We start from the raw sequence: 115037 nt of genomic DNA, 5'->3' as shown, positions 1-115037 counted from the left end.
TCGGCGTGGCCAGCGCGCCGTAGCTCACGCCGGTGGCGGTGATCCAGGACAGGTACCGCCGCAGCAGATCGCTGGCCCCCATGAAGAACACCCCGGCCACCAGCGCGCCCCCGAACAGCCGATGCCATGGCAGCGATTTGTGCAGAGCCAGCTTGTAGAGCGTGGTGAGCCCGACGATCAGCAGCAGGCCGACGATCGGGTAGTAGAACGTGTCGATCAACCGCAGCCCGGGTTCCCGCCAGGTGTCGGGCAGGACCCGGCCGATCCGGGTGGGTCCCAGCGCGATCACCGGCAGGACCAGCACCGCGGCCACCAGGAACTGCACATACAGCAGCAGCGCGAAGATCCGTTGCCAGACGGGATGGCGGGCGTCCTGCTGATCGTGGGCTTCCACGATCGCGTCGACGAAGGTCGCCATCGCCGAGGATCCCGCCCACAGCGACAGCACGAAACCCACCGACACCACCGCGCCGCGACCGCGGCCGAGCACGTCGTCGACGGTCGGCTCGATCAGGTCGGCGACGACCGAGGGGCTGAAGAACTCCCGGCTGAACGCGATGATCTTGGCTTCCACGATCTGCACCGTGTCCGGCCCGAACAGCCCACCCACGTAGCCGAGGCTGCCGAGCAGCCCGAGCAGCAGCGGCGCGAGCGAGAGCGTCTGCCAGAACGCGGCCGCCGCGGACTTGGCGAAAATGGAGTTGTTCCAGCTCTTGAGCGCCACCCGGACTACCAGCCGCCACGCCGCGGCGGGCCGGCGCACCCACCATGGGTGTTCGCGGGGACTTTGCCCAACGGGCTCGTCGGGCGCCGCGGGCAGCGCGGGGGCACCGCTGGGCTGGTGCGCCTGCGGTGGGTGCGCCGCGTCGGCTGCCCGGACCTGGTCGTTGTTCATCTCGCGTCAAGCATCCCGCACGAACCGGACGCGTGGGGGACGGGCCGGGCATCGTGTCGGCGGGTAACAGGTAAATGGCCGGTGACCTCGGGCGGGTTTGTGATGCCGGTCGCCCACCCCGCGTCGGTTTGGCGACACGCCGCACCGGGCGGCTAGGGTCCTCTGTGTGACTGGGTCGGGTGACGCCGCTGCGGCGAGGGATGCGGGTACACCGGGCGATTCGGCTGCCGGGGGTGCGTCGGGGGGTTCCCTGCGCGCGTGGCAGCGGCGCGCCCTGACGAAATACCTGGCCACCAAGCCGCGCGATTTCCTCGCGGTCGCCACCCCGGGCGCGGGTAAGACCACCTTCGCGCTGCGGGTTGCCGCGGAGTTGCTGGCCGACCGCACGGTGGATCAGATCACCGTCGTCGCGCCCACCGAGCATCTCAAGCACCAGTGGGCCGCCTCGGCCGCCCGCTCGGGCATCCAGCTCGACTCCCGGTTCTCCAACTCCACCGGCGGCACCTCGGGCGACTATCACGGCGTGGTGGTGACCTACGCGCAGGTCGCGGCCCATCCCACCCGGCATCGGGTGCGCACCGAGAACCGTCGCACGCTGGTGATTCTCGACGAGATCCACCACGCGGGCGACGCCAAGACCTGGGGTGACGCCACCGAGGAAGCTTTCGGCGACGCGACCCGGCGCCTCGCGCTGACCGGAACCCCGTTCCGCAGCGACGATTCCAAGATCCCGTTCGTCACCTACGAGCCCGACGAAGCCGGTTTCCCGCGCTCGCGCGCCGACCACTCCTACGGCTACGCCGACGCGCTCGCCGACGGCGTCGTGCGCCCGGTCGTGTTCCTGGCCTACTCCGGCGACGCGCATTGGCGTGACAGCGCGGGCGAGGAACACACCGCCCGCCTCGGCGAACCGCTCAGCGCCGAACAGACCGCGCGCGCCTGGCGCACCGCGCTCGACCCGGCCGGTGACTGGATCTCGGCCGTGTTGCGCGCCGCCGACACCCGCCTGCGTCAGCTGCGCGCCTCCGGCATCCCCGACGCCGGTGGCCTGGTGATCGCCACCGATCAGGAACGGGCCCGCGACTACGCCGAACTGCTCGAACACATCGCGGGCGAGCGCCCGACGGTGGTGCTCTCCGACGACCCGCAGTCCTCGCAGCGCATCGGCGAGTTCGCCGAGGGCACCCAGCCGTGGATGGTGGCGGTGCGCATGGTGTCCGAAGGCGTCGACGTGCCGCGCCTGGCCGTCGGTGTCTACGCGACCAGCGCGTCGACCCCGCTGTACTTCGCGCAGGCCATCGGCCGTTTCGTGCGTGCCCGCAGGCCGGGGGAGACGGCGAGTGTGTTCCTGCCGTCGGTGCCGGTGCTGCTCGACCTGGCCGCCCAGCTGGAGTTGCAGCGCGATCACGTCATCGGCAAACCGCACCGCGAGAAGAACGCCCTCGACGACGAACTGCTGATCGACGCGAACAAGACCAAGGACGAGCCCGGCGAGGAGGAGAAGTCCTTCGTCGCGCTGGCCGCCGACGCCGAACTCGACCAGGTGATCTACGACGGCTCCTCCTTCGGCACCGCCACCATCGCCGGCAGCGACGAGGAAGCCGACTACCTGGGCATCCCAGGCCTGCTCGACGCCGACCAGATGCGCGCCCTGCTGCGCGACCGGCAGACCCGTCAGCTCGCCGACCGCAGCGCCGCCCAGGAGTCCGCGCCCGCGCCGGCCGCGGTCGCCGAACGGATCGCCACCTCCGACAAGCTGGGTGAACTGCGCCGCGAACTCAACAGCCTGGTCGCCATGCACCACCACCGCACCGGCAAGCCGCACGGCGTGATCCACGGTGAGCTCCGCCGCGAATGTGGCGGTCCCCCCACGGCATTGGCGACGGCCGACCAGCTGGGGGAGCGCATCGCGGCCCTGCGCCGCCGGTAGCGGTCACGGGTCGCCGCGCCTAGGTCGTCGCTGCGGAGAGAACCTGCAGTGCGCTGTCCACCGTGGCACTGAGTTCGGCGTGGTCGACGTCGTCCCTGGCCTGGATCGACAGGCCGAAGAGGACGGTGCTGTAGAACGCGGCCAGCGCGGCCGAGTCGGTGCCGGGTTTCAGGTCGCCGTCGGCGACGCCGCGGTCGAGCCGGGCGCGGATGTCCGCGGTGGTGTGGCGGCGGGCCTCGACGAGGAATTCGCGGACCGCCGCCGTCCGGGTGGTGTAGGTCGCGCCGGCGAGCACCACCATGCAGCCGTGCGGGAGACCGGGATCGGTGTAGACGGTGATGTTGTCGCGCAGCATGGCTTCGATCGCGGCGTAGGCGGTCGGTTCCTCGCGCAACGCCCGCGCGGTGCGTGACCCTTCGGTGCGGCCGTAGAGCTCGACGGCGGCGCGGAACAGCGCTTCCTTGTCGCCGAACGCGGCGTAGAGGCTGGGCGAGTTGATGCCCATGGCGGTGGTGAGGTCGGTCATCGACGCGCCGTCGTAGCCGCGTTCCCAGAACACCTCCATGGCTCGCCGCAGGGCGACGTCGCGATCGAAGCCGCGGGGGCGGCCGCGTTCTGCCATGGGAAACCTTTCTGTGCCGATCGGTAAATATACCCCCGAAGAAACCCTTGACGTCGCCGCCGGTCTGCGCTTGGCTATTTATGTATCGATCACTACAGAATTGGAGCAAGCCGGATGACGAGCAGCACCACCGTGGCCCTGGTGACCGGCGGCAGCCGGGGGATCGGCGCCGCCATCGCCCGCAAGCTGGCCGCCGCGGGCGCCGATGTGGCGTTCACCTACCAGCGCGACGAGGTCGCGGCGAAGTCGGTCGCCGCGGACATCGAGGCGCTGGGCAGGCGAGCACTGCCGATCCGCGCCGACAGCGCCGACGCCGCGCAGGTCGTCGCCGCCGTCGGCCGGACCGCACGCGAGCTGGGCGGATTGAACGTGCTGGTGAACAACGCCGGGATCTTCCCGGCCAAGCCGTACGAGGAATTCGGCGTCGACGAGATCGACCGCGCGCTCAACATCCACGCCCGCGCGCCGTTCGTCGCGGGTCAAGCCGCGCTGGCCCACCTGGGCGAGGGCGGCCGGATCATCTCCATCGGCTCGAACCTGACCGACCGCGCGCTCTTCGGCGGACTTGCCCTGTACAACCTGAGCAAGTCGGCGCTCAACGGCTACACCAAGGCCCTGGCCAGGGAACTCGGCCCGCGCGGCATCACCGTCAACCTCGTCCAGCCGGGCCCGACCGACACCGACATGAACCCGGCGGGCAGTGAGCACGCACCCGCGCAGCGGGATTTCAACGCGCTCGGCCGGTTCGGCGCCGCCGAGGACGTCGCCGATCTGGTCGCCTTCCTGGCAGGCCCGTCGGCCCGGACGATCACCGGGGAGATCATCACGATCGACGGCGGCACCAACGCCTGAGTGCCGCACCCTCGGTGAACTTGCCAGTGGCTGCGCCGCGGTCGGCGTCGCCGCGGCCGGCTTCGGCAGATCGCGGCGACGACGGCGGTGCCACCGGGCCACCGCGCCCCGGCGAAGCGCTCAGTGCACCCGCTCGAAGAACTGGGTCGGGTCGAGCGCGTTGATGCTGGTCCAGCGCGGTTCCTGGACCGGTGCCTCGGCATCGTCGGTGGCGTCGAAATAGCCCTGCAGTTCCAGCGCCAGCCGTGGATTCTCGTCCACGCACCGGGCGATCGTGTACAGCACCGCGAGCACGTGCACGCACCGCGCGGTCCGCGCCGAGCACGAGCAATCGATGCTCACCACGGTCGGCGCGGGGGAGGCTCCGGCATCGAGCAGCGCCCGGTGCATCTCGTCGGTGAGCACGGTCGGATCGGGGATCGCCTGCGCGATCGCGGTCACCGCCGCCCGCGACAGCGGCGCCACCTCGACATGCGCGATCGAGGCCTGCCCGCCGCGATGCAGGTGCGCGCGCACTGCCCGCGCCTCGATCTCGACGCGGACCCCGTCGTTGCGGGCGATGCTGCGGGCGCGGGGCAGCAGCGGTTCGGGGCGGGTCTGGCGCAGCGGTTCGGCCAGCCGCACCCAGTCCCTGCCCCACGCCGTGTAGCCGAATTCGTTGTCGGCCATCAGTTCTCTCGCTTCCGTCGCAGGATGTCGACGAGGGCGTCGTCGTCGAGCCGGGCCAACTCGGCGATGCCCGCCGCGTCCGAGAGATCGGTGAGCGCCGACTTGCGGGTGTGCATCGCCGCGATGTGCTCTTCGACGGTGGTCGCACTGGTCAGCGTGGTGACGGTGACCGTGCGGGTCTGCCCGATCCGGTGCGCCCGGTCCGAGGCCTGTGCCTCGACGGCGGGATTCCACCAGCGATCGAAATGGATCACATCGGCGGCGCGGGTGAGGGTGAGTCCGGTGCCCGCGGCGCGCAGACTCAGCACGAGCACCGGTGGGCCGTCCGGAGATTGGAACGCGGTGACGATCCCCGAGCGCTGGTCGGCGTCGAGCCCGCCGTGGAAGAACGGCGCGTCGACCCCGAACTGTTCGGCGAGATGACGCACCAGCAGCTCACCGGTCTGGCGGTACTGGGTGAAGATGAGCGTCGGGTCGCCGGTGTCGAGATTGGTGGCGACGATGTCGGTGCACAGGTCGAGCTTGCCGGAGCGGCCGGCGATCTCGCCCAGATCGCCGGAGATCAGCCCGGGATGATTGCAGACCTGCTTGAGGTGGGTGAGTGCGGCGAGCACCCGGCCCTGCCGTTGCAGACCGGAACCGAAACCCTCGTCTAGCGCCTCGGCCAGGACCGCGTCGTACACCCGTTCCTGCTCGGCGGTCAGATCGCACAGCAGATCGCTGTGGATCTTCGCGGGCAGCGAGGCCGCGACGTGAATCTTCTTGCGACCGAGCACCACCGGCTCGACGGCATCGCGCAACCGGGCCGCCGCCGCGGCGGAACCCTCCTCGATCGGCCGGACGAACCGGCGCCGGAACTGCGTGCGATGCGCGAACAGTCGCGGCACCGTGAGATTGAGCAGCGCGAACAGTTCGTCGAGATGGTTCTCCACCGGCGTGCCGGTGAGCGCCACCTTGGCGTCCGCGGGCAGGGCGCGCGCCGCCTTCGAGACCTGGGTGCGCGGATTCTTCAGCGCCTGCGCCTCGTCGAACACCACGGTGACCCACTGCTGTCCGGTCAGCGCCGCCCCGTGCAGGCGCAGCGTCGGATATCCGGTGACGACGACGGTCCCCGCCCCGGCGGGCACGTCATCGCCACGCCAGGACACCGCCTTCAGGCCCGGTGCGAACCGGGTGATCTCATGAACCCAGTTGCCCACCAGCGAGGTCGGGCACACCACGAGTTGCGGCCCGTCGGCGCGTCCCTGCAGGAACCCGATGGTCTGCACGGTCTTGCCGAGTCCCATCTCGTCGGCCAGCACCGCACCGCCGAACGCGTCGACGGTCTCGCGCAGCCAGCTCACCCCGCGCACCTGATACGGCCGCAACGTGGCATCCAGGACCGCCGCCAGCTCCGCATCGGCCGCCGCGGTCTCGCGCAGCACGCGCACCGCCCGCTGGGCCGAGACGATCGAGGTGCCGACCGCATCGGGGACGGCGTGCGCGGCGGCGGGCAGGTCGACGGAGCTCGTCGACGCGTCGCCGCTCACGCGGCTCGGCGGATCCGCCACAGCGGCGGCCAGCAGCTCACGCCACGCCAGAGCCGACGGCGCGAGGGTGGCGAGGGGGACGCCGGCCAGCTCGGCGGGTGTCACCACCGCGGCCGGGATCTCGACCGGTTCGACCGCGCCGCGCTCGCCCACGGGCAGCGCGAGCGTCAGCGCTTCGGGGTCGCCGATACCGGTGGGCGCGGTACCGGCGCCCTGACCGGTCCAGGTCCACAGCGCGAACAGATGGCGGTCGGGGAGATAGGTGGCCTGGGTGGCGGGCAGAGCGGTCTCCTCTGATCGGGCAACACGAACAACCGAACAACGTACACTGTACTGAGTTTGTTCCCGAGTGCCGGAAAGGACGGCTCGTGCCCACCGACGGCGTCGAGAAAGCCACCGAACAGGCCACGCAGATCCTCGAGCTGCTGTGGCGGCACGCCCTGCCCGCCAAGCCGGGAGCGCGCGGCCCGAAACCCGGTCTCACAGTCGACGCCGTGGTCGACGCCGGCATCGCCCTGGCCGATCGCGAGGGCATCGAGAAGCTGACGATCCGCGCGGTGGCCGCCGAACTCGGCCTGCGCGCGATGAGCCTCTACACCTACGTGCCGAGCAAGGACGCGCTGCTGGTGCTGATGGTCGACGCCGTCGCCGCCGACGACCCGGCGATCCCCGCCGACCTGCCGATCCGGGACCGGATGATCGCGATCGCCACGCGGATCAGAACCGAACTGATCGCGCACCCGTGGCTGCTCGAGGTCTCCCCGTGGCGCCAGGTACTCGGCCCCGCCAGGATGCGCCGCTACGAGAATCAGCTCCGCGCGATCTCCGACGCCGGGCTGACCGACCTCGCCATGGACCGCGCGATCGCGGTGCTCACCGACTTCGCCACCGGCAATGCCCGCCTCGCCGTCGCGGCCGCGGGTGCGACGGCCCAGCTCAGCGACGCGGACTGGTGGCAGGTGCACGGCCCGCTGCTGGCCGAGGTGATGCCCGCCGCCGACTTCCCCCTCGCGGGCCGGGTCGGCACCGCCGTCGGCGAGCACTATCAGGCACCGGCCGACCCCGACGGCGCCTTCGCCTACGGCGTCGCGACCCTGGTCGACGGCATCCTCGCCGACGCGGGCGACTGACCCGGACACAACAACAGCGGGCGCCCTGTCCGGGTCGCCCGCTGTCGGGATGTTCTGTTGTCAGATGTGATTGTTTCGGACGCGAGGAGTGGTCAGAGAGCGGGAGCGGATTCCGTGTCGATCACGGCTTCGAGCTCGCGCAAGCGGTCCATGTGTTCATTCGCGTGGTGCTGGCAGAAGAGCAACTCGCCACCCGCGGGAAGAACGGCACGCACTCGGGCAGCCGCCCCGCAACGATCGCAACGATCGACCGCGGTCAGTGGGGTGCTGGTCAGGGTTCCTGGCATGACTCCTCCGTCCCGGCTCCCGGCGCTGCGTGGCCGTTCGCCTAGGTGTGGGCCCCGTGGTCACTCCACGAGGCTCGCATCCGCTACTTCCCAGCAGGGGTACGACTACTCTGTCAGACGTTCGGGGTTCAGGCTTTGTTCCCGGAAGTGAATCTTTGTGTTTTCGATAACACGACCTGCGGTTTCGCTGAAAGCGAACACCACTGGTCACCGTCTCGAGCACCTGCCGATCACCCCACGGCGCAATCGCTGCCACCTCCCACTCGAACCAGTCACTCATCGATCTGTCGCTCGCTGCGGTGTTGCCCGTTACCCGCGGGCCGCGCCACCGAAGCGAGCACATCGTCGATCCTGTGCCAGGGTCTAACACGTCCGAACCTGTTGTCTATCCGGAGATTACCCGTGACATCCGACACCCACACGCTTGTTCACCTGTGTTCTTCCCAAGAATGGGAACAATCCCAGCGAACCGGGGAACGCAGGCCGCCGTCGCTGACCGAGAGCGGCTTCGTCCACCTGTCCACCCCCGCCCAGGTCCACCTGCCCGCCAACCGGCTCTTCGCTGGGCGCACCGACATGATGGTGCTGTGGCTGGACCCCGCCCGGTTCACCGGCGAGGTGAAATGGGAGCCGGGCGTGCCGACCGATCCGGCCTCGATGCTGTTCCCGCATCTGTACGCCCCGCTGCCGGTGGCCGCGGTGCTCGCGGCCGAGCCGTACCTGCCCGGCACGGACGGATTGTTCGGCACGCCCCAGCGCGGCGAAGTGGCGTAGACCACATCCGGGCTCACCGCACGACTACTGTGGACGGTGTGAACGTCGACGTCACAGCGCTACCGGGGATCGGAGTGCGCAAGGATTTCGAGGTCAAGTCGGGCCGCCGCGTCGGGGTGATCGCCCACCGCGACGGTGACATCGACCTGATCGTGTCCAAACCCGACGACCCGGATGCGATCGCCGCCCAGGTCCCGCTGTCCACCGACGAGGCGTCGGTGCTGGCGAACCTGCTCGGCGCGCCGCAACTGGTCGCCAAACTCAACGACGACCATCGCGACCTACCCGGGATCACCACCCGGCAGCTCGCGATCGGCGACGAATCACCGTACGCGGGTCGCACGTTGGGCGAGACCGGAATGCGCACCCGCACCAAGACCTCGATCGTCGCGGTGATGCGCGCCGGTCAGCTGCACCCGTCGCCCGGCCCGGATTTCACCTTCACCGAGGGTGATCTGCTTGTCGTCGTCGGCACCCCGGACGGCCTGGACGCGGCCGCGAAGATTCTCGCGCACGGCTGACGGCCGTGACCTCGCAGGCCCTGGCTCTGCTCGAGCTCGGCGTGATCTTGTTCGCGCTAGGCATCTGCGGGCGAGTCGCGGGCCGGTTCGGCATGTCACCGATCCCGCTGTACCTGCTGGGTGGGCTGGCGTTCGGGCGCGGGGGATTCTTCGAGCTGGAGGTGGCCACCGAGTTCGGGCACCTGGCCGGCGAGATCGGCGTCGTGCTGCTGCTGTTGCTGCTCGGGCTCGAGTACACCGCACCGGAACTCATGACGGGGCTGCGGCGCTCCTGGGCGGCGGGCGTGCTCGACCTGGTGGCCAACGCGCTGCCCGGGGTCGCGGTGGCGCTGATCCTGGGCTGGGGGGTGACCGGCGCCGTCGTCCTCGGCGGTGTCACCTACATCTCGTCGTCGGGCATCGTGGCCAAGGTGCTCGACGATCTGGGCCGTCTCGGTAACCGCGAGACCCCGGTCGTGCTGTCGATCCTGGTCTTCGAGGACCTGGCGATGGCGGTGTACCTGCCGATCCTGACGATGATGCTGGCCGGGCTGAGCCTGCTCAGCGGGCTGGTGTCGCTGGCGATCGCGCTGGCCACCATCTCGGTGGTGCTGGTGGTGGCGCTGCGCTTCGGCAGGCTGGTCTCGGCGGTGCTCGACAGCGCCGACCGCGAGGTGTTCCTGCTGCAGCTGCTCGGCGCCGCGCTGCTGGTGGCCGGTGCGGCCTCGGCACTGAACGTCTCGGCGGCGGTCGGGGCGTTCCTGCTCGGCATCGCGATCTCCGGTTCCACCGCGCACGAGGCGGCGAAACTGCTGGAGCCGCTACGTGATCTGTTCGCCGCGATCTTCTTCGTCGCCTTCGGGCTGTCGATCGATCCGGCCGCGGTGCCGCCGGTGTTCGGCTGGGCCGTCGCGCTGGCGGTGGTCACCACCGGCACCAAGGTGGCCGTCGGCTGGTGGGCGGCGAGCAGGCAGGGGATCCGCCGGATGGGCCGCGCCAGGGCGGGCGCCGCGCTGGTGGCGCGCGGCGAGTTCTCCATCGTCATCGCGGGCCTGGCCGTCGCCTACGGCAAGGCCGACGCGCGGCTGGCCGCCCTCGCCTCGGCCTACGTGCTGCTGATGGCGATTCTCGGACCGATCGCGGCCAGGGTCGTCGAGCCGGTGGTCGAATTCGCCCGGCGCCGCACCGACGTGGCGGCGAGCTGATCAGTCGACGACCCGGCGCGGCCAGCTGCCCGCGCCGTCGTAGACCAATTCCTCGGTGCGGTATTCGATGTGCTCGCGCGTCGGCGCGCCGGGGGCCGGGGGCAGGGGAGCGGGCGGAATCGGTTGCTGCCGAACGTTTTTCGGTTCGTGCCGGGAGGTCAGCCACATCCGCGGCAACGCCTCCTCGTTCTCGATCTCGGTGAGGCTGACACTGATCAGCACCAGCATGGTCACGATGCTGCTCACCCCGATCAGCGGCGCCAGCAGATCCATCGCGCCCGAGCCGGTCGGCGGGGCGGCGTGATGGTTGGAGTGGGCGTGCATGGCGGCCATGCCGGTGTAGTGCATCCCGGTGACGGCCACACCCATGATGATCGCCGCGCCCACCGTCGCGAGAAAACCCTTGACGCGCAACGTGAACCAGAGCGCCACGATCGAGGCGACCACCGCGATCACCATCGACAGCGTGACGATCTTCGCGTCGTAGGTCACCGTCGCCGTCGACCTCATCGCGTACATGCCGGTGTAGTGCATGGTGCCGACGCCGAGGCCGGTGATCGTGCCGCCGGCCAGCAGCGAGCGCAGCGTCGGCTGGGGCTTGTTGACCATGAACAGCCCGATCCCGACCACCACCATCGCGGTGACCGCGCTGAACAGCGTCAGCGGGATGTCGTAGCGGATCTCCGCACCGCGGATGGTGAAACCGAGCATGGCGATGAAATGCATGACCCAGATGCCGGTTCCGCCGATGGCGATCGCGGCGCCGATCAGCCAGCCGACCCGTCCCTCCACCGCGTTGCGGCCGCGGGCCGCGCACTGCAGGCCGAGCAGGCAGCCGGTGACGGACATGAAATACGCGAGAACAGGGGTGAACCAGCCGTAGCTGAAGTGATAGATGTCGAGCACGCCGCGAAAAACCCTCAATGCCGTACCGCAGACCGGCGGCGGTAGAACGAAAAACTGTCTGTGACAATACGGTGAAGATCGCGAATTCGCGGGGTTCACAGCGCAATCCGGCACTGTGGGTTTGATCACGAAAAGGTTACCGTCTCCGGTTTATTGGCAATACGGACCGATCGGCATTTTTATCCGGAAATGAAACGAGGCCCGTATCCATCCGGACGAATGGATACGGGCCTCGCGGTGAAGCTCGGTCAGTCGAGGTAGTCGCGCAGCACCTGCGACCGGCTCGGGTGCCGCAGCTTGCTCATCGTCTTCGACTCGATCTGGCGGATGCGCTCGCGCGTCACGCCGTAGACCTGGCCGATCTCGTCGAGGGTGCGCGGCTGACCGTCGGTCAGGCCGAAGCGCAGCCGGACTACGCCCGCCTCGCGCTCGGACAGCGTCTCCAGCACCGACTGCAGCTGATCCTGCAGCAGGGTGAAGCTCACCGCGTCGACCGCGACGACGGCCTCGGAATCCTCGATGAAGTCGCCGAGCTGGCTGTCGCCCTCGTCGCCGATGGTCTGGTCCAGCGAGATCGGCTCACGCGCGTACTGCTGGATTTCCAGCACCTTTTCCGGCGTGATGTCCATTTCCTTGGCCAGCTCCTCCGGGGTGGGCTCACGGCCCAGGTCCTGGAGCAGCTCGCGCTGGATGCGGCCGAGCTTGTTGATGACCTCGACCATGTGCACCGGGATACGGATGGTGCGGGCCTGGTCGGCCATGGCGCGGGTGATGGCCTGACGGATCCACCACGTCGCGTAGGTCGAGAACTTGTAACCCTTGGTGTAGTCGAACTTTTCGACCGCGCGGATCAGGCCGAGGTTGCCCTCCTGGATCAGGTCCAGGAATGCCATGCCGCGACCGGTGTAGCGCTTGGCCAGCGAGACGACCAGTCGCAGGTTGGCCTCGAGCAGGTGGTTCTTGGCACGGTTGCCGTCGCGCACGATCCAGTTGAAATCGCGGCGGGTGGTCACCGAGAGCTTCTCGCCGGCCTCGGCGAACTCGCGCATCTTCTCCGCGGCGAACAGGCCGGCCTCGATCCGCTTGGCGAGTTCGACCTCCTCCTCCGCGTTGAGCAGCGCGACCTTGCCGATCTGCTTGAGGTAGGCGCGCACCGAGTCGGCGGAGGCGGTGAGCTCGGCGTCCTTGCGTGCCTGACGCAGCGCTTCGGACTCCTCCTCGTCCCAGACGAAATCGCCGGAGGCCTTGTCCTTCTCGGAGGGCTCCTCGGTCTCGGCCTCCTCGGTGGTGTCCTCGGCCACTTCTTCGACCAGGGCGTCGCCGTCGGTGAGCTCGTCCTCGGAGACCTCGAGATCACCGAGATCGTCGAGTTCGATCGACTCGTCGTCGAGCTGTTCCTCGCCACCCTCGGCCGAGGTCGCCTTCTTCGCGGCGGTCTTCTTGGCCGGTGCCTTCTTGGCGGCAGCCTTCTTCGCCGGAGCCTTCTTGGCAGCGGCCTTCTTCGCCGGTGCCTTCTTGGCAGCGGCCTTCTTGGCCGGAGCCTTCTTGGCCGTGGTGGTGGCGTCGGCGTCGGCGTCGGCCGAGTCGGCGGTCTGACGGGTATTCGTGGCTACCACGTACGCCCTTTCGTGACGGTCTCGTGCGGCGTCACGCCAGAGTGGTTTTCCGGCGGAGCGGTCGGTCGGGTTGCACCGGCGGTGCGTCGGTCGGGTGACGCCGGTATGTTCACCGGCCTTCTCGCGACCGGCCGCGGCCGGAAGGTTTCACCGGCTCACCGCCGGACGTGTTCCATTGTAACGATCCAACCAGGGTACTCATGGCACGATGCCATCGAGGCGTTGCGCCGCCCTGCGCGCCGCACTACGGCGCGATGCCCATCTCGATGGCCATGGCGGCGCCGACGATACCCGCGGTGTTCTTCAGAACGGCCGGAATCACCGGAGTTCGGTTGGTGAGCAAGGGTATCCACTGTTCGTAATCGCGGCTGATGCCGCCGCCCGCCACGATCACGTTCGGCCAGAAGAGGTCCTCGATGTGGCGCAGCACCGTGCTGACCCGCTCGGCCCACTGCGGGTAGGTCAGGCCCTCGCGGTCCTTCACCGAGGCGGCGGCCAGGTGCTCGGCCTCGGCGCCGGTGACCATCAGGTGGCCGAGTTCGGAGTTGGGCACGAGGGTGCCGTTGTACATCAGCGCCGAGCCGATGCCGGTGCCGAAGGTGAGCAGCAGCGTCAGCCCGGTGAGGGCACCCGCGGCGCCGTAGCTGTCTTCGGCAAGGCCGGCGGCGTCGGCGTCGTTGAGGACCGTCACCTCGCGCCCGCCCAGCGCCTTGCTGAACAGCGAGCGGGCGTCGGTGCCGATCCACCCGTGGTCGATGTTGGCTGCGGTCCTGGCGTGCCCGTCGAGCACCACGCACGGCAGCGTCACGCCGACCGGTCCGTCCCACTGCGCCTGCGCGACGAGTTCGGCCACCGCGCCGGCGACCGCGTCCGGGGTGGACGGCTGTGGCGTGGCGATCTTGATCCGGTCGTGGGTCAGCAAGCCGGTGGCCAGATCGACCACCGCGCCCTTGACCCCGCTGCCGCCGATATCGATGCCGAAGGCGTGCCCTCGAGCAGACATGGTTCAACCCCTCGCTCGTGCGGTCGATGTGCCTGACAAAGAGTAGCGGTAGTCACGTCCCGGGCGAGTCGACCCGGCATGTGATGCCATGGAGTGGTGCCCGAACCCACAGCCTTCGAGACCACCGCCCCCACCGTCGCCGCCGATTACGACGAGTTGCGTTCGCTCGCCGTGGAACTCGCCGAAGCGGCCGCCGCGCACGTGCGTGCCCGCAGACCCGAGGTATTCACCGACGGCGGTCCCGCCGCGGGCGCCGTGGCCACCAAGGGGCACGTCACCGATCCCGTCACCGTGGTCGACACGGAGTCCGAACAGCTGATCCGCGGACTGCTCGCCGAGCGCAGGCCCACCGACGCGATCCTCGGCGAGGAGGGTGGCGGCGATGTCGGGGCGAGTGCGCCGGGCACCGTCACCTGGGTCGTCGACCCGATCGACGGGACAGTGAACTTCCTGTACGGGCTGCCCGGCTACGCCGTCTCGGTGGCCGCGGTGCGCGACGGCAGCCCGGTCGCGGGTGCGGTGGTCGACGTGGCGACGGCGACCACCTACAGCGCCGCGCGTGGCGGTGGCGCCACGGCCGTGCGCGCCGACGGCACCACCACGGCCTTGACCTGTTCCCGCGAGGACTCCCTGGCAGTGGCACTGGTGGCCACCGGCTTCGCCTACGGCAGGCAGCGCCGGGCACGGCAGGCACAGCTGCTGACCGAGATCCTCCCGGAGATCCGCGACATCCGCAGGCTCGGCGCGGCGGCCATGGACCTGTGTCACGTGGCGGCGGGTGAACTCGACGCCTACTACGAGCACGGCCTCAACGCGTGGGACTGGGCCGCGGGCGCGCTGATCGCCGCCGAGGCGGGCGCTGTCGTGCGTGTCCCCGAGGTCACCGTCGGCGGCGCCGCGGGGGAGATCACGATCGTGGCCGCTCCCGGAGTGGCCGGGGAACTGACCGCATTGCTCGACCGCGTCGGCGCCACCGAGTCGCTGCCCGACTGAACCGCGACGGCGGTCCCGGCGTCAGCGCCGGGACCGCCGCGCGCTCAGCACTTGACGTCGCGGGCGGCCTCGATCAGCGCGGGGTCGATCGACGACGAGCTGGCGCCGGGCGCCAGGTTCTTCAGTGCCCGCAGGACTGCCTCGGCGTCGGCTCCGGGCCGCAGCGATTCGCCGAAGGCCAGCCCGAGGACCAGGTCGACCGAGTCGTCGGTGCGCGGGTCCTCGATCAGTTCGGCACACGGCGCGACCAGCTGGACCGACGCGGCCGCTGGTCGGCCGTTGACGCCGAAGCGGATCTGGCCGGTGCAGTTGAGGTCGCCGCTGACATAGACCGGATCGTTACCGACCTGTGTCCCCGGCGCGCTCGCGAAGCCGAGGTCGCCCAGCGCGGAGGCGATGTTGCCCGCCTGGCCGCTCTTGCCGTTGGCGTTGAAGACCCTCACCTTCGACTCCGCCAGCGCGGCGGGATCGACCTCGTCGAGGCGGGAGGGGCCCACCCGCGTGCCGAGCGGTGCGGGCTTGGCCGCGTTGGTGGCCGTCGGCGTGCTCGGTGCGTTGCAGGCCATCGGCTCGTTGCTGTCGTCATGGGTCCGAAACGCCGTGATCCAGACGAGCAGGCTCACCAGAGCCAGCACGAGGACCAGCGCGAGCCAGAGCTCGGGCCGCCGTCGCGGGAAGGGTTTGCCGTCGCGATCGGTCGCGCTGCCTTCGGTGATCAGTGAAACCACGCGCTCACTCTACGAGTCCGGTGGCCATCCGCGAGTGCGGGATGTCTCGGCGAGTTTCCCGGCAGGTGAAGATTCGTCGTCGGTTTCGACTCGGCCGGGTTTTGATTGCGACATTTGTCCGTAGGTCCGCTATTGTCTGCCCGCCCAGATCGAATAATCACCGGTGAAACGGTGGTCGGTCGCGGGAACAACAAGGGCATGTCCTGCGTTAACCGAACGCTGTCGGAGTGATCGATCGCCGATCGACCCTGATAGGCGACCGGTGTACGTGTGAGGTGCACCACCGGCGGGGCGGTACGAACGCCGGACCCCTGCGGGGTACGGCAATCGAACTGATCCGGGATATACGGAGTAAGGACTGAGGGGAAGACGACATGGCAACCGACTATGACGCACCGCGGCGCACCGAATCCGACGAAGTGTCGGAGGATTCGCTCGAGGAGCTGAAGGCCCGCCGCAACGAGGCGCAGTCCGCCGTCGTGGACATCGACGAATCCGATACAGCGGAATCGTTCGAGCTTCCCGGCGCGGACCTGTCCGACGAAGTACTCAGCGTTCGGGTGGTCCCGAAGCAGGCCGACGAGTTCACCTGTTCGAGCTGCTTCCTCGTGCACCACCGCAGCCGACTGGCCAGCGAGAAGGGCGGCCAGATGATCTGCATGGACTGCGCCGCTTAAGCGACGCGACGGGTCAGCCCGCGCTCGGGAGTCCGAGCGCGGCCAAGACCCGGTCCGGCCTGCGCGTACTGATCAACCAGTACGGCGTCGGGTCGTCCGGGTCGTCGAGAACCAGCAGTGCCATCGGGCCGATCCAGGCTCGGTGCTGCACATACGCGGCGGGGTCGAGCTGTCGGCCCAGCGCCGCACTCTTGGCCGTCGGCGCGACGGCCGCGGCACGCGCGACGAAGCTCACCGGCAGGTGGGCGCGGTCGACGCGCAGTTCCGCGGCGCCGTCGGGCGCGACGGTCACTTCCAGGCGATGCCTGCTCATCCACAACAGAATCCAGACCGGCACCGGCGCGAGGAGCACGTAGGGCAGCCACGCGCGCAGGCCGGGTGCTCCCATGTGGATTTCGGCGGCCAGCAGCCCCGCGATGGCGAAGCCGATCGGCCACCACCACAGCGGCACCCACAGGCGTTCCCGGTAGGGCGAGGCGCCGTGCGCCGAGGGCGCGGGGCGGTCGGTGTCTGCGGTGTCGGCGGTCGGCGAATGGGGCTGGTCGGGCACCCCTCAACACTAGGTCACCACGCTGGGGCGGCGACGAGAAGGTCCGGCGCCGACCGCGTAGGCTCGACCGATGTGAACGCACTTGCACCGATTCCGCTGCGGCGGCTCGATCCCGGCATCCCTGTGCCGACGCGTGCCCATCCGGGTGATGCGGGCGTCGACCTCTGTACCACCGAGGACGTGATCATCGAACCGGGCGAGCGGGTGCTGGTCGGGACCGGGATCGCGATCGCGCTGCCCGTCGGCACGGTCGGGTTGATCCATCCCCGGTCCGGCTTGGCCGCGAAGGCAGGCCTGTCGGTGGTCAACACCCCCGGCACGGTCGACGCGGGCTATCGCGGCGAGATCAAGGTGTGCCTGATCAACCACGACCCGCGCACGGCGATCGAGCTGCGCCGCGGTGACCGCATCGCGCAGTTGCTGGTGCAGCGGGTCGAGCTGGTCGATTTCGCCGAGGTCGACGATCTCGACGACACCGCCCGTGGCACCGGCGGATACGGGTCGAGCGGCGGGCATGCCAGCCTGGCCGGCGAGGAGGCGTAATGGGTCTGTTCGGCAAGAAGAAGCGCGCACCGCGCGAGGACGAGTACGCGGGCTACGACGACGAGGTCGACTACGACGAGTCCGGCGACTACGCCGATTCCGACGAGTACGACACCGACGAGTTCCAGCGCCCCGACTTCGCGCACCTGGACTTCGACGACGCGCCCACCGACGAGCGCATCTACGGCAATTTCGACCACGAGCCGGATGCCGCCGCGGGCCCGTACGACATCAGCGAGGTCTCCGACGAGATGATCGAGCGCCGCCTCGATCTGGGCTCGGTGGTCATCCCCGTGCCCGCGGGCGGGCAGCTGCAGGTGGAGATGAGCCCGGACGGCACCCCGCAGGCGGTGCATCTGGCCACCGAGCACGGCAGGCTCACCGTGGCCGCCTACGCCGCGCCGAAGTCGGCCGGGCAGTGGCGCACGGTCGCCGCGGATCTGGCCGAATCGTTGCGGGGTGACGGCGCGAGCGTCGCCGTGGAGAAGGGTCCGTGGGGTCGCGAGGTCAAGGCGATCACCGAGGGTGCCGACCTGCGCTTCATCGGTGTCGACGGACCGCGCTGGATGATTCGCCTTGTCGCCGCCGGCCCCTCGGGCGCGGTCGACGAGCGCAGTCCGCTGATCACGGCCGCGCGTGCGGTCCTTGCCGATGCCGTGGTGCGTCGCGGTAACGAGCCGCTGCCCGTGCGTGATCCGCTGCCGGTGGTGCTGCCACAGGAACTGGCCGAACAGCTGGCCGCCGCCCACCAGCAGCAGGTGCTGGCCCAGCAGCAGGCGCTGGCCGCGCAGGCCGCCGCCGCGCAGGCCCCGCCGACCTCGGCGCTGCCCCCGAAGCTGCCCGACGAGCCGCGTCGTGGTGCGGACGGATCGGCAATGCAGCAACTCGGCCTGAATTAGGCCCGGAATACGTTCGGCTGCAGCCGGTTTCCGTGTATGCGCTGAAACCGGCTGCGGCGTAAGCGATATCGAGTCCGCATCGCCGGGTCAGGCCCGGGCGGTGGACGAATCAACCTGGAGTGCGGCCAGTCCGCTGAATCCGGCGTGCCCGAGGACTGCCGGGTCGGCGCCGAGCTCGGCCAGGGTCACCCGATGCAGTCGCGCCTGCGGCAGCGTGGCCGCCCACTGCTCGGCGACGGCGATCGGGTGCACCGGGTCGTCGCTCGCGCCGACCACGGCCACCGGCACCGCGCTGTCGGCCAGCTGCTCGACCGTCGGCCAGGCGTAGGCGGCGGCCTCGTCGAGTGCCCGCGGCAGATGCGGCCACTGTCCGCGCCAGGACTGGGTGAGCGCGTCGGCCAGCCAGCCGGGACTCGATGTCCGCATCCGCTCGATCACCGCGTCCAGCCCGTCTGCGCGCAGTTGCTCGGCGGTAACCGAGGCGCTCAACGCGGCGGGGGAGGAGGCAGTTTCGGCGCCCGTCCAGGCGGGTAATGCTGTGATGACACCGACCACCGCGGTGCGGCGCCCGGCTGCCCAGTCGAGCGCGATCGCGGCGCCGAGGGAGATGCCTGCGGCCAGGACGGGGCCGCGCGCTGCGGCGGCGTCCAAAGCCGCGGTACAGCTCGCGATCACGGCCTTCGGGTCCGGTTCGACGGCCTGGAACGCCAGTCCGTGCGCGGCTGCGGCCGGTCCGAACGCACGGGCGGCGAAATCGGCGTCGGAACCGGTTCCGGGCAGGGCGACCACGGTGACCTGGGGTGGGGTGCGCAACACGGACCGAGCGTAGCGGCCGCCCGTTTGCCCATCTACAGTGGCGGTGTACGGCCAACTAGCGGGAGAAGCGTGCCATGTCGTCATCCACGGGCGGACACAAGTCGGGATCGGGTCCGGACTCGGGATATTTTCGCCGACTCGGGCGCCGCTTGACCGCCGATATCGATCAGCTCGACGCCGAGGAGCTGGCGGAGACGGCCGACGCCTCCGGTGCCCGGCGCGCGGCGGACTGTTGTCGCGGTGAGGAAGCCACGATTCTGGGCAGGCTGCGCAGCGTCGAGGCGTGTCCCAAGGCCGCCGGCGCGACCGTGCAGGCCGAGTTCTTCGACGGCACCGACGCGATCACCCTCGTCTGGATCGGCCGCAGGCGCATTCCCGGTATCGAACCGGGCAGGCGCATCCTGGTCCGTGGTCGCGTCGGCGACCGCGACGGCCGCAAGGTGATCTTCAACCCCTACTACGAATTGCGCGGGAACAGCTGACGTATGCCCTCCAGCGACGAGTACCGCACTGCCGCGGACCCCGAACCCACCGTGGCGCTGCCGGTGGCGACCGATAACCCGGTCGACCCCGAGATCGACGCCGAGGTCGAGCAGGCCGAACAGACCCTGCTCGAGCAGCTGGGCGGGCTCAGCGGCCTGATCTACTCCACCCTGCCCGTGCTCGTGTTCGTCCCCGTGAACACCGTCGCGGGCCTGACCGCGGCCATCTGGGCCGCGCTGGGCGTTGCCGCGGGCGTGCTCGGGTGGCGATTGTTCCGCCACAGCCCGGTGCAGCCGGCGATCTCCGGTTTCCTCGGTGTCGGCGTGTGCGCGTTCATCGCCTCCAGGACAGGGGAGGCCAAGGGCTTCTTCCTGTTCGGCATCTACACCAGCCTGGTGTACGGCGGGGTGTTCGCGGCGTCGATCCTGTTCCGGTGGCCGCTGGTCGGCGTCATCTGGGGCGCGCTCAACGGGCACGGCACCGCCTGGCGCGGCGACCGCCGCATTCGCAGGCTCTACGACCTGGCCACGGTCGTGTGGGTGGTCGTGTTCGGCGCCCGCTACCTGGTCCAGTCGCAGCTCTACGACACCGACCACACCACCTGGCTGGCGGTGGCCAGAATCGGCATGGGCTGGCCGCTGACGGCGGTGGCCCTGGTGGTCACCGTGTGGGCGGTGCGCCGCGCGGGTCACCTGCCGGTCGGTAAACCCGATTCCGCCCGCGCCGGAACGGATTCCGCGCGCGCCTGAGCCGTGGCCGAAGCGCCGCGGGAGGTGGGGATCTACCCACCCTGGGGTGTCTGGTCCCGCCGTCGAGTTCGTCGCACGATCAATGCGTAACTGAAAACGCAGTGATCGTGAAAGGACCGGCGACCATGATGGCTCCCGAGCACCGTCTCTCCGGCGCATCGAAGAACTCCGCCTCCGTGCTGTCGGAGAGCAAGCGCATCGGAGCCGAGCTGGACGCACTGATCGCGCCCGCCGCCGCCGGTGACCGCGACGCCGTCGCCGAGATCGTGCGCCTGGTGCATCCGTTGGTCCGGCGCTACTGCTCGGCCAGGATGGGCGCCACCGGCCACCTCACCGTGACCGCCGACGATGTCACCCAGGAAGTGCTGATGGCCACCGTCACCGCCATCCCGCGCTACCGCGACCAGGGCAAATCCTTCCTGGCGTTCGTCTACGGCATCGCTGCCAACAAGGTGTCGGACGCGTTCCGCCGCGCCAAGCACACCGCCTACCCCATGGCCGAGCTGCCTGACGCCGCCAGCGTCGCGGCGGGCCCGGAGGAGTGGGCGCTGGCCCACGAACGCGGCGCGGCGACGCGCGAACTGATGCGGGTGCTGGCGCCGAACCACCGCGAGGTGCTGGTCATGCGGATAGTGCTCGGCTGGAGCGCGGCACAGACCGCCGAGGCCATCGGCACCAGTCCCGGCGTGGTGCGGGTGATGCAGCATCGCGCGCTGAACAAGCTGCGCGCGGAGCTGCGGGTCGCCTGAGCGCCGTTACGGCTTGATGCCGTGGGTGGCCAGCGTCAGGCGCAGGTCCTCTTCGGCTTCCACCGACGTGACGAACAGCAGTTCGTCCTCGCCTTCGAACGGGTCGTCGGCCTGGGGCACGATCACCCGGCCGCCGCGCAGGATCGTCACCAGGGCGGTGTCGCGTGGCATGACCAGCGTCCGGACCGGTTTGCCCGCCAGCTGGGTGTCGGCGGGCAGGGTGATCTCGACCAGGTTGGCCTGTCCCTGCCGCAGTGTCATCAGCCGGACGAGGTCACCCACCGAGACGGCTTCCTCGACCAGCGAGGCGAGCAGCCGCGGCGTCGACACCGCCACGTCGACGCCCCACGACTCGTCGAAGAGCCACTCGTTGCGCGGATCGTTGACGCGCGCGACGACGCGGCGCACCCCGAACTCGGTCTTGGCGAGCAGGCTGTGCACCAGGTTCGTCTTGTCGTCACCGGTGGCCGCGATCACCACCTCGTAGGTCTCGAGCTGAGCGTTCTCCAGCAGCGACAGCTCGCAGGCGTCGGCATGCACCCACACCGCGTCGGGGATGGCGGCGGGGTCGATGTGGTCGAGCTGCCGTTCGAGCAGCATCACCCGATGCCCGCCGCGCAGCAGTTCCCTGGCGATCGAGCGCCCGACGGCGCCCGCTCCGGCGATGGCCACCTTCATGTTGTTCAGTCCTCGCTCTGGGGAGCCTTGGCGGCCAAAGCGACCGTCTCACCGACACTGCCGGACGTCGCCGCGACGTAGACCACGTCGTCGGCCTGGACGATGGTCTTGGATTCGGGCAGCAGACCCTGGCCGAAGCGCAGGATGAACGCCACCCGCACCCCGAGTTCGCGTTCCAGATCGCGTACGGTGCGCCCGGACCAGTCCTCGTGCAGGGTGAGCTGCGTGACAGCCACCGCGCCCGTCGGATCACGCCAGGTGGTGGTCGAGTTGTCGCCGATCAGCGTGCGCAGGAACCGGTCGGTGGTCCACGGCACGGTCGCGATGGTGGGGATGCCGAGCCGCTCGTAGACCTCGGCGCGCTTGGCGTCGTAGATCCGGGCGACGACGCGTTCGACGCCGAACATCTCCCTGGCCACCCTGGCCGAGATGATGTTGGAGTTGTCACCGGAGGACACGGCCGCGAAGGCGTCGGCCCGCTCGATTCCCGCGCGGGTCAGCACATCCCGGTCGAAACCGACACCCACCACTTCCTGGCCGGTGAACCCTTCACCCAGGCGGCGGAACGCGCTGGGATCGCGGTCGATCACCGTGACCTCGTGTCCCACCCGGACCAGGGCGCGCGCCAGCGACGAGCCGACCCGTCCGCACCCCATGATCACTACGTACACCGTGCACCCTCGTTCCTTGCCGAACCCGTGGCGTCCGGCAAGGACCGTACCCGCCGGATGCTCCCATCGCCCATTTTCCCCTGGGCGAGGCGACGCAAACAATCACGACACCGCCGCCGGCGGGGGCGAACGTGCGCGCGAAGGTACCGGTGAACTCCTCTATGCTCAGCCCGGTGTCCAAGTTGACGACGGCAGCCAAGCGTGTGCTGCTGGGCAGGCCGTTCCGTAGCGATTCGCTCGGCCACACGTTGTTGCCCAAGCGTATCGCTCTTCCGGTGTTCGCCTCCGACGCGATGTCCTCGGTGGCTTACGCGCCGGAGGAGATCTTCCTGGTGCTGTCGGCGGCGGGCATCTCGGCCTACCTGTACGCGCCGTGGGTCGGGCTGGCCGTCGCGTTCGTGATGGCCGTGGTGGTCGCCAGCTATCGGCAGAACGTGCACGCCTACCCGTCCGGTGGCGGTGACTACGAGGTCGCGACCACCAACCTGGGCCCGAACGCCGGCCTGACGGTCGGCAGCGCGCTGCTGGTCGACTATGTGCTCACGGTCGCGGTGTCGATCTCCTCGGCGGCCTCCAACATCGGCTCGGCGATCCCGTTCGTCGCCACGCACAAGGTGTTGTTCGCTGTCGTGGCGATCGCGGTGCTGACCGCGATTAACCTGCGGGGTGTGCGCGAATCGGGGAAAGCGTTCGCGATTCCGACCTATGCGTTCATCGTCGGCATGGCCGCGATGCTGGGCTGGGGTCTGTTCCGGATCTACATCCTCGGCGACGACATCCAGGCGGTATCGGCCGGTTTCGGGCTCAACGCCGAGGACGAGCACCTCTACGGCCTGGCCTTCGCCTTCCTGATCGCGCGGGCGTTCTCCTCGGGTTGTGCCGCGCTGACCGGTGTGGAGGCGATCAGCAACGGCGTGCCCGCGTTCCGCAAACCCAAGTCGCGCAATGCCGCGACCACGCTGCTGCTGCTGGGTGCCATCGCGATCGTGCTGCTGATGGGCATCATCATCCTGGCCCAGAAGATCGGCGTCGTGTACGCGCACGACACGTCGAACCTGGTGGGCGCGCCCGCCGACTACCACCAGAAGACGCTGATCGCGCAGATCGCCGAGACCGTCTTCCACGGCTTCCCGATCGGCTTCTTCTTCATCACCATCGTGACCGCGCTGATCCTGGTGCTGGCCGCCAACACCGCGTTCAACGGTTTCCCCGTGCTCGGCTCGATCCTGGCGCAGGACCGGTACCTGCCGCGTCAGCTGCACACCCGCGGCGACCGGCTGGCCTTCTCCAATGGGATCCTGTTCCTGTCCGGTGCCGCCATCGCGTTCGTCGTGATGTTCGGTGCCGAGGTGACCAAGCTGATCCAGCTCTACATCGTGGGCGTGTTCGTCTCGTTCGTGTTGAGCCAGACCGGCATGCTGCGGCACTGGACACGGTTGTTGCGCACCGAGACCGATCCGGCGCAGCGCAGAAAGATGATGCGGTCCAGGGTGATCAATGCGATCGGCCTCACTGCGACCGGGGCGGTGCTGGTGATCGTGCTGATCACCAAGTTCTTCGCCGGTGCCTGGATCGCCATCATCACGATGGTCGCGATCTTCATCGTCATGAAGCTCATCCGCAAGCACTACGACTCGGTCTCGCGTGAACTGGACGAATCCGAGTGGGACGGTGTGCTGCCCAGCCGCACCCATTCCATCGTGCTGGTCTCCAAACTGCACCTGCCGACCCGCCGCGCCCTGGCCTATGCCCGCGCGACCCGTCCCGACACCCTCGAAGCGGTGACGGTGAACGTCGACGACGCCGACACCCGCAGGCTCGTGCGCGAATGGGAGAACAGCGAGATCAACGTGCCGCTCAAGGTGATCGAATCGCCGTACCGCGAGATCACCAAGCCGGTGCTGGATTACGTGAAGCGGGTGCGCAAGGACGCCCCCCGCGACGTCGTCACCGTGTTCATCCCCGAGTACGTGGTCGGTCACTGGTGGGAGCAGGTGCTGCACAACCAGTCCGCGCTGCGGTTGAAGGGCAGGCTGCTGTTCGAGCCGGGCGTGATGGTGACGAGCGTGCCGTGGCAGCTCAGTTCCTCCGCGCACGCCAAGCAGCCCGCCGACGTGAACGCGCCGGGTTCGGTGCGCCGCGGTTTCGAGCAGCCGGGCCGCCGCGGATGAGCGACTGGCGCGGCGAGGAATTCGAGATCCGGCTCGGTCCGCCGGGGCACGGTGGGTTCTGTGTCGGCAGGCACGAGGGCCGCGTGGTGTTCGTGCGCCACGGCCTGCCCGGTGAGCTGGTGCGTGCCAGGGTCACCGAGGACCGGGGCGGGTCGTTCTGCCGGGCCGATGCCGTCGAGATCATCGAGGCGTCCCCGGATCGGGTGCCCGCGACCTGCCCGGTGTCCGGTCCCGGCGGCGCGGGGTGCTGCGACTTCTCCTTCGCCACACCCGCCGCGCAACGCGCGCTGAAGGCGACTGTGGTGGCCGAGCAGTTGCGCAGGCTGGCCGGGGTGGAACGGGACGTGACGGTCGAGCCGATCGCCGGTGATTCCGGCGAGGTCACCGGCGGCTGGCGGACCCGCATCCGCCTGGTCGTCGACGGCGCCGGTCGCGCCGGGGTGCATCGCCATCGCAGTACCGGGGTCATGACGGACCTGCGGTGCCCGCAGCCGGTGGCGGGCGCGCTCGACGGTGTCTCCGAGCGGTTGTGGACGCCGGGCGCCGATCTGGTCGTCGCTGTCGACGGCGACGGCGTGCGGCACATCGTGGAGCTGGCCGCGGTGCCCGACACCGTGCAGCCCGGTGGCCGTCCGGAGACGCCACGTGGCGCTGGCCGCGGTCGTGGTCACCATCGCCCCTCCCGCCGCCGCGAACCCGGTGGCCGCGGCGGTGACGAGCGTGGTGCCGTCCGGGACCGGGCCGCCGCGCGGAAGTCGGCGACCAACGCGCCCCGCGAGGAATGGGTGATGGCCGGGACCGGTCGCGCTGTGGAGTACGTCGCAGGCCGACGCTGGGAACTGTCGGCCACCGGTTTCTGGCAGGCGCATCACCGTGCCGCGCAATGCTATTCGGACCTGGTCGCCGACTGGTCGGGTCTGTCGCCCGGCGGGTCCGGCTGGGATCTGTACAGCGGTGTCGGTGTCTTCGCCGCCCGCCTGGCCGAGCAGACCGGCCAGACCGGCGCGGTCGCGGCCGTCGAATCGGCGCGCTCCGCCGTCGCCGACGGTGCCGCCGCCCTGCGCGACCTGCCCTGGCTGGACCTGCGCGCCGACCGCGTCGAACGCTGGGTGCGCTCCCGAACCGCCTCGGGCACACCGGATGTCGTCGTCCTCGACCCGCCACGCGCCGGTGCGGGCAAAGAAGTCGTCGCCGCCGTCACCGACGCCGATCCCCGCCGGATCGTCCACATCGGCTGCGACCCAGCGTCTTTCGCCCGCGACCTCGGCCTCTACCTCGACGCCGGCTACCACCTGGCCGACCTGCGCGCCTTCGACGCCTTCCCCGCCACCCACCACGTCGAATGCGTGGCCCTGCTCGATCGCTGAGTCAACCCTCGACGGCCGAGCCCCGTGCCATCGTCAGGGCGGCTGAGGCCAGCCACCGTGATCCGCACAGCCCGCCGACGTGCCTGGCAGCCGGGTCCGGTGGCCGGCAGACTCGGCCGGCGAAGGTGTTGCCGGAAGTCAGTCCAGGGCCCAGGTGACCCGGACGGTGGCGCCGATCTCGGTCTCGCCGGGGACGACCGGCACCGGGGAGCTCGCCCGGGCCATCAGCATCGGCGCGCTGTCCATCTCGGCGATCTCGTAGGCCCGTGGCATCGGTGTGGCGATGTCCTCGGTGATCTGCATGACCTCGCCCAGGGAAACGCCAGCGCGGGCCGCGTACTGCTCGGCCTTGGTCTTGGCGTCGTCGAAGGCGGCATCGCGCGCCTGCGCGAGCAGCGGCTCCGGTTCGGCGATGCCGCGGGTCAGGCCGCCGAGGCGGACATCGTCGCCGCCCGCGGTCACCGCGGCGGCCACGGTGTCGGCGGGCTCGGTGCCGGTGCCCTCGCGCAGCGACACGCTCAGGCTCGTCGACGCCAGGTAGCCGGCGATCTCGCTGCGCCCGCTGTCGGTGTAGACGGTCTCGGTGCGCACGCTCAGCCCGCTGGTTGCCATGTCGGCGTCGCTGACTCCGGCCGCGCGCAGGGCGGCGACGACGGCGTTCACCCGGTCACCTGCCCGCCCGTAGGCGGCGGCGACGGTGTCGGCGCGCGACTCCACCGACAGCGTTACCCGGATCAGATCGGGGACGGCGCGCACCGTGCCGCGCCCGAATGTCGTCGTGCTCGCCTGCCAGGACTTCTTGCCCACCGCGCTACTCCTGTCGGTCGAAGGATGCTGTGCTGCCCAACGTCTCGCGGTGGGCCCGAGTTCCGACGGCCCGCGGTCAGTAGTTGCCCGCGTTGCCGGAGAGGGTCCGCACCGTGGCGGCCATCTGCTCGTAGGCGCCCGCGGCGAGGCGCTGCAGCAGTGCCAGTTTCAGCCGCGGGTGCCCCTCGGTGAGCTGATCGAAGACGTCGGGCGGCATCACCGCCACTCGCACCGTCGTCTCGGCGCTGATCTCGTACATGAACGGTTCCCCGATCAGCATCGGGATCTCCCCGAACGACATCCCCGCCGACAGCGTCAGCAGCCGGTGCACCCGCCCGTCGGTGCCGGAGAAGGTCGCCCGCACCCGCCCGTCCAGAATCAGATACAGCCCCGAGCGCGGGTCGCCCCGGTCGGCGATCAGTTCACCCCGCGCGAAGGTGCGCGGCTCGAAATCGGCGGCCAACCGGGTGCGATAGCCGGCGTCGAGCCCGGCCAGCAGCGGGTGCTCGTCGAGACCGATCGAGGTCTGGGCGCGCTGCCCCGGCGGCCGATGCAGGTCCAAGATGATGTCTTCGCACCACTCGGCCGCGGTGTCCCGGTCGATGAACACCCGCCCGCGCGGATCGCCGGGATCCAGGCTCGATGCCTCGTGACCCAGCTTGGCGTCGGGATCGACCAGCGCGACCCGGCTGCCGCCCCGGACGAGTTCGGTCTGCAGGGCATCGAGCATCCCGCGCGCCACCGCGCTCACCTCGCCGACCCGGCGCAGGTCGATCACCAGGGCGTCGAGCGCGCCGACTTTGCTCTCGATGGCCCGCACCGCGCGTTCGGCGCCGGCGAAGAGCAGGTCGCCGTGCAGTTCGTAGACCCGGGCGCGGTCACCGTGCGCCGCCAGCACCTCGGCGTCCTCGGGGGAGCGCCGCGACCGCGACGGCACCTGCGCCACCGAGTAGTCGGCGCGGATGGCGGTGCGCGCCGAGCGGGTCACGTGACAGAAGTGCAGTTCGAGCCGCCGCGACAGCTCCCGGCACGCGGCGACCCCGCGCACGCTGTTGCCCTGACCGTCCAGGCGCGGCGAGTACACCGAGATCCCGATCTGGCCCGGCAGCACGGCGATGATCCCGCCGCCCACCCCGCTCTTGGCGGGTAGGCCGACCGTGGTCACCCAGTCGCCCGCCGCGTTGTACATGCCGCAGGTCGTCATCACGCTGAGCACGCGCTCGGTCAGCGCGGTCGACAGCGCCCGTTCGCCTGTCCTCGGGTTCACCCCGTTGTCGGCCAGCGTCGCCGCCATCACGGCCAGATCGGCGCAGGTGATCTCGATCGAGCACTGCCGGAAGTAGCGATCGACCGCGTCGTCGGGGTCGACGTCGATGATGCCGACCGAGCGCAGCATGTAGCCGATCGCGCGGTTGCGGTAGCCGGTGCGCGCCTCCGATTCGTAGACCGCCTGGTTCATCTGCAGCTCCCGCCCGGCGAAGCGCGAATAGCAGCGCCGGACCCGCTCGAACTTGTCGGCGGCGTCGCGGCCGTGGATCAGCGAGGCCGCCGTGATCGCCCCGGAGTTGATCATCGGATTGCTCGGCCGCTGGGTATCCGGTTCCAGGCTGATCTCGTTGAACGGCTCACCCGATGGCTCGACGTCGATGTGCTCGGCCACCCCGGCCAGGCCGCGATCGACCAGCGCGAGCGCATAGGTGAACGGCTTGGAGATGGACTGGATGGTGAACTCGATGCCGGTATCGCCCACCGCGTAGACCAGACCGTCCGCGGTCGCCAGGCACAGCCCGAACGAGTCGGGTGCCACCGCGGCGAGCTCGGGGATGTAGTCGGCGGGCGAGCCGGAGGTGTCGTCGCGGCAGACCGCGTACACCTCGTCGAGCATGCCCGCCACCACGCCGGGGTCGATCGAGCGCGCAACACCGTCCGGTTCGGCCACAGCGGTCACTGTAGGTCGCGTCGTCGCCGCCCAGGTGGGGACGCGCGGGGGAGATAGTCCTCACAGCCGATCACCGGCCGCCGGGAGGGCGGTTCACCGCCGGTCGCCCAGTTCAGCGGGCGTGGGTGGGCAGCTCGGCCGGGTGCGGCTATGGTCGGCGCGACGGACCGGGAAGGGCCCGCGAGCCGGGGCCGCCCGCACGGCCAAATACACTGGGCGGATCACACAGTAGTCCGGAGAAAGCGAGTTCAGGTGGGAGTGCTGTCGCGGGTGGATTCACCCGAAGATCTGCGCCGGCTGAGCGTGCCGCAACTGCGGGAGCTGGCGGAGGAGATCCGCGAGTTCCTGGTGCAGAAGGTCGCCGCCACCGGAGGCCACCTCGGCCCCAATCTAGGGGTGGTCGAGCTGACCATCGCCCTGCACCGGATCTTCGATTCCCCGGCGGACCCGCTGATCTTCGACACCGGTCACCAGGCCTACGTGCACAAGATCCTCACCGGCCGCAAGGACCGGTTCGACTCGCTGCGCATGCGCGACGGCCTGTCGGGCTACCCGAGCCGCGCCGAGAGCGAGCACGACTGGGTCGAGTCCTCGCACGCTTCGGCGGCGCTGTCCTACGCCGACGGCCTGGCCAAGGCGTTCGCGCTGTCGGAGCAGAACCGCACCGTCGTCGCCGTCGTCGGTGACGGCGCGCTCACCGGCGGCATGTGCTGGGAGGCGCTCAACAACATCGCGGGCGCGCCCGACCGTCCGGTGGTGGTCGTGGTCAACGACAACGGCCGCTCCTACGCGCCGACCATCGGCGGCCTGGCCGACCGGTTGACCGCGCTGCGCACCCAGCCCGCCTACGAGCACGCCCTCGACGCCGGGAAACGCATTCTCAAAAGCATTCCCGCCGTGGGGGATTCGGCGTATTCGATGGTCCACGCGCTCAAGGCGGGGATCAAGGACGCGGTGAGCCCGCAGGAACTGTTCTCCGATCTGGGCATGAAGTACGTCGGCCCGGTCGACGGCCACGATCTCGTCGCGCTCGAGGCGGCGATGCGGCGCGCCAAGGACTTCGGCGGTCCGGTCGTCGTGCACGTGGTCACCCGCAAGGGCAACGGCTACGAGCACGCCGAGAACCACGTCGCCGACCAGATGCACGCCTGCGACCCGATCGACCCGCTCACCGGCCGCCCGCTCGCGGGCAAGAAGGCCAAGGGCTGGACGGCGGTGTTCTCCGAGGAGCTCATCGATCACGCGTCGCGGCGCGAGGACATCGTCGCCATCACCGCGGCCATGCCCGGCCCCACCGGCCTTGCCCCGTTCGGTGAACGCTTCCCGAACCGCATGTTCGACGTCGGCATCGCCGAACAGCACGCGATGGCCTCGGCCGCCGGCCTGGCGCTGGGTGGCATGCACCCGGTCGTCGCGATCTACTCCACCTTCCTCAACCGCGCGTTCGACCAGCTGCTGATGGACGTGGCGCTGCTCAAGCAGCCGGTCACCGTCGTGCTGGATCGCGCGGGCATCACCGGCCCCGACGGCGCCAGCCACAACGGCATGTGGGACTTCTCGCTGCTCGGCATCGTCCCCGGCATCCGCGTCGCCGCCCCGCGCGACGGCGCCACCCTGCGTGAGGAACTCGCCGAGGCGCTGGCCGTCACCGACGGACCGACGGTGCTGCGTTTCCCGAAAGGCAGTGTCGCCGAGGACATCACCGCCGTGGAGCGGGTCGACAGCATCGATGTGCTGCGGCTGGCCGTCCCCGGCGCCGGCTCGGCGCAGTCCCAGCACGGTGACGTTCTGATCGTGGCCGTCGGCCCGTTCGCGGAGACGGCCATGCGGGTTGCCGAACTGCTTGCCCCGCAGGGCATCTCGGTCACCGTGGTCGATCCGCGCTGGGTCATCCCGGTGTCGGACACCCTGGTCAAGATGGCCGAGAACTACCGCCTCGTCGTCACCGTCGAGGACGGTGGCCTGCACGGCGGCATCGGCTCGACCGTGTCGGCGCGCCTGCGCGACGCCGGTCTCGACGTGCCGACCCGCGATCTCGGTGTGCCCCAGCAGTTCCTGGACCATGCGTCACGTGGCGAGATCCTCGAGGAACTGGGTCTTACGCCCGACGCGATCGCCCAGCGCATCGGCGGCTGGCTGCAGTAGCGCTGACAGACCTTGATCCTGCGCGCCCGGTGACCGACACCGGGCGCGCAGTCCGTTCAGTGCGGACGCCGGGCGACGACGGCGAAATTCAACGGGATCCGCGGCTTCCCGGGAGGCAGCGTCCAGCCCTCCGCACAGGGAACGAGATCGGGGAACGGCCGCCAGTCCATGTAGGGCAGTTCGGCCAGCGCCTCGATGACGAGCCCCGCCGCCAGCAGCGCGCCGACGACCTCACCGAGGTCGTGGCGCCATTCGTGATTGGTGGTGTGCGCGATCGACCCGTCCGAATCCTCGGTGTAGGTGCCCGAATCCGCGTACGTGCGGGCGCCGCCGCCGGCGAGATAGTCGCCGTCGATCTCCCACGGCTCGAATTCCATCGCACCCAGGATCGGGTGGTCGTCGCGAACGACGAACACCCCGCCCGGGGCGAGGAGATCGTGGATCGAGCGTGCCCACGCGGTCAGCTCCGGCAGCCAGACGATGGTGCCCGCGCTGGTCACGACGGTGTCGAACTGCCGGTCGACGACGGCGGAGGCGAACCGGGCGTCACCTTCCACCCAGGTGATGTCGCGCCCGTCGGCCGCCGCGATCCGCGCCGCGTGCCGCAGCGAGTTCGGCGACAGGTCCAGCCCGTGTACCTCGACCGCGCCCAGCCGGGCCCAGGACACGGTGTCGGTCCCGATATGGCATTGCAGATGCAGCAGCGACCGGCCCGCGATCCCCGACTCCGGCAGATGCGGCGCCAGCACCGCGAGGTCGTTGCGCACCACCGAGGAGACGGCGGTCGGGTCGGCCAGGAAGGCGTCGACGTCGTACATCCGTGACCGCGCGTGGACGTCGGCGCGATCGTCCCAGTTCGCGCGGTTGGCGGCGATCGCCTCGGCTTCGGACACGGCGGATCCTCTCGACGGTGGCAGGGCGAGGAGCCACGCTAGCTCCGAGAGGTCGCCGGGTCGAGGGAATTTCGGTCAGTACGCGGGACGGCGGTGGGCCAGCCAGCGACCCGTGCTCGGGAGGAATGTCAGGACCAGCAGCACGATATTGAACAGGAACCCGATCGCGTTGAACACGCTCAGATCGGAATCGAAGGAGACGGTGATCGAGGTCGAATCGTCGGCCCGGGCATCCAGATGGTTGTACAGCGCGATCGAGGTGATGACCGACAGCGCCAGCGTGCCTGCGCCGCCCACCCCGATCAGGACGCGGGAGACCTTCTTACGCGCCAGCATCAGGATGCCGCCGACGAGCAGGACCAGCGAGCACAGCGCCGAAACACCCAGCAGCACTTGGATCTTGCTCCAGAATCCGCTCGGGTCGAAGTCGGAGTCGGTGTTCAGGAACGGGATGGCGACGGCGCCGAACACGCCGCGCAAGCCGCCCAGAACGGCGAGGATGGCGGCGAAGATCGCGGTGACGGCGTTCGGTTCGGGTGGGCCCGGCGGGAATCGGGGCGGCTGATAGGGCTGCGGGAAGCGGGGGTCGGTCAAGGCCGTACTCCAAACCGTGTGGGGCGTAACCCCGTTCAATACCCGGCCGTGGCCGTTCCTACACCTCGGCGGTGGCTGTGCGGCGCGTCGTGAGCGGCTCGCCGTCCGCGGGTCACGGTGCGGTCGCTCAGGGGGTGCGGCGGGCGGGGGAGTACTCCTGTTCGGGGCGGCCGGTCGCGCCGTAGCGCAGCCGCATGCGCAGGTCACCGGTAGTGACGAGCGCCGCGAGGTAACGCTGGGCGGTGGCGCGGGAGATGCCGATCGCGGTCGCTATCTCGCCCGCCGACATCGGCGAGTCCGCGGCCTGCGCTGCTCGCAACACCAGCTCGCGGGTGGGGGAGGACGCGGTCGTGGCACGGTCGGGGGCGGGTGGGGCCGGGCGCAGGGCGTCCCAGGCCGCGTCGACGTCGCGGGCGCTCACCTCCGGCGCCGACAGGATGCGCCGGTAGCGCGCGTATCCGGCCAGGCGGGCGGCGAGCGCGGTGTGGTCGAACGGCTTCACCAGATAGGCGAGCGCGCCCGCCGCCGACGCCGCCCGCACCGTGGCGGATTCAGTGGCGGCGGTGAGCACCATGGCGTCACAGCGCAGTTCCCGGACCAGGTCGATCCCGGACCCGTCCGGCAGGTACACATCCACCAGCGCCAGATCGAAGGCGCCCTCGGCGAGCGCCTGATGCGCGGCGGCCACGGTGTTGACGACCGCCCCGACGGTGAATCCCGGGAGCGCGCCGACGATTCCGGCGTGCATGTTCGCCACCCGGAAATCGTCGTCCACCACGAGCACGGTGAAGTCGGTGCGGCTCACGTCGGCTCTCCTTCGGTCAGCACACCCGGCAGGCGCGCGATGAACTCCGCCCCGGTCAGTTCCCCGTCCGGCATCCCGGCCGAGGCCAGCCACACATCGCCGCCGAGCGCCCTGGCGACTTGCCGCGACAGCGCGAGCCCCACCCCGCGCCCGCCCGGCACCCCCACCCCCGGCTTGGTCGACACTCCGTCCGCGAACACCGCGTCCACCAGCTCTGGCGCCACCCCGCCGCCGCTGTCGGCCACCGTGATGTGCAGGGTCGAACCCTCCTGCACCAGTTCGACTTCCACCACCGCCACCGAGGTGGCCGCCAGGTCGATGGATTCCCCGTCGGGCTGTGCTGACGATCCCCTCCTGGCTTCGGCCGCTCGGCGGACCGCGTCGATCGCGTTGTCGAGGAGATTGCCCAGCACGGTCGTGACGTCCACGGGCGCAGCGAGATTCGCGTCGACCCAGGTGCTGGGCCCCAGTCGCAGCTGGACGCCGTTCTCCCTGGCGTGCGCGGCCTTGGCGGCGAGGAAGGCTTGCAGATACGGGTCGCGGACCGCATCGATACCCGGCATCGCGGCGCCGAGGGGGCCGGAACCGAGCAGCTCGTCGATGTAGCGCGCGGCCTCGCCGGGCCGGTCGCCGTGCAGCAGCCCGCTGAGCAGGTGCAGGCGATTGGCGAACTCGTGTCGCTGGGCGCGCAGGACGGTGCTCATGGACTGCACGGCGTCCAGCTGCCGGGTCAGCGATTCGACGTCGGTGCGGTCGCGCACGTCCAGCACAGCGCCCAGCGACCGCCCGTCGCGGGTGACCGTCCGCGCGGTGACCACCACGATCCGATCACCGACCGCGGCCTGCACCGGCTGCCCGTCGGCTGCCCGGAACGCCGCGAGCACCCGCGGAGTCAGCCCGATCGTCTCCACCGGACGACCACTGTCGCCCTCGATCCCGAGCAGTGTGCGCGCCTCGTCGTTGATCACCGTGGTCCGCCACCGGTCGTCGACCGCGACCACACCCACCCCGATGCCGTGCAGCACCACGTCCTGTTCACGCACCAGCTCGGCCAGCTCCGCCGGCTGCAACCCCAGTGTCAGCCCGTGCCAGCGCCGGGCCAGCAGCACCGATCCCGCGATCCCGGCGAACAGCGCGCCGAGCACGAGCACACCGGCCTTGCTCAGGTCGCGCGTCAGCTGCTCGCCCACCGCCTCGGTGGAGATGCCGACGCTCACCTCACCCACCACTTGCTCCGAACCGGGTTCGCGCACCGGCACTTTCGCACGCACGGAGTCGCCGAGGGTGCCGTGCTCACTGATCACCACCTCGGCCCCGCCCAGCGCCTGCGACGGATCGGTGCTCACCTTCTCCCCGAGCCGGGCCGGATCGGGATGGGCCAGCCGCAATCCGGCATCGTCGGTGATCACCACGAACAACGCGTCGGTCCGCTGCCGTGCGGCCTCGGCGGTCTGCTCGAGCTCCCCGTCCGCCAGCTCGGCGCGCAGCGCGGGCCCCGGCGTCAGCGGCAGTGCCGCGTAGCGGGCGACTTCGGCCCGTACCACCGGATCACTGGCGACGGTCCGCGCGATCGCCAGCGCCCGCTGCCCGTACTCGGCCGTGAGCCGCTGATCGCTGAGGTAGGCGAACACCCCGAACGCGAGCCCCAGGGTCAGCGCGACCAGCGCGACCTGGAGCAACACGATCTGCGTCCGCAGCCGGACGCCCCGGGGGAACAGCCTCACCGGCTCAGTCTAGGCACGCCGCTGCCCCGTGAGCACAATGCGCACAACCTGTCGAATCGCCGCTTGCGCTGGTTGTGCGCACAAGCGCGCGCCGTGTGACCCAGCCCACTTACCTTTCGACTGCGGCCGCGCATCACACGCAGCGGCGACGGACACAGGAGCAGCAATGAGCAATCCACTCATCGAACTCCGGGGCGCCACCAAGCGCTTCCCCGGAACCGACGGTGGCATCCACACCGCGGTGAAGAACATCGACTTCACCGTCGCCGCAGGCGAATTCGTCGCCGTCGTCGGCCCGACCGGCTGTGGCAAGTCCACCACCCTCTCGCTGGTGTCGGGCCTCGAGCCCACCTCGGCGGGCCGGACGCTGGTGCGCGGCAAGGATGTCGACGGCATCCCCGACGGCATCGGCTACATGTTCCAGCAGGACGCGGTGCTGCCCTGGCGCAGCGTCATCGACAATGTCGCCCTCGGCCCGCGCTTTCGTGGCGTGTCGAAGGCACAGGCCAAGGTAAAGGCCGCCGAGTGGGTGCGCATCGTCGGCCTGGCCGGCTTCGAGGACTACTACCCGCATCAGCTCTCCGGTGGCATGCGCAAGCGCGTTGCGCTGGCCCAGACGCTGGTGAACGAGCCGGAGATCATCCTCATGGACGAGCCGTTCAGCGCGCTCGACGTGCAGACCCGCCAGCTCATGCAGGACGAACTGCTCCGTGTCTGGGCGGGCACCGACGCCGCGGTGATCTTCGTGACCCACGACCTGGAAGAAGCCATCGCCCTGGCCGACCGCGTCGTGGTGATGACCGCGAGCCCGGCGACGGTGTGCGGTGACTTCCGCGTCACCCTCGAGCGTCCGCGCAATGTCGAAGAGGTGCGCCTCACCGAGGAATTCCGCGACCTCTACCGCGAAATCTGGGAAACGCTGCGCGATCAGGTCGAGGCGGCACGCACGAAGGGAGCGACCCGTGTCGCTTGAGACGATGGACAAGATCGCGGTCACCGCACCGGAAGTCGAGGCGGAGTCCGAGGACCAGATCCTGGCCCGGGTCAAGGCCAAGCACCGCAAGTCCAAGCTGCGGGTGTGGGGTCTGCGGGCCGCGCTGATCGTGCTGTGGCTGGGGTCCTGGGAACTGGTCGCCAGCCTGTGGATCGACCCGTTCTTCTACTCCAAGCCCTCGCTCATCCTCGACCGGCTGGTCGAATGGTTCACCGAGGGAACGCAGTTCGGGTCGATCTGGTTGCAGATCTTCACCACGGTCCAGGAGGCCGTGCTCGGCTTCGTGATCGGCACCGTGGCCGGTGTCGTCCTGGGCACGCTGCTCGGCCGCAGCCGCTACTGGGCCGACGTGCTCGCGCCGTTCATCAAGGCGCTCAACGCCGTTCCGCGCATCGTGCTGGCCTCGCTGTTCATCATCTGGTTCGGCCTCGGCCTGTCGTCCAAGGTGGCGACCGTGGTGGTGCTGGTGTTCTTCGCGGTGTTCTTCAACGCCTTCACCGGTGCGCGGGAAGTCGACGGCAATGTCATCAACAACGCTCGCATCCTCGGGGCGAGCAAGCGCCAGATCCTCGGTTCGATCGTGCTGCCCAGCGCCACCACCTGGATCCTGTCCAGCCTGCACACCGCCTTCGGCTTCGCGCTGATCGGCGCGGTCGTCGGTGAATACGCCGGTGCCAGCAAGGGTTTGGGCCTGCTGATCTCCAACGCGCAAGGCACCTTCGACGCGGCGGGCATCTACGCGGGCATGATCATCATCACCGTGGTCGCGCTGATGGCCGAGTGGCTGATCGGTGTCGCGGAGAACCGCCTGCTGAAATGGCGTCCCTCGCAGGCGCAGTCGGGGCACGGGGTGTAGACGATGAGATACCGCAAGCCTTTCGCCGTCGCCCTGCTCGCGATCAGCTCGCTGCTGCTGGCCACCGGATGCCGAGACTCACGCAGCATCCCGATGGCCGACGGCAGGCCGCAGATCACCATCATGGTCGGTGGCCTGGAGAAGGTGATCTACCTGCCCGCCATGCTGGCCCAGCAGCTCGGCGCCTTCGAGGCCAACGACCTCGACGTGAAACTGCTCGGCGAGCAATCCGGCGCCAGCGCCGAGACCGCGCTCCTCACCGGGGACGTGCAGGCCGTGGTCGGCTTCTACGACCACACCATCGACCTGCAAGCCAAGGACCAGTGCCTGCAGACCGTCGTCCAGTTCGCCGACGTGCCGGGGGAGGTGGAACTGGTCTCCACCGCCGACGCCGACGCCATCCGCACCCCCGCCGACTTCCGCGGCCGCAAACTCGGTGTCACCTCGCTGGGCTCGTCCACCGACTTCCTCACCCAGGCGCTGGCCGGTCAGGCGGGCCTGAGCACCTCCGACTACACGCGGGTGAAAGTCGGTGCGGGACAGACCTTCATCGCCGGCATGAACCACGACGGCATCGACGCGGGCATGACCACCGACCCCACCGTGGCGAAGATGGTCCAGTCCGGCGACGCCCGGATCCTCACCGACATGCGCAACGAGGAAGGCACCCGCGCCGCCCTGGGCGGTCTGTACCCCGCCTCCTCGCTGTACATGAAGTGCGACACCGTCGCCGCGCACCCGGAGATCGTGCAGAAACTGGCGAACGCGTTCGTTCGGACCCTGCGCTGGATCGACACGCACACGCCGGAGGAGATCGCCGCGACCATGCCCTCGCAGTACGCGGGCAGCGACCCGGCCCTGTATGTGCGGTCCATCCGCGACTCCATCGGCATGTTCAACGGCGACGGCCTGATGAAGCCCGAAGGCGCGCAGAACGTGCTGCGCATCCTCGGCCGGTACTCCCGCAATGTGGCGCCCGTCCGGGACCGCATCGATCTGGCCGCGACCTACACCAACCAGTTCGTCGAGCAAGCCCACAAGGCCCCTGCTCAGTAGCATGATCCGACCCTGCCGCGGGAATCCCGCGGCGGGGTCGAGGTCTGTCTAGGTGCCGGGAGTCAACGCCTTGGTCAGGGCCGGGACCGCGAGGTTGCGCTGCCAGGGCCTGGCGCCGCCCGCGCGCAGGAATTCCTCGATCGTCGCCGAGAGCTGATCGGGTTCGCCGACGTTCTTGTAGTCGGGGAGCCCGTCCCAGCACAGCCGCCGCACGAGATCGGGGGACAGGAGGTTCTCCACCGGGATGACGTATTCGGTGGAGAGCTCGCCCATGGCGCTGCGGGCGGTGGCGAGACGGGCGGCGGCGGCGGGGTCGCGGCGTTCCCACCGGTTGACCGGGGGCGGTCCGTCGAACGGGAGGGTCAGCGGCGGGAGGTCCTTGTCGGGCAGGGTGCGGCCGCGTTCGATCGCGCCGAGCCAGTCGCGGGAATAGCGGCGCTGGCGCGGCCCGCCGAAGACGGCCAGGGTGCGCAGCTGGGCGATACTGCGTGGCTCGGCGGTGGCGGCGGCCACGATCGCGGAGTCGGGCAGGATCCGGGCGGGCGCGACGTCGCGGGCGCGGGCGAGCTCGTCGCGGGTGGTCCACAGTTCGCGCACGATCGCCAGCTGACGGGTGCGGCGCAAGGTGTGGATGCCGGAGGTGCGCCGCCACCGGTCGGCCTTCGGCGCGGGCGGCGCCATGGTGCGGATGTGCTCGAATTCCTCGGCGGCCCAGTCGATCTTGCCCTGTTCGGCCAGGTCTGCGGCGACCGTGTCGCGCAGTTCCAGGAGCAGTTCGACATCGAGGGCGGCGTAGTTGAGCCATTCGTCGGGCAGCGGCCGGGTCGACCAGTCGGCGGCGCCGTGCCCCTTGCGCAGCGAGCGTCCGAGCAGGTTCTCGACCATCGCGGCCAGGCCGACGCGTTCGTAGCCGGCGATGCGGCCGCCCAGTTCGGTGTCGAACAGGCGGGCCGGGCGCAGGCCGAGCTCGGCGAGACCGGGCAGGTCCTGGTCGGCGGAGTGCAGGACCCATTCGAGGTTGTTGATGGCTTCGGCCAGCGGGGTCAGCGCATCGGTGATCGGGATCGGGTCGACGAGGAAGGTGCCGGCGCCCGCGCGCCGCAGCTGGATCAGATACGCCCGCGCCGAGTAGCGGAAACCGGACGCGCGTTCGGCGTCGACGGCCAGGGGACCGGTGCCCGCGGCGAGCTTCTCGGCGGCCTGGGCGACGTCGTCGGCGGTCGCCAGCACAGGGGGAACCCCCTCGGCGGGGGCGAGCAGGGGCTCTGCTGCGGTTGGTTCCTCGGCGACCGGCATAAACGTGAACTCTACGTGGCGTTCAAGGGCGATCGGTGCGGGTATACGACTCCGGTCGCAAATGGGTGATCCCGGCGGGCGGCAGCCCGGCGGCGAAGGCCAGTACCTCGCAGAACGCCTCCACGTGACGGCGCATCTCGGTGTTCATCGCCGTCCAGGAGGCGCGCAGCTCCAGCTGGTGGGCCCTGGGCGGGCCCGCGATGTCACCGTAGCGGACCGAACTGGTGGCCGTGACCGTGCCGCCGAGAGCGGTGAACGGCTCGCCCCGTGACTCCAGGGAGTCGACCAGCCAGCTCCACGCCACCTCGGGGAGCAGCGGGTCGGCGGCCAGCGCGGCATCGATGTCGGCCTGGATGTAGGCGACCAGCCGGAACACACCGTGCCAGGCCTCGTCGCCCTCGGGGTCGTGCAGCAGGATCAGCCTGCCGAACGCGTCCCCCTCGGAATCGATCGGCACGATGGCGCTCTCGGGGTGGGTGACCTCCGCTCCGAGCGCGTAGGAGAACGGCGCCAACCGTTGCGGGGGACGGATAGGCGCCAGCTCGATTCGGGGGTGCACTGTTGCGGTGCCCATCGCATCGACCGCCGCCCGGAAAGAAGCAGGCTCGCGGGGCGTTCCCCCGGTCGGTGCGGCGCCGTCGCGGATGTCGAGCGGTGTCACGAGGAGAGACGGTAGACGGTGTGCGCCCGGTGCAGGCGGAGGCGCGCCGCCACACGCGGCAGGGTACGGGCTGCGTTGCGCAGAGCGCATTCTCGGCACTCGTGTGGTGCACATCGTGCGACGATTGCCTCCGTAGTCCGGCCCATGGCCGGTTCGTCCGATTTCCGCCGGTCGGTGCGGCGCGGAGGTCGCGTCTCCCGGGCGGCGCGTTCGGCGGCGACCTCGGACCGGAATCGATGGGGGGTCCGCTTAGGATGAACAGCGATGAGCACTTACACCCGCCGCCGGTTGACCGATGCCCCGTTCCTGGCCGCCGCCACCGGCGCGACGCCCAGCAGGCGGCCCGTCTGGTTCATGCGCCAGGCAGGCCGGTCGCTGCCGGAGTACCGGGAACTGCGCAAGGGCATCGGGATGCTCGAGTCCTGCTTCGACCCGGAGCTGGTGTGTGAGATCACCATGCAGCCGATCCGCAGGCATGGCGTGGACGCGGCAATCCTGTTCTCCGACATCGTCGTTCCGCTCAAGGCCGCGGGCATCGACCTCGACATCGTGCCCGGCGTCGGCCCCGTGGTCGCCTCGCCGGTGCGCACCGCCGCCGACGTGCGCGCGCTGCCGCGGCTGCGGCCCGAAGAGGTCGGCGCGGTCGCCGAAGGCGTGCGCCTGCTGACCGACGCGCTCGGCGACACCCCGCTCATCGGTTTCGCGGGCGCACCGTTCACCCTGGCCTCCTATCTGGTGGAAGGCGGGCCGAGCAAGCATCACGAGCGCACCAAGGCGATGATGCACGCCGACCCGCAGACCTGGCACGCGCTGCTCGGCGCGCTCACCGATATCACCATCGCGTTCCTGCAGGCCCAGCTGGCCGCGGGCGTCGACGCGGTGCAGCTGTTCGATTCGTGGGCGGGTGCGCTGTCGCTGGCCGACTACCGCGAGTACGTGCTGCCGCATTCGGAGCGGGTCTTCGCCGAGGTCGCCGCGGCGGGCGTGCCGCGCATCCACTTCGGCGTCGGCACCGGCGAGCTGCTCGGCGCGATGGGCGAGGCGGGCGCCGACGTGGTCGGTGTGGACTGGCGGGTGCCGCTCACCGACGCCGTGCGCCGGGTCGGTCCCGGAAAGGGCTTGCAGGGCAACCTGGATCCCGCGATCCTGTTCGCCGGGTTCGACGCGGTCGAGAAGGAAACCCGCCGCATCGTGCGCGAGGCCGACGAGGCGATCACGATGGGCGCGAGTGGGCACATCTTCAACCTGGGCCACGGGGTGCTGCCGGATACCGATCCGGGCGTGCTGACCGCGCTGGTCGAGTTGGTGCACTCGCTGTAGTCGCTGTGTGCGAGCCGGGGTGCGCGTGCCTGCGCGTGATCAGGCCGACATCGACCGGGTAGGTGTAGCTGGCGGTGAGCCGGCGCGGCTACGGTCGAGGTATGCGGATCGCGGTCATCGGTGGCGGAATCAGTGGGCTCGTCGCGGCGTATCGGTTGCGGCAGCGGCTCGGGGACAGCGCCGACATCGTCGTTGTCGAGCAGGCCGCGCGGCCAGGCGGGGTGCTGCACACCGGTGAATTGGCCGGGGAGCCACTGGATCTCGGCGCCGAGGCCTTCGTCGGACGACGGCCTGAGGTGCTCGAGCTGATGGGCGAGCTCGGGCTCGACGATCAGCTGGTGCGGCCCGCGGGGAAACGGCCGCTGGTCTGGGCGCAGGGCACGGCGCACGCGCTGCCGGGGCGCACACTGATGGGGATTCCGTCCGACGCGGAGTCGCTGCGCGGCCTCGTCGACGAGGCGACACTCGCGCAGGTCGCCGCCGAGCCGCAGCGGCCGCTGCACTGGGAACCCGGCAGCGACACCGACGTCCACAGCCTCGTCGCCGACCGGTTCGGCCGCCAGGTCGTCGAGCGCAGTGTCGACCCGCTGCTGGGCGGCGTCTACGCGGGCACCAGCGCCTCGATCGGCGTGCGGGCCGCGCTGCCGACCCTCGCCGCCGCTCTCGATCGCGGCGCGCGCAGCCTCACCGACGCCGTTCGGGACGCCCTGCCCCCGCCGAGTACCGCGCCGGTCTTCGGCGGCCTGCGCGACGGCTACGGTGCCCTGCTCAGGGCACTCGTCGAGGCGTCCGGCGCCCGGTTGATCACCACCCTGGCGGCGACCAGGGTGGCCGCCGCTCCCGGCGGCTGGGTGGTCGACCCGCTCGGCCTGGTCGACGGCGTCGTCCTGGCCACCCCGGCGCCCGTCACCGCCCGCCTGCTGCACTACGTCGCGCCCGTCGCGGCCGCGGCCGCCGCCGGCATCGAACTGTCCTCGTCGGCCCTGGTCGCCATGGCGCTGCCGCGCGAGACCGGGCTGCCGGACAACTCCGGCATCCTCGTCGCCACCGGAGAACCCTTGCGCGCCAAGGCATTCACGCTGTCCAGCCGTAAATGGCCGCATCTGGGCGCCCGGGAGGTCGCGCTGGTCCGCGCCTCCTTCGGCCGGTTCGGCGACGAATCCCCGCTGTCCTGGTCCGACGACGACCTCGTCGCGGCCGCCGTCGCCGATCTGACCACTGTCACCGGCATCGAGATCACCCCGATCCAGTCCGTCGTCCAGCGCTGGCCCGGCGGCCTGCCTCAATACGCCCCCGGCCACACCGACCGCATCGCCACCATCGAATCCGCCATCGCCCCCCTCGGCGGCTTCGCGGTGGCAGGCGCCTATCTCCACGGCGTCGGCGTGCCCGCCTGCGTCGCTTCCGGTACCGCGGCCGCCGAGCGCGTCGCGACCACGCTGGCCTCCCGCGTCGAATAGCGGCCGTCACCTTGTAGGCCGAGTTCACCGGGCTGGACGGCTTCCCGGCGCACCACTGAGTGACCCGCGGCGTGTCGCTTACCGCGAACGATAGCGATGCTGCATGATCGCGCGCTGTGACCATCACCGGTGAGCAGACGACCAGCGCCCGCACCCTCTTCCTCGACCCGGAGCTCGGCCCCGTGGAACTGCACGCGGGCGAGGTGACGACGGTGACCTCGGTCTTCGGCAGCGAGGAATCCTCGCCGTGGCGGGCGACCCGGCCGGTCGCGGACTGACCGCAGCCCCAGCGCCCGCCCACCCGGCGGGCGAAAACGCCGCAGTGGCACCATAGATCCATGGCGCGACTCGACTACCAGGCCCTCAACTCCACCATTCGCTACCTGATGTTCTCGGTGTTCCAGGTGCAGCCGGGCGTGCTCGGCGAGGACCGCGCCGAGGCGATCAAGGAAGCACAGGCCTTCTTCGACGGCCTCGCCGACAAGGGCGTCGTGCTGCGCGGCATCTACGACGTGGCAGGTCTGCGCGCCGACGCCGACTTCATGCTGTGGACCCACGCCGAGCGCGTCGAGGACCTGCAGGCCGCCTACGCCGACTTCCGCCGCACCACCGAGCTGGGCAGGGCCAGCGCACCGGTGTGGAGCAATGTGGCGGTGCACCGGCCCGCCGAGTTCAACAAGAGCCACATCCCGGCGTTCCTGGCCGGTGAGGACCCGGGCAACTACATCTGCGTGTACCCGTTCGTGCGGTCCTACGAGTGGTACCTGCTGCCCGACGAGGAGCGGCGCAAGATGCTCGCCGACCACGGCAAGGCCGCCCGCGGCTACCCGGACGTGCGGGCCAACACCGTCAGCTCGATGGCGCTCGGCGACTACGAGTGGATCCTGGCCTTCGAGGCGCCGGAACTGCACCGCATCGTCGACCTCATGCGTGACCTGCGCGCCACCGAGGCCCGCCTGCACGTGCGCGAGGAGATCCCGTTCTTCACCGGCCCGCGCGTCGAGGTCGAGCAGCTGGTCACCGCGCTGCCGTAAACAGACGACAAGGGCCCGGTCGCCGGACCGGGCCCTTTCTCATGTCATTCCCCGGTCGGCTGCAGGCGCAACGCGATCGAGTTGATGCAGTAGCGCTGGTCGGTGGGGGTGGGATACCCCTCGCCCTCGAAGACGTGGCCGAGGTGGCTGTGGCAGTTGGCGCACAGCACCTCCACCCGGCGCATGCCGAGGCTGTCGTCGGCGCGCAGGATCACCGCGTCGGAATCGGCGGGGTCGAAGAACGACGGCCAGCCGCAGTGCGAGTCGAATTTCTCGGTGCTGCGGAACAATTCGGCATCACAGGCGCGACAGGTGTAGACGCCTTCGGTCTTGGTGTCGGTGTATTCGCCGACGAAGGGGCGCTCGGTGGCGGCCTCACGGAGAACGGCGTATTCCTGCGGATCCAGTTTCGCCCGCCACTGCTGCGGCGTCAGCTGGATGCGCGGCGTGGGCAACGATGAACTCATCACTCCACGCTAATGGTTTCGGCCGGTGCGCGCCGCGAGCGCCACCGGCCGATCCCTACTTCAGCGCGGGCTCGCGGTCGTCGGCGGGCTCCTCCGGCGCGACCGGATCGTCGCGATCCGGCGCGGGGGAGACCGCCACCGGCTTCTCGTCTTCGGCGCCGTCGCGGGAGTCCGGGGCACTCGCCATCCACGCCGGGTCGAGCCCGAACTGGAGCCTGCCCTCGCGGCGGGCGGCCAGGTAGCGGTCGCCGAGCACGCAGAACACGACGATGAGCAGCAGACCCCAGCCGAAGGTCACCCGCAGGTACTCGAGCGTGCGCCCGGTGCTCTGCCAGCGGTCCGACAGCCACTTGTCGTAGGTCATGAACCCGAAGATCGCCAGCCAGGCCGGCCAGTTGCGCAGCACCGAATTGCGCAGCACCACCGACATCAGGAACGGGAACAGCATCATCGAGTAGTACATCTGGCCCAGCGAGAGCAGCAGGAACGACGCGGTGAGCAGCACACCGGAGAAGGTGGTGACGAAGAAGAGCTCGTCGTCACGGTAGTAGCGCCACAGCAGCCACAGCGTCACCGCGACGACACCGGCCATCAGCGCCTGGATCAGCAGGATCATCCAGTGCGGCAGCCCGTAGTACAGCCCGTTACCACCGACCGAACTGTTGAAGTAGTCGCGCGTCTGCGCCAGATACGGCACGACACGGGTGAAGAATTTCTCGGGATCCGCCGACAGCGGCCAGGCGATCGCGGTGAGCGTCAACGGCACACCGAGCGCGGTGATGAAGACCTTCCACTGGCCGCGAACGGCCGCGACGAGCAGCAACGGCGCCAGCGTCGGTTTCACCGAAATGCTCAAACCGAGTGCGACACCGGCCCAGAGATCCCGACGCGCCAACAGCAGGTGGAGGAACACCAACTCGGCCAGCAGCAGACAGCCGTTGACATTGGTGAAGACCAATGTGTTGGTCACCGTCTCGGAGGCGAACATCGCCAGCAGCAGCGCGGGCGCTGCGATGGAGCCGAGACCGAACTTGAACAGGCGAAGCAGCAGGTACCACGCGAGCAGAATCGCGACGGCGTTGAGCCCGATGAACAGCCAGCGCGACAGCTCGTATTCGATGACCGCCACCGGCGCGATCAGCAGTGTTCCGCTCGGATAGTAGAGATAGTGCGGGTCGACCGACGAGAAGTCGGCGGTGTACAAAGGCCTGCCGTTGAGGAACTCGAACGAGGCGTTGTAGACCGGACGGTAATCGTCGGTGACGAAGCCGTTGATCGCCTTGATGAAGACACGATTCAGCACGGTCATGACCGCGAAGGGCCACAGAGCGAACTTGATCACATCCGCGGTCGTGCGCGCGGTACGGGGCTCGAGCTGTCGGAACAACACTGGGGCACGGTACACCGGATCCGGTAGCGATGGTGTCGCCGGACCCGTCGGACGCGCCGCAACCACCTGGTCGTCCGACCGGGATCAGGCGGGGCAGGCGCCGCCGTCGGCGGGCAATTTCGCCTCGGCGAGGTAGTCGGCGACGGCCTTCTGCGCGCACCCGGAATGGGCGGTGACCGGATGTCCCCACCCCTGCCAGGTCATGGTGGCGTGCCGGGCGCCCGCCGCGCCGAGCGCACCGGTCACCGAGGCCGCGGCTCCGCCCACGATCGGGTCGGCGGCGCCGGCGAACACCAGCACCGGCAGCTCGAGCTCGGTCGGTAGCGGCGGGGCGGTGGAGACCGGCCAGGCCGAGCAGATCATCAGCTCGATCGCGGCGGTCCGGCCGAAAACCGGATATTTGCTCGCCCAAGTTCCGGCGAGCTCGCGCGCCTTGTCCGGCGTCGGCGGCTGCTGGCTGTCGGTGCAGCGGTTGACGAACTCGCCGTCGGAGTTGATCGCGGCGGTTTCGCGGATGACCAGCATGGCCAGTGGTGCGCGATCACCGCGGTCGGCGGCGGCGAGGATGTCGGCCAGCGCGGTCACCCGGCTCGCCTGGTCGCCGCGCGGGCTGGACAGGAAGCCGGTGAGCGCGGTCGAGAGGTCGGCGGCCGAGATATCGCCGAGCGCGCCGGTGGTCGCCTTGTTCATCAGTGCGATGACCGCCGCGCGCGGGTCGGGGCCGAGTGCGCAGTTGGCGGCCTTGCAGCGCTGGGCGAAGGCGGTCAGGGCGGCCTCGGCGCCGGTGACGGCGGCTTCGGCCATCGTGGTCGCGTCCGCGCCGACCGGTTCGGGGGCATCCAGCACGAGCCGGGCCAGGTGGCCGCCGTAGCGGCGGGCATAGCTGAGCGCGACCTTGGCGCCGTTGCCGGTGCCGATCAGGTTGATCTTCTCGACCTGCCACTGCTTGCGCAGCTGCTCGATGTCGTCGGCGGCGTGCGGGGCGTCGAAGGTGCCCTCGTAGGGCTGCAGGAAGTCACGGCAGGCGATGGTCGCGTCCTGGCTGTAGCCGGCGACCGCGCCGACCTGATCGTTGCTGCCCACCCCGAACTGGCCGAGCTCGGCCATCACCGCGCGCAGCTGGGCGGGAATGCAGTCGATGGGCTGGGAGGCGCCGATCCCGCGCCGGTCGACGGCCACGATCGGCTGGGCGGCCAGCAACGCGCTGTTCGGGCCCAGCGCCAGACCCGCCAGTGTCGAGGCCGACGAGCGGTCGGCGCCGGAGGTGAGCACCAGCGGCGCCGCGTCGGCGGGGGTCTGCGGCAGCCGCGCGCGCAGGGCGCCCGCCCGGAACGTGCCGAGCACCGTGCCCGCGGTGTCGATCGGGGTCGCGAAATCGGCGCACTCGAGAACCAGGCCTGCCGGAGCCGCGCCGAAATCGAGCGAACCCAGGGTCGACGCGGTGCAGTCCTTCCAGGCCAGGTCGGTTTTCGGGACTTCGGCCTTGGCGAGATCCGGCACGGCGGGTTCCTCGGTCTGCCCGCCGCCCGCACCGGGGCGCTCGACAGCGACGACGGGCCGATCCGACGGTCCGGCTCCGCAGCCCGCGAGCATGATCGACAGTGTCGCGGCCGTCGCCGCGGCCCGAGTCCAGCGCATGGGCTACACACTGCCAGGTTCGGCGCCAGGTTTCATCGACGGGCCCACCGGGCCAGCACGGTGCCGTCCTCGGCGAGCACCAGCTGCTTGCGGCTCATCGGGGTGTCGAAAGTGCTCGCCGACAGCGAGATTCGCCCACCCGCCCCGCCGACCAGCATCGGCGCGGTGCTCAGGCACAACTCGTCGACCAGATCCGCCTCGGCCAGCTGCCCGAACAGATGCGGCCCGCCCTCGCACAGCACCCGGTGCAGGCCGCGCTCGGCGAACACCCGCACCAGCGCGGACGGCATGATCGCGGCCTCACCGGCCACCACGATCTGCGCGCCCGCCTGCTCGAGCGCGGCGACCTGGTCCTTGTCGGCGTGGGCGGTGGTGATGATCAACGGCGCGACCTCGGCGTCGGTGAAGAACTTCGACGCCGGATCGAGCCGCGCGCTCGCGGTGACCACCGCGATCGGCGGCGGGGTGCCGTCGGCCGATCCGCCGATGCCGTGCTGGAAGTGCGCGCGGCGCCGATCCGGATCCGGATGCGCGCCGCCGTAGTTCTCCGCGCGCACGGTGCCCGCCCCGATGACGATCACCTCCGCCAGTTCACGCAACAGCGTGAACACCCGGTGGTCGGCATCGGTGCCGAGCCCCGCGGACACGCCGTCCACGGTGAACGCGCCGTCGATACTGTTCACGAAGTTGGCCCGCACCCAGGGGCGCTCCAGGTGCCGGGGATAGGCATAGCACCTGGCCAGTGCGTCGTCGTCGAGGTCTGCGAGCTGGGTCACATTGTGGATACGCTGCATAGGAACCGATGCAACCACGTCCGTACGATTCGTTCATGCAAGAACGCCTCGTCGATCGCCATCCGGAGGTCCCGGCCGACCAGCTCGTCGCGCAGATGGTGCCCCCGCCCATGTTCGACGAGGTCAGCTTCGCCTCCTACATTCCCGACCCGAAGGAACCCAGCCAGGCGGCCGCGGTGCATAAGGCCGAGGAATTCGCCGGTCAGGTCGCCAAGATCCACAAGGCCGGATCCAAGAAGAGCCTGTTCGGCAAGAAGAAGGCCGTCACCGGTGCGGGCCTGTATCTCGACGGTGGCTTCGGCGTCGGCAAGACCCACCTGCTCGCCTCGATCTTCCACAGCGCGCCCGCGGCCAAGTCGTTCGGCACCTTCGGTGAGCTGACCAACCTGGTCGGCGCGCTGGGCTTCGTCAACGCCGTCGAGCGCCTCTCCGGCAACAGCCTGCTGTGCATCGACGAGTTCGAGCTCGACGATCCGGGCGACACCACCATGGTCTCGCGCCTGCTCACCGAGCTCTCCGCCGCGGGCGTCTCCATCGCGGCCACCTCGAACACGCTGCCCAGCCAGCTCGGCGAGGGTCGTTTCGCCGCACAGGATTTCCTGCGCGAGATCAAGAAGCTCGGCTCCATCTTCGAGCCGGTGCGCGTCGACGGTCCCGACTACCGCCACCGCGACCTGCCGCCCGCCCCCGAGCCGACCTCGCCCGACATCCTGGCCGAACGGGCCGCCACCACGTCGGGTTCCACCCTCGACGACTACGACGCGCTGCTGAAGCACCTGAGCACGCTGCACCCGTCGAAGTACGGCGCGCTGATCAACGGGGTGTCCTCGGTGTTCATCTCCGGCGTGCACCCGGTGACCGACCAGGCCGTCGCCCTGCGCATCGTCGTACTCGCCGACCGCCTCTACGACGCCAGCATCCCGGTGACCGTCTCGGGCGCCAAACTCGACGAGATCTTCTCCCAGGAGATGCTCGACGGCGGCTACCGCAAGAAGTACCTGCGCGCGATCTCGCGTCTGCTGGCGCTTTCGCGCTTCGAGGCCGCCGCCGCGTAGGCCGCGGGCGCCGGGTACGTTCTGCCGTGACCGTGACCCGGCGTCGTCGAAGGAGTTCCCCGTGACCCGTAGTCGTGCCGCGCGCGCGAGTCTGGCCGCCGCGACCGGAGTGGCGGTGCTGCTCGGACCGGTCGTCGGCCAGGCCGTCGCGGCGCCCGCGCCCAGCAGTGACACCGGGACCGTCGATCGGCTGATCGGCCTGTCCGGGGTGCAGAACGCCAGGGACGCGGGCGGTTACCGCACCACCGACGGGCGCTGGGTCCGCACCGGGCTGGTGTTCCGCTCCGGCGCGCTGGACAAGGCGACTCCCGATGACCTGGCCCGGCTGAGCGCGCTCGGCGTGCGCGTCGTCGACGATCTGCGGACCGGCTACGAACGCGACCTCGCCGCCGACCGGCTCCCCGCCGGCGCGACCGGCAACGCCTACGACGTGATCGGCCAGGCACCGCCGCTGGTCCTGGCAGGCGCCCTGTTCGGCGGCGAAGGCATGTACCGGGCGTTCATCACCGCTCCCGGCGCGAACCAGGCGTTCGCCGCGGTGCTGCGCGACATCATCGCCGCCGACGGCGCGGGCGTGCTGTATCACTGCAGCGCGGGCAAGGACCGCACCGGCTGGACCTCGGCGGTCCTGCTGACGCTGCTCGGCGTCGACCGCGACACCGTCACCGCCGACTACCTGGCCTCCAACACCTACCGCAACGCGTCGCCCGCCGACCCGCTCAACGGCGTGCAGCAGAGCTGGCTCGACGCGGCCTTCGACCAGGCGACCCAGTCCTATGGCAGCTTCGGCAGCTATGTGCGCGACGGTCTCGGCCTGACCGGCGCGGAGGTCGCCGCGCTGCGATCCGCGCTGCTCAGCTGAGCCTCACAGAGCCCGCTCGAACACATAGTCGGCGTGCACCTGATTGCCGACGGTATTGGTCTTGGTGCCCACCCGCACGAATCCGTGCTTGGCGTAGAAGTTCTGCGCGCGCTCGTTGACCTGGTTGACGCCCAGCCACACCGCGGTCGCACCCGACTCGCGCGCCGTGGCGACCGCCGCCTCCATCAACGCAGCGGACACGCCGCTGCCGTGATGACCCGGCAGCACATACATCTTGCTCAGCTCGACCACCGCGCCCGCGCTCACCTGGGCCGCGACCTCGGGATCGCGCGGCCTGCCCGCGACGAGCATGGCGTAGCCGACGATCTCGTCGCCTTCGACCGCCTTGAGCACGATCCGGTCCGGGTCCGACAGGTATTCGCCGAACCGTTCCCCCGAGAGCATCTGGTCCAGGAAGATCTCGATGTCGCTCTGGGTGGCCTCCGGGGGACAGGCCAGCGGAAAGGTGGCCGCGGCGACATCGCTGAGCTCCTCGGCATCCCAGAGCCCGGCCCGATCGACGACGACGGAACTGTTGGTCATCTTTCCAGTACAGCACGGGTCGGCCCGGCGGCGGTGGCAGGTTGACCGCCGTGCCGAGTACTCTCCTCGCCATGACGAGCGGTAGCCGCATCGGGATCGTCGGTGCGGGAGTTGCGGGTTTGGCCTGCGCGAAAGTGTTGAGTCGGGCGGGATTCCCGGTCGAGGTGTTCGACCGGGCCCCTGATGTCGGAGGTGTGTGGAGCGCCACCCGTCGCTATCCGGGTCTGCGCGCGCAGAACAGCAAATTCACGTACCACTTCAGCGATCACCCGATGCCGGAGGACTTTCCCCGCTGGCCCGACGGCCAGCAGATGCAGGCCTACCTCGCCGGGTATGTGCACGAGTTCGGCCTGGCCGAGCACCTGCGCCTCGGCACCGAGGTGATCGCCGCCGACCCGGTCGACAGCGGCTGGCTGCTCGAGGTCCGCGACGAGAACGGCGTGCGACGCACCTCCTGCGATCACCTGATCGTCGCCAACGGCGTGTTCAGCGATCCGGTGATGCCCGCGCTGTCCGGCGCGTCGGCGTTCCGCGCCGCGGGCGGGCGGCTGTGCCACGTCTCGGAGTTCCACGACCTCGAACAGGTGCGTGACCGCTCCGTGGTCGTCATCGGCTACGGCCAGTCGGCCACCGATGTCGCCGAGGCGATCAGCCACTTCGCCGACGACACCAGCGTGGTCGCGCGCAAGCTCACCTGGAAGATGCCGCGCACGTTCGGCGCGGGCGTCGACTACGAGCGCATGCTGCTGACCAGGATGGGCGAGGCGCACTTCCGGTCGAGGGAACCGCGCCGGGCCGAACGCCTGCTCGACCGGCTCAGCCTGCGCGAGGCCAACATGGACCTGCTGCAGGAACGGGTGACCCGCAAGCTGCGGCTGCGCGAGCTCGGCCTGCTGCCGGAGGGCAAATTCGAGGACATCGCCACCAGCAGTGCGAGCCTGGCGACCGAGGGCTTCGCCGAACAGGTCGACGCGGGCCGGATCACCGTGCACCGCGATACCGACGTCACCGATCTGATCGGCGGGCAGCACGGTCCCGCGGTGCGCCTGTCCGACGGCACACTCAAGCTGGCCGAGATCGTCGTGTGCGCCACCGGATACCGACAGGAGGTGCCGTTCCTGACCCCGTTCGTGCGGCGCAGCCTCACCGACGAGGTCGGCGACTTCCGGCTCTACCGCAACATCCTGCCGGTCGAGATCCCCAACCTGACCTTCGCGGGCTACAACAACTCGAACGTGAGCACCCTCAACGCGGAGGTCGGCGCGCACTGGATCGCCGGACTGCTCACCGGGAAGTTCGTGCCGCCCATGCCCGAGCAGATGAACTCCGAGATCGACGAGCGGCTGTCCTGGTCGCGGGAACGCACCGACGGCAACCACGCCCACGGCGCGACGGTGATCCCGTTCTCGCTGAGCAATATCGACGAGATGCTCGACGACCTGCGCACACCGCTGCCGTTGACAAGCAGGCTGGCGCAGTGGGTGCGTCCCGTGCGGCCCGCCTCCTACCGCCGGGTCCTGCGCGATCGCCCGCTGCCCGTTCCCGCGGCGCCGGCGCCGATTGCCGAGGGATAGCCGACACGCCGGAGCGCCCTCGCCGCAACACTTGGCGGCGATCATCGCGTTGGTGATAATCCTGGCGTGGATGCGCTGGATCTGAACCTGCTGCTCGCCCTGGACGCGCTGCTCGACACCAACAGCGTGACCGAGGCGGCCCGGCGTCTACACACGTCGACCTCGGCGATGAGCCGCACCCTCACCCGATTGCGTGCCGTGCTGGGCGACCCGCTGCTCGTACGCTCCGGCAGGCAGCTGGTACCGACACCCCGCGCCCTGGAGTTGCGCCACGATGTCGCGGGCCTGGTCGACCAGGCGCGGTTGCTGCTGACCACCCGCGACGGGAACGAGGCAGGCCGTCATCGGGATTTCGTTGTCCGCGTGGCCGATTCGGTGGTCGCGCGACTGACCGGTCCACTGCTGGCCGCGGTCCGTGCCCAGCTACCCGGCGTGACGGTGCGCCTGCTGGCGGCCGACGCGGGCGACGCCGCGGTCGCCCTGCGGGACGGACGCGTCGACGTCGAGGTCGGCATGATCGGCCAGACCGATCCCGAAACCGTCGTCAAGCGTCTGTTCGCCGACCGCTGGGTCGGCGTCGCCGCCGCGGGCCACCCGTTCGGCGCCGACCGGCCCACCGTCGCCGCCTACGCCTCCGCCCAGCACCTGGAAGTCTCGGCCACCGGCCGGACCCACAGCCCCATCGACGACCGGCTGGCGCTGCACGGCCGCACCCGCCGTGTGCTCGCCACGGTGCCCGACCTGGCCACCGCCCTGTTCACCGTCGGCTCGACCGAACTGGTCTGTCCCGTACCGGAACTCCTGTCCCGGCCCGCCCGCACCGCCCTCGGCCTGACCATGTTCGAAATCCCCCTCCCACTGCCTGCCCCCGTCGTCGCGATGGCCTGGCACCCGCGCAACACCGCCGACGCAGGCCACCGTGCCCTGCGTGATCTCATCGGCGCCGTCCTCCACGACACACCTGACCAGGCGCGGGTAGCGGCACCCGCCTAGCCCGCCTCCGTCGTCGGCGGCCCGAACGCGTCCCGCCGCCCCGGCGGCAACCCGGCCGACCGCTTCAATTCGTCGAGCATCGCCTGCAACTTGTCGACATGCGCGCGCTCGATATCGAACGCCCGGAATGTCCCGGTCACGGTGAGCCCCGCGGCATCGGTAGCGGTCGGCGGAGCCGGATCGGTGACCACTCGGTCGAGCGGACTCGTCACCGGCGCAACATCACCCGCGCTCGTCGGCGCCCCGAAATCGGACTGCGTGCCGTGGTCCAGGGCGGGATCGAAGGACGCGGGCCCACGACCGTCGGCGAAACCATTCGAATTCGCCGATCCGCCGAAATCGGCGGGCGCGCCGTGAGTGAGCTCGCCGCGGCCGTTGGTGGAAGCGCCGAGATTCTGCGATGTGCCGAACTCCGTGGCTGTGTGGAGGGTGTGCTCGTCGCGGCCGTTGGTAGAAGCGTTGCCACCGGCGGGTGTGCCGAGGTCGGGGGAGTTGCCGTGGGGGAGAGCGGGATCAAGGCTCGGGGTCGCGGCGTCGAAACCGTTGGTGCCGGTATCGGCGTGGCTCTTGGGCGCGGATAGGCGGGCCGGTGGGCCTGCGGGGGTGGGCGCTTCGTCACCGGACGGGGTGGTGGTGAGGCGCTCGCGGGGAGTGAAGTCGTCGAAGATCGACTCGGTGCGGTGCGGGGAGTCGCCGCCGGTGAAACCGTTGCGGGCGTGCCCGTTCCGGCTCGGGGTCGGGAGGGTCGCGTCCTCGTCGGTGAATGTCCAGTGGATGCCGTTGGCGGTGGAACCCGAGGTGGGGGTCGGCGTCGCGGTGACCGGCACACCGAATCCGTTGGCCGAGTAGCCGTTCGCCGCGGGCCCGGTGCGGCCGCCTGCGGTGAGACCGGACGACCGCGGGTCAGTCACGGCCCGGCTCGTATCGCCCCCGGTGGCGTCGATACCGGTGCTGGACAGAGCCTCCGGCGCACCGGGCCGCGCTCCGGCATCCCCGACCGATGCAGCCGTACCTTCGGCGGGCCTACCCACCGGCTGCGCCCGCTCGACCCCGGGGCGTTGTCCGATATCGGCCCGCCCCTCCGGCATCGCATTCATGGCAGCGGTATTCGCCTGATCTCCGGTGATGCCGGACAGCGTCACGTCGCCACCGCGCACGACGTCACCGACCTCCGCGCTGCCCGGAAGCGAGGAGGATCCGAGCGTCGCCGAATCGTCGGACCGCGTTCCCGAGGATGCGCCGTCACGCCCGAGCACCGAGTTCGATCCGGCACCTTCACCGGAGTCGGCATTCCGCCCCGCCCGGTCCGTCCAGCCACCCTGACCGGACCCATTGCTCGACAACCGCTGCGTGACTTGCCATTCGAGAGACTGGATCACACTGTCATCCGCGCGCACCGCACCCTGATGTCCGCTTCCCGTCACCGACTGCGCGGCAACGCGGCTGGGCACGGTGATCTCGGCATCGTCGGATCCCCGTCCACCAGCCGCCGGATCACTCTCAGCCACTCCGATGTCGTCCCCCGATATCGAATTCGATGTACCGCCTGCTGCGGTGGCAACAGGCGCGGATTCCGCTCCGCCGGCTACGGCCGGTTGTGTGCCGCCGTCCTGCGCCGGCACCGCATCGCGGGCGGGGGTAGACACCGCCTCGCCGACCTGGGGCGCCGCAGGGTTCAGCGGCCGTGCCTCGAGCGGCTCGGCGCCGTCGATCGTTGCAACGCCATTCACTGTTCCTGCGCCGTTGGCAGCCTGCGTAGTGCGCAGGGGCGCCGCGCCGTTCGGGGCCTGAGCGCCGTTCGACGCTGCGCCGTTCAGTGTGGGGCGCTCCTCTGCCCGTGCACCGTTCACGGCCGCGTCCGCCGACCGTGCTCCATTCAGTCGCTGCGCGCGGTCGATCGGCTGCGCGCCGTTCACCGTGACGGGCGTCCCGTTCTGCGTGCGCGCCTCGGCACTGTCGTCCGACACCGAAACGCCACGAGAAGCCGTGTCGACGGCCGACACGGTCGACACCCGGCCGGTGGGCGGCACCGTCGAGCCGCCTGCGGAACCCTCCGCCTGCACGGCGACGCGACCGGGACGCGACTGGGCCTCCGGCGCCGTGAACGGCGACCGCGGAGCACCCTCGGACCCCAGCAGTGCCGCGACCTCACCGGCCGACTCGAACGCGGCCGAGGGCCGGGGAACCGGGGCGACGGTGATCGGCCAGGTCGGATCGCCGAGGTGATCGGTGCGGGAGTTGCGGCGCTCCAGCGGGGGCCGCACGGCGCGGTCCGGCTCGGCCGCCCCCTCGTCCAGATCGGCGGCCGCCCGCTCGGCGGCTTCCGCGGCCTCCCGGACTTCCCGCCGACTGCGCGTCCCGCGACCCGCCCGCGGCGGCGCCTGCTCGGCTTCTCCGCCGTCGAGTGCGTCCAACCGGGAACTCAGCCGCGAAATGTCCTGTGACGCATGGAATGCCCAGGATTCGAGCCTGCGGATCCTGGTCTGGTCGGGGATGTCCTCGTCGGCGGGGAAGGGCGGAACTTCCTGCTGCACCCGGGCGGCGACGATATCGAGCTTGTCACTGACCTCACGCAGCGCCGCGGCGATACTCGCCAGCATCGACCCGATGGATTCGTCGTGCTCAGCGTGGTTCATGCACACCCTACTTCCCGTGCTCGGCGAGCGTGCCCGCCCCGGCCGCAGCGATCATATCCACCGGCGGCCCCGATCGTGTCCTCGCGATGTCCCGGTGACCGGATCGGCGACGCGCCGAACCGATCGGTAATCAGGATGAAACGGACGGGCAACAGGCCCGGTCTGTGTATCGAAATGATCAAGATCTCGGCGACGTTCTGCGACGTTGGCACAATGAAATAGCTTGATATACAAGCAGAGTCGCTGGTGTGATCTCGATCACCGGCCGGTGACGCACCCGAGCGCGGGTCAAGGGGGCTGGCGGCATGTCGGCGGCTGCGTCAACCTGGAGAGCAGGGCGTGGGCGCGGGCACACGTCAGGGTGCCCGGTGAGGGAGTGATGGTGTGAGGACGAAGCGGCGAAGTGACACCCAAGTGGTGTGCGGACGACGGGCGCTGCTCGACGAACTCGGCATCTCCGAGGGCACCAGGCGCGCGGCACCCGAACGAACCGGGTATGGGTGTGGTTGCCCCGAATGTGTGGCGACGCAGTGGAATACCCAGCGACTCGAACACTGGATCTGCGGCAGGCTGACGGCGGCGGGCGCCGACGAGGCCGAGGTGGACGCCAGGATCGGCGACATTCCCGTGGACATCTACTGGCGTCGCGGCGACCGCCGCTGCGTCGTCGAGGTGCACAGCGGCCCGCTCGACATCACCGCGGCCAGAGCGCACCGAAAACGACTGCAGGCCGCCGGAATCGATGACGTGCTGTGGGTGTGCCCGCAGGGCTACTGGGTGCCGCTGGTCCCCGCGGTCGGCATCGCCGACTTCGCGCCCGCGGCCGCCGACTACCGGATCGACCAGGGCATCCTCGCCGCCGGCGAGACGGGTTTCGCCGCGCCGACGCGGGCGAGCTGGGAATTGCGTGACTTCCTCGAGGGCTGGGTAACCGGCGAGATGCATTGGGGTCATGCGGATCTGACGACAGGAGGGTGGGCCGAGGTGGACACCTGGGAACGGCATACCGCGGCGCAGGCCGCCATGATCGAGCATCAGCGCAGGGAGCTGCGTGATCAGCGGGTGGAGCTGGCGGTGTCACGCCAGACCGTGCGGGACAAGCAGAAGCTGGTCACCCGCCTGCACCACCGGATCGACCGCGCGGGCGTGAACGCCGACGCCGAGGCCATCACCCTGGCCGGGGTGCGCAGCGAACTCGTCGCCCAGCAGCGGATCGCGATGGGCTTGCGCGCGACGATCGGGCGGATGGATCGCACGATCAATCAGTGGCAGTGGCTCACCTGCTGCGCGATGTTGCTGGTGATCACGGTGATGGCGGGCGCGATGGTGACGCGCTGAGCCGCAGGGGCGTGCGGTCCCATTGCCAGTCGTTGCGCAGCACGAGCCCGGCCAGGTCGAGTAGTTCCAGACCGGTCTCGGCGCGCACGGCTGTCAGCGCGCGCCCATCGTAGGGACCTCGCGCCAGATCGGCGGCGATGCGTGCCTCGATCGCCGGGTCGATCGTGCGCGCGCGCAGCCGCGCTGGGTCGAGGGCGCTGCCGGTCCAGGTCAGCCAGCCCCAGCCGTGCTCGTGGGCGTAGGCGCGACCCAGTTCGCTCTGGATTCTGGTGTGGTGGAAGGCGATCCGGCCCAGTGGGATGACGTCGACGAGCACGATCCGGCCGTCGGTGAGCTGGGCGGCGACCGCCGGATAGTGCACGTGGTCCTCGCCGGCGAAGCGGTAGGTGAGCGCGGTCGGCTCCTCTTGGAACGCGGTCGCCAGCGGGTCCGCGTCGAGGGTTCGCAGCAGGCGCGCCGCCAGGGCGGAGTCGTAGGCGACGTCGCGTCCGACGGTGGCGAGGTAGAAGCGGCCGCGTCCCTCGTCGTCACCGTCGGCGACCCGGGCCGACGCGGTCGGCAGGGGAGCCGGGGCACCGGTGGACCACTCGACGTCGTCGAGCAGCGGCCCCAGCTCGCCTGCCTCGTCGAGCGGCTGCAGTTTGGCCAGGATGCTGGCGGTCTTCTTCTGCCAGCCCAGGATTCGCTGCATCACGTACCCGGCGACGCGCTTGGCGTCGGCCTGGTCGTGCCCGGCCAGGCGCAGCTTCAGATACGACCATTCCATCGCCACCAGATCGGTGTCGGTGGCATAGGTCTCGGCGAGCAGTTCCCGCACCAGGCGCAGATCACCCGCGTCACGCGGATACCGGTGCCCGAACACCTCGGCGCAGCGATGCCCGGAGCGGGCCGCTTCCCGCACGATCTGCCCGATCGCCTTGGCATAGAGCTGGCGGACCCGGTCGCGAGCCAGGTCGTAGCGGGCGCCGATGCGGGTGAGGGTTTCCGGGCGCTGCCCGCCGATGCCCAGGCGCAGGGCGACGATCCGCGCGTCCCTGGCGGCGCGCTCGGCGTGCTCGGTGAGCAGTTCGGCCACCAGCTCGTCCAGTTCCTCGAGCTCGAAGGAGACATCGGCGGCGATGTCGTGGTCGATTTCCCGCCCGCTCCCGGCACTCAACTGGGCAACCTCCCGCTCGGCTCGCTGTGTCGGGTCAGCGTAGCCGGGGCCACCGACAGCGCCCGGCTAGAGCGCGGTGATGTATTCGCCGTAGAACAGGCACAGCCCGATGGCCGACGCGATGCCGCCCAGCACCCAGAACCGGATGATCACCGCCGTCTCGGGCCAGTTGTTCAGTTCGAAGTGATGATGGAACGGCGCCATCCGGAACAGCCGCGTGTGGGTGGTGCGGAAGACTACGATCTGCAGCAGCACCGACAGGATCTCCGCGACGAACAGCGCGCCGAGCACCACCGCGAGCAGTTCGGTGCGGCTGGTGATCGACAGCCCCGCCACCAGCCCGCCCAGCCCGAGCGAGCCGGTGTCGCCCATGAAGATCTTCGCGGGCGCCGCGTTCCACCACAGGAATCCGATGCAGGCGCCCGCCGCGGCCGCGCTGACCACCGCCAGGTCGAGAGGGTCGCGCACGGTGTAGCAACCCCGGCCGGGACTGAGCTCACACGAGTTCTCGAACTGCCACAGCGTGATCACCACGTACGCGCCGAGAGTCAGGCTCATCGATCCCGCCGCCAGCCCGTCGAGTCCGTCGGTGATGTTGACCGCGTTCGACCAGGCCACCACCAGCAGGCAGATGAACGCGATGAAGATCAGCGAGCCGAAGGCGATGGTGTTGATGTCGCGGACATAGGAGAGGTTGTTCCCGGCCGGTGTCAGCCCGGTGGCGCCGGGGAACCGCAGCGCCAGCACCGCGAACACGACCGCGGCGCCGATCTGCCCGAGATACTTACCCGCCGCGGTCAACCCGAGATTGCGATGCTTGCGGAGCTTGATCGAATCGTCGAGGAAGCCGACCATTCCCAGCGCAGAAGCCAGCAACAGCACCAGCACGCCGGACGCGCTGGGTCCCGGTGCGTCCCACAGCAATCCGATCAGGTGCGACCCGAGGAACCCGGCCCACACACCCGCGCCGATCGCCAGCCCACCCATCGTCGGCGTGCCGCGTTTGGCGTGGTGACTGGCAGGCCCGTCGATCCGGATCTCCTGCCCGAACCCGCGCCGCGCGAACACCCGGATCAGCACAGGGGTGAGGGTGATGGTGACGAACAGGGAGATCCCCGCCGACAACAGGATCTGCCTCAACTGCACCCTCCAAACCGCCGGTCCGCGCCACCATTGACCGGCCCGGCGACGCCGAGTGCCGATCCTAGGGGAGCGTCGACGGAATCCGGGCCGTGAGTGACCTGGGTTACATCTATGCCCGGCGCCGGCGACCGGGAAACGCAAGAAGGCCCCGGTCGAAACCGGGGCCTTCCTGTGGTGCGCGATACTGGGATTGAACCAGTGACCTCTTCCGTGTCAGGGAAGCGCTCTCCCGCTGAGCTAATCGCGCGAGGTGGAGACGGGAATCGAACCCGTGTGCACGGCTTTGCAGGCCGTTGCCTCACCACTCGGCCACTCCACCGCGCAAAGGAGGATGGCATCTTGCTTAGTTGCCTAACCTACCTCTCGAGCGGATGACGGGATTTGAACCCGCGACCCTCACCTTGGCAAGGTGATGCGCTACCACTGCGCTACATCCGCATTCACACTTCCGGAGGCAGTCGGCCTGTCGGCTTGGCTGCTCTCCGTGGTGCGAGGAAAACATTAGCCGACGGTCGGCGCAGACTACAAATCGCCTGGTAGATGGGCCTAAATGTGAATTACAGGCGTGTTGTTCGGATGGTCGATAGGGGAGTGTGGGCGGCGTAGAGGCCTCGCGTCGTCCGTGCCGGCAACGATGGAAGGGCTGGTCTTGCCCGGGGCGGTCTGTCGCAGGAGCATGAAACAACGTAGATATGCGCATTGAAATATATGTCAACCGTCGACCCGCCGTCGACCCGCCCACGCACGCGGCGCCCCACAGAAAAGGCTGAGGAACCCGAAGCCCCCGTTCACAAGGCGATTTGGTGTCACCCGGGTCCGCCGTGCTAATGTTCCATCTCGTTCGAGAGGCTCTCCGAAGCCCCTCGGCACGGTGTTCGGTCCCATAGCTCAGCGGGAGAGCGTCCGCCTCACACGCGGAAGGTCGCTGGTTCGAAACCAGCTGGGACCACACATAATGGCTGGTCAGACATGGTTTTCATGTCGACCAGCCATTTTTCGTGCCTACTGCGTGCAATCGCTACCTATGAACCCGATGCAGACGTTGGTCGGCATAGTCTGCGGCGGGAGCGGGTGCTGAACAATCAGGGTGCCGTCGGGGGTGAGGACGCTAGGCAGCCCGACTGCGCCGCGGAGATCTCCAGCAGCCGGTCGACCGCCTGGGCCGGGACCCACGCGGTGGCGGTGCCGGACCACGCCGACCCCGTCCACGCGCCGTGTGCCGGCGGCGATCCTCGCTAGCCCGGCTCGGTGGTGGGCGGAGCACTGGGCGGCCGTGCGTCGGGAGCGGCTCGAACACGGTCCGCCGGGTGCGCTGCCCGCCACTGACTGGGACTGTGGCCGAAGCGGGTTCGGAACCAGCGCGAGAAATTGCCCGGCGAGGAGAAGGCGAGCAGATCGGCGATCTCGGTGAGTGCGTGGCGGCGGCTGGCGACCATGTGCTCGGCGAGGTCGGCTCGGGTGGAATCGACAAGAGACGTGAACGTCTCGCCCTCGGCGGCGAGGCGGCGGTGGATGGTGCGCCGGTCGACGCCGAGGCTGCGGGCGATCTGATCGACCGAGCATCGTCCGGTCGGCAGGAGTAGTTCGATCAGGTCCCGAACGCGTTCGGAGGTCGTCGTGTTCGGTGTGGCCCGAGGCGCGTTGACGATTTGCTGCGCGTAGGTACGCAGCTGCGGGTCGGCCATGGCGTTGGGTGCGTCGAGATCGGTGGTGTAGACGAGGATTCCGTTGAAGTCCTGGTCGAAATCGACGTGCGGTCCGAGGATGCGGTGGTGGGTGCGGCGGTCGAGGGGTGCGGGGTGGGCGAAGCGGACTTCCAGCGGTTGCCAGGTGGGTCCGAGGAATCCACGCATCAGGCCGTGCAGGACGCCGACGGCCAGTTCGATCGCCTGTCGGCTTTCGCCCGGCCCACCCAGATCCAGACTCAACCGGAGAGTGGCGATGTCGTTGTGCTCGGTGAGCCGGGTGTGCAGTGATTCGTTGAACATGTGCTCGTAGCGGGTCATGGTCCGCAGTGCGCTGCGGACGTCGGGCTCCTCGCGGATGACCATGCTGAGCGGGCCGAGATTGGCGAAGCGCCGCCGTTCGGCCAGCCGTAGGCCGAAGTCCTCATGCCCCGAGTCGGCGGCGGAGCGTTCGAGCAGATCGGCGACAGAGGCAGCGGGGACCCAGCGGTCCTGTGCGCTGAGGCCGGCGGGATCCAGCCCGGCGGCGCGGATCAGGGCGACCGGATCGAGCCCCAGTGAGCGGCTGAGCTCGACATATCCGTGGATTGCCGCGTAGCGGGCGAGTGGCTTCATCGGCATCCCTCTATGTCCCGAAATGAACATCAATATGTCCCTCCAGGATAAGCACAGGGGAGTCATCTGGAATACGGTGGTTCCCATCACAGTGTTGGTGATCAGCGCATGAGGCAACCGCGAGTGGGTGAACTTCCACGGCGCGACCTCCCGCTGACAGCACGCGATCCATGGAACCGGCACGGCTGCTGCCGCGGTGCGACGGCACATCCGGGCCCGGATTCTGCGTTCGAAATTCGAGGAGATCTGTTGTGGCACAAGCTATTCGCTTCTACGAAGTAGGTGGCCCTGAGGTTTTGCGCCGGGAGGACGTCGAGGTGGGCGACCCAGGTCCCGGCGAGGTGCGGATCCGGCACGAGGCTGTCGGACTGAACTTCGCCGACACCTATTTCCGCACCGGTCTCTACCCGGCGCCGCTGCCCGCGGGGATGGGTGTCGAGGCGGCCGGGGTGATCGAGGCCGTCGGCCCGGAGGTCACCGGCTTCGCGGCGGGGGATCGGGTCACCTACACCGGTAGCCCGCTCGGCGCCTACAGCACCGAACGGGTGATGCCGGCCGAGCATCTGATCGCCCTGCCGGACGGGATCGGCTTCGACACCGCCGCATCGATGACGATGCGTGGTCTGACCGCCGCCTACCTGTTGCGTCGCATCCATCCGCTGCGCGCGGGCGATACCGTGCTGCTCCACGCAGCGGCAGGTGGCGTCGGACTGATCTTCGCGCAGTGGGCGAAATTGCTGGGGCTCACCGTGATCGGCACGGTCTCCAGCGAGGAGAAGGCCGAGATCGCCCGGGCCAACGGATGCGATCACGTCGTGATCTACACCCGCGAGGACGTCGCCACGCGGGTGCGCGAGATCACCGGCGGTGCGGGCGTACCGGTCGTCTACGACAGCATCGGCAAGACCACCTTCGACACGTCGCTGGACTCGCTGGCGCGGCGCGGGCTGCTGGTGTGCTTCGGCACCGCTTCCGGTCCGACGCCGCCCATCAACGCCATGCAGCTGGCGATCAAGGGCTCGCTGTTCGTGACCCGTCCCGCACTCGCCGATTACATCGCCGATCCCGCGGAGCGCGCCGAGCTGGCGGGTGAGTTGTTCGCGCATGTGCTGGCCGGTCGCATCCGGAGCGAGATCAACCAGCGCTACAAGCTTTCCGACGCGGTGCAAGCCCACCGAGACATGGAGTCGGGTCGCAGCATCGGTTCCTCGGTCTTCACTCTCTGATCCCGGCGACACCACTGGAGGACAACGATGACAACGATTGCCAGATCGATCACCGCCACGCCGCTCACCTGTTCGATCGGTGCGGAACTGGGGAATGTGGACCTCGCTCAGGTCGCCGCCGACGATTCCCTCTTCGCTGAATTGCGCGCGCTGCTGCTCGAATACAAGGTGTTGTTCGTTCGCGATCAGAACATCACCCGCGCCGAACATGTCGCCCTGGCGCAGCGATTCGGTCCGCTGGAAGATCATCCGGTGCTCGGCAGCGACCCGGACAACCCCGGGCTGGTGCGCATCTACAAGGACCTCGACAGTCAGCCCGAGCATTACGAGAATTCCTTCCACTGTGATGCCACCTGGCGGGACAACCCGTCGATGGGTTCGGTCCTGCGCTGCGTGCAGACTCCGCCGGTCGGCGGCGACACCATCTGGGTGAACATGGCCGAGGCGTACCGGCGTCTGCCCGAGCGGGTGAAGGCCCGGATCGAGGGCCTGCGGGCGCGCCACAGCATCGAGGCGAGTTTCGGTGCGGCGATGCCGGAGGAACAGCGGCACGATCTCGCCCGTCGTTATCCCGACGCCGAGCACCCGGTGGTACGTACCCATCCGGAAACCGGTGAGCGCGTGCTGTTCGTCAATTCCTTCACCACGCACCTGGTCAATTACCACACGCCCGAAAACGTGCGTTTCGGCGCGGACTACGCGCCCGGGGCGGCCGATTTGCTGCATTACCTGATCCGGCAGGCGGCCGTTCCGGAATTCCAGGTCCGCTGGCGCTGGACGGAGAACAGTTTCGCGATCTGGGACAACCGGTGCACCCAGCATTACGCCGTGCAAGATTACTGGCCCGCGGTCCGCAAGATGGAGCGCGCGGGCATCGTCGGCGACAAACCGTTCTGAGAATTCCTTTTCCCTCCACGAATGTTCGACACCGATCGGAGAAAATTATGCATTTCCACGACGATGCGCTGTTCCCGGAGAACCAGGACAAACTGGTCATCACCTGCGCGCCGTATGGTCCGGAGTGGGAGCCCGACGACTTCCGTGAGGACCTGCCGCTGACCATCGAGCAGCACGTGCAGCAGGCGGTGGACTGCTACGAGGCAGGCGCCTCGGTCCTGCACATCCACGTCCGCGAGCTCGACGGCAAGGGATCCAAGCGGCTGTCGAAGTTCAACGAGCTGCTGAGCGGGCTGCGCGAGGCCGTGCCGGACATGATCCTGCAGGTCGGCGGGTCGATCTCGTTCGCCCCGGAAGGCGAAGGGACCGACGCGAAGTGGCTTTCCGACGACACCAGGCACATGCTCGCCGAGCTGGACCCGAAGCCGGACCAGGTGACCATCGCGATCAACACCAGCCAGATGAACATCGTCGAGCTGATGACCGACGACGACATCGCCGGCACCTCGTTCCAGCGCCCGGAGCTCTACGACACCTACCGCGAAATGACCGTGCCCGCCGGCCCGGGGTGGGTCGAAGAGCACCTGCGCCGGCTCACTGCCAATGGCATCCAGCCACACTTCCAGCTCTCCAGCATTCCGCAGCTCGAGACTGTCGAACGGCTGATCCGGCGGGGCAAGTACATGGGCCCCCTCAATCTCACCTGGGTGGGCATCGGCGGCGGGTTCGACGGCCCGAACCCCTACAACATCATGAACTTCATCCAGCGGGTTCCCGATGGCGCGTGCCTGACTCTGGAGACGTTGATGCGCAGCGTGCTGCCGGTGAACACGATGGCGATCGCGTTCGGCCTGCATCCGCGCTGCGGCAACGAGGACACCCTGTGGGGCCGCAAGGGCGAGAAGATCAAGTCGGCAGATCAGGTCAAGCAGCTGGCGCGGATCGCCGAGGAACTGGGCCGCGGTGTCGCCGACGGCAAGGAAGCCCGTGACATCTACCGGATCGGCGAGCAGTACTCGAGCGTCGACGAGACTCTCGCCAAGCTCGGCTACGCCCCCAACCGCAAGCCCGGCCAGGTCGGCTTCACCCAGCACGCCTGAGCTGTCGGCGACGGGCGGGTGCGTCCCGCCTGCCCGTTCGCCGCCCGCCGTCGCCGCGCGGCGACGGCGTCTTACTCATCAGCTCCGGTGCGTCGCCCACCGTCTAGGCGCACCGGTCACGTAGGAGCACCGATGAAGTTGCACACTACCGTCGCCGGGGCGGCCGACCACACGGTCGCCGCCCCGGTCGAGGCGGATCGAAATCCCGGACCTCGTCGGCGCTACCCGTGGGTCGTCTTCCTACTGGCCTTCGGCCTGCTATTGGCCGACTACATGTCCAGGCAGGTGCTGAGCGCGGTCTTTCCCTTCCTGAAAACCGAATGGGCACTGTCGGATTCGAAGCTGGCCGCGCTCACGAGTGTGGTCGCGCTCATGGTCGGCATTCTGACCCTGCCTTTGTCGGTGCTGGCCGACCGGTGGGGGCGGGTGCGCAGTCTGGTCCTGATGGCGGTGCTGTGGAGCGCCGCGACACTACTGTGCGCCGTGGCGGCGAACTACGAGCAGATGCTGGCCGCCCGATTCCTTGTCGGCGTCGGCGAGGCCGCCTACGGCAGCGTCGGAATCGCCGTGGTGCTCGGTGTTTTCGCCCCCCGGATGCATGCCGCGCTGAGCGGTGCGTTCATGGCGGGCGGTTCGTTCGGATCCGTTCTCGGTGTCGGCCTGGGTGGCGTGATCGCCGTCCAGTTCGGATGGCGCTGGTCGTTCGCCGCCATGGCGATCATCGGCCTGCTGTTGGCCGCCCTGTTCAGTGTGGTCGTGAGCGAGGTGAAACTCGCCAGGAACGCGGCCGATCAGCAGAGTGACGCAGGGCCACACGGCGCGGGTTTCCGCGCCCCGGTGTCGACGCTGTTCACCAACCCGTCGGTAGTGTGCGCCTACGTCGGCAGCGGCTTCCAGATCTTCACGGCCGCGGTGCTCCTGTCGTGGATGCCGAGCTTCTTCAACCGCAACTACGATCTGGCGCCGGACCGGGCCGGCGCGGTCGCCTCGGTATTCGTCCTGCTCGTCGGCTCCGGAATGGTGTGCTGCGGCATGATCACCGACCGGGTCAGCCGGGTCGACATGTCCCGGAAATGGTCCGCGGCGATCGTGTTCTGCGCCATCTCGCTGGTGTGCCTCGGTACGGGCTTCAGCCTCGCCGCGGGCCCCGCGCAGTTGCTGCTGATCGGTATCGGCGCCTTCTTCTCGGGCGGATCGTCCGGCCCCACCGCGGCCATGGTCGCCAACCTGACCCACCCGTCGGTGCGGGCCTCGGCTTTCGGCACCTTGACCCTGGCCAACAGCCTGCTCGGGCTCGCCCTCGGTCCGTTCGTCGTCGGCGTGCTCGCCGATCAGCTCGGACTGTCCGCAGCGCTGCGGCTCACGCCGCTTGCTTACCTGCTCGCGATCGTGGCGCTCCTGCTCGGCAAACGTCTCTATCCCGCCGGGCTACGCACACTCGCCGCCGTCGCACCGGCACCCGGCCGGTGAACTCGAAAGGAACCACCGCACACCATGCAAGACACCGCCGAACCCACCATCGTGATCGTGCCGGGACTGCGTGACCACGTCCCCGAGCATTGGCAGACGCTGCTCGCCCAGCGCCTGGACAAGGTGCGCACCGTCGCGCCGCTCGAGCACGACAAACTCAGCCTGGCCGCGCGCATCGCCGCACTCGATGCTGTCGTCGCGGATATCGACGGCCCGGTGGTGCTGGTCGCGCACAGTGCCGGCGTCATGATCACCGTGCACTGGGCACGGCAGCACCGGCGACCGATCCGTGGTGCGCTGCTGGCCACGCCTGCCGACCTGGAAACTCCGCTGCCGAGCGGGTATCCGACCGTGGACGAACTGGCGGCGGGTGGCTGGAACCCGATTCCCCGGCGGCGGCTGCCGTTCCCCAGCGTCGTCGCCGCGTCCACCACCGACCCGCTCGCGTCGTATCGGCGGGTGGCCGGTATGGCCGAAGCCTGGGGCAGTCGCCTGGTAGATCTCGGAGACGTCGGCCACCTCAATCCGGCTTCCGGCTATGGCGACTGGCCGCGCGCGCAGGAATTGCTGAACGAGCTGATCGCCTCGACCGCTGCTGGGGCGGAGGCGCTCCGATGAGCAAGGTCGTCGGCTCGGCTGCCGCCGCTGTGGCCGATATCGCCTCCGGATCGAGCCTGGCCGTCGGTGGATTCGGGGTGTGCGGCATTCCCGACATGCTCATCGAGGCATTGGCCGCCACTGCTGTCACCGACCTGGAGATCATCTCCAACAACTGTGGCACCGACACGGTCGGACTGGGAATCCTGCTTCGGGACAAGCGAATACGACGCATCGTCGCCTCCTATGTAGGGGAGAACGCGGAGTTCGCCCGGCAGTATCTGGCCGGCGAGATCGAGGTCGAGTTGACTCCGCAGGGCACCCTCGCGGAGAAACTCCGGGCCGGCGGTGCCGGTGTGCCCGCATTCTTCACTCCCGCAGGGGTCGGTACCCCGATCGCCGAGGGCGGCCTGCCCTGGCGGTACGCGCCCGACGGTTCGGTCGCCGTCGCGTCACCGCCCAAAGAGGTGCGCAGCTTCGGTGGCCGCTGGGGCGAGCGGCGATACGTGCTCGAGCAGGCGATCACGGCCGACTTCGCCCTGGTCCACGCGCTCGTCGGGGATACCGACGGCAATCTGGTGTTCGACAAGTCGGCCCGCAACTTCAATCCGAATGCCGCTATGGCGGGCCGGGTCTGCATCGCGCAGGTGGAAGAACTCGTCCCCGCGGGTGAAATCGACCCGGGCAACGTCCATCTGCCGGGTGTGTTCGTCGACCGCGTCGTGCGTACCGGCAGGCAAACCAAGCACATCGAGAAGCGCACCGTCGCCCAGGAGAACTGATATGACTACCGCTGCAACAGCTCTCGGCTGGTCGCGGACCGATATGGCGGCGCGGGCCGCGCTCGAACTGCGCTCCGGTGAGTATGTGAACCTCGGCATCGGCCTGCCGACCCTGATCCCCAATCATCTGCCCGAGGGCGTGCGCGTGACGCTGCACTCGGAGAACGGCATCCTCGGCACCGGACCGTACCCGGCCGCGGCCGAGATCGACGCCGATCTGATCAACGCGGGCAAGGAAACCGTGACCGTGCTCGCGGGGGCATCATTCTTCGATTCCGCGACCAGCTTCGGGATGATCCGTGGTGGCCACATCGACACGGCCGTCCTCGGGGGCATGCAGGTCTCGGCGACCGGTGACCTGGCCAACTGGATGGTTCCCGGGCACATGGTCAAGGGCATGGGCGGGGCGATGGACCTGGTCCACGGCGCCCGCCGAGTCATCGTCCTCATGGAGCACACCGACAAGAACGGCGCACCGAAGATCGTTCCCCGCTGCACGCTTCCGCTGACCGGGGAACAGGTGGTGCACCGGATCGTGACCAACATGGCCGTCATCGATGTCACCCCGACCGGGCTGGCGTTGCGGGAATGCGCGCCCGGTGTCACCGAGGCCCAGGTCCGGGAGGCCACCGCCGCCGACCTGCACGCGGCGTACTGATCCGGCCCGGTGCAGGTTCCGATAATTCCCGAAAGGCTGATCTGTGTTCAATCTCGCTGTCCTGCTGGAAGATACGGCCCGCAGGCAACCCGATGCCGAGGCGATCGTGCTGGGTACCGAGCGGTTGAGTTACGTCGAACTGGACGCGCGGGCCAACCAGGTGGCGCAGCTGTTGACCGCGCGTGGCCTCGAACCCGGCGACAAGGTGGCGCTGTCGTGCCCGAACCTGCCTGAATTCGTCGTCGCCTATTACGGCATTCTCAAGGCGGGCGGGGTCGTCGTCCCGCTCAACATTCTGCTGCGCGCACGCGAAATCGCCTACCATCTCACCGATTCCGGGGCCCGGTTCTACTTCTGTTACGAAGGAGGCGCCGAGCTGCCGATGGGTGAGTACGGGCGAGAGGGTTTCGTGGCGGCGTCGAGCTGCCGGGAGATGGTGGTGATCACCACCGACGGTCGAGCCGATTCCCCGTATGCCGGCATCGACACCATGGCCCAGGCGGTCGCGTCGTGTCCGCGGGATTTCGACACCGTCAGTCGCAATCCTGATGACACCGCGGTCATCCTCTACACCAGCGGAACACCCAAGGGCGCCGAACTCACCCACGCCAACATGGTCATGAACGCACTGACCGCGAACCGGTTGTTCGACAACAGTCCCGAGCGCTCCGACAGCCACCTGGTGACCCTGCCGTTGTTCCATTCGTTCGGCCAGACCATCAACATGAACGCCGGCCTATCGGTCGGCGCCACCCTGGTGTTGTTGCCGCGCTTCGACGCCGGGACCGCGTTGCGGACGCTCGCGCAGGAGCGCATCACCTTCTTCGCCGGTGTGCCGACCATGTATTGGGGGCTGCTCAACGCCCTCGACGGCACCGTCGATATCGACCTGATCGCCGGCACCCTTCGCAAGGCCGTGTCCGGCGGGGCCGCGCTCCCCGTCGAGATGCTGTCGCAGTTCGCCCAGCGCTTCGGCGTCCAGATCCTCGAGGGCTACGGGCTGTCGGAAACCTCCCCGCTCGCGATGTTCGCCGATCCCGGCCGCGATCCGCGGCCCGGATCCATCGGGATCCCGGTCTGGGGCGTCGAAGCCCGACTGATCGACCCGGAGTGGAACACCGTCACCGGTGCCGGGGAGATCGGCGAGATCGCGCTACGTGGGCACAACGTGATGAAGGGCTATCACCACCGCGCCGAGGCCACCGCCGAGGTCATGCGGGACGGTTGGTTCCGTACCGGTGACCTCGCGCGCTGCGATGCCGACGGTTTCTACTACATCGTCGATCGAGCCAAGGACATGATCGTGCGCGGTGGATTCAATGTCTATCCCCGCGAGATCGAAGAATTACTGCTCACTCATCCCGCGGTGTCGCTCGCCGCGGTCATCGGAATTCCCGACGCGCACTACGGCGAGGAGATCAAGGCCTTCATCGTGCCGGAGCGCGGAACGACTGTCAGCGCAGCCGATCTCATCGCCTGGTCACGGGAGCAGCTGGCCTCCTACAAATATCCGCGCGTCATCGAGTTCACCACCGAGCTGCCGACGACCGCCAGCGGCAAGATCCTGAAACGCGAACTCGCCGTCCGCGCCCAGCCCCCGGCGGCCTACAGCGGGGCAACAGTCTCCGGCAGCTGACCGGCGCCGGATCCGGGGCCGCGGTGCCCCACAACGCCGGATGCCGGCGACTCTGCGCTGGTCCGGTGTCAACGATTGAAGATGAGGACCGATCATGAGGATGAAATCAGCGACGGCGACCGCCGTGCTCGCCGCGGTCGCGGTTGCTATGACCGCCGCGACCGCGGGTGCGGTTCCGGAGCCTGCTCCCCAGGCATCCGGGGTGCGCTACGAGGTCACCAGGGACGGCGATTCGGCCGTAGTGAAACTCGACGGGGGCAGGATCGAGCAGATCGACTCCCAGCTGCTGATCCGCGATGCCGCCGATCAGCCGCTCGCCGCGATTCCCCTGCAGTACCAGCTCGACGACACGGCCTACCCCATCGCCGCGCGGATCGACGGAACCACGGCGCGTCTCACCCCGGCCAGGACGGGTGGGCAACCGGTCGCCGCGACTACGCGGGCCGAGGCGATATCGGTCGACCAAGCCGCTACGCAGGTCGCCGAGTCGTTCGTACCGCGTGACGCGCAGGCGCTCGGCGTCTTCGCCCAACGGGCTGGCATCGGCGCGGCCGTGAGCGCCGTTGTCGGCGCCGTGATCGGTGGCGGAGTCGGTTGTCTACTCGGCGCCGGAGCCGGCGCGGTGCTCTCCAGCCCGCTCATCGTCCTGTTGGCGCCGGTTGTCGGCGCCACGATCGCGGGTTGCGTGGTCGGCGCGGCGACGTTGGGTGCCGTCGGCACGATGGCCGGCCTGCTGCTGGCGGGTGGGCCGATCTTGGTGTTCTCCGCGATTCAGTACTTCTCCACGGTCTTCGCTCCGTGCCCGCCGGAGCAGGCGCAGTGCAAGGACCCGGCCACCGTCCCGGCCAAGTAGCCCGCACCGTCGTCTGGGTGGCACAGGCATGTGACTGCGCCACCCAGCCCGACGGACTGCCACCACCATCAACCGTCGGCCGCCTTTCGCCACGGTTGCCGAGAGCGAAAGCACGGAACACCTCGATCATGCCCCAGCCCACTGCATCCGACCTGGTGAGCGAATCGCTCGTACCGGGGAAACCGGTACATCCATCGCGTGTGCGCCGCGCGCGGCAATGGGGGAGCGAGTACGTGCCCGGGCTGCTGCTCACCGCCGTTGTCGTCGCCGCCATCTTGCTGACCACCCGGCGGTTCTCCGCCATCAGCCCGCTGCTGGCTGCGATTCTGGTAGGTGCGATCGCCGCGAATGTCATTGATATTCCCCAACGCATCCGGCCCGGATTGCAGTTCTGCGCCAAGCGGCTGCTCCGGATCGGAGTCGCACTGCTCGGGTTGCAGGTGACCTTCACCGATATCCTCGGACTCGGCCCCGCGACCCTGCTTGTCGTGCTTGTCGTGGTCGTCGCGGGAATCGGCGGCACCATGTTGTTCGGCCGGATGCTCGGCGTCGGGTGGACCCAGCGGCTGTTGATCGCCTGCGGATTCTCGATCTGCGGCGCCGCTGCGGTCGCCGCGGCCGACGGCGTCGTCGACGCCGACGAAGAAGAAGTCCTGACCTCGATCGCACTGGTGGTGGTGTTCGGGACGCTGCTGATCGCGATCATCCCACCCGCGGCCCATGCGCTCGGGCTGGAAGCGGCAACCAGCGGGGTGTGGGCGGGCGCCGCGGTACACGAGGTCGCTCAGGTGGTCGCTGTGGGTGGGGCGCTCGGTGGGACCGCGCTCACGATCGCGGTGGTGGTCAAACTCGCCCGGGTCGTTCTGCTCGCGCCGGTCCTGGCGGCCATCAGCTGGCACATCCGGCGTAGCCAGACCGCCGAATCCATGGCGGCGGGGCACCAGCCGCCGCTGGTGCCGTTGTTCGTGCTGGCCTTCCTCGCCTGCGCGGCGATTCGGTCGACCGGCGTGATTCCCTCCGCCGCGCTGGACCTCGCGCGTGAGATACAGACGGTCTTGCTCACCGCGGCCATGTTCGCGCTCGGCACCGGGGTACGGTTGCGCTCGCTGGCCCGGATCGGCGCCCGCCCGATCGTGCTGGCGACCGGCTCGACCCTGTGGGTCACCATGCTCGCCCTGGCCGGAGCACTGATCGCGACCGCCTGAGGCCGCGGGGTGCGGTAGCAGTTGGGCGCCCATTTTTCGAGATAGTGGCCGGTTTCGGCATCCGCGCTTTCGCTGGTTCGAAACCAGCGGGGACCCCCGGATGAAGACCCTCTGGTCAGGCGATACGCCCGGTCAGGGGTCTTTTCGTCGCTTCCGACGATGGTGGCGTTCAGCGTTCGGTCTCGACCTCGGCGAGGCGGCGCGCCAGGAAGCGGCGTGCCTCATCGTTGCCGACCAGCGTCAGCGCGGCCCGGTAGTGCTCGGCCGCCTCGCGCGGGCGGCCCGCACGGCGCAGCAGCTCGGCGCGGGTGGCGCCGACCAGGTGGGTGCCGGCCAGGCGCGGGTCCGCCGCGACTTCGTCGAGGGCCGCGAGCCCCGCCGGGAAGCCGTGCGCGAAACCGACGGCTACGGCGCGGTTCACGCGGACCACGGGCGACTCGAGATACCCGAGCAGTTCGTCGTAGCCGGCCAGTACCGCGTGCCAATCTGTTTCCGACCAGCTCGGTGCGCTCGCATGTGCGGCGGCGATGCGTGCCTGCGCCAGATAGGGTCCGGCTCCGGCGGCGGCCGAGTCCAGGGAGGATAAACCGGCCGCGATGGCCGCACGATCCCACCTCGCGCGGTCCTGGTCCTCCAGGGGCACCAACTCCCCGTCATCCGAACGCCGTTGCGCGCGCCTGCTGTCCTGCAACAACATCAGCGCGAGCAACGCCCGCGCCTCCGATTCGCCGGGCAGCAGCCCACACACCAGCCTGCCGAGCCGGATCGCCTCGTCACACAATTCGGCACGGACGGCGGCCGGACCCGACGTCGCCGAATACCCTTCGGTGAACACCAGATACACGCAGGCCAGCACCACCGGCACCCGGTCGGCCAGCAGGTGCGGTGGCGGCACCCGCAGCGGGATGCCCGCCTGGCGGATCTTCGTCTTGGCTCGGGTGAGTCGTTGCGCGACAGTGTGTTCCGGTTGCAGGAACAGGCGCGCGATCTCGGCGGTGCGCAGACCGCATACCAGGCGCAGCGTCAACGCCACCTGGGAAGGCGGTGACAGTGCCGGATGGCAGCAGGTGAAGATCATCCGCAACTGGTCGTCGGTCACCGGGGACACCTCGGCCTCCTCGACCGGTGAGCGCAGCAGCGCCGCGCCGTGTTCCTTGTCCGCCCTCGCCGATTCCCGCCGCAGCCGGTCGAGGGCGCGATGGCGGGCGGCGGTGGTGATCCACGCGCCCGGGTTGGCGGGCCACCCGCGTTCGGGCCAGGTGCGCACCGCGTCGGCGAACGCCTCCTGCACCGCGTCCTCGGCGAGTCCGATATCCCCGGTCAGTGCGGCCACCGTCGCCACGGCCCGCCCGAACTCCGCGCGGTAGACCGCGTCGATCGTCACGGGCGGGTCGGTGCGCACGCTCAGCCGCCCAGGTCGACGATCTGGCGTACCTCGGCGCGACCACTGTCCCCGAGCGGGACGGCCGCGGCGATCTCGGCGGCTCGGTCGCGTCCCTCGGCGGTGAACAGGTAGAACCCGTCGACCACCTCGGCGAACTCGGGATAGGGGCCGTCGGTCAGCAGGAGTCGGCCGTCGCGCCTCTGCACCGTGGTCGCGGTGGACGGCGGTCGCAGCGCGCCGCCGCCGCGGAGGGCGTCGGCGTACTTCTCGCCGAACCGCGCGTGCTCGGCCGCCATGACGTCCCACTCCGGTGTGCCCGGCTCGACCACCGCCGCGGGCGATTCCCACAGCAGGGCCAACCACCAGTCCGCACGCGGGGTGGCGTGCGGTGACCACTCGACGAGCGGGCGGATCTCCACCCCGCCGCTCTCGACGGCGGGCAACTGCCGCGCCAGCCGAATGGCCTCGTCCAGATCGGGGGCTTCGAACACGTAGAACCCGCCGACCACCTCGGCCTGCTCGGTGAACGGGCCGTCGGTGACCAGGGTCCGCCCGCCCGAGCGGCGTACCTGGATCGCCTCCGCCGACGGGAACAGCGCCGCGCCACCGGCGACGGCCGCACCTTCCTTCTCGTCGAATTCCGCGTACCGCGCGACCTCGGCGTCGAACTCCGGCGTACCGGGTCGTGCGGCGGGAGTGTCTTCGCGTCCCACCAACGTCACCAGATAATGCATGGCGCACACCTTCCTCGATGTGAGGGGCCGATTACCCCTCTCTACCAGGACGACGAACCGCACGGGGCGTTCTCTACATCGGGTGTCGGGCGATGTCGATCGGTGACAACGACATCGAGTCCGGGCTGTTCGCGGTGCCACGATTGCTCGGGCACCTCTAGGTCCGTCCGGCCACTCCGAGCTGACGTATCAGCCGGGCCAACCACGCTCGGGCTGCCGGCTGATCGTTGTCGAGCAGCAGCTGCACGGTGACGCCGTCGTAGGCGGCAATGACCGCGCGCGCCGCCTCGCCGATCGAGCCCAGCTCCGCGGGCAGGCTGAACTTGCTCTCGGCGAGCTTGGCTTCGAGGGCCGATCGCAGCTGCGCGCGATGGGTGATCAGCCGCGCGGCGGTCTCCGGCCTGCGCGCGGCGTGGGTGAGGAAGTCGGTCTTCACCAGCAGCCAGTCGCGATCGAGAAGCAGTGTCGCCGAGAGCCGGTCGACGAACGATTCGAGGTCCGTCGGGTCCGCGACGGCGTCGAGAGCGGCGCGCACCTGCTCGTTGATCAGTGTGGCGCGCTGGTCGTAGAGGACGAAGAACAGCTCTTCGAGACTGTCGAACTGGGAGTAGAACGCGCCGCGCGTATATCCGGCCGCGCCGCAGACGTCGTCGATGCGCACCGCGCCGAACCCCTTCTCGGCGAACACCCGGAACGCGGCATCGAGCAGGCGCGCCCTGGTCTCCGCGCGGCGACGCGTGATGCGCGGCGCTTTGACGGGGCTCCCGGCGGCAGCGGTCGGCGTCACGGATTCGGTCGAGTGGGGCGAGTTCACCCGAGTAGGATACCGGCTCGAATCGGATGCATTAGTGTATCGGATGCAGGATTGAATTCTCTGGAGTGCTCAGTGGGAAGTGGAGGTCGTCCGGATGGATGCCGATGTCATCGTGGTGGGCGCAGGTCTGGCCGGGCTTGTCGCAACACATGAGCTGACCCGCCGTGGCAAGCGCGTGCTCGTTGTCGATCAGGAGAACGCCGCCAATCTCGGCGGCCAGGCCTTCTGGTCCTTCGGCGGGCTGTTCCTGGTAGACAGCCCCGAGCAGCGCCGTCTCGGCGTCCGGGACTCGCTCGAGCTGGCCTGGAACGACTGGTCGGGCAGCGCGGGTTTCGACCGGCTCGACGACGAGGACGTGTGGGCGGCGAAATGGGCGCGCGCGTACGTCGAGTTCGCGGCGGGGGAGAAGCGCTCGTACCTGCACGAACTGGGACTCCGGTTCCTGCCGTCGGTGGGCTGGGCCGAGCGCGGTGACCTGCGTTCCGACGGACACGGCAACTCGGTGCCCCGATTCCATGTCACCTGGGGCACGGGAACCGGTGTCGTTGCGCCGTTCACGGAGTCGGCGCTGCGGGCCGCGGACACGGGGCTGGTGACCTTCCGGCACCGGCACCGCGTCGACGAGCTGGTCTTCACCGACGGCGCGGTCACCGGCGTGCGCGGCGCGGTCCTTGCCGACGACGACGCCGAACGAGGCGCGCCGTCCAACCGCGACGTGCTGGAGGAGTTCGAATTGTCCGCAGGCGCAGTCGTTCTCGCCACGGGCGGGATCGGCGGCAACCACGACATCGTGCGCAGGCACTGGCCGGAACGGATGGGCACGCCACCGGCGACCATGATCACCGGTGTCCCCGCCTACGTCGACGGCCGCATGCTAGACATCGCCGCCGACGCCGGCGTCCGGCTGGTCAACCGCGACCGCATGTGGCACTACACCGAGGGCATCCAGAACTGGGCCCCGATCTGGCCCGGCCACGCCATCCGGATCCTGCCCGGCCCCTCCTCGATGTGGTTCGACGCCCTCGGACGGCGCCTGCCCGAACCGTATCTTCCCGGCTACGACACCCTCGGCACCTTGCGCTACCTGCGCACCACCCCCGAACTCGCCCCGCACGACCACTCCTGGTTCGTCACCACCCAGCGCATCATCGCCAAGGAGTTCGCCCTCTCCGGTTCCGAGCAGAATCCCGACATCACCACGAAGAACCGGAAGGCGATCGTGACCGAGCGGGTCTTCGGTAAACACGCACCCGGGCCGGTCGAAGCCTTCAAGCGACACGGCGCCGACTTCGTGGTCGCCGACACGATCGACGACCTCGTGGCGAAGATGAACACACTGACCGACGAGCCGCTGCTCGATCCCGACCGCCTCCGTGCGCAGATTCGGTCCCGAGATCTCCAGGTGGGCAACGCTTTCAGCAAGGACGCCCAGATCCAGGGCATCCACAACTCCCGCCGCTACCTCGGCGACAAGCTGATGCGGACCGCCGCACCCCATCGCATCCTCGACCCGGCGGCGGGTCCGCTGATCGGCGTCAAGCTCCATGTGCTGACCCGCAAAACCCTCGGCGGTATCCAAACCGACCTCGGCTCGCGCGCTCTCGACGCCGACGGCAACGTCATCACCGGGCTGTATGCGGCGGGTGAAGCGGCGGGCTTCGGCGGTGGTGGAGTGCACGGATACAACGCGCTGGAGGGCACCTTCCTCGGCGGCTGCATCTTCTCCGGTCGTGCCGCCGGTCGTGCGATCGCCGACAGTCTCTGAGCGGCGCCGGAGACAGCGATGCCGCCGACGGAGCGGTTCGTCGGGACGAGGTCATCCGTGACGGTGGAAGTCCGGTAGCTGCCAGGTGCCGTCGAAGGCTGGGCCGGTGGGTCCGTAGATGCGGAAGTAGGTGAACCAGCCTGTGCCCGGGATGGTTTGGACCCAGCGATCGGGCGGGGTGTTCGGTGGTGGGGTCGGCCCGAAGTAGAGGGTGAGCGGGGCGGTGGTGTCGATGTCGGCGAGTTCGTACAGCGAGCGCAGGGCGGCTCGGTTCTGTGGCGCTCTCAGTTCGCTGCGGGTGCGCGCGTCGTAGACGGTGATGGACCAGAACAGACTCGCCGGGACCGGCTGCGGCACGGTGAGGCTGTAGTAGCCGGCGCCCTCCAGGTAGGCGCCCGCGGAGTCGCGCAGGCCGAGCCAGTACAGCGATCCCGCGCCGGGTTCGCGGGCGAACATGGCGGGGGATGCGATCTGGGCTTGGTAGAACCATTTCTCCCGCGCGTACAGGTCGGTGTAGCCGTCGGTGTCGAAGGTGCCGTTCTCCGGGCACAGCACGGCCCACTCCCACCGGCTGTCCGGCCACACGATCCGGTCCGGGCGGCGGTCGGCGAACGACTGCGCGCACAGGTGCAGGTGACCGCGCCTGGCGGCATCGGTGAGGATGGCCGTCATCCGCCGGTCGGGGTAGAACGGGGCGTCGCGCACGATGCCGAGGGCAGCGAGTTCCCCGTACTGGTAGCGGTAGGCGGGGTTGGGCGGTTCGGTCTGCAGGATCTCGTGCAGGACTCGCCAGTAGTCGAGGTTGTCCTCCCAGCGCACGGGCGAGAAGTCCAGGCCCTGCTGCACCGACAGATCGACCCAGTCCACCGGATTCGACTCGGCATCGGCGCCCAGCGGATACACCTTGACCTGCTGCATCAGTGCGATCGCTGCGTCGACGTCGGTGCCGTGGGGCAGTGCGCGCACGAGGACAAGGACCCGGTTGGTCGTGGCGGTACCCGGGAAATATCCCTCGGGGACCGGACCGGCGTAGCCGGGTGGCAGCAGCAGGTGCTTACCCCCGGCGTCGCCGGCGGGGCCGGGCAAGCCCAGGTCGAGGACCCAGAGCTGGTTGAGGTCGTTGGCCGTGCCCATGAGGGTGCCGGGCGGTATCTCCACGACCATCGGTCCGGCGGACAGGTCGACGGTGAGTCCGGAGTACGGGGTGTCGGAGTTGGCCGTGAACACGTACTGGTCCGGGGTGCCGACCAGCAGCGCCATCACGGTGTTCGGCACTGCCCCCGCGCTGAGATTTCCGCGCCAGGTCGCTTCCAGCGAGACGGTGGGATAGAAGAACCGATACATCGCCAGTGCCCGGTTGTAATCGAGTTCGTCATAGGCGCGACGCACAGCCTGGCTATGCGGAAAACCCCCGCGGATGTCCTGCGGTGCAGTCATCCCGGTCACGCTAGGTGGTCGAATATCGGTCGGCCTCACCTGAAACGGGTGAACTGCGCCGCTGTCCCGGCGCCGGAGAGCTCTTCAGATATCGCCGCAGTTGCAGTGGCGCATCATTGCGACGACAGCGTTCCTGCCGAGCGAATTCGGGGGCGGTGGGGCCCTAGGCTCGGTCTCGCCGAGATCGTCTCAGCTGAGGAGGTTGGTAGGTATGCCCAAATACATGTGGCGGGTCAGCTATCTCCAGGAAGGGGCGACTGGGCTCCTCGCGCAGGGTGGCAGTGCGCGTCAAGCGGCGATCACGGAGATGGTCGAGAGCGTGGGTGGACAGGTGGAAGCCTGCTATTTCGCGTTCGGCGAGGATGATCTGTTCGTCATCGGCGATGTCCCGGACGATGTCGCCGCCGCGGCGCTCGCGATTCGGACAGCCGCCGCCGGTGCTGCGGTTTCGCACACTGTCGGGTTGCTGACGCCTGCGCAGATCGACGAGGCCGTGGCGTTGGAAGTCACCTATCGGCCGCCGGCATAGCTGTCATCGCCGGCTCGGCGTCGGCTGATCGTTCAGCGCGCACAGCGCCTTGTCGACGAGCACGGCAGGCTCGAATCGGGCGGCGTCGGCCAGGCGTGGCATCTGGTTGAAGCTGATCGTCACGGCGCTGGTCGCGGTCGCGGCGACTAGCACCGAGAAACCGTAGATGGCGCCGTTGTGGCCCCACACCTCCAGCCCGCAGCTGGTCGTCCGCCGAAACAGTCCGAGGCCGACACCGGTGATTCCGGGGAGGTGGACGGCAACGGTCTTGGTCATCTCGGCGAACTCGGCCGCCGGTACCAGCCTGCCGGAGACCAGCGCGGTGAAGAACCGGTTCAGATCACGGCCACTCGACACCATGGCCCCATCCGGCAGTCCCCAGTTGGGGTCGATATCGGTGACGTCTACGCGCTCGTCGTCGAAGTAATGATATGCCCTGGGATGCGGTTCGCGAATCGCTTGTTCCGCAGGGTAATTCGGCCAGTAGGTTTCTGTGAGGCCGAGCGGGCGGATCACCCGTCCGGTGACTTCGTCCGCGATCGACGCACCGGTGATGCGCTCGACTACCTGCCCGAGCAGCAGATAGTTGGTATTCGAATAGCCGAACTCCGTACCCGGTTCGAACATCGCCGGACGGGCCAGCGCCATGGCGATCAACTCGTCGACGGGGCGTGATCGCCGCAGATCCGCCTCGGAGCTCAGCCGGAGCAACGGCAGATAGTCGGGTATGCCGCTGGTGTGGCTGAGCAACTGGCGCACGGTGATCCAGCTTCCGTCACCGCCGGGACCGGTGACCATCCCCGGGAGATAGTGCTCCACCGCGACGTCGAGTGCCGCGCGGCCTTCGCCGACCAGCTGCATGACGACGGCCGCGACGAAGGTTTTGGTATTGCTGGCTATCCGCACGCGCGCCGCATCAGGGAACGGTGTCTCGGTGGTGAGGTCACCGAACCCGCCGTCGAGCTGGATCTCGTGGTCGCCGTCGGTCGCCACCAGCTGTGCTCCGGGCACGTTGCCGTCCCGGACGAGCTGGTTCAGATCGGTCTCGAGCGCAGCGCTGGGAAATCGCACAGGTTGCGGGGCGCATGACACGCACACCGACATCACGACCGCGGTTGCCACCGAAAGCGCTGCGGTGAATCGCATGCTCCACCTCGCTGTGAACGTCCGCCCACCGGTCGCGGTGACATGGCGTCGGTACACCGCGCTGCTGGCGCCCATAGTAGTGCTCGGACCTGACCCGACGTGTCCCGCACCTCACTGGTGGGGAGCCGGTCTCGGTGATATCGCGGGCGTCTTTAGCATCGATGGCGACTACCTATCGAGGAAACCTGAGGACGTGTGTTGACCACCGAACAACTTGACCGCTGGAATGCTCAGGAAGCCGCTGCCGAGGCGATGATCCCGATCATCGGCACGCTGTACCGCGCGAAGGGTGTGACAATCCTGCTGCACAGCCGGTCGCTGGTGAACAAGTCGGTGATCAGCATCCTGCGGACGCACCGTTTCGCCAGGCAGATCGCCGGTGAGGAACTGTCCGTCGACGAGACCCTGCCGTTCCTGCAGGTGCTCAGCGAGCTGGATCTGGGGCCGTGCAAGATCGACCTCGGTCAGCTGGTGATGACCTATCGCGCCGATGACCGCGGCCTGTCGATCCCGGAGTTCACCGCGGCGGTGCTGGCCGAGGTGATCGGCGGCAACAAGGCCGAGCCGCAGGGCCCGCGCGATGTCGTCCTCTACGGCTTCGGCCGCATCGGTCGCCTGGTCACCCGGCTGCTCATCGAGAAGGCGGGATCCGGCAACGGGCTGCGACTGCGCGCCGTGGTGGTGCGCAAGGGCGGCGACGACGATCTGGCCAAGCGCGCCTCGCTGCTGCGCCGGGACTCGGTGCACGGCCACTTCAACGGCACCATCAAGGTCGACGTGGACAACAACACGCTCACCGCGAACGGCAACGTCATCAAGTTCATCTACAGCGATGACCCGACGACGATCGACTACACCGACTACGGCATCGACAACGCGATCCTGATCGACAACACCGGTCGCTGGCGTGACCGTGACGGACTGTCCCAGCACCTGCGCCCCGGCATCGCGAAGGTCGTGCTCACCGCGCCGGGCAAGGGCGACGTCCCCAACATCGTGCACGGCGTCAACCACCGCAGCCTGGACCTGACGCAGCAGATCTTCTCCTGCGCCTCGTGCACCACCAACGCGATCGTGCCGCCGCTCAAGGCCATGGACGACGAGTACGGCATCCTGCGCGGGCACGTGGAGACGGTGCACTCGTTCACCAACGACCAGAACCTGCTCGACAACTACCACAAGGCCGACCGTCGTGGCCGGTCCGCGCCGTTCAACCTGGTGCTCACCGAGACCGGCGCCGCCTCCGCCGTGGCGAAGGCGATGCCGGACTTCAAGGCCAAGATCACCGGCAACTCGATCCGCGTGCCTACGCCCGACGTGTCGGTCGCGATCTTGAACCTGCAGCTCGAGCAGGAGACGACGAAGGAGGACGTGCTCGCCTACCTGCGTCAGGTCTCGCTGGCGGGCCCGTTGAGCCGCAACCTCGACTACACCGCCGCCAACGATGTGGTCTCCAGCGACTTCATCGGGTCGCGCGCGGCGTCGATCATCGACGCCAACGCCACGATCGTCGAGGGTGACACCGCGATTCTGTACGTCTGGTACGACAACGAATTCGGCTACTCGTGCCAGGTGGTGCGGACGGTGCAGTACATCTCGGGCATCGAGTACCCGACCTATCCGCAGGTCGGCGCCCAGTCCGAGCCGCGTGAGCTGGCCGCTGCCGACGCGGGGTAACCAGCACAGCGACATTCGAGCGAGATGGCGCCTGACCTCTGGTCGGGCGCCATCTGCTGTCGTAGGCCGAACGCCGGCGCTTGTCGGGTAGTTGATCATTGTGCATACTTGGCGCATGACTTCTCGTCGAAAGGGCGTTCTGCGCCCGGGCCGTTGAGCCCCTCGCCGGTCATCGCACCGGCTTCTCTCCCGCTCGATCGCGGGGACGATTCCCGTCTTTCCTTCTGGTTGCGCGTGCGCGAGTTCGCGGTGCCGCCCAGCATGATCGACATCGCGACCACCCGGCGCCGTGTCGGGGACTGGGCCGGGGCGTGCGCGGCCGCTCATGTCGACGTCGAGTTCGATCTTCGTGCGCTGGCACGGACCCATGGCTCCGAACTCGCCGCGCGCGTGCGGGCAGACCTGCGTCATCTGGCGCCGGACCTGTTGCGCTGGCACCTGCCCCGTGTCGCGCCCGACGGATTGCTCCGGCCCGGCCTGACGATGGTGCTGGCCCGCTACAGCGACGACGGAATCCGCAGTGGTACAGCAGGTTTCGTAGACCTGGTGGTTCGTACTCCACCGGCCTGGGCTGATGCCGGTCAGCGGATCAGCCTCGCGCTCTGGGACGGATCCGGGACGAGCCCGCACCCACATCCCCGGCCCAACCGCCGTTTCCGGTTGGACCTGCACCGCCACCTGTGGGACGCACGCAGAACAGCCGAGCTGCGGAGGCGTTCCGGCGTAGCGGACTGGGCCGCGAGCAACGCCGACGCGGAGCAGATGCGTACCGGTGCAGTGGAATTCACCACCAACGATGCGGCGCTCACCACCCTGATGTCGCGGGGTTGTGCTGTCGACCGCTGGGCGGCCGAAGCGGCAATTCTGCTGCGCGCCGAGCAGTCGCACGCCGGCTCGGTTCTCGTGCGCTACGGCGCCCGGCAGCGGGTGGTCCTAGACCTGAATACCGACGGGGATCCGTCCGAGTCGCTGAGCGGGGCCGCCGCCGAGCCGGTGCCGCGGATCGCGCAGAACTACTCGCGAGGCGCAGTATCCGCACTGCCGGTCCTGCCCGACGCCGCGACCTGGGTACTTCCCGACCTGATGTTGCTCCGTGCCGGTGCGATCTCCGCGGATCGGCTCCATCCCCTGGTGGCCGCGGCGCTCGACCCGGCCTGCTCGTCGGCCGATGTACCCGGAACCACCGCGGGCGCAGGCAATCCGCGGATCGTGGAATGCCGGGGTGCGCAACATCGGATCGGGTTGGTGAACGGGGTGCTCGCCGCACTGGACCACGACCCGGCCGAAATCCGGCGCGAGGAACTGCTGGTTGCCCTGACCGGCACCCCGCTGCCCTGCCTGCAGGTCATCGACCAGGCGCATCGTCGTCCTGACCGGCTCGCCGGCATTCGCGAACGATTGGACCACGGCGACACCGCCGGTGCGCTGGCCGTCGTCGAAGGCCTGCTCGGTCCGGACGCGCAGTTGCGCGACGGTCCGCTCCGGGACGAACTGGAGTCCGTCGTGCAGCGGCGGATCACCTACGGCCTGTTCCGCGCCGGATTGCCCGCACCCGGTCGTGGCCTCGATCGGTCTATCCCGCGTCCCCGCAGCGTGCGCGCCATGCATCCGCGCCACGCGACATCGTCTTGCCCCTGCGGTCGTCGGCATTCGTGACGGCTGTTCTCGCCGCTGCCACGGCATGCGGACTGCGGACTGTGCTGAGCGCGCACACATCGTCGTAAGCGTCGGTGTGCCGACGAGGTGGCGAAAAGGGCCGACCCAACGCGGTGCCCCTCCAATTCACAACTACCCCAAAGGTGATTCCCCTATGACTACGCAAATCCCTTGTGCTCCACTCCCGGCGATGTACTCCCAGCTCGACGTCGCAGGCGACCTGCTGGCCCTGCTGGGCGAGGTGACCACCGAGCCGCGTCCCGATACCCGCCTTGAGGCGCTGACGCTGGCCGTGGCGGCCGACCTGCCGGTGCTCCTGTGGGGTGAGCCCGGAATCGGCAAGACCGCCGCCCTCACCCAGCTCGCCGAATCGCTCGACCTGCCGCTGACCACGGTGATCGCGAGTGTGCATGAGCCGTCGGACTTCTCGGGCTTGCCCATCATCGGCGACGATCCCGCGACGCACGGTGTCCCGATGGCCCCACCGGACTGGGCCGTGAAACTCGCCCGCACCGGTCGCGGACTGCTGTTCCTCGACGAACTGTCGACCGCACCGCCCGCCGTGCAAGCCGCCCTGCTGCGGGTGGTCCTCGAGCGCAGGATCGGCGCGCTGCAACTGCCGCCGGGTGTCCGCATCGTCGCCGCCGCCAACCCGCGCTCCTCGGCCGCCGACGGCTGGGAGCTGAGCCCACCGCTGGCGAACCGTTTCGTGCACCTGCAGTGGACCCACGACCACGACGTCGTCGTCCGTGGCCTCGGCGGAACATGGCCGCGGGCGACGCTGCCCCGGCTCGCACCCGAAAAGCTGCCGGAGGCAGTGGCTTTCGCCCGGCGCGCGGTGTGCGAACTCCTCGCGGCCCGGCCGAAACTGGTGCATCAGATGCCCACCACCGAGACCCGCCGGGGCGGTGCCTGGCCGTCGCCGCGCAGCTGGGAGATGACCCTGCGGCTGATCGCCTTCGCCACCGCGGCGGACGCGAGTCGCGATGTGCTGTCGATTCTGGTCCGGGGCACGATCGGCGACGGTCCCGGCTTCGAGTTGCTGACCAGCATCGACCGGATGGATCTGCCCGACCCGGAGGTGCTGCTCGCCGACCCGGATGCCGCCGAGCTGCCCGAGCGGGGAGATCTGCGCCAAGCCGTGCTCGACGCGGTGGTGGCCGCCGTCCGCAAGCGCCCGGAGAAGTCCCGCTGGGACGCTGCGTGGGAACTCCTGGTCACAGCGGTGAATACCGGGGCTCCGGATCTGGTGGTCGTTCCCGCGACCACCCTCGCGACCTTGCGCCGGGACAACTGGGAGGTCCCGGCATCGATCGAACAACTCGCCGCGATGGTGTCGGTGTCCCAGCGCGCCGATCGCGCCGCGGCCCGCGTCGCCGAGGTTCGCCGATGACAGCGGAGATCGCCGGGCTGGACTACGACAAGCTGTATGCCGCTCGGCTGCACGCGGTCTCGGCCCGGCCGTACCTGGCCACGGCCCTGTACGCACTGCACATCGTCGAGTCGCGACGGGTCCCGACGATGGCGGTGGACAAGCACTGGCGGTGCTACGTGTCGCCCGTGTTCGTGGACTGCACGCCGGAGGAGGAGCTGGCCTCGGTGCTGGTGCACGAGGTCTCGCATCTGCTGCGCGACCATCACGGGCGCAGCGATCGATACGCCCGCGCGCACGACCTGACCGGGCCCGCGGAGCGCCTGCGGATGAACATCGCGGCGGACGCCGAGATCAACGACGACGTGTTCGGTGCCGGGTTGGTCTGGCCGACAGGGGCAGTCATGCCGGCGACCCTCGGCCTGGCCGCTGGCGAACTCATGGAGGATTACCTGCGCGAGTTCAGCCTGGGTCACCTCACCCAGGACTTCGCCTGGCTCGACTGCGGCAGCGGCGCGGACGGCCTCGACCGCGACTGGGAACTGGGGCCCGACGGCGCCGACGGACTCAGCGAACAGGAACGCGCCGCGGTCCGATTCCGGGTGGCGCAGGGCATCGTCGGCCGCCCAGGGACCACACCCCAGGGATGGCAACGGTGGGCGGACAGAGCGTTGCACCCGCCCCAGCCATGGCGGGACCTGCTGGGAGCGGCCCTGCGCTCCGCCGCATCGGCCCCCGGCGTCGGCGCGGACTACACCTACGGCCGCCCGGCACGCCGCTCGGCCGCGCTGCCCGGCGTCGTGCTGCCGAGCCTGCGCCGCATGCCACCCCGCGTCGCCGTCGTCATCGACACCTCGGCGTCGGTCAGCGATACCGAACTCGGCAGTGCGCTGCTCGAAGTAGCCGCCATCACCCACGCCGTCGGCGGCCGCCGCGACCTCGTCACCGTGTTCTCGTGCGACACCGCGGCCCGCATCGCCGTCCCCCTGTGCCGCGCCGAGGGCATGGCACTGATCGGCGGCGGCGGCACCGACCTACGAACCGGTTTCACCAAAGCCCTGCGCACCCGCCCCGACGTGATCGTCGCCCTGACAGACGGCCAAACCCCCTGGCCTGCAACACGCCCCGCCTGCCGCACGGTGGTCGGCTTGTTCCGCCGGGAACATGCGTGGAGCGAAGACAACCCGGACTACATCCCGGACACCCCACCCACCTGGGCGCGGGTGGTCGACATCGGCTGAGGACCGAGGTCGACCAGCCGCCACCCTGGGCCTTCTCGGTCTCCGCGTCCAGCATCGCGGTCGGCTCGTCCAGCATCATCAGCACCGGACGCCGTATCAACGCCCGTGCCAGCGCCACTCGTTGCCGTTCACCGCCCGAGAGGAGAACACCGTGCTCCCCGACTGGGGTGTCGAGGCCGCGAGGCAGCCCTGCGACAAGCTCTGCCGGCCCCGGCCAGCTCTATCGCGCGCTGCAGGTCATCCTCCGCGAGGCCCGGCTGCCGATATGTCAGATTGTCTCGAAGACTCCCGAACAACAATGGCGCGTTCTGTTCCAGCAAGCTGATTTCCGAGCGCCATGCCCGACGCGGGCGATCGATATACGACCTTCCTGCCAGCAGAATGTCGCCGTCGTTCGGATTGTAGAATCGGCTCACCAAGGAAAACACCGTAGACTTTCCGGCGCCCGAATGCCCGACCAATGCCACATGCCCGCGTGGTGGAACCGAGAAGGTTACTCCGTTCAGAATCTTCCGCTCGTCGTACGAGAAATGTACATTGCGGAACTCGAGTGCGAGATATCCATTTTCGGGCGAGTTATGGAATGTGGTTCTCGGCGAGTTTGCAGCCGGTTCGATGACATTTTGTCGGATGTCATCGTTGTCTTCGGAAGGCAATTCGAGGGTGGATTCGATCCTGCTGAGCGCACCCAGGGCCTGCTGCAGCCCGACCGAGCCATTGAAGAGATCGCTGACCGGGATCAGCAAGTTCATCGCGAGCAGCATCATCGATACCAGGCCGCTCAACTCCATCTGGTGGTTCGCGACCCGGACACCGCCGACCAGGAGGGAGACGACGAACGAACCGGTCACCGCCAGGTGCATGGCCGGATTTCCCAGTGCTTTCAACCTGGCGGCGCGCATGCCGGCGGCGAACGCTGCACCGGCCAACTCGGTCAGGTGTTCGTGCTCCCGCTCCTCGGCATTGTTCACCTTGACCGTACGAACTCCGGTGAGCGCGCGTTCGATGTCCGCGGACAGTGCACCCACACTCTCCTGCAATTGTGTCGATGCTTTCTCGATCCTCGTCATGACCAGCAACATCGCACTGGCCGCAACGGCAACGGTGAGGATGACGATCGAGAACAGCAGCCAATCGATATAGATCATCACCGCGATGGTTCCCACGAGTGTGATCGCCCCGGTCAATATCTGCACGAGGCTGGAACCGACGGCATTCCGCACCACCGTCGAATCGAGCGTCACACGGGAAATCAGATCCCCGACCCTGAGCGACTCGAGTGTGGGAATTCTCAACCTCAGCAGATGCCCGGCCAGGCGACTACGCACGGACAAGAGCACGGACTCGCCGGAGCGCTCGAGAATGTAGTGCCCGACGGTATCGGTGACGGCATACAGAAGGTAGGCCCCGACCAACGCCGCAAGGGACCACACGATCGTCTCACCCGACACCGCATCCCGAGGCGCGACGTATTGCGTGTGGCGCACGTCACAGTTGAGTCGCGATTCGTCCCATTCGCCTCGAGGGCTTTCCCTACGCTTGGGTAGTTCTTTACTATTGGCGCGACCCTGTGTCTCGGGTCGGTTCTCTTCGAGCAGTGCCGCGCCGTTCGCTCGCAGCTCAGCATCAATTGCCAGTGCATGTTCGACCGATGAACCGGGTGCCTGTCCGCCCCGGCGAAGGAGAATGATGACCGACAATGATCCTGGCCCCACCGCGGCGGCAGCGCGCCCGCTGTCGCGCGATTCGCTGAAACTGGTTCTCCAGCATGATCTTCCGGCATCCGTCGTGGTCTTTCTCGTCGCGTTGCCGTTGTCGCTGGGTGTGGCGCTCGCCTCCGGGGCGCCGGTCGTCGCCGGACTCATCGCCGCGGCTGTCGGCGGTGTGGTCGCCGGGTTGCTCGGCGGTTCGGCGGTGCAGGTCAGCGGGCCGACCGCCAGTCTTGCCGTCGTCGTCGCGGCCGCCGTGCAGCAATTCGGCTGGGCCGCGATGTGTTTCATCACCGTCGGAGCGGGCGTGTTGCAGATCCTGTTCGGGCTCAGCCGGATTGCGCGCGCCGCGCTGGGCATCGCACCGGTTGTGGTGCACGCCATGCTCGCCGGGATCGGTGTGATCATCGCGCTGCAGCAGGTGCACGTGCTCCTCGGCGGGGCCACGGTGAGCTCGCCGTGGGCGAGTATCGCCGCACTCCCGCAGCAGGTGATGTCGGTGCAGAAGGGTGACCTGTTCGTCGGGCTGCTGGTGATCGCCGTGCTGATCGGATGGCAGTACCTGCCGCGCCGGGTGCGGGTGGTGCCCGGCCCGCTGGTCGCGGTGGTCGTGGCGACGGTGGTCTCGCTGGTGCTGCCGTTGACGGTGGAACGGGTGCGCCTGGACGGCTCGCTCCTCGACGGCATCGGCCTGCCCGCGCTGCCGCACGGCGGCTGGCTGCCGATCGCGCTCACCATGCTCACCGTCGCGCTCATCGCCAGCGTGGAGACCCTGCTCTCGGCCGTCGCGGTCGACAAGATGCGACCCGATCAGCGCACCGACTTCGACCGGGAGCTCCTCGGTCAGGGTGCGGCCAACATGGCCTCGGGCGCGCTCGGCGGCCTGCCCATCGCGGCGGTCATCGTGCGCAGCATCACCAATGCCAACGCCGGGGCCCGCAGCCGGGCCGCCACCGTCATGCACGGCTGCTGGGTGCTGGTATTCGCGATCGCGCTCGTCGGCCTGGTCCGGCAGATCCCGACGGCGGCGCTGGCCGGACTGCTGGTGCTGATCGGAGTGCAACTGGTGAAGCTGGCCCACATCAGGCGGGCCCGCCGCACCGGCGACATCTACGTCTACCTTGTCACCGTGATCGCGGTGGTCTCGCTGAACCTGTTGCAGGGCATGGTGATCGGCCTGATCGCCTCGTTCGCGCTGCTGCTGTGGCGGGTCGTGAAATTCACCATCGCCGCCACGCCGCGCACCGACGGGACCTGGCTGGTGCGCATCGCAGGCACCTGCACCTTCCTTGCCGCGCCCCGGCTCACCGCCGAACTGGCGAAGGTGCCCGCCGGCGCGGACGTGACGGTCGAACTGAGTGTCGACTTCCTCGACCACGCCGCCTGCGAACTGCTCTCGGAATGGGCCGACAACCGCGAATCCGGCGGCAGCACAGTCGACTTCGTCGAACTCGGCACCGCGCGGATGGCCCGCGCCCACGACGGACCGCCCGAACACGGGCACGCGCGCAAAGCGGTCGACGAGGCCATCCGGCCGTGGCGCCGCAGCGGCGGTGTCGACCCGATCGCGGCGGGCATCGCGGCCTACCATCGCGGGCACGCGCATCTGATGCGCCCGCACCTGGCCGGGCTGCGGCACCGGCCCGACGCCGACACCTTCTTCCTCACCTGCGCCGACGCCCGCGTCGTGCCCAACGTCATCACCAACAGCGGCCCCGGTGACCTGTTCACCGTCCGCAATGTCGGCAATCTGGTGCCGGTCGGCGGCAGTGACGTCTCGGTGGAGGCGGCGCTGATCTACGCGCTCGACAAGCTCGACGTGCGCTCGGTGGTGGTGTGCGGACACAGTGGCTGCGGCGCGATGGAAGCGCTGTATGCGCAGGTACAGGCCGGTCCGGGACTCGACGACTGGCTGGCCAACGCCCAGCCGACGCTCGCGGCGTTCCACGGCGGTCATCCTGTCGCCGAGGCGGCGCGGCTGGCCGGCTTCGGCCCGATCGACCAGCTGGGCATGGTGAACGTGGCCAGGCAGGTGCAGACGCTGATCGACTACCCGGCGGTGCGCAGCGGCATCGTGGAGCGCGGCGTCGCGGTGTCGGGGCTGTTCTTCGACCTGGCGACCGCGCGGGTGATCGAGGTCACCATCGACGGCATCGCCGAATTCGACGACACCCGAAGCGATGTCGCGGCCGAGCCGGTGTGAGGCGGGACTGATGTGGGTCACACCACAGCGGGCCTGCGCTTATGGCGACACCCACTCTTCTTGCGGCACACTGGTTTTGCCAAGTCTTTACCAATACTGTGGTGACACCTTGACCCGGTTCGCCGTCGCACCGGGATCTCCCGTGCTTCATCGCTGGCAGCTACTCGACGGTCCGCGGACCGTCTTCGACACGTTGATCATCCATCGACTACGGCCGCGCCGAGTCGACGAAGGAGAACCATGTCTGTTGCGAACGACCTAGCTCCTCCCGCCGCACCGGCGTCGCCGACGCCCGAACCCGCGCCGTCCTACTGGCGCGACACGGTATTGCGCCACGATCTGCCCGCCTCGATCGTGGTATTTCTCGTCGCCCTGCCGCTGTCCCTCGGCATCGCGGTCGCCTCCGGCGCTCCGGTCGCGGCGGGCCTCGTCGCCGCCGTGATCGGCGGTATCGTCGCCGGTCTGTTCGGTGGATCGATGCTGCAGGTCAGTGGCCCCGCGGCGGGCCTGACCGTCGTCGTCGCCGAATCCATCGCCCAATTCGGCTGGCGCGTCACCTGTTTCATCGTCGTCGGTGCCGGGCTGTTACAGATCCTGTTCGGGTTGAGCCGGATCGCGCGCGCCGCGCTGGCGGTCGCCCCCGTGGTGGTGCACGCGATGCTCGCCGGTATCGGCATCACCATCGCGCTGCAGCAGATCCACGTGCTGCTCGGCGGCTCCTCGCACAGCACCGCCTGGCGCAACCTGATCGAGCTGCCCGGGCAGCTGATGTCGCTGCACGGTGGCGATGTGCTCGTCGGCGCGCTGGTGATCGCGGTGATGCTCGGCTGGAAGTACATGCCGCCGAAGCTGCGCGCGGTGCCCGGCCCGCTGGTCGCCGTCGTCGCGGCCACCGTGCTCTCGCTCGTCCTGCCGACCGACGTGGAGCGCATCGTGCTGAGCGGCTCGCTCTTCGACGCGCTGCAGCTGCCCGAACTGCCGTCGGGGAACTGGTCGGCGGTCGCGATGATGGTCCTGACCATCGCGCTCATCGCGAGCGTGGAAAGCCTGCTCTCGGCCGTCGCCGTGGACAAGATGCACACCGGCCCGCGTACCGGGTTCGACCGCGAGCTGATCGGTCAGGGCTCGGCGAACGTGCTGTCCGGCCTGGTCGGCGGCCTGCCGATCACCGGCGTGATCGTGCGCAGCGCGACGAATGTGCAGGCGGGTGCGCGCAGCAGGGCCTCGGCGGTCATGCACGGCTGCTGGATCCTGCTGTTCTCGGTGGCGCTGGTCGGCCTGGTCGAGCAGATCCCGAAGGCGGCGCTGGCAGGCCTGCTCATCGTCATCGGCATCCAGCTGGTGAAGCTGGCCCACATCCGGCTGGCGCGGCGCACCGGCGACCTGCTGGTGTACCTGGTCACCGTGCTCGGTGTGGTGTTCCTGAACCTGCTCGAAGGCGTGATCATCGGGCTCGGACTGGCTTTCGGCCTGCTGCTGTGGCGCGTCGTGCGCGTGCAGGTGTCGGCGGTGGCGCTGCCCGGCGGTGCGCGCTGGCTGGTCCGGATCGACGGCTCGTGCACTTTCCTGGCCCTGCCGAAGCTGTCGGCCGAGCTCTCGAAGGTGCCCGCCGGCGCCGACGTCACCGTGGAGATGACGGTCGACTTCCTCGACCACGCCGCTTTCGAGGCCATCGAATCCTGGCAGCATCAGCAGGAAAGCAGCGGCGGCCGAGTCGATTTCGTGGAGATCGGCAGCGCCAAGATGGCCGACACCACCGGCGCTCCACCCGCCCGCGGCTTCGGGCGCGCGACCTGGGACGAACTGCTCGGCCCGTGGCGGCACCAGAAGTCCGGCAGCGACGCGCTCAACGCGGGCGTCGCGGCCTTTCACCGCAGCCACGCCCACGTCGTGCGCCCGCACCTGGACGAGCTGCGCGACCGGCAGGACCCGGATTCCTTCTTCCTCACCTGCTCGGACTCGCGGATCGTGCCCAATGTGATCACCTCGAGCGGCCCCGGTGACCTGTTCACCGTCCGCAATGTGGGCAATCTGGTGCCGACCAGCGGCGACGACTCCGTCGAGGCGGCGCTGGTGTTCGCACTCGAGGAGCTGGCGGTGCGCTCGGTCGTGGTCTGCGGGCATTCGGCCTGCGGCGCGATGAAGGCGGTGTACTCCGGGGCCGACGCCGACGGCGGGCTGAGCTCCTGGCTGCGCCACGCCGAGCCGAGCCTGCACCGGTTCCGGGCCGACCACCCGGTCGCGCGGGCCGCGCGGGCGGCCGGTTTCGACGAGACCGACCAGCTGAGCATGGTCAACGTCGCCGTGCAGCTCGAGACGCTGCATCGCCACCCGGCCGTGCGTCGCGCGGTGGCCGAGCGCGGGGTCGAGGTGTCGGGGCTGTTCTTCGACATCGCGGGCGCGCGGGTGATCGAGGTGACCGTCGACGGCGTACGCGCCATCGCCGACCGGGACGAGGTCGCCGTGACGGTGTGATCAGGGTGTCGGCGGCTCGTAGGCTGGAACGATGATGAGCAAGCCGACCGCCGACACCCCCGATGCCCCGGCGGTGGAATCCGCCGGGGCATCGGCGGGCAAGCCGGTCTTCGCAGAGCGTTGGCGCGCCTTCCGGGCGGGCATCGAGCACCGCCCTACCCTGAACCTCGGCTACCGCATCGCCGTCGGCGTGATCGGTGGGCTGGTGCTGCTCGTCGGGATCATCACGATCCCGTACCCGGGGCCCGGCTGGGCGCTGGTGTTCGCGGGGTTCGGCATCCTGGCCACCGAGTTCGTCTGGGCCCATCACACGCTGACGTGGGTGCGCGGCAAGTACCGGATCGTCATGGGCTGGTACACCTCGCGCGGGTGGACGATCAAGGTCCTCGGCGCGGTGGCCACCTTCGCCCTCGTCGTGGTGACGCTGTGGCTGCTCGGAACCTTCTCGTTGGTGGCAGGGTGGATCGGAGTCGATTGGCCATGGTTGCGCAGTCCCCTGATGTCGTGAGCATCGTCCCCGGACACCTGCTCACCGATCCCGCGTGGGTCTCGGCCCGGATCGGCGAGATGAGCCGCTCCTGGGGTACCGAGACGCCGCGCGTGGGCGGCACGCTCTGGTGGTGCATGGCCGCCTCGGCCCTCGTCGACCAGATCACCAGCGCCTACGCCGCCGGAACGCCCGCCCCGATCGCCGCGCTCGACGAGCTCGAGTGCGAGGTCAGGCCGGACGGTGGTGTCGAGCAAATACGCTTCCACTCGACCGCCGCCCCGGACGCCACCGCCGAGGCCGTCGGCACCGCCCTGCGCGAGACATTGACGGCGGTGATCCTGCAGGTAGCCGCCGTGTCCGGCGCCGGCGTTCCCGCCCTCTGGGCCGTCGTCACGGACGCGATCGGCAACCGCGCACTCGACGCGGGCGACCAGGCGGCCGCGACCAAGCTGGCAGGCGAAATCGGCACCCGCCTGCTCCCACCCCGCTTCGTCACCGTCGGCGAGCGCACCTTCGTCAAACGCCTCTCCTGCTGCCTGGTCTACGAGGTACCCGGCTGCGCCATGTGCACCAGCTGCCCGAAACGCCCCCAAGCCGAACGTACCGCCCTGCTGGCCCAGGCCTGATCCCCACGTAACCGCCGATTTAGTGAGCACATGGGTAACTCGCCGGGTACGGGCGAACACAACGCCAACGTCACCGTCGGCCGCCCGCGAGAGGCGACACCCATCCTGAGCCCGGCCAGAATTCCCGGGGAGGCGGAACAGGGCGGCGGGCCGCCAGTAGGATCGTGCCTGCAACCGGGCGGGGACAGTCCCGCCGGACCGAAACGTCAAGGAGAGCATCCCCGTGACCACCTCTGCACCCCTCAGTCCTGTCGCCCTCGTCCGGGTGCAGGCCGGGACTACCGCGGGCGCGGCGGTGCGGGAAGCGGGCCTGCCGACCAAGGGACCGGACACGATCGTGGTGGTCCGCGACGCCGACGGCGCGCTCAAGGACCTGTCCTGGACCCCCACCGAAGACGTCGAGGTCGAGCCCGTCGCCGCCGACACCGAGGACGGCCGCAGCGTGATCCGGCATTCGGCCGCGCACGTGCTGGCCCAGGCCGTGCAGCAGGAGTTCCCCGACGCCAAGCTGGGCATCGGCCCGCCGATCAAGGACGGCTTCTACTACGACTTCCGCGTCGACCGTCCCTTCACTCCCGAGGATCTGGCCAAGCTGGAATCCCGGATGAAGAAGATCATCAAAGGCGCGCAGCGCTTTTCGCGTCGGGTCGTCGAGATCGACGAGGCTCGGGTGGAACTGGCCAAGGAGCCGTTCAAGCTCGAGCTGATCAGCGACAAGTCCGGCATCGACGATCCGGAGATCATGGAGGTCGGCGGCAACGAGCTGACCATCTACGACAACCTGGACCCGCGCACCGGCGAGAAGATCTGGGGCGACCTGTGCCGCGGCCCGCACATCCCCACCACCAAGTTCATCCCCGCCTTCAAGCTGACCCGCAGCTCGGCCGCCTACTGGCGCGGTGACCAGGACCGCGAGGACCTGCAGCGCATCTACGGCACCGCCTGGGAATCGACCGAGGCGATGGACGAGTACCTGCACCTGTTGGCCGAGGCCGAGCGCCGCGACCACCGCAAGCTGGGTCTCGAGCTGGACCTGTTCAGCTTCCCCGACGAGCTCGGCTCGGGTCTGCCGGTGTTCCACCCCAAGGGCGGCATCATCCGCAAGGAGATGGAGGAGTACTCGCGTCAGCGCCACATCGACGCGGGCTACGAGTTCGTCAACACCCCGCACATCACCAAGGGGCATCTGTTCGAGGTCTCCGGTCACCTCGACTGGTACCGCGACGGCATGTTCCCGGCCATGCACCTCGACGCCGAACTCAACGAGGACGGCACCGTACGGAAACCCGGCCAGGACTACTACGTCAAGCCGATGAACTGCCCGATGCACAACCTGATCTTCCGTGCGCGCGGCCGCTCCTACCGTGAGCTGCCGCTGCGGCTGTTCGAGTTCGGCTCGGTGTACCGCTACGAGAAGTCCGGCGTGATCCACGGCCTGACCCGCGTGCGTGGCATGACCCAGGACGACGCGCACATCTACTGCACCAAGGAGCAGATGCACGCGGAGCTGACCAGCACCCTGCAGTTCGTGCTGTCGCTGCTCAAGGACTACGGCCTCGACGACTTCTACCTCGAGCTGTCGACCAAGGACCCGAAGAAGTTCGTGGGCTCCGACGAGCTGTGGGAAGAGGCCACCGAGACCCTGGCCAAGGTCGCCGAGGCCTCGGGCCTGGACCTGGTGCCCGATCCGGGCGGCGCCGCGTTCTACGGCCCGAAGATCTCCGTGCAGGCCAAGGACGCGCTGGGCCGCACCTGGCAGATGTCGACCATCCAGCTCGACTTCAACCTGCCCGAGCGGTTCAACCTGGAATACACCTCCTCCGACGGCACCAAGCAGCGTCCGGTGATGATCCACCGCGCCCTGTTCGGTTCGATCGAGCGGTTCTTCGGCGTGCTCACCGAGCACTACGCCGGCGCCTTCCCCGCCTGGCTCGCGCCGGTGCAGGTCGTCGGTATCCCGGTCGCGGAAAACTTTGCCCCGCACCTGGATTCGGTGATCGAGCGGTTGCAGGACGCGGGCGTGCGTGCCCAGGTCGACCGCAGCGACGACCGGATGCAGAAGAAGATCTTCAACCAGACCGCGCAGAAGGTGCCGTTCATGCTGCTGGCCGGCGCGCGCGACGTGGAGGCGGGCGCGGTGAGCTTCCGGTTCCGCGACGGCAGCCAGGTCAACGGCGTGCCGGTCGACGACGCGGTCGCCACGATCCTGACCTGGGTCGGCAACCGCGAGAACGCCTCGCCCACCGCCGAGGGGTTCGAGGTCGTCAGCGCGGCGAAGGCGTCGTCATGAGTGAGAGCATCGCCTCGGAGGCCGGTTCGATCGTCGACACCGGCGCTGGTCAGCCGGACCGGCTGCAGCGGCTGTGGACGCCGTACCGGATGTCCTACATCACCGGCGAGGTGAAGCCCAAGGACGCCACCGGGCACCCGTTCACCGACATCCCGAAGATGTCCGACGAGGACGGGCTGATCATCGCCCGCGGTGAACAGGTCTACGCGGTCCTCAACTTGTACCCGTACAACCCGGGGCACATGATGGTGGTGCCGTACCGCCGGGTCGCCGATCTGGAGGATCTGACGCCTGCGGAGAGCGCGGAGCTGATGGCCTTCACGCAGCGGGCGATCCAGGTGATGAAGCGGGTGTCGCGGCCCGCCGGATTCAACGTGGGTCTCAATCTCGGTGGGGTGGCCGGTGGTTCGCTCGCCGACCACCTGCACCAGCACATCGTGCCGCGCTGGGGCGGGGACGCGAACTTCATCACGGTGGTCGGTGGGGTGAAGGTGATGCCGCAGCTGTTGCGCGAGACGCGGCAGCTGCTGGCGGAAGCATGGGAGGCACACACCGCAGCCGATCGGGTGCGGGTGTCCCGCGGGTCGCAGGAGGAATAACAACTGTGCTCAGCTTCTTCGGCCGCCAGACGTTTGCGAAAGCGACTGCGCCGCTGGGCAAAGCGCTCGTCGGTACCGGGCTCACCCCGGACGCGATGACACTGATCGGCACCACCGCGACGATCGCGGCCGCGGTGACGCTGTTCCCCTCCGGGCACCTGTTCTGGGGAACGATGGTCATCTGGCTGTTCGTCATGTTCGACATGCTCGACGGGGCGATGGCGCGGGCCCGCGGCGGCGGCACGAAGTACGGCGCGGTCCTCGACGCCACCTGTGACCGGGTGGCCGACGGCGCGATCTTCGGCGGCCTGGCCTGGTGGGCCGTCTACCACGAGCACAGCAAGCAGCTGTTCGCGGCGACGCTGGTCGTGCTGGTCACCTCGCAGGTGATCTCGTACGCGAAGGCGCGCGCCGAGGCCAGCGGCCTGTCGGCCGACGGCGGACTGATCGAGCGCCCGGACCGGCTCGTCATCGTGCTGGTCGGCGCCGGGCTCACCGGCATCGGCGGGCACTGGGACATCGAGTGGCTCACCTGGGCCGTGTACGTGGCGATGTGGGCGCTGGCGGTGCTGAGCATCATCACGGTGTTCCAGCGGGTGCTCGCGGTCCGCAATTCGCCGGGCGCGCGGACCGTGATCCCGGCAGCGCCGCAGCAGCCGGACACGGCCGGAGGTGCGGCGTCGTGAGCCTCACCGAGCGGTTGAGCGACTGGGGGTACGCCGCGGGCTGGCGGATCGTGCGTTCGGCGCCGGAAGGCCTGGTGCGCAAGGTATTCGATCTGGGCGCCGATCGGGCCGTCAAGGGCGGCGGGCCGGAGCAGTTGCGGCGCAACCTCGCCCGCGTGCTGGGCGTGAGTCCGGAGCAGGTGCCCGCGGATCTGATGCGCGCGAGTATGCGTTCCTACGCCAGGTATTGGCGGGAGGCGTTCCGGCTGCCGAGCATGGACCACAGCACCGTCGACTACTACGTCGACGGTCTCGAACACCTCGACGCGGCCCTGGAGCGGGGCCGCGGCGTCGTCTTCGTGCTGCCGCACTCGGGGAACTGGGACATGGCCGGCGTGTGGCTGGTGCAGCACTACGACACCTTCACCACCGTGGCCGAACGATTGAAACCGGAGTCGCTGTTCGAGCGGTTCGTCGCCTACCGGGAGAGCCTGGGCTTCGAGGTGTTCCCGCTGACCGGCGGGGAGCAGCCACCGTTCCGGCAGCTCGCGGACCGGTTGCGGCAGAACCGGATCGTCTGCCTGATGGGTGAGCGCGACCTCACCGGCAAGGGCGTGCCCGTCGACTTCTTCGGCGAGCGCACCTGGATGCCCGCCGGTGCGGCCAAGCTGGCCATCGAGACCGGCGCCGCCCTGATCCCGGTGCACGCCTGGTTCACCACCGAGGCCGACGGCACCGAGGGCTGGGGTCTGAAAACCTGTACGCCGGTCGATGTCTCCGGTGGCGTGGCCGCCGCGACACAGGAGCTGGCCGACGTGTTCGCCAGGAATATCGCCGAGCACCCGGCCGACTGGCACATGCTGCAGCCGCTGTGGGAAGCCGACCTGTCGGCGCACCGGCTGGCACGCATCGCCGCGAACCCGGGAGGTGGCGCGCGGTGAAGATCGGCATGGTGTGCCCGTACTCGTTCGACGTTCCCGGCGGTGTGCAGGCCCATGTGGTCGAGCTGGCCAGGGTCTTCCTCGAACGCGGCCACAAGGTGAGTGTGCTCGCGCCCGCCTCCGACGACACCCCGCTGCCCGATTTCGTGGTGTCGGCGGGGCGCGCGGTCGCGATTCCGTACAACGGGTCGGTGGCGCGGCTGTCGTTCGGTCCGATGGCCTACACCCGGATCCGGCGCTGGATCGACAGCAACGACTTCGACGTGCTGCACATCCACGAACCCAACGCGCCGAGTCTGTCCATGCTGGCGCTCAAGATCGCCGAGGGTCCGATCGTCGCCACCTTCCACACCTCGACCACGAAGTCATTGGTGCTGAGCACCTTTCAGGGTGTGCTGCGGCCGTACCACGAGAAGATCAACGGCCGGATCGCGGTGTCGGAGCTGGCCAGGCGCTGGCAGGTCGAGGCGCTCGGTTCGGACGCGGTGGAGATCCCCAACGGTGTCGACGTCTCCGCGTTCGCGCGCGGTCCGCTACTCGACGGGTACCCCCGGGCCGGTAAGACGGTGCTGTTCCTCGGCCGCTACGACGAACCGCGCAAGGGCATGGATGTGCTGCTCGGCGCGCTGCCCACGCTCACCGAACGCCATCCCGGTGTGCAGATCCTGATCGTCGGTCGCGGTGACGAGGACCGGTTGCGTCGCGAGGCGGGCGAGCACGCCGGTCATCTGCGTTTCCTCGGCCAGGTCTCCGACGCGGAGAAGGCCGCCGCGATGCGCAGCGCCGACGTCTACGTGGCGCCGAACCTGGGCGGCGAGAGTTTCGGCATCATCCTGATCGAGGCGATGGCCGCGGGCACCCCGGTGGTGGCCAGCGAACTCGACGCGTTCCGGCGCGTGCTGCGCGACGGGACCGCGGGCATGCTCACCCCGGTCGGTGACGCCGCCGCGCTGGCCACCGCGATCGACACCGTCCTCACCGACGACACCGCCCGCGAGCGACTGGTGCGCACCGGCACCCAGGTGGTCGCCGGCTACGACTGGCCGGTGGTCGCCGAGCAGATCCTGCGGGTGTACGAGACCGTCACCGTGGGCGACAACCGGGTCAGGGCCGCCGGATGATCACTTTCTCCGCGACGACGGTCCTCGTTCTCGGGCTGATCGCGCTGCTCGTGCTCGCCGTCGGCGTCTGGGCCTACTCGACGGCCAACCGGCTCGACCGGCTGCACGTGCGCTCCGACCAGTCCTGGCAGGCCCTCGACGCCGCGCTGGCCCGGCGGGCCGTCGTGGCGCGCGCGGTGGCGATGGCCATCGCCGGTCCGGTGAGCACCGATCCGCGGCGCGCCGACCGGGCCGCCCAGCTCGCGGCACTGGCCGATCGCGCCGAGCGGGCCGATCGCGCTGACCGCGAGACGATCGAGAATCAGCTCTCGGCGGCGCTGTCGCTGGTCGACATCGACCAGCTGCGGCCCCAGCTCGTCGCCGAGCTCGCCGACGCCGAGGCCAGGGTGCTGATCGCGCGCCGCTTCCACAACGACGCCGTGCGTGACACCCTCGCGCTGCGTACCCGGCGGCCGGTGCGGGTGCTGCACCTCGGCGGTACCGCGCCGCTGCCGGACTACTTCGAGATCACCGAACGGGCGACGCCCGCCGCGGCCACCGGTCTCGAGGTGAACACCACCCGCACCTCGGCGCGCGTGGTGCTGCTCGACGAGCAGGACCGCGTGCTGCTGCTGCGCGGACACGATCCGATGCTGCCCGAGGTCGCGTTCTGGTTCACCGTGGGCGGCGGGGTCGAGCCGGGGGAGAGCCTGCGCGACGCGGCGGTCCGTGAGATCCACGAGGAGACCGGTCAGCGGGTCGATCCGGCGGCGCTGCGCGGTCCGCTGTGGCGCCGGGTCGCGGTGTTCCCGTTCAACGGTGAACTCATCCGGTCCGAGGAGTTGTTCTTCACCCTGCGTGCCCCGCGCTTCGAATGGCGTCCGGCCGCGTTGAACGCGCTGGAGCGCCGCACCATCACCGACCACCGCTGGTGCACTCCCGCCGATATCCGCGCCCTCGACGACAAGGGTGAAGCGGTGTACCCGTATCACTTGGACGAACTGCTCGCCGAGGCCGTGACCGTGGCGGCGGACGACACCGAACACGTGGTGCGCTCGATCCGCTGACCAGCCGATCGGCCGGTGTGGGCCGGTTCAGGGAGAGGCGACGATCGGGAGGCGATCAGTGGCAGCTCGGAAAACTACCGTGGGGATCGGCGAGGTCGTCGGATTCCGGCTGCGCGCGCATCATCTCACCGCGCGGCAACCTGCCGAGGATCTGTTCGAGGTGGCCGGTGCGTGCGGAATCCAGAACAGCCCACCGGGTTCGGCGCTGCAGGCCTTGCACGCCCGCGTCGAAGACGTCACCGCCGAGCGTGTCGATCACCTTGTCGGCGAGGAGAAGTCGCTGCTGCAGACCTGGTGTATGCGTGGCTCGCCGTACTTCTTCCCGACCGCCGACGCCTCGGTGTTCACGACCGGTGTCCTGCCGACCACCGAGGCGGCGCGGCAGCATCTGATCCGCGGCATCGGGCAGGCACTGGACACTCTCGGCATGGAACTCGACGATGCAGTCGACCGCACCGCCGCGCAGCTCGAGCCGGTGCTCTCCCGGCGGGCCCTGGCGATCACCGAACTCGGCGAAGAACTGGCCGGGCGCATCGCGGATACCTTGTCGCCCGCCGAGCGTGAGCACTGGCAGGCCACCGGGCCCTACGGTGCGAACCAGCCGCTGGGCGAAGCGGTCGTGCACTTCTGTCTGCGCATCCTCACGCTGCGCGGCCTCATCTGCCTGGCGCCGCGCAGCAAGAACATGGCGCCGTTCGTCCTGCTCGGCGAATGGCTCGGCAACCCACTGCCGCACACCGCCGCCGCCGCCGCCCGCGCCAACCTCCTGCGCCGCTACCTGCGGTGTTATGGCCCGTCGACACGCAAGGATTTCGCCGCCTGGCTCGGAATCGACGCCGGTGATGTGGACCCGTGGTGGACCACCGTGGAAGACGAACTGACCCCGGTCGAGTTCGACGGCAGCCAGAGCTGGATCCATACCGACGATCTGGACGCCCTGCACTCCCCGTCTTCGGTGCACGGGGTGCGACTCCTGCCACCGAGCGACCCCTACACCCAGATGCGTGATCGAAACACCATCGTCGACCCGAAACATCAACGCGCCGTGTGGAAAACGGTCGGCGCACCCGGCACGGTGCTGGCCGACGGCGTGATCACCGGAATCTGGCGGCCACGCAAGAAGGGCCGCACCCTGACGCTGACCGTCACGACATTCCGGTCGATGAGCTCCAAGCTCCGCGCACAGTTGCACGCGGAAGCAGCATCGGGGGCGACATTGCGCGGTGCCACGGACGTCCACGTCGAGTTCGACGACACCGCACGCTGATCCGACAGTGTGCCCGCGATCGCCGTGTTGCCGAAAACTGCTGGCGTTCCCGGTGTCGCCGCGCATAGGGTGAGGGCGTGAATTCTCCGGAGGCGTCCAGAAGGTAGCCGTCCGGCCTGCGGGCCGGGCGGCGTCGTGGGTGCGCGCGTTCCCTCGGTCGGGTGATCGGGGCGACGCGCCCGTTCGCGATGCCGGATGATCCTCGATTCCTTGCGGCGGGCCGTGCTTCGCCCGATTCCGCTTCCTGACGGACACCGCGTGGTGTCCCGTATCCGGAGAGTTGATCAATCATGCCCATCGGGGTTTTCGTGCTGGCTGTCGCGGTCTTCGCGCAGGGCACATCGGAATTCATGATGTCGGGGCTGCTCGCGCAGACCGCCGCCGACTTCGGGGTCTCGCTGGGGACAGTGGGGTTGCTGACAGCGGTGTACGCGGTCGGCATGGTGCTTGGCGCACCCACCATGGCGGTGACGGCAGGTCGGTGGCCGTTACGTCGTTCGGCGACAACGTTTCTCGTGCTGTTCTGCCTGGCACATGCGGTCGGTGCGGTCACCGGCGAGTTCGGGGTGCTGGTGGCGACGCGGGTGGTCGCCGCGGTCGCCAATGCCGGGTTTTTGGCGATCGTGCTCGCCGCCCTGCCACGGCTGGTCGGCCCTGCCCTGATCGGGCGGGCCACCTCGGTGATCGTGTCCGGGGTGACGGTCGCGTGTATCGCCGGTGTCCCCGCCGGAACGGCGCTCGGCCAGTTGTGGGGGTGGCGGTCGGCGTTCGTGGCCGTCGCGGTGGTCGGCGCGCTGGTGCTCGTACCGGTGGCGCTGATGGTTCCGCCTGCGCAGGCGGGCAGTCCTGGGGAATATGTCGCCTCGTTGCGGGCCGAATGGGCAGTGCTCGGTGTGCGGCCGGTGCGCGTCGCCGTTGCCGTCGCGGTTCTGGTGAACGCCGCCACGTTCGCCGGGTTCACCTACCTGGGCACGATCACCGAGACGATCGCCGGAACGGACAGCGGCTGGGTGCCGGTGGTGCTGGCAGTGTTCGGCCTCGGCTCCTTCGTCGGCGTGACGCTCACCGGCAGATACAGCGACCGCCTCGGCGCGGTGATCGTCGCCGCCGGAACCGCCTGCCTCGTCGGTGTGTGGGCGATGGCCGCCCTGGCCGCGCACACGGTGGCCGGTGTCGCGATCATGGCGTTCGTCGCAGGCGCTGTCGCTTTCGGCGTCGGATCGACGCTGATCGCGACCATCGTGCGCACCGCAACACCCGGCGCTCCGCGTCTCGCCGGAGCACTGGCGACCGCAGCCCTGAATGTCGGCGCCGTCCTCGGTCCCGTCGTGGCCGGGCTGGTCGTCGACCGGGTGGGTGACCCGGTCGCGGCGCTGTGGTGCGGTGTCGTCTCGGCCGCCGTCGCGGCCGTGATCGTGCGGTCCGGCCGTGACCGGCGCCGTCGGGTACCGGTCGAGGTCGCGGCCGGTCGGGGCTGAGACGCGGGCCACTCGAGCAGGCCAGCGGCGGGCGGGACTCGCATCGCCGCTGGTCGTGGCAAGGCCAGTGGACCTCAACTGGCTATGAAGTTCGATTTCGGACGGCTCTAGAATCGACGGTGTCCATAACGAGCGACCTGATTGGCGCACATGACACAGGAGACAGCCGTGACTACGCCTGAGACCACCAACACCGTCGGCACCGCCCGCGTGAAGCGCGGCATGGCCGAGATGCTCAAGGGCGGCGTGATCATGGACGTGGTCACCCCGGAGCAGGCCAAGATCGCCGAGGACGCGGGCGCGGTGGCCGTCATGGCGCTCGAGCGGGTCCCGGCCGACATTCGCGCCCAGGGCGGCGTCTCCCGGATGAGCGACCCGGACATGATCGACGGCATCATCTCGGCCGTGTCCATCCCCGTGATGGCCAAGGCCCGCATCGGCCACTTCGTCGAGGCGCAGATCCTGCAGAGCCTCGGCGTCGACTACATCGACGAGTCCGAGGTCCTCACCCCCGCCGACTACGCCAACCACATCGACAAGTGGAACTTCACCGTCCCCTTCGTCTGTGGTGCCACCAACCTGGGTGAGGCCCTGCGCCGCATCACCGAGGGCGCGGCCATGATCCGCTCCAAGGGTGAGGCCGGCACCGGCGACGTGTCCAACGCGACCACCCACATGCGCACCATCCGCGCCGAGATCCGCCGCCTGACCGCGCTGTCCGAGGACGAGCTGTTCGTGGCCGCCAAGGAACTGCAGGCGCCGTACGAGCTGGTCCGTGAGGTCGCCCAGACCGGCAAGCTGCCGGTCGTCATGTTCACCGCCGGTGGCATCGCCACCCCTGCCGACGCCGCGATGATGATGCAGCTCGGCGCCGAGGGCGTGTTCGTCGGCTCCGGCATCTTCAAGTCGGGCAACCCCGAGCAGCGTGCCGCCGCCATCGTCAAGGCCACCACCTTCTACGACGACCCGGACGTGCTGGCCAAGGTCTCGCGTGGCCTGGGTGAGGCCATGGTCGGCATCAACGTCGAGGAGATCCCGCAGCCGCACCGCCTGGCCGAGCGCGGCTGGTGACCGGCTGCTAGCCTCCTGATCGACGGGCGCCCCGAACTCTTCTCGGGGCGCCCGTTTTTCGTTGCTGCCCGGCGGTCTCCGTGGCGGTGCGGCCCTGAGATTGCTCCCAGGTGGGCGTACCGTACAGTCGGTCTGTGACCGCGCTCGACTTCTTCTTGCTGGTCGTCGCGGGATTCTTCACCGGCCTGGTGGGGTTCGTCACCGGGATGGCCTCGATCGTCTCCTATCCGGCGCTGTTGGCTGTCGGGTTGCCGCCGGTCGCGGCCAATGTCACCAATACCGTCGCGATGGTGGCCGTCGGGGTGGGTGCGACCGCGAACTCGGGGCGCGAACTCACCGGGCGTGGCGCCACCCTGGTGCGCTGGGCGGTGCTCTCGGCGATCGGTGGACTGCTCGGCGCGCTCGCGCTGCTGGTTGCGCCCGCCGGTGCGTTCGAGCTCGTCGTTCCGTTCCTGGTGGCCGCAGCCTCGATCGCGCTGCTGGTGCAGCCACTGGTGCGCCGGCATGTGGGTGAACTGAACGCACCCTGGATCGTGCCCGCCGGCATCGTGCTCATCTCCGTCTACGGCGGCTACTTCGGCGCCGGTGCCGGGGTGATCTACCTGTCGATGATGCTGCTGTGCACCTCCGAATCACTGTGGAGCGCATCGGTTCTCAAGAGCTTCCTGCTCGGCATCGCGAATCTGGTCGCCGCGGTCGGCTTCGCGGCGTTCGGTCCGGTGCACTGGTGGGCGGCGCTGGCGCTGGCACTGGGCGCGCTGGCAGGTGGGTGGTGCGGGCCGCCGGTGGTCAAGGTGATTCCGCCGAATCTGCTGCGGGTGAGCGTCGGTGTCGCGGGCCTGGGGTTGGCTGTTTACCTGGCTCGCTGATCGCGCCGGACCGATCGAGATGTGACCGGTACGTGTTCGCCCGCTGGAGACCGCGCGCGTCCGTACCGTGGAGACGGTGCACCACACAGATGTCGAAATCGCTATCCACGCAACAGAAGTCGCTTCCGAAGTAATCCGGTCCGCGTTTCACACGCCACTCACCCGGTACGCAAAAGTTGGCGATGATTTCGCCACCCAGGCCGATCTGGCCGCGGAGAAGGCCATTCTCGATGTGCTGGCCGCCGCCTGCCCCGGCGATCGCTTCCTTGCCGAGGAATCGGGAGTGAGCGGGGCGGTGGGCAGCGACCGCACCTGGATGATCGATCCCCTCTGCGGCACTCGGAATTTCGCGGTCGGCACCCCGTCCGTCGCCGTGAACGTGGCCTTGCGGACCGGCTCCACCGTTACCGCCGCCGCGGTCGGAGCTCCGTTCGCCGACGAGGTGCTCTGGACCGACGGCGACGGCGCGTTCGCCCGCCACGACGGCACCGACGAGCGACTACAACCGAACGCGGACAACCTGCTGGTCGACATCAACTTGGACGACCCCTTCCCCTGGTCGACTCCGGCGCAGCTGCTCGACGCGCCCGGGTTCGCCGACGTGTTCCACCCACGTGCGCACTCGACGTCGCTCACTCTCGTGTGGGTCGCCTCGGGCCGTCGCGCCGCCTATGTCACCGGCGGAGACCTGAGCGACAGCGTCCACTTCGCCGCCGCGATCGCAGTCTGCCAGGCCGCGGGCTGCGTGGTCACCAACCTGGCCGGCCAACCCCTGCACACCGAACCACACGGGCTGATCGCTGCCGCCGACCGGGAAACCCACGCCCGCCTCGTCGCCGCGATCGCCGCCCTGCGTTGATCTGCGCGGCCGTGTGACGATGGGCGGGTGAGCATCGACGTCGACTTCCACGGCACCTTCGAAGTGCATCTGACCGTCCGGGCACCCGACGCGGAAACCCTGGCGGCCGCCGAGGCTTTCGCGGTGCGCCGGGAGATGAAGTTCACCCACATCGTCCTCGCGCGCGGCCGTATCGCCGATCAGCCGATGCTCACACTGCGCCGGACCGGTGACCTCGCACCGGTGGCCGAGGCGGCCGAAGCTGCGGCACGGGAACTGGCGGCCGCCGGATTGCCGGTGATCCGGACCAAGATCGAGGTCCACCCGTGGGCGCGAGGTGTGCCGGTGACCGACAAGGAGGGCCGGGCCAGGGGGCCGCATCGGTATTTCGAGCATCACCTCAAACTTCTGCTACCCCCGGATGCCCCCATGGCGGCGGTCGTGGCGGCGTGCGCCGGGCACAACGCGCACGTCTCGGCCAATGCCAGGCGAACCCGATGCGACGGCCGCACTGAACGGTTCGTGACGCAGCGGTGCCGCTCGGTCGGCAGGCACACCTCCGGCACCCGATTGCAGCTGCTGGAGCTGGCCCTGCGGGAGCACGGCTATGAGGTGCTGTCGCGGGAACACGAATACGTCGTCTACGACAGCGACGAATCGGTGGACGACGGCTGGCTGGACGAGGACCCGCCACCGGCGCAGCCGATCCCGTGGGAACACTTCCGGCTCGGACCGTGGCTGGGTGAGCAGCAGTGGGTACCCGGTCATGCGCCGCCGGCCGAGGGATTCCCGCGGACGCTGCTTCCGGTGGTCGGCGACGGAGTCCGGCAGCGGCCGGTCTTCGACCCCTCGGTGCAGGATCGCCGATACGGGATGCGATTGAGCGAGCCGTATTTCGACGATCCCGCGGTCGCCGAGACCTGGCGCGCCGCGCGCCGCGCCGCGCTCGACCACGTGCTGGCCGCGGTCGCGGGCACCGCATGGGCGGAGCAGCTGATGGTGCGGGGCAGCGTGCTCCTTCGCGCCTGGTACGGCGCCGACGCGCGCGAACCAGGCGACCTGGATTTCGTTGTGCTCAAACCGGATTGGGCGCTGCACGACGCGCGGACCACGACCATGCTCGACGAACTCGCCGCGGCGGCGCAGCAGACCTCCGCCCGGTCCGGTGGGATCGTCCGGATCGAGGCGGACGGTGCCGTCGCCGACGAGATCTGGACCTATTGCCGCGTGCCCGGCCGCCGGCTCGTCCTGCCATGGCACACCACCGAGGCCGCGATCCCCGGCGGCACCGTGCAGCTGGACTTCGTGTTCGGTGAAGAGCTGCCCGAGCCGCCGGTGCGCACCGCAGTCGCCCGGATCGGCACCGAAGGCCCCGGCGCGCTGCTGTACACCGCGAGCCCGCGACTGTCGCTGGCCTGGAAACTGCTCTGGCTGGCGAGCGACACCTACCCCGAGGGCAAAGACCTCTTCGACGCGGTGCTGCTGGCCGAACGCGCCGAACTGCCGTTCGCGCTGTTCCGCGCCGTGATCGCGCCGCGCGCGCACGAACGCAGGCCGGTCGTGGACTTCCTCGACGTGGCGCACTGGGCCGCGAAGGCCGACTGGACAGAATTCGCCAAAGACCATGCCGGGGTGGCCGACGATCACGACACCTATGTCTGGCGTCTGCTCACCGCGCTCACCCGAACCAGCCGTGGCGATCTGGCCGCCGCCTACGACCGGTACGCCGCCGATTTCGCCACCTGGGCCGACAGCCTGCGCGGTGTGTACACCGACCGCGGGCTGACAGGTCTGGCAGCGGAGATGGACCGGAATCCTCGGCCGACACTGTTTCGCCTGGTCGTGCTGCGGGAGGTCATCGGGCGGGATCGTTGCTCGCTCACCGACGCCGCGGATCTGCTGGCGCAGTTGCCGATTCCCGAGGAATGCGAGCTGCCGACCCGCGTCGACCCGCATGTGATCGCCGCGGCATTGTCGGCCGCGCCCGCATAACCGGACCACCCCGCTCACAGACCATCGCGACCCCCTTCTCAGAGTTTCCTCACCATCGCTGGGTAGCGTCCGGGGCCGTGGCATCGAGGCCTGCGTCGTGTGGCGCTGGTTCGTGCCGTCGCCCGGCAGGGCGAAGACGACCCGACGTAAGGACGAGTGGATGAAGTTTGGTAGGACCGGACGTATCGCGATTGCGGGCCTGGCTGTGGTTGCGGCCCTGGGACTGAGCGCATGCAGCGACGACAAGGGTGACAAGCCCGCCGCGAAAACCACCACCAGCGCCAAGGTTTCGACCTCGGCCGCTGCGAACCTGCCCGCGGTGCCGACCGTCGAGGAGCTCAACGCGCAGCTGAACACCGCGCTGGATCCCTCGATCCCGAACGAGCAGAAGCTGGACTTCGTGCAGGGTGGTTCGGCCGATCCCGAGCTGCCGAACCGGTTGGCCCAGGCGGCCAAGGACGCCAATGTGCAGGTGCAGGTCACCGAGGTGACCTCCTTCGGTGACAGCGTGAACGCCAAGGCCAACTTCACGCTCAACGGCCAGACCAATGTCGTCGATGTGCCGTTCGTGGCCGAGGACGGCAAGTGGAAGGTCCAGAAGTCGTGGGCCTGCGGCATGCTGACCAACCTGGGTCAGCAGTCGGTCGCCTGCGCCTGATCCCGCCGCACGGGCCCCGGCCGGAATCCGTTCCGGCCGGGGCCTTCGCGTATCCGGCTGTGTGGCAGCCGGTTACGTGCCGACCCGCAACGCGGCCCGGTCGGGATGATCCCAGCGCAGCGTCCACGTGGCGGCCTCGGGATTGTCGGCGGCGTGATCGCGCAGGGCGGGCAGCGTCCAGTGCTGATCGGGTGGGGTGCGGCGCAGCGCCGCCTGCTCGCTCAGTTCCAGGCGCACGGTGAGGTCGAAGTCGAGGCCGCGGCCGAGCAGCATCGGCCCGGCCAGAACCAGGACCAGGTCGGCCTGCGCCGTGCGGACCGCCGCCCGCGCCGATCGATCGCGTTGCTCGTCCCAGAGGGCGGGCAGCCAGCGACCGGACGACCGCACCGCGTCCAGGATCTCGCGGCGCACCGCCTCGTAGTCGAACCAGGCTGTGCGATACGACCATTCGTCGTCGCGCCCGTATTCCATCCGCAGCGACGCGGGCCGCACGAAGTCGTGCAGGGACACCACCTCCGCCGACCGGCCCCGCGCGGCGAGCGTGTCGGCGATCCGCCGGGCCAGCTCGACCGGCGCCGCGGCATCGGCGCCGTCGACGGCGAGCACGCGCCGCCCGGGCAACTCGGCCAGGCGGTCGGCGACGATCCCGGCCATGGCCGCGGGGGAGGTGGGCGTGAACGACGGCACCGCACTATCACAGCAAATTCCGCGGCGCAGCGCCGAGCCGGACAGACCGGGCGGTCGGCGACGGGATAATCTCGAGCACATGGCGACTATCGAAGAGGCGCTCGAGATCGAGCAGCTGGAACGGGACATCTTCCGTGGTGCGGCCACCGAGTCCCAGCTGACGCGCACCTTCGGTGGTCAGGTCGCGGGCCGGGCGCTGGTCTCGGCGGTGCGGACCGTCGACCACTCCTTCCAGGTGCACTCGCTGCACGGCTATTTCCTGCGGCCGGGCAACCCCGAGGAACCCACCGTCTACCTGGTGGAGCGCATCCGCGACGGCCGGTCCTTCTGCACCCGCCGGGTCACCGGTGTGCAGGACGGGCAGGCGATCTTCACGATGTCGGCGTCGTTCCACCGCGGCGACGAGGGCCCGGAGCACCAGGACGTGATGCCCGAGGTCGAAGGGCCCGACCTGCTGCCCGACGCCAGCGTCACCATGAGTCCCGAGCGGCTGTGGGCGATGCGGGAATGGGAGCACTGGGACATCCGCACGGTCCCGTCGGACCAGGTCGCCCAGCGCGAGGGCTACGTCTCCCAGCAGCAGGTGTGGTTCCGGTACCGCCACAAGCTGCCCGACGACCCGCTGTTCCACGTCTGCACCCTCGCCTACATGAGTGATATGACGCTGCTCGGCTCATCGAAGGTCGCCCACCCCGGCGAACCGACCCAGGACGCCTCGCTCGACCACGCCATGTGGTTCCTGCGCCCGTTCCGCGCCGACGAGTGGCTGCTCTACGACCAGTCCTCGCCCTCGGCCGGGTTCGGTCGCGCGCTCACCGGCGGCAAGATCTGGGATCGCGAGGGCAATCTGGTCGCCGCGGTCGTCCAGGAGGGTCTGATCAGGACGCCGCGTCACAAATAGGCCGCCTGCCCTGACCGTGAGCGGGCGCACACCGGCCCGGCTCGTAAGCTCAGCGCCTGTGAACGCATCCTCCGCTGCCGCCCGGCCGACCATCGGCGTCCTCGCGCTCCAGGGTGACGTGCGCGAACACGTTGCCGCGCTGGAACACTGTGGCGCCGACACGGTACTGGTGCGCCGCGAATCCGAGCTGGCCGCCGTCGACGGGCTGGTGCTGCCCGGCGGTGAGTCCACCGCCATCTCCAAGCTGCTGGAGGCCTTCGAGCTGCTCGAACCGCTGCGCGCGCGACTGCGCGACGGGATGCCGGCCTTCGGCTCCTGCGCGGGCATGATCCTGCTGGCCTCGGAGGTGCTCGACACCAGGGCCGACGCCAAGCACCTGTCCGGGATCGATATGACGGTGCGCCGCAACGCCTTCGGTCGCCAGGTCGACTCGTTCGAGACCGACCTCGACTTCACCGGCCTCGACACACCGGTGCGGGCCGTGTTCATCCGCGCGCCGTGGGTCGAGCGGGTCGGCGACGGCGTCGAGGTGCTGGCGCGGGTTCCGCACGGTCCGGCGCAGGGCCGCATCGTCGCCGCCCGGCAGGGCAACGTCGTGGCGACCTCGTTCCACCCCGAGGTCACCGGCGATCTGCGGGTGCACGAGCTGTTCGTGGACCTGGTGCGCAACGCTCGGTGAACGCCCGCGTCCACGGTCGCGCGCGGTCCGAGTAGGCTGGATCGAGCTTGTCCGCCCGGGCAGACGCGCAACCGACCTGAAGGAAGTAGGGCATGAGCGGCCACTCCAAATGGGCCACCACCAAGCACAAGAAGGCGGGAATCGACGCCAAGCGCGGCAAACTCTTCGCCAAGCTGATCAAGAACATCGAGGTGGCGGCCCGCACTGGTGGTAGTGACCCTGCGGGCAATCCGACGCTGTACGACGCCATCCAGAAGGCGAAGAAGTCGTCGGTCCCCAACGACAACATCGAGCGCGCCCGCAAGCGCGGTGGCGGCGAGGAAGCCGGCGGCGCCGACTGGCAGACGATCATGTACGAGGGCTACGGCCCCAACGGTGTCGCGGTGCTGATCGAGTGCCTCACCGACAACCGCAACCGTGCCGCGGGCGAGGTCCGTGTGGCGATGACCCGCAACGGCGGCAACATGGCCGACCCGGGTTCGGTGTCGTACCTGTTCGGCCGCAAGGGCGTGGTGACCCTCGACAAGAACGGGCTGACCGAGGACGACATCCTCGAGCACGTCCTCGACGCGGGCGCCGAAGAGGTCAACGACCTCGGTGAGTCCTTCGAGATCATCAGCGAGCCCGGCGATCTGATCGCCGTGCGCAGCGCCCTGCAGGCCGCGGGCATCGACTACGACTCCGCCGAATCCGGCTTCCAGGCGTCGGTGTCGGTCGCGGTCGACGCCGAGGGTGCCCGCAAGGTGCTCAAGCTGGTCGACGCGCTCGAGGACAGCGACGACGTGCAGAACGTCTACACCAATGTCGACATCTCCGACGAGGTCGCCGCCGAGCTCGACGACGAGTAGATCAGGCAGTACCGCGCAACCGCCCCGGCCGTGACATCGGCTGGGGCGGTTCGTGTTTCGGCTAGAGCACGCGCTGCTGGTAGTAGCCGGCCATGGCCGGGTAGTAGTCGGCGAAGTCCGGTCGCTCGGTGTGGGTGCAGGCGGCGACGAACATGTCCGCGTAGTACTCCCAGCCCGGACCGATCTGCGGGATCTCGGTCAGCTGGTACTCCGAGGTGAGGTGGTGGACCAGGCGTACCTCGGTGGCCGCTCCGGTGTCGAGCAGCGTCACCTCCAGCCGCCACACCCCGATTTGGTCGGTCGCGGACAGGCCGAGGTGGATCGGCGGCGTGCAGTCGTCGATGTTCATCCCGGTCCACGGCTCGCCCTCCTCGAACCGCATCTGCACGCTGATGGTGTTGCCGGTGCCCGCGTCGCCCTCCCAGGCGCCGTACCAGGCCACGGTCAGGTGCGGGTCGGTCAACCGCGCCCAGACCTCCTCGATCGGCAGTCCCAGGGACCGGGTGATCACCAGATCACGGCCGTCGGATGTCGGCAGGACCTCGCCGGTGGGTGTGGGCATGCGCGGTTCTCCTCGACTCGGTGGAGCGACGATCTGCGACGGTGTCGACGGTACGCCGCGCTATCCGGTGCTGTCGTGCTCGGCACGGCCAGCACAATGGACCTGTGACACGAATCGAGGCGGTGCGCGGGGACATCACCGAACAGCGGGTCGACGCGGTGGTCAATGCCGCCAACTCCTCGCTGCTGGGTGGTGGCGGCGTCGACGGCGCGATCCACCGCAAGGGCGGTCCGGAGATCCTGTCCGCGTGCCGCGACCTGCGCGCCTCGCACTACGGCAAGGGCCTGGCGACCGGTCAGGCGGTGGCGACGACCGCCGGGACGGCTGCCCGCGCGCTGGGTGATCCACACCGTCGGCCCGGTGTGGTCGGTCGCCGAGGACCGCTCGGACCTGCTCGCCTCCTGCTACCGCGAATCCCTGCGCGTGGCAGACGAACTGGGCGCCCGCGCGGTGGCCTTTCCCGCGATCTCCACCGGGATCTTCGGCTGGCCGATGGACGACGGCGCCCGCATCGCCGTCGACACCGTCCGATCCGCCGAGACCGCGGTGGAGCAGGTGCGGTTCGTCCTGCTCGACGACCGTGCGCTCGCGGTCTTCCTCGCGGCACTGACCTAGCCCGAGCTGCCGGATCCGGCGTGACGGAAAGGTTCTCGACGTCGACTGACCGCTGGGGCCGGATCGTGTCCCTGCCCGGCTGTCGCGCCGGGGCGCTCGTGTCGCTGGTCGGTGGCCGCGGCGGGATGCTCTAGACTTTCGAACAACTGTTCGTGTCTTCGAAGGGGCTGCCGGTGCGGGTGATGGGCGTCGATCCCGGGCTCACCCGGTGCGGGCTCAGCATGGTGGACAGTGGGCCGGGGCGCAAGGTCGTCGCGCTCGACGTCGGGGTGGTGCGGACACCGCCCGAAGCGGAGCTGGCGTTGCGGCTGATGGCCGTCGCCGATGCCGCCGAGGAATGGATGGATACGCACCGTCCCGAAGCCGTCGCCATCGAACGAGTCTTCGCCCAGCACAACGTGCGAACCGCGATGGGGACCGCGCAGGCGGGCGGCGTGATCGCGCTGGCCGCGGCACGGCGCGGGATCAAGGTCGCTTTCCACACGCCCAGTGAGGTGAAGGCCGCCGTCACCGGCAACGGCACCGCCGACAAGGCACAGGTCACCGCCATGGTGACCCGGATCCTCGGGTTGCAGGTCGCCCCGAAACCGGCCGACGCCGCCGACGCGCTGGCCCTGGCGATCTGTCATTGTTGGCGGGCGCCGCTGATGGACCGGATGGCGGCCGCGCAGGCACAGGCGGACGAGGTCCGCCGCCGCTACGAACAACGGCTGGCCGAACAACGGAAGGTGGTGCGCGGGTGATCGCGTCGGTACGCGGCGAGGTGCGCGAGATCGCGCTCGACCATGTGGTGATCGAGGCCGCGGGGGTCGGATACCGGCTCAATGTCACGCCGGCGACGCTGGCCGGGCTCAGCCGCGGCGAGGAAGCCCGGTTGTACACGGCGATGATCGTGCGCGAGGACTCGATGACGCTGTTCGGCTTCGCCGACACCGAGGCCCGCGACCTGTTCGGCCTGCTGCAGACCGTCTCCGGCGTCGGCCCGCGCCTGGCGATGGCCGTGCTGGCCGTGCTCGAGCCGGAAGCACTGCGAAAAGCACTGGCCGAGAGCAATGTCGCCGCGCTGACCAGGGTCCCCGGCATCGGCAAGCGCGGCGCCGAACGCATGGTCGTCGAACTGCGCGACAAGGTGAACCTGGTGCCGGTGCCCGCGGGCCCGCCCGGCGCGCAGGTCCCGGTCACGCCGGTGCGCGAGCAGGTCGCCGAAGCGCTCGTCGGTCTCGGTTTCCCCGCCAAACAGGCCGAACAGGCCGTCGACACCGTGCTGGCCGACCAGCCTGCCGCCACCACCTCCGTTGCCCTGCGCGCCGCCCTCGGCCTGCTCGGCAAGAACAGGTAGGTCATGGACGACTTCGAGACCGACGACTTCGAGACCGACGAATCCGCGCTCACCGCGCGGTATCTGCACTCCGACGGCGAAGCCGAGACCGGCCTGCGCCCCACCTCGCTCGACGACTTCATCGGCCAGCCCCGGGTCCGCGAACAGCTCGCCCTGGTGCTGCGCGGCGCCAAACAGCGTGGAGCCACCCCCGACCACGTGCTGCTGTCGGGCCCGCCCGGCCTCGGCAAGACCAGCATGGCGATGATCATCGCCGCCGAACTCGGCACCGCTTTGCGCATCACCTCGGGGCCCGCCCTGGAGCGCGCGGGCGACCTCGCCGCCATGCTGTCGAACCTGGTCGAAGGCGATGTGCTGTTCATCGACGAGATCCACCGGATGGCCCGCCCCGCCGAGGAAATGCTGTACCTGGCGATGGAGGACTTCCGCGTCGACGTGGTGGTCGGCAAGGGTCCGGGCGCCACCTCGATCCCGCTCGACATCGCCCCGTTCACCCTGGTCGGCGCGACCACCCGATCGGGCGCGCTCACCGGCCCGCTGCGCGACCGCTTCGGCTTCACCGGCCACATGGACTTCTACGAACCCGGCGAACTGCTGCGGATCCTGCAGCGTTCGGCCCGCATCCTGGGCGTGCAGATCGACCACGACGCCGCCGCCGAGGTGGCCGGACGCTCCCGCGGCACGCCACGCATCGCCAACCGCCTGCTGCGCCGGGTCCGCGACTTCGCCGAGGTCAGGGCGGACGGCGTGATCACCCATCCGATCGCGATGGCCGCGCTCGAGGTCTACGACGTCGACGTGCTCGGCCTCGACCGGCTCGACCGCGCCGTCCTCGGCGCGCTGGTGCGCGGGTTCGGCGGGGGACCGGTGGGTGTGTCCACGCTCGCGGTCGCCGTCGGCGAGGAAGCGGCCACCGTGGAAGAGGTGTGCGAGCCGTTCCTGGTGCGCGCCGGACTGGTCGCCCGCACACCCCGCGGCCGGGTCGCGACCGCCGCCGCCTGGGAGCACCTCGGGCTGGTGCCGCCACCGGATCTGGTCATCGGCGCCATCGAAGTGCGTGGCCGCGAACCACACCCGAGCATGGATCTGCTCGACTGAGCCGGTCGACACCGGGCGGGCGCGGTGCCGGATCGTCGTCTACTGTCGGCCCTGTGGCAGTCCATGCGGTGGTGCAGCGCCTCCCCGAGCCGTTGCGTTCCCAGCTCCTGAAGCATCGGGAGCTCCTGAAGTTCGCGGTGGTCGGCGGAATCACCTGGTTCATCGACACCGGTGTCGTGTACGCGGTGAAGCTGACCGTGCTCGGCGAGAAGCCGCTGACCGCGCGGTTGCTCGGCGCGCTGATCGCGACCATCGCCTCCTACATCCTCAACCGCGAATGGTCCTTCCGCACCCGCGGCGGCAGGCAGCGCAGTCACGAGGCCGCG

The 115037-nt window shown here is 69.4% G+C and carries 106 protein-coding genes, 4 tRNA genes and 1 pseudogene (2 of these 111 cut by a window edge); 70 read left to right on the top strand and 41 right to left on the bottom strand.

Annotated elements, in window-relative coordinates; genetic code table 11:
- Positions 1 to 736 carry the 5' portion of a YihY/virulence factor BrkB family protein gene (locus IEY60_RS04380; RefSeq protein WP_373291675.1) on the bottom strand. It extends 233 nt beyond the left edge of the window, so 736 of the gene's 969 nt are visible here — the first part of the coding sequence; it begins with the start codon at positions 734 to 736; its stop codon lies beyond the left edge, outside the window.
- A gap of 409 nt (positions 737 to 1145) precedes the next feature.
- Between IEY60_RS04380 and IEY60_RS04375 the strand changes: the two genes are divergently transcribed.
- The gene (locus IEY60_RS04375; protein WP_189024921.1) at positions 1146 to 2825 is read left to right on the top strand and encodes a DEAD/DEAH box helicase; all 1680 of its coding nucleotides are present in this window, start codon (positions 1146 to 1148) and stop codon (positions 2823 to 2825) included.
- 19 nt (positions 2826 to 2844) lie between these two features.
- Here the strand turns inward: IEY60_RS04375 and IEY60_RS04370 are convergent, their stop codons facing one another.
- On the bottom strand, positions 2845 to 3447 hold the full coding sequence (locus IEY60_RS04370; protein ID WP_189024008.1) for a TetR/AcrR family transcriptional regulator: 603 nt from the start codon (positions 3445 to 3447) through the stop codon (positions 2845 to 2847).
- Positions 3448 to 3561: 114 nt separating this feature from the next.
- Between IEY60_RS04370 and IEY60_RS04365 the strand changes: the two genes are divergently transcribed.
- On the top strand, positions 3562 to 4299 hold the full coding sequence (locus IEY60_RS04365) for an SDR family NAD(P)-dependent oxidoreductase (RefSeq protein WP_189024006.1): 738 nt from the start codon (positions 3562 to 3564) through the stop codon (positions 4297 to 4299).
- Positions 4300 to 4419: 120 nt separating this feature from the next.
- On the opposite strand, the gene IEY60_RS04360 is transcribed toward IEY60_RS04365, so the two are convergent.
- Both IEY60_RS04360 and IEY60_RS04355 read right to left on the bottom strand, forming a co-directional pair.
- Complete coding sequence (locus IEY60_RS04360; RefSeq protein ID WP_189024004.1) at positions 4420 to 4968, bottom strand: hypothetical protein; 549 nt, start codon at positions 4966 to 4968, stop codon at positions 4420 to 4422.
- Positions 4968 to 6740 carry a DEAD/DEAH box helicase gene (locus IEY60_RS04355; RefSeq protein ID WP_189024919.1) on the bottom strand — a complete coding sequence of 591 codons (1773 nt, stop codon included), beginning with the start codon at positions 6738 to 6740 and terminating at the stop codon, positions 4968 to 4970. Before IEY60_RS04355 ends, IEY60_RS04360 begins: the two co-directional genes overlap by 1 nt.
- A 125-nt stretch (positions 6741 to 6865) precedes the next feature.
- Between IEY60_RS04355 and IEY60_RS04350 the strand changes: the two genes are divergently transcribed.
- On the top strand, positions 6866 to 7627 hold the full coding sequence (locus IEY60_RS04350; protein WP_189024001.1) for a TetR/AcrR family transcriptional regulator: 762 nt from the start codon (positions 6866 to 6868) through the stop codon (positions 7625 to 7627).
- A gap of 92 nt (positions 7628 to 7719) precedes the next feature.
- Here IEY60_RS04350 and IEY60_RS35515 read toward each other — a convergent pair whose 3' ends face one another.
- Positions 7720 to 7914, bottom strand: a complete 195-nt coding sequence (locus IEY60_RS35515; RefSeq protein ID WP_029903635.1) for a DUF7455 domain-containing protein — start codon at positions 7912 to 7914, stop codon at positions 7720 to 7722.
- A gap of 402 nt (positions 7915 to 8316) precedes the next feature.
- Here IEY60_RS35515 and IEY60_RS04345 point away from each other — a divergent pair, with 402 nt between their 5' ends.
- From IEY60_RS04345 to IEY60_RS04335, 3 genes are read left to right on the top strand one after another with little or no spacing between them, the layout of a single operon-like run.
- Positions 8317 to 8688, top strand: a complete 372-nt coding sequence (locus tag IEY60_RS04345; RefSeq protein ID WP_189023999.1) for a DUF952 domain-containing protein — start codon at positions 8317 to 8319, stop codon at positions 8686 to 8688.
- Positions 8689 to 8726: 38 nt separating this feature from the next.
- Positions 8727 to 9209 carry a cation:proton antiporter regulatory subunit gene (locus tag IEY60_RS04340; RefSeq protein WP_189023997.1) on the top strand — a complete coding sequence of 161 codons (483 nt, stop codon included), beginning with the start codon at positions 8727 to 8729 and terminating at the stop codon, positions 9207 to 9209.
- A 5-nt stretch (positions 9210 to 9214) separates the two neighbouring features.
- Complete coding sequence (locus tag IEY60_RS04335; RefSeq protein WP_189023995.1) at positions 9215 to 10393, top strand: cation:proton antiporter; 1179 nt, start codon at positions 9215 to 9217, stop codon at positions 10391 to 10393.
- On the opposite strand, the gene IEY60_RS04330 is transcribed toward IEY60_RS04335, so the two are convergent.
- The 3 genes from IEY60_RS04330 to ppgK all read right to left on the bottom strand — a co-directional run bounded on the left by IEY60_RS04330 (position 10394) and on the right by ppgK (position 13918).
- Positions 10394 to 11317, bottom strand: coding sequence for an MHYT domain-containing protein (locus IEY60_RS04330; RefSeq protein WP_229739531.1), 924 nt, complete (start codon positions 11315 to 11317; stop codon positions 10394 to 10396).
- Positions 11318 to 11547: 230 nt separating this feature from the next.
- Positions 11548 to 12915, bottom strand: coding sequence for an RNA polymerase sigma factor (locus tag IEY60_RS04325; RefSeq protein ID WP_189023992.1), 1368 nt, complete (start codon positions 12913 to 12915; stop codon positions 11548 to 11550).
- A gap of 244 nt (positions 12916 to 13159) precedes the next feature.
- The gene (ppgK, locus tag IEY60_RS04320; RefSeq protein ID WP_189023990.1) at positions 13160 to 13918 is read right to left on the bottom strand and encodes a polyphosphate--glucose phosphotransferase; all 759 of its coding nucleotides are present in this window, start codon (positions 13916 to 13918) and stop codon (positions 13160 to 13162) included.
- A gap of 96 nt (positions 13919 to 14014) precedes the next feature.
- Between ppgK and IEY60_RS04315 the strand changes: the two genes are divergently transcribed.
- Positions 14015 to 14911 (top strand): inositol monophosphatase family protein, encoded by an 897-nt coding sequence (locus IEY60_RS04315; protein WP_189023988.1) that lies wholly within the window; start codon positions 14015 to 14017, stop codon positions 14909 to 14911.
- A gap of 44 nt (positions 14912 to 14955) precedes the next feature.
- Here the strand turns inward: IEY60_RS04315 and cei are convergent, their stop codons facing one another.
- Positions 14956 to 15639 (bottom strand): envelope integrity protein Cei, encoded by a 684-nt coding sequence (gene cei / locus IEY60_RS04310; RefSeq protein WP_189023986.1) that lies wholly within the window; start codon positions 15637 to 15639, stop codon positions 14956 to 14958.
- A 374-nt stretch (positions 15640 to 16013) separates the two neighbouring features.
- Between cei and IEY60_RS04305 the strand changes: the two genes are divergently transcribed.
- Complete coding sequence (locus IEY60_RS04305; RefSeq protein WP_189023984.1) at positions 16014 to 16316, top strand: DUF4193 domain-containing protein; 303 nt, start codon at positions 16014 to 16016, stop codon at positions 16314 to 16316.
- 13 nt (positions 16317 to 16329) lie between these two features.
- Here IEY60_RS04305 and IEY60_RS04300 read toward each other — a convergent pair whose 3' ends face one another.
- Positions 16330 to 16866 carry a DUF3093 domain-containing protein gene (locus IEY60_RS04300; RefSeq protein ID WP_373291664.1) on the bottom strand — a complete coding sequence of 179 codons (537 nt, stop codon included), beginning with the start codon at positions 16864 to 16866 and terminating at the stop codon, positions 16330 to 16332.
- A 72-nt stretch (positions 16867 to 16938) separates the two neighbouring features.
- Between IEY60_RS04300 and dut the strand changes: the two genes are divergently transcribed.
- Entirely contained in the window at positions 16939 to 17409 is a 471-nt protein-coding gene (gene dut / locus IEY60_RS04295; protein ID WP_189023982.1) for a dUTP diphosphatase, read from the top strand.
- Entirely contained in the window at positions 17409 to 18308 is a 900-nt protein-coding gene (locus IEY60_RS04290; protein WP_189023979.1) for a DUF3710 domain-containing protein, read from the top strand. Before dut ends, IEY60_RS04290 begins: the two co-directional genes overlap by 1 nt.
- Before the next feature lie 87 nt (positions 18309 to 18395).
- Here IEY60_RS04290 and IEY60_RS04285 read toward each other — a convergent pair whose 3' ends face one another.
- Complete coding sequence (locus IEY60_RS04285) at positions 18396 to 19124, bottom strand: alpha/beta fold hydrolase (RefSeq protein ID WP_189023977.1); 729 nt, start codon at positions 19122 to 19124, stop codon at positions 18396 to 18398.
- Positions 19125 to 19198: 74 nt separating this feature from the next.
- On the opposite strand from IEY60_RS04285, the gene IEY60_RS04280 reads away from it, so the two are divergent.
- The 3 genes from IEY60_RS04280 (at position 19199) to IEY60_RS04270 (ending at position 21105) form a co-directional block, all read left to right on the top strand.
- Complete coding sequence (locus IEY60_RS04280; RefSeq protein ID WP_189023975.1) at positions 19199 to 19606, top strand: OB-fold nucleic acid binding domain-containing protein; 408 nt, start codon at positions 19199 to 19201, stop codon at positions 19604 to 19606.
- Between the two features lie 3 nt (positions 19607 to 19609).
- Positions 19610 to 20356 carry a DUF3159 domain-containing protein gene (locus IEY60_RS04275; RefSeq protein ID WP_229739530.1) on the top strand — a complete coding sequence of 249 codons (747 nt, stop codon included), beginning with the start codon at positions 19610 to 19612 and terminating at the stop codon, positions 20354 to 20356.
- A 128-nt stretch (positions 20357 to 20484) separates the two neighbouring features.
- Complete coding sequence (locus IEY60_RS04270) at positions 20485 to 21105, top strand: sigma-70 family RNA polymerase sigma factor (RefSeq protein ID WP_189024910.1); 621 nt, start codon at positions 20485 to 20487, stop codon at positions 21103 to 21105.
- 6 nt (positions 21106 to 21111) lie between these two features.
- Here IEY60_RS04270 and IEY60_RS04265 read toward each other — a convergent pair whose 3' ends face one another.
- A complete protein-coding gene (locus IEY60_RS04265; protein WP_189023973.1) occupies positions 21112 to 21783 on the bottom strand; it encodes a potassium channel family protein in 672 nt (223 codons plus the stop codon).
- Positions 21784 to 21788: 5 nt separating this feature from the next.
- Positions 21789 to 22454, bottom strand: a complete 666-nt coding sequence (locus tag IEY60_RS04260; protein WP_189023971.1) for a potassium channel family protein — start codon at positions 22452 to 22454, stop codon at positions 21789 to 21791.
- A 173-nt stretch (positions 22455 to 22627) separates the two neighbouring features.
- Between IEY60_RS04260 and IEY60_RS04255 the strand changes: the two genes are divergently transcribed.
- On the top strand, positions 22628 to 24625 hold the full coding sequence (locus IEY60_RS04255; RefSeq protein WP_189023969.1) for an APC family permease: 1998 nt from the start codon (positions 22628 to 22630) through the stop codon (positions 24623 to 24625).
- Positions 24622 to 25992 (top strand): class I SAM-dependent RNA methyltransferase, encoded by a 1371-nt coding sequence (locus tag IEY60_RS04250; RefSeq protein ID WP_189023967.1) that lies wholly within the window; start codon positions 24622 to 24624, stop codon positions 25990 to 25992. Before IEY60_RS04255 ends, IEY60_RS04250 begins: the two co-directional genes overlap by 4 nt.
- A gap of 138 nt (positions 25993 to 26130) precedes the next feature.
- Here the strand turns inward: IEY60_RS04250 and IEY60_RS04245 are convergent, their stop codons facing one another.
- On the bottom strand, positions 26131 to 26799 hold the full coding sequence (locus IEY60_RS04245; RefSeq protein ID WP_189023965.1) for an SIMPL domain-containing protein: 669 nt from the start codon (positions 26797 to 26799) through the stop codon (positions 26131 to 26133).
- A gap of 76 nt (positions 26800 to 26875) precedes the next feature.
- Entirely contained in the window at positions 26876 to 28684 is a 1809-nt protein-coding gene (glsA, locus tag IEY60_RS04240; protein WP_189024908.1) for a glutaminase A, read from the bottom strand.
- 306 nt (positions 28685 to 28990) lie between these two features.
- Between glsA and dxs the strand changes: the two genes are divergently transcribed.
- Positions 28991 to 30883 (top strand): 1-deoxy-D-xylulose-5-phosphate synthase, encoded by a 1893-nt coding sequence (gene dxs / locus IEY60_RS04235; protein WP_189023963.1) that lies wholly within the window; start codon positions 28991 to 28993, stop codon positions 30881 to 30883.
- A gap of 56 nt (positions 30884 to 30939) precedes the next feature.
- Here the strand turns inward: dxs and IEY60_RS04230 are convergent, their stop codons facing one another.
- The 4 genes from IEY60_RS04230 to IEY60_RS04215 all read right to left on the bottom strand — a co-directional run bounded on the left by IEY60_RS04230 (position 30940) and on the right by IEY60_RS04215 (position 34899).
- Positions 30940 to 31776 (bottom strand): class I SAM-dependent methyltransferase, encoded by an 837-nt coding sequence (locus IEY60_RS04230; RefSeq protein WP_189023961.1) that lies wholly within the window; start codon positions 31774 to 31776, stop codon positions 30940 to 30942.
- A 75-nt stretch (positions 31777 to 31851) separates the two neighbouring features.
- Positions 31852 to 32370, bottom strand: a complete 519-nt coding sequence (locus IEY60_RS04225; protein WP_189023959.1) for a hypothetical protein — start codon at positions 32368 to 32370, stop codon at positions 31852 to 31854.
- A 127-nt stretch (positions 32371 to 32497) separates the two neighbouring features.
- Positions 32498 to 33175: a response regulator gene (locus tag IEY60_RS04220; protein ID WP_189023957.1), complete on the bottom strand. Its 678-nt coding sequence runs from the start codon at positions 33173 to 33175 to the stop codon at positions 32498 to 32500.
- Positions 33172 to 34899 (bottom strand): ATP-binding protein, encoded by a 1728-nt coding sequence (locus IEY60_RS04215; RefSeq protein WP_229739529.1) that lies wholly within the window; start codon positions 34897 to 34899, stop codon positions 33172 to 33174. Before IEY60_RS04215 ends, IEY60_RS04220 begins: the two co-directional genes overlap by 4 nt.
- 166 nt (positions 34900 to 35065) lie before the next feature.
- Here IEY60_RS04215 and IEY60_RS04210 point away from each other — a divergent pair, with 166 nt between their 5' ends.
- Genes IEY60_RS04210 through IEY60_RS04200 form a run of 3 tightly spaced genes read left to right on the top strand, consistent with a single transcriptional unit; the run spans position 35066 to position 37805 of the window.
- Entirely contained in the window at positions 35066 to 35872 is an 807-nt protein-coding gene (locus tag IEY60_RS04210) for an ABC transporter ATP-binding protein (RefSeq protein ID WP_189023955.1), read from the top strand.
- On the top strand, positions 35862 to 36749 hold the full coding sequence (locus IEY60_RS04205) for an ABC transporter permease (protein WP_189023953.1): 888 nt from the start codon (positions 35862 to 35864) through the stop codon (positions 36747 to 36749). The genes IEY60_RS04210 and IEY60_RS04205 overlap by 11 nt, the downstream gene beginning before the upstream one ends.
- Before the next feature lie 3 nt (positions 36750 to 36752).
- Positions 36753 to 37805 carry an ABC transporter substrate-binding protein gene (locus IEY60_RS04200; protein WP_189023951.1) on the top strand — a complete coding sequence of 351 codons (1053 nt, stop codon included), beginning with the start codon at positions 36753 to 36755 and terminating at the stop codon, positions 37803 to 37805.
- 48 nt (positions 37806 to 37853) lie between these two features.
- On the opposite strand, the gene IEY60_RS04195 is transcribed toward IEY60_RS04200, so the two are convergent.
- Entirely contained in the window at positions 37854 to 39101 is a 1248-nt protein-coding gene (locus IEY60_RS04195; RefSeq protein ID WP_189023949.1) for a ribonuclease D, read from the bottom strand.
- A gap of 22 nt (positions 39102 to 39123) precedes the next feature.
- On the bottom strand, positions 39124 to 39675 hold the full coding sequence (locus tag IEY60_RS04190; protein ID WP_229739600.1) for a DUF3000 domain-containing protein: 552 nt from the start codon (positions 39673 to 39675) through the stop codon (positions 39124 to 39126).
- Positions 39676 to 40026: 351 nt separating this feature from the next.
- On the opposite strand from IEY60_RS04190, the gene hemE reads away from it, so the two are divergent.
- The 4 genes from hemE (at position 40027) to hemQ (ending at position 43576) form a co-directional block, all read left to right on the top strand.
- Positions 40027 to 41082, top strand: coding sequence for a uroporphyrinogen decarboxylase (hemE, locus tag IEY60_RS04185; RefSeq protein WP_189023945.1), 1056 nt, complete (start codon positions 40027 to 40029; stop codon positions 41080 to 41082).
- 101 nt (positions 41083 to 41183) lie between these two features.
- Positions 41184 to 42542, top strand: a complete 1359-nt coding sequence (locus IEY60_RS04180; protein WP_189023943.1) for a protoporphyrinogen oxidase — start codon at positions 41184 to 41186, stop codon at positions 42540 to 42542.
- A 116-nt stretch (positions 42543 to 42658) separates the two neighbouring features.
- A complete protein-coding gene (locus IEY60_RS04175) occupies positions 42659 to 42820 on the top strand; it encodes a hypothetical protein (RefSeq protein WP_189023941.1) in 162 nt (53 codons plus the stop codon).
- Between the two features lie 60 nt (positions 42821 to 42880).
- Entirely contained in the window at positions 42881 to 43576 is a 696-nt protein-coding gene (gene hemQ / locus IEY60_RS04170; RefSeq protein ID WP_189023939.1) for a hydrogen peroxide-dependent heme synthase, read from the top strand.
- Positions 43577 to 43620: 44 nt separating this feature from the next.
- Here the strand turns inward: hemQ and msrB are convergent, their stop codons facing one another.
- The 4 genes from msrB to IEY60_RS04150 all read right to left on the bottom strand — a co-directional run bounded on the left by msrB (position 43621) and on the right by IEY60_RS04150 (position 47865).
- The gene (msrB, locus tag IEY60_RS04165) at positions 43621 to 44043 is read right to left on the bottom strand and encodes a peptide-methionine (R)-S-oxide reductase MsrB (protein ID WP_189023937.1); all 423 of its coding nucleotides are present in this window, start codon (positions 44041 to 44043) and stop codon (positions 43621 to 43623) included.
- 55 nt (positions 44044 to 44098) lie between these two features.
- Positions 44099 to 45433: a glycosyltransferase family 87 protein gene (locus IEY60_RS04160; protein ID WP_268241451.1), complete on the bottom strand. Its 1335-nt coding sequence runs from the start codon at positions 45431 to 45433 to the stop codon at positions 44099 to 44101.
- Between the two features lie 84 nt (positions 45434 to 45517).
- Entirely contained in the window at positions 45518 to 47071 is a 1554-nt protein-coding gene (locus tag IEY60_RS04155; RefSeq protein WP_189023933.1) for an alpha/beta hydrolase, read from the bottom strand.
- A 32-nt stretch (positions 47072 to 47103) separates the two neighbouring features.
- Positions 47104 to 47865 (bottom strand): pyrimidine reductase family protein, encoded by a 762-nt coding sequence (locus IEY60_RS04150; RefSeq protein ID WP_189023931.1) that lies wholly within the window; start codon positions 47863 to 47865, stop codon positions 47104 to 47106.
- Positions 47866 to 47900: 35 nt separating this feature from the next.
- On the opposite strand from IEY60_RS04150, the gene zapE reads away from it, so the two are divergent.
- Together zapE and IEY60_RS04140 are read left to right on the top strand one after the other, a co-directional pair.
- Positions 47901 to 48920, top strand: a complete 1020-nt coding sequence (gene zapE, locus IEY60_RS04145; protein WP_189023929.1) for a cell division protein ZapE — start codon at positions 47901 to 47903, stop codon at positions 48918 to 48920.
- Between the two features lie 61 nt (positions 48921 to 48981).
- The gene (locus IEY60_RS04140) at positions 48982 to 49782 is read left to right on the top strand and encodes a tyrosine-protein phosphatase (RefSeq protein WP_189023920.1); all 801 of its coding nucleotides are present in this window, start codon (positions 48982 to 48984) and stop codon (positions 49780 to 49782) included.
- A 3-nt stretch (positions 49783 to 49785) separates the two neighbouring features.
- On the opposite strand, the gene IEY60_RS04135 is transcribed toward IEY60_RS04140, so the two are convergent.
- Positions 49786 to 50325: a GNAT family N-acetyltransferase gene (locus IEY60_RS04135; protein WP_189023918.1), complete on the bottom strand. Its 540-nt coding sequence runs from the start codon at positions 50323 to 50325 to the stop codon at positions 49786 to 49788.
- A gap of 71 nt (positions 50326 to 50396) precedes the next feature.
- Here IEY60_RS04135 and IEY60_RS04130 point away from each other — a divergent pair, with 71 nt between their 5' ends.
- Positions 50397 to 51899, top strand: coding sequence for a flavin-containing monooxygenase (locus IEY60_RS04130; RefSeq protein WP_189023915.1), 1503 nt, complete (start codon positions 50397 to 50399; stop codon positions 51897 to 51899).
- A gap of 66 nt (positions 51900 to 51965) precedes the next feature.
- Positions 51966 to 52892, top strand: a complete 927-nt coding sequence (locus IEY60_RS04125) for a LysR family transcriptional regulator (RefSeq protein ID WP_189023913.1) — start codon at positions 51966 to 51968, stop codon at positions 52890 to 52892.
- Here the strand turns inward: IEY60_RS04125 and IEY60_RS04120 are convergent.
- Entirely contained in the window at positions 52889 to 55528 is a 2640-nt protein-coding gene (locus IEY60_RS04120; protein WP_189023911.1) for a hypothetical protein, read from the bottom strand. The two genes, IEY60_RS04125 and IEY60_RS04120, sit on opposite strands and share 4 nt — an antisense overlap.
- Positions 55529 to 55912: 384 nt before the next feature.
- Here IEY60_RS04120 and IEY60_RS04115 point away from each other — a divergent pair, with 384 nt between their 5' ends.
- The gene (locus IEY60_RS04115; RefSeq protein WP_229739528.1) at positions 55913 to 56866 is read left to right on the top strand and encodes a hypothetical protein; all 954 of its coding nucleotides are present in this window, start codon (positions 55913 to 55915) and stop codon (positions 56864 to 56866) included.
- On the opposite strand, the gene IEY60_RS04110 is transcribed toward IEY60_RS04115, so the two are convergent.
- From IEY60_RS04110 to IEY60_RS04090, 5 genes are all read right to left on the bottom strand, one after another.
- Complete coding sequence (locus IEY60_RS04110) at positions 56832 to 58022, bottom strand: sigma-70 family RNA polymerase sigma factor (RefSeq protein ID WP_229739527.1); 1191 nt, start codon at positions 58020 to 58022, stop codon at positions 56832 to 56834. The two genes, IEY60_RS04115 and IEY60_RS04110, sit on opposite strands and share 35 nt — an antisense overlap.
- Before the next feature lie 66 nt (positions 58023 to 58088).
- Entirely contained in the window at positions 58089 to 59162 is a 1074-nt protein-coding gene (mraY, locus tag IEY60_RS04105; protein WP_189023909.1) for a phospho-N-acetylmuramoyl-pentapeptide-transferase, read from the bottom strand.
- Positions 59163 to 59337: 175 nt separating this feature from the next.
- Positions 59338 to 59412: transfer RNA gene (locus IEY60_RS04100), tRNA-Val, on the bottom strand.
- 1 nt (position 59413) lies between these two features.
- Positions 59414 to 59484 (bottom strand) — tRNA-Cys (locus tag IEY60_RS04095).
- Positions 59485 to 59531: 47 nt separating this feature from the next.
- Positions 59532 to 59603: transfer RNA gene (locus IEY60_RS04090), tRNA-Gly, on the bottom strand.
- 439 nt (positions 59604 to 60042) lie between these two features.
- Between IEY60_RS04090 and IEY60_RS04085 the strand changes: the two genes are divergently transcribed.
- Positions 60043 to 60114, top strand: a tRNA-Val gene (locus tag IEY60_RS04085).
- A 286-nt stretch (positions 60115 to 60400) separates the two neighbouring features.
- On the opposite strand, the gene IEY60_RS04080 is transcribed toward IEY60_RS04085, so the two are convergent.
- Positions 60401 to 61465: an AraC family transcriptional regulator gene (locus IEY60_RS04080; RefSeq protein WP_189023907.1), complete on the bottom strand. Its 1065-nt coding sequence runs from the start codon at positions 61463 to 61465 to the stop codon at positions 60401 to 60403.
- Between the two features lie 251 nt (positions 61466 to 61716).
- Between IEY60_RS04080 and IEY60_RS04075 the strand changes: the two genes are divergently transcribed.
- From IEY60_RS04075 to IEY60_RS04030, 10 genes are all read left to right on the top strand, one after another.
- The gene (locus IEY60_RS04075) at positions 61717 to 62691 is read left to right on the top strand and encodes a quinone oxidoreductase family protein (protein ID WP_189023905.1); all 975 of its coding nucleotides are present in this window, start codon (positions 61717 to 61719) and stop codon (positions 62689 to 62691) included.
- Positions 62692 to 62718: 27 nt separating this feature from the next.
- On the top strand, positions 62719 to 63588 hold the full coding sequence (locus IEY60_RS04070; RefSeq protein WP_189023903.1) for a TauD/TfdA dioxygenase family protein: 870 nt from the start codon (positions 62719 to 62721) through the stop codon (positions 63586 to 63588).
- 47 nt (positions 63589 to 63635) lie between these two features.
- Positions 63636 to 64688 carry a beta-keto acid cleavage family enzyme gene (locus tag IEY60_RS04065; protein ID WP_189023894.1) on the top strand — a complete coding sequence of 351 codons (1053 nt, stop codon included), beginning with the start codon at positions 63636 to 63638 and terminating at the stop codon, positions 64686 to 64688.
- A gap of 132 nt (positions 64689 to 64820) precedes the next feature.
- Positions 64821 to 66158 (top strand): MFS transporter, encoded by a 1338-nt coding sequence (locus tag IEY60_RS04060; RefSeq protein WP_189023892.1) that lies wholly within the window; start codon positions 64821 to 64823, stop codon positions 66156 to 66158.
- A gap of 24 nt (positions 66159 to 66182) precedes the next feature.
- Positions 66183 to 66776, top strand: a complete 594-nt coding sequence (locus IEY60_RS04055; protein ID WP_189023890.1) for an RBBP9/YdeN family alpha/beta hydrolase — start codon at positions 66183 to 66185, stop codon at positions 66774 to 66776.
- Complete coding sequence (locus IEY60_RS04050; protein WP_189023887.1) at positions 66773 to 67537, top strand: CoA transferase subunit A; 765 nt, start codon at positions 66773 to 66775, stop codon at positions 67535 to 67537. The genes IEY60_RS04055 and IEY60_RS04050 overlap by 4 nt, the downstream gene beginning before the upstream one ends.
- A 1-nt stretch (position 67538) precedes the next feature.
- A complete protein-coding gene (locus tag IEY60_RS04045; protein WP_189023885.1) occupies positions 67539 to 68195 on the top strand; it encodes a CoA transferase subunit B in 657 nt (218 codons plus the stop codon).
- Positions 68196 to 68238: 43 nt separating this feature from the next.
- Entirely contained in the window at positions 68239 to 69831 is a 1593-nt protein-coding gene (locus IEY60_RS04040; protein WP_189023883.1) for a long-chain-fatty-acid--CoA ligase, read from the top strand.
- A 94-nt stretch (positions 69832 to 69925) separates the two neighbouring features.
- The gene (locus IEY60_RS04035; RefSeq protein ID WP_189023881.1) at positions 69926 to 70684 is read left to right on the top strand and encodes a DUF8020 domain-containing protein; all 759 of its coding nucleotides are present in this window, start codon (positions 69926 to 69928) and stop codon (positions 70682 to 70684) included.
- Positions 70685 to 70812: 128 nt separating this feature from the next.
- Complete coding sequence (locus IEY60_RS04030) at positions 70813 to 71889, top strand: YeiH family protein (RefSeq protein WP_189023878.1); 1077 nt, start codon at positions 70813 to 70815, stop codon at positions 71887 to 71889.
- A gap of 169 nt (positions 71890 to 72058) precedes the next feature.
- On the opposite strand, the gene IEY60_RS04025 is transcribed toward IEY60_RS04030, so the two are convergent.
- The 3 genes from IEY60_RS04025 to IEY60_RS04015 all read right to left on the bottom strand — a co-directional run bounded on the left by IEY60_RS04025 (position 72059) and on the right by IEY60_RS04015 (position 74821).
- Positions 72059 to 73273 carry an RNA polymerase sigma factor gene (locus IEY60_RS04025; RefSeq protein WP_189023876.1) on the bottom strand — a complete coding sequence of 405 codons (1215 nt, stop codon included), beginning with the start codon at positions 73271 to 73273 and terminating at the stop codon, positions 72059 to 72061.
- Between the two features lie 20 nt (positions 73274 to 73293).
- Positions 73294 to 74007 carry a YciI family protein gene (locus IEY60_RS04020; protein ID WP_189023874.1) on the bottom strand — a complete coding sequence of 238 codons (714 nt, stop codon included), beginning with the start codon at positions 74005 to 74007 and terminating at the stop codon, positions 73294 to 73296.
- 157 nt (positions 74008 to 74164) lie between these two features.
- Positions 74165 to 74821, bottom strand: coding sequence for a TetR/AcrR family transcriptional regulator (locus IEY60_RS04015; RefSeq protein WP_229739525.1), 657 nt, complete (start codon positions 74819 to 74821; stop codon positions 74165 to 74167).
- A 94-nt stretch (positions 74822 to 74915) separates the two neighbouring features.
- Between IEY60_RS04015 and IEY60_RS04010 the strand changes: the two genes are divergently transcribed.
- The gene (locus tag IEY60_RS04010; protein WP_189023872.1) at positions 74916 to 76586 is read left to right on the top strand and encodes an FAD-binding dehydrogenase; all 1671 of its coding nucleotides are present in this window, start codon (positions 74916 to 74918) and stop codon (positions 76584 to 76586) included.
- 51 nt (positions 76587 to 76637) lie between these two features.
- Here the strand turns inward: IEY60_RS04010 and IEY60_RS04005 are convergent, their stop codons facing one another.
- On the bottom strand, positions 76638 to 78023 hold the full coding sequence (locus IEY60_RS04005; protein WP_189023870.1) for a DUF1214 domain-containing protein: 1386 nt from the start codon (positions 78021 to 78023) through the stop codon (positions 76638 to 76640).
- Between the two features lie 211 nt (positions 78024 to 78234).
- Between IEY60_RS04005 and IEY60_RS04000 the strand changes: the two genes are divergently transcribed.
- Positions 78235 to 78552: a GYD domain-containing protein gene (locus IEY60_RS04000; protein ID WP_189023869.1), complete on the top strand. Its 318-nt coding sequence runs from the start codon at positions 78235 to 78237 to the stop codon at positions 78550 to 78552.
- Positions 78553 to 78555: 3 nt separating this feature from the next.
- Here IEY60_RS04000 and IEY60_RS03995 read toward each other — a convergent pair whose 3' ends face one another.
- Complete coding sequence (locus tag IEY60_RS03995) at positions 78556 to 79623, bottom strand: serine hydrolase domain-containing protein (protein ID WP_189023868.1); 1068 nt, start codon at positions 79621 to 79623, stop codon at positions 78556 to 78558.
- A gap of 273 nt (positions 79624 to 79896) precedes the next feature.
- On the opposite strand from IEY60_RS03995, the gene IEY60_RS03990 reads away from it, so the two are divergent.
- From IEY60_RS03990 to IEY60_RS03975, 4 genes are all read left to right on the top strand, one after another.
- Entirely contained in the window at positions 79897 to 81375 is a 1479-nt protein-coding gene (locus tag IEY60_RS03990) for a glyceraldehyde-3-phosphate dehydrogenase (protein ID WP_189023867.1), read from the top strand.
- Between the two features lie 234 nt (positions 81376 to 81609).
- Positions 81610 to 83031, top strand: a complete 1422-nt coding sequence (locus IEY60_RS03985; RefSeq protein ID WP_229739524.1) for a hypothetical protein — start codon at positions 81610 to 81612, stop codon at positions 83029 to 83031.
- Between the two features lie 154 nt (positions 83032 to 83185).
- Positions 83186 to 84424, top strand: coding sequence for an AAA family ATPase (locus IEY60_RS03980; RefSeq protein ID WP_189023866.1), 1239 nt, complete (start codon positions 83186 to 83188; stop codon positions 84422 to 84424).
- Positions 84421 to 85644, top strand: coding sequence for a vWA domain-containing protein (locus tag IEY60_RS03975; RefSeq protein ID WP_189023865.1), 1224 nt, complete (start codon positions 84421 to 84423; stop codon positions 85642 to 85644). The genes IEY60_RS03980 and IEY60_RS03975 overlap by 4 nt, the downstream gene beginning before the upstream one ends.
- A gap of 128 nt (positions 85645 to 85772) precedes the next feature.
- Here the strand turns inward: IEY60_RS03975 and IEY60_RS03965 are convergent, their stop codons facing one another.
- Positions 85773 to 87344: an ABC transporter ATP-binding protein gene (locus IEY60_RS03965; RefSeq protein ID WP_189023864.1), complete on the bottom strand. Its 1572-nt coding sequence runs from the start codon at positions 87342 to 87344 to the stop codon at positions 85773 to 85775.
- On the opposite strand from IEY60_RS03965, the gene IEY60_RS03960 reads away from it, so the two are divergent.
- The 17 genes from IEY60_RS03960 (at position 87331) to IEY60_RS03880 (ending at position 107982) form a co-directional block, all read left to right on the top strand.
- Complete coding sequence (locus IEY60_RS03960) at positions 87331 to 89556, top strand: SulP family inorganic anion transporter (protein ID WP_373291663.1); 2226 nt, start codon at positions 87331 to 87333, stop codon at positions 89554 to 89556. The two genes, IEY60_RS03965 and IEY60_RS03960, sit on opposite strands and share 14 nt — an antisense overlap.
- Before the next feature lie 240 nt (positions 89557 to 89796).
- Positions 89797 to 92031: a SulP family inorganic anion transporter gene (locus IEY60_RS03955; protein ID WP_189023860.1), complete on the top strand. Its 2235-nt coding sequence runs from the start codon at positions 89797 to 89799 to the stop codon at positions 92029 to 92031.
- Positions 92032 to 92062: 31 nt separating this feature from the next.
- Entirely contained in the window at positions 92063 to 92539 is a 477-nt protein-coding gene (locus tag IEY60_RS03950) for a TIGR02611 family protein (protein WP_189023859.1), read from the top strand.
- Positions 92536 to 93147 (top strand): (2Fe-2S)-binding protein, encoded by a 612-nt coding sequence (locus IEY60_RS03945; protein ID WP_189023857.1) that lies wholly within the window; start codon positions 92536 to 92538, stop codon positions 93145 to 93147. The genes IEY60_RS03950 and IEY60_RS03945 overlap by 4 nt, the downstream gene beginning before the upstream one ends.
- A 223-nt stretch (positions 93148 to 93370) precedes the next feature.
- A complete protein-coding gene (gene thrS / locus IEY60_RS03940; RefSeq protein ID WP_189023855.1) occupies positions 93371 to 95437 on the top strand; it encodes a threonine--tRNA ligase in 2067 nt (688 codons plus the stop codon).
- The gene (locus IEY60_RS03935; RefSeq protein WP_189023853.1) at positions 95434 to 96036 is read left to right on the top strand and encodes an ATP adenylyltransferase; all 603 of its coding nucleotides are present in this window, start codon (positions 95434 to 95436) and stop codon (positions 96034 to 96036) included. Before thrS ends, IEY60_RS03935 begins: the two co-directional genes overlap by 4 nt.
- A 5-nt stretch (positions 96037 to 96041) precedes the next feature.
- The gene (gene pgsA / locus IEY60_RS03930) at positions 96042 to 96722 is read left to right on the top strand and encodes a phosphatidylinositol phosphate synthase (protein WP_189023851.1); all 681 of its coding nucleotides are present in this window, start codon (positions 96042 to 96044) and stop codon (positions 96720 to 96722) included.
- Entirely contained in the window at positions 96719 to 97642 is a 924-nt protein-coding gene (locus IEY60_RS03925) for a phosphatidylinositol mannoside acyltransferase (RefSeq protein WP_189023849.1), read from the top strand. Before pgsA ends, IEY60_RS03925 begins: the two co-directional genes overlap by 4 nt.
- Positions 97639 to 98763, top strand: coding sequence for a glycosyltransferase family 4 protein (locus IEY60_RS03920; RefSeq protein ID WP_189023847.1), 1125 nt, complete (start codon positions 97639 to 97641; stop codon positions 98761 to 98763). The genes IEY60_RS03925 and IEY60_RS03920 overlap by 4 nt, the downstream gene beginning before the upstream one ends.
- Complete coding sequence (locus tag IEY60_RS03915) at positions 98763 to 99809, top strand: NUDIX hydrolase (RefSeq protein WP_189024895.1); 1047 nt, start codon at positions 98763 to 98765, stop codon at positions 99807 to 99809. The genes IEY60_RS03920 and IEY60_RS03915 overlap by 1 nt, the downstream gene beginning before the upstream one ends.
- 79 nt (positions 99810 to 99888) lie before the next feature.
- Positions 99889 to 101076 (top strand): winged helix DNA-binding domain-containing protein, encoded by a 1188-nt coding sequence (locus IEY60_RS03910; RefSeq protein ID WP_189023845.1) that lies wholly within the window; start codon positions 99889 to 99891, stop codon positions 101074 to 101076.
- 290 nt (positions 101077 to 101366) lie between these two features.
- Positions 101367 to 102554 carry a Cmx/CmrA family chloramphenicol efflux MFS transporter gene (locus IEY60_RS03905; RefSeq protein ID WP_189023843.1) on the top strand — a complete coding sequence of 396 codons (1188 nt, stop codon included), beginning with the start codon at positions 101367 to 101369 and terminating at the stop codon, positions 102552 to 102554.
- Positions 102555 to 102704: 150 nt separating this feature from the next.
- On the top strand, positions 102705 to 103625 hold the full coding sequence (pdxS, locus tag IEY60_RS03900; RefSeq protein WP_189023841.1) for a pyridoxal 5'-phosphate synthase lyase subunit PdxS: 921 nt from the start codon (positions 102705 to 102707) through the stop codon (positions 103623 to 103625).
- Between the two features lie 134 nt (positions 103626 to 103759).
- Positions 103760 to 104494: a sulfite exporter TauE/SafE family protein gene (locus IEY60_RS03895; RefSeq protein WP_189023839.1), complete on the top strand. Its 735-nt coding sequence runs from the start codon at positions 103760 to 103762 to the stop codon at positions 104492 to 104494.
- Between the two features lie 76 nt (positions 104495 to 104570).
- Positions 104571 to 105353 carry an inositol monophosphatase family protein gene (locus IEY60_RS03890; protein WP_189023837.1) on the top strand — a complete coding sequence of 261 codons (783 nt, stop codon included), beginning with the start codon at positions 104571 to 104573 and terminating at the stop codon, positions 105351 to 105353.
- 27 nt (positions 105354 to 105380) lie between these two features.
- Positions 105381 to 107324, top strand: coding sequence for a nucleotidyl transferase AbiEii/AbiGii toxin family protein (locus tag IEY60_RS35510; RefSeq protein WP_229739523.1), 1944 nt, complete (start codon positions 105381 to 105383; stop codon positions 107322 to 107324).
- A gap of 160 nt (positions 107325 to 107484) precedes the next feature.
- A complete protein-coding gene (locus tag IEY60_RS03880) occupies positions 107485 to 107982 on the top strand; it encodes a WKL family lipoprotein (RefSeq protein ID WP_189023835.1) in 498 nt (165 codons plus the stop codon).
- Positions 107983 to 108054: 72 nt separating this feature from the next.
- Here the strand turns inward: IEY60_RS03880 and IEY60_RS03875 are convergent, their stop codons facing one another.
- Complete coding sequence (locus tag IEY60_RS03875) at positions 108055 to 108669, bottom strand: nucleoside/nucleotide kinase family protein (protein WP_189023833.1); 615 nt, start codon at positions 108667 to 108669, stop codon at positions 108055 to 108057.
- A 79-nt stretch (positions 108670 to 108748) separates the two neighbouring features.
- Between IEY60_RS03875 and IEY60_RS03870 the strand changes: the two genes are divergently transcribed.
- From IEY60_RS03870 to IEY60_RS03860, 3 genes are all read left to right on the top strand, one after another.
- The gene (locus IEY60_RS03870; protein ID WP_189023831.1) at positions 108749 to 109570 is read left to right on the top strand and encodes an acyl-CoA thioesterase; all 822 of its coding nucleotides are present in this window, start codon (positions 108749 to 108751) and stop codon (positions 109568 to 109570) included.
- 58 nt (positions 109571 to 109628) lie between these two features.
- Positions 109629 to 110249, top strand: a complete 621-nt coding sequence (gene pdxT / locus IEY60_RS03865) for a pyridoxal 5'-phosphate synthase glutaminase subunit PdxT (protein WP_189023829.1) — start codon at positions 109629 to 109631, stop codon at positions 110247 to 110249.
- Positions 110250 to 110341: 92 nt separating this feature from the next.
- Positions 110342 to 111097, top strand: coding sequence for a YebC/PmpR family DNA-binding transcriptional regulator (locus IEY60_RS03860; RefSeq protein ID WP_189023827.1), 756 nt, complete (start codon positions 110342 to 110344; stop codon positions 111095 to 111097).
- A 61-nt stretch (positions 111098 to 111158) separates the two neighbouring features.
- On the opposite strand, the gene IEY60_RS03855 is transcribed toward IEY60_RS03860, so the two are convergent.
- Complete coding sequence (locus IEY60_RS03855; RefSeq protein WP_189023824.1) at positions 111159 to 111659, bottom strand: SRPBCC domain-containing protein; 501 nt, start codon at positions 111657 to 111659, stop codon at positions 111159 to 111161.
- 104 nt (positions 111660 to 111763) lie between these two features.
- Between IEY60_RS03855 and IEY60_RS03850 the strand changes: the two are divergent.
- The 5 genes and pseudogenes from IEY60_RS03850 to IEY60_RS03830 form a co-directional block, all read left to right on the top strand.
- Positions 111764 to 112274 (top strand): annotated as a pseudogene (locus IEY60_RS03850) (O-acetyl-ADP-ribose deacetylase).
- 173 nt (positions 112275 to 112447) lie between these two features.
- Entirely contained in the window at positions 112448 to 113017 is a 570-nt protein-coding gene (gene ruvC / locus IEY60_RS03845; RefSeq protein WP_189024891.1) for a crossover junction endodeoxyribonuclease RuvC, read from the top strand.
- Complete coding sequence (gene ruvA / locus IEY60_RS03840) at positions 113014 to 113613, top strand: Holliday junction branch migration protein RuvA (RefSeq protein WP_189023815.1); 600 nt, start codon at positions 113014 to 113016, stop codon at positions 113611 to 113613. Before ruvC ends, ruvA begins: the two co-directional genes overlap by 4 nt.
- Positions 113614 to 113616: 3 nt before the next feature.
- Positions 113617 to 114711: a Holliday junction branch migration DNA helicase RuvB gene (gene ruvB / locus IEY60_RS03835; protein ID WP_189023813.1), complete on the top strand. Its 1095-nt coding sequence runs from the start codon at positions 113617 to 113619 to the stop codon at positions 114709 to 114711.
- 53 nt (positions 114712 to 114764) lie between these two features.
- Positions 114765 to 115037, top strand: the 5' portion of a protein-coding gene (locus tag IEY60_RS03830) for a GtrA family protein (protein WP_229739522.1). 240 nt of this gene lie beyond the right edge of the window; 273 of the gene's 513 nt are visible here — the first part of the coding sequence; its start codon is at positions 114765 to 114767; its stop codon lies off the right edge, out of view.

Origin of the sequence: Nocardia rhizosphaerihabitans (genome assembly GCF_014646295.1) — a bacterium.
Lineage (GTDB): Bacteria > Actinomycetota > Actinomycetes > Mycobacteriales > Mycobacteriaceae > Nocardia > Nocardia rhizosphaerihabitans.
This window is presented reverse-complemented; position numbering and strand designations above follow the sequence as displayed.

What these genes read in the sequence shown, in the direction of transcription:
- IEY60_RS04030 (WP_189023878.1), top strand. Translation starts at nt 70,813, where the DNA reads ATGCCCCAGCCCACTGCATCCGACCTGGTGAGCGAATCGCTCGTACCG.
- hemQ (WP_189023939.1), top strand. Translation starts at nt 42,881, where the DNA reads ATGGCGCGACTCGACTACCAGGCCCTCAACTCCACCATTCGCTACCTG.
- IEY60_RS04045 (WP_189023885.1), top strand. Translation starts at nt 67,539, where the DNA reads ATGACTACCGCTGCAACAGCTCTCGGCTGGTCGCGGACCGATATGGCG.
- ppgK (WP_189023990.1), bottom strand. Translation starts at nt 13,918, where the DNA reads ATGTCTGCTCGAGGGCACGCCTTCGGCATCGATATCGGCGGCAGCGGG.
- IEY60_RS04200 (WP_189023951.1), top strand. Translation starts at nt 36,753, where the DNA reads ATGAGATACCGCAAGCCTTTCGCCGTCGCCCTGCTCGCGATCAGCTCG.
- IEY60_RS04010 (WP_189023872.1), top strand. Translation starts at nt 74,916, where the DNA reads ATGGATGCCGATGTCATCGTGGTGGGCGCAGGTCTGGCCGGGCTTGTC.
- IEY60_RS03975 (WP_189023865.1), top strand. Translation starts at nt 84,421, where the DNA reads ATGACAGCGGAGATCGCCGGGCTGGACTACGACAAGCTGTATGCCGCT.
- IEY60_RS04275 (WP_229739530.1), top strand. Translation starts at nt 19,610, where the DNA reads ATGCCCTCCAGCGACGAGTACCGCACTGCCGCGGACCCCGAACCCACC.
- IEY60_RS03955 (WP_189023860.1), top strand. Translation starts at nt 89,797, where the DNA reads ATGTCTGTTGCGAACGACCTAGCTCCTCCCGCCGCACCGGCGTCGCCG.
- IEY60_RS04280 (WP_189023975.1), top strand. Translation starts at nt 19,199, where the DNA reads ATGTCGTCATCCACGGGCGGACACAAGTCGGGATCGGGTCCGGACTCG.
- IEY60_RS04130 (WP_189023915.1), top strand. Translation starts at nt 50,397, where the DNA reads ATGACGAGCGGTAGCCGCATCGGGATCGTCGGTGCGGGAGTTGCGGGT.
- IEY60_RS04365 (WP_189024006.1), top strand. Translation starts at nt 3,562, where the DNA reads ATGACGAGCAGCACCACCGTGGCCCTGGTGACCGGCGGCAGCCGGGGG.
- IEY60_RS04020 (WP_189023874.1), bottom strand. Translation starts at nt 74,007, where the DNA reads ATGCATTATCTGGTGACGTTGGTGGGACGCGAAGACACTCCCGCCGCA.
- glsA (WP_189024908.1), bottom strand. Translation starts at nt 28,684, where the DNA reads ATGCTCGACGAGGTGTACGCGGTCTGCCGCGACGACACCTCCGGCTCG.
- IEY60_RS04050 (WP_189023887.1), top strand. Translation starts at nt 66,773, where the DNA reads ATGAGCAAGGTCGTCGGCTCGGCTGCCGCCGCTGTGGCCGATATCGCC.
- IEY60_RS04080 (WP_189023907.1), bottom strand. Translation starts at nt 61,465, where the DNA reads ATGAAGCCACTCGCCCGCTACGCGGCAATCCACGGATATGTCGAGCTC.
- IEY60_RS04360 (WP_189024004.1), bottom strand. Translation starts at nt 4,968, where the DNA reads ATGGCCGACAACGAATTCGGCTACACGGCGTGGGGCAGGGACTGGGTG.
- IEY60_RS35515 (WP_029903635.1), bottom strand. Translation starts at nt 7,914, where the DNA reads ATGCCAGGAACCCTGACCAGCACCCCACTGACCGCGGTCGATCGTTGC.
- IEY60_RS04180 (WP_189023943.1), top strand. Translation starts at nt 41,184, where the DNA reads ATGCGGATCGCGGTCATCGGTGGCGGAATCAGTGGGCTCGTCGCGGCG.
- ruvB (WP_189023813.1), top strand. Translation starts at nt 113,617, where the DNA reads ATGGACGACTTCGAGACCGACGACTTCGAGACCGACGAATCCGCGCTC.
- pdxS (WP_189023841.1), top strand. Translation starts at nt 102,705, where the DNA reads ATGACACAGGAGACAGCCGTGACTACGCCTGAGACCACCAACACCGTC.
- IEY60_RS04055 (WP_189023890.1), top strand. Translation starts at nt 66,183, where the DNA reads ATGCAAGACACCGCCGAACCCACCATCGTGATCGTGCCGGGACTGCGT.
- IEY60_RS03935 (WP_189023853.1), top strand. Translation starts at nt 95,434, where the DNA reads ATGAGTGAGAGCATCGCCTCGGAGGCCGGTTCGATCGTCGACACCGGC.
- zapE (WP_189023929.1), top strand. Translation starts at nt 47,901, where the DNA reads ATGCAAGAACGCCTCGTCGATCGCCATCCGGAGGTCCCGGCCGACCAG.
- hemE (WP_189023945.1), top strand. Translation starts at nt 40,027, where the DNA reads ATGAGCACTTACACCCGCCGCCGGTTGACCGATGCCCCGTTCCTGGCC.
- IEY60_RS04150 (WP_189023931.1), bottom strand. Translation starts at nt 47,865, where the DNA reads ATGCAGCGTATCCACAATGTGACCCAGCTCGCAGACCTCGACGACGAC.
- IEY60_RS04195 (WP_189023949.1), bottom strand. Translation starts at nt 39,101, where the DNA reads ATGCCGGTCGCCGAGGAACCAACCGCAGCAGAGCCCCTGCTCGCCCCC.
- IEY60_RS04250 (WP_189023967.1), top strand. Translation starts at nt 24,622, where the DNA reads ATGAGCGACTGGCGCGGCGAGGAATTCGAGATCCGGCTCGGTCCGCCG.
- IEY60_RS04135 (WP_189023918.1), bottom strand. Translation starts at nt 50,325, where the DNA reads ATGACCAACAGTTCCGTCGTCGTCGATCGGGCCGGGCTCTGGGATGCC.
- IEY60_RS04270 (WP_189024910.1), top strand. Translation starts at nt 20,485, where the DNA reads ATGGCTCCCGAGCACCGTCTCTCCGGCGCATCGAAGAACTCCGCCTCC.
- IEY60_RS04120 (WP_189023911.1), bottom strand. Translation starts at nt 55,528, where the DNA reads ATGAACCACGCTGAGCACGACGAATCCATCGGGTCGATGCTGGCGAGT.
- IEY60_RS04370 (WP_189024008.1), bottom strand. Translation starts at nt 3,447, where the DNA reads ATGGCAGAACGCGGCCGCCCCCGCGGCTTCGATCGCGACGTCGCCCTG.
- IEY60_RS04155 (WP_189023933.1), bottom strand. Translation starts at nt 47,071, where the DNA reads ATGCGCTGGACTCGGGCCGCGGCGACGGCCGCGACACTGTCGATCATG.
- IEY60_RS04190 (WP_229739600.1), bottom strand. Translation starts at nt 39,675, where the DNA reads ATGGGCACCGCAACAGTGCACCCCCGAATCGAGCTGGCGCCTATCCGT.
- IEY60_RS03855 (WP_189023824.1), bottom strand. Translation starts at nt 111,659, where the DNA reads ATGCCCACACCCACCGGCGAGGTCCTGCCGACATCCGACGGCCGTGAT.
- IEY60_RS04210 (WP_189023955.1), top strand. Translation starts at nt 35,066, where the DNA reads ATGAGCAATCCACTCATCGAACTCCGGGGCGCCACCAAGCGCTTCCCC.
- IEY60_RS03870 (WP_189023831.1), top strand. Translation starts at nt 108,749, where the DNA reads ATGGCGACTATCGAAGAGGCGCTCGAGATCGAGCAGCTGGAACGGGAC.
- IEY60_RS03960 (WP_373291663.1), top strand. Translation starts at nt 87,331, where the DNA reads ATGATGACCGACAATGATCCTGGCCCCACCGCGGCGGCAGCGCGCCCG.
- IEY60_RS04305 (WP_189023984.1), top strand. Translation starts at nt 16,014, where the DNA reads ATGGCAACCGACTATGACGCACCGCGGCGCACCGAATCCGACGAAGTG.
- IEY60_RS04265 (WP_189023973.1), bottom strand. Translation starts at nt 21,783, where the DNA reads ATGAAGGTGGCCATCGCCGGAGCGGGCGCCGTCGGGCGCTCGATCGCC.
- IEY60_RS03905 (WP_189023843.1), top strand. Translation starts at nt 101,367, where the DNA reads ATGCCCATCGGGGTTTTCGTGCTGGCTGTCGCGGTCTTCGCGCAGGGC.
- IEY60_RS04060 (WP_189023892.1), top strand. Translation starts at nt 64,821, where the DNA reads ATGAAGTTGCACACTACCGTCGCCGGGGCGGCCGACCACACGGTCGCC.
- msrB (WP_189023937.1), bottom strand. Translation starts at nt 44,043, where the DNA reads ATGAGTTCATCGTTGCCCACGCCGCGCATCCAGCTGACGCCGCAGCAG.
- IEY60_RS04005 (WP_189023870.1), bottom strand. Translation starts at nt 78,023, where the DNA reads ATGACTGCACCGCAGGACATCCGCGGGGGTTTTCCGCATAGCCAGGCT.
- IEY60_RS03950 (WP_189023859.1), top strand. Translation starts at nt 92,063, where the DNA reads ATGATGAGCAAGCCGACCGCCGACACCCCCGATGCCCCGGCGGTGGAA.
- IEY60_RS03860 (WP_189023827.1), top strand. Translation starts at nt 110,342, where the DNA reads ATGAGCGGCCACTCCAAATGGGCCACCACCAAGCACAAGAAGGCGGGA.
- IEY60_RS04290 (WP_189023979.1), top strand. Translation starts at nt 17,409, where the DNA reads ATGGGTCTGTTCGGCAAGAAGAAGCGCGCACCGCGCGAGGACGAGTAC.
- IEY60_RS04000 (WP_189023869.1), top strand. Translation starts at nt 78,235, where the DNA reads ATGCCCAAATACATGTGGCGGGTCAGCTATCTCCAGGAAGGGGCGACT.
- IEY60_RS04035 (WP_189023881.1), top strand. Translation starts at nt 69,926, where the DNA reads ATGAGGATGAAATCAGCGACGGCGACCGCCGTGCTCGCCGCGGTCGCG.
- IEY60_RS03880 (WP_189023835.1), top strand. Translation starts at nt 107,485, where the DNA reads ATGAAGTTTGGTAGGACCGGACGTATCGCGATTGCGGGCCTGGCTGTG.
- IEY60_RS04065 (WP_189023894.1), top strand. Translation starts at nt 63,636, where the DNA reads ATGCATTTCCACGACGATGCGCTGTTCCCGGAGAACCAGGACAAACTG.
- IEY60_RS03980 (WP_189023866.1), top strand. Translation starts at nt 83,186, where the DNA reads ATGACTACGCAAATCCCTTGTGCTCCACTCCCGGCGATGTACTCCCAG.
- IEY60_RS04070 (WP_189023903.1), top strand. Translation starts at nt 62,719, where the DNA reads ATGACAACGATTGCCAGATCGATCACCGCCACGCCGCTCACCTGTTCG.